Source organism: Bacillus gaemokensis (assembly GCF_001590835.1).
GTDB classification, from domain to species: Bacteria; Bacillota; Bacilli; order Bacillales; family Bacillaceae_G; genus Bacillus_A; species Bacillus_A gaemokensis.
Map to the genome: position 1 here is coordinate 1 of NZ_LTAQ01000001.1, position 115,343 is coordinate 115,343.

Here is a 115,343-nt window from a genome sequence, read left to right on the forward strand (position 1 = left end):
ATTGTGTGTCATTAACTGGCTCGAACGCAACTGGTACAAGTTTACATTGTGTTAAAAATACATCCTTTAACACACGTTTAATTTCTACTGCTGCAGGGTCAAGGTCTATATTTGCTTCTACAACAATTTGAATTGTTCTCTCTGCTAAAACAACTGGAATTTTCACCCGTGCACTTTGTCTAACAACAATTGCTCTGCTTCTTGATCATTAAGTGGAATTTGAGTTTGTGCTGGAACTTGACATGGCACGTTAATTGGACATTGTTCACTCATATTAATATCTCTCCTCTTTCTAATAAATTTAGAGTTTTAAAAACTCATATGCTATAACTTATGTATTTTTTCTGAAGGTGCATAGGTTTGTATAATAGTCATTTTTATTATTTATAAAAATAAATTCCCTTTCTACTAGTTACTCTTACATATATGATAGAAGCCTTCGTGAATACTTACCTACTATTTTAGAAACGAGTTTGATGCTCACATATACACCTAAAAAGAATGCTAAATATCCTTCCTTATATACCTTCTAACTATAAGCCTATTAATTTTGTCGAAAAAACAGCTATCCCATTTATATAAGTGGGATAGCTGTTTTTAACAGTGCTTAAAAATAGTTTGATATAACAAAAGTGAATTTCCACGCTCTTTTCATAATAAAAACATATTACAAAGATAACATCAGTAATTTTATTACTTTAGCGTTGGTGTATTTTGGTTTCTATAAACAGATCAATTGCTTGAATCACTTTCTCTACTCCACCAGATTGTTGGAAACTTTCGTTGATCTTCCGAATTCCTTCTCTATACATATCTTTTGAAAGCACTACTGAAACAGCTTCTTTTAGTTTATGAGCATCTACATGTTTAAGTGTCAATGAATACCCCGCTCCCAATTCTTCTAATCGTTGCGCTATAGTTGGCTGGTCTTTATCATGCGGTAATACGACTAATGGAACATTGTAAAAGATGGCTTCGCTAACACTATTCATCCCGCCATGAGTAATAAAAACATCCGCTTGCTGTAAAATCTCTAATTGTGGCACGTATGAACGTATAATAAACTGATCCGGAGCTGGACTCAACTTATTAAAATCAATTTCCTTTCCAACCGCGATTACAACTTTACCATCAAAATCAGCAAAAGCTTCGATACAAATATTAAAAAACTCCTCCATATTTTGTAGAACTGTCCCCAACGATATATAAAGGACCTTTTCATTTTTCAGTTGCAATAACGGAAAATCTTGGTTTTGTTGACGTTCAACAAGAACTGGTCCTACAAAAACATATTCCTTTTCATCATAAATGTCACTGTTCGGCTGAAAATAGCGGCTTGTGTATACGATGTTCAGCTCCCCATCATTCCTCATAAACTGTAATTCATTTTCTGGCGATACACCAAATATTTCTTGCATTTGATATAATAATCCTTTCATCTCTTCATCAGGAGAGACATTCCATTCAGATTGTCCATGTAAGGATGATTTCTCAAAAAAATCATTTGGAAATACAAAAGTAGAAGAGGACGAGATACCAGGTATACCTAAATAATCACGAACAAGTTTTCCCGCTCCAAACGTATCGTAATACACCACATCAAATGTGACATCTTGAGAAAGTTCTCTTACAATTTCAAGTATATACAATGATATTCTCATATGAATCTTCAAAAACTCATGAAAATTTGTTATGTAATTCTTTTTAGCTTCTAAGACATTAGGATGCACACGTACATGTACTCCTACATTTTCTAATCTTTCCCGAAAGTTTTCAGTTGTAATATAATACACACTGTCCCCTCTATCTACGAAAGCTTTTGCAACACCTACAGTAGGATTGACATGTCCTTCTGCTGGAAAGTTTATCATTAAAATATTCGCCATATAAATCCGCCTCCTGATTTATAGTTTACATACTCTTTTTTGAGTTATATCCTCGTCTTCTATTATAAATCTTATAAAGATCACTGAACTGGAGAAATAAAAATGCCCTCTTAAGAAAGACGTATCACCGTTACTCATTTCCTTAAGAAAGCATTTTTTACTTTTCTTTATATAATATTATTTAAGATGAACCGATGGCTCGTCTCTATTTTGATGACTGGCAACTGTAATCGTTCTGTTTCTATTGAAAATAAAATAGGAAGCTATAATAAGAACTGTAACAAGCGTAGTCAAAACAGCCTGTGAACGTAATGAATCAATGACAAACATTGCAATTAATACCGCTGTTATTCCAGCAATTGTGATATATGTTAAATACGGAAACAACCACATTTTCACCTTCAATACTTTTTGATCCTCTTTTCCCATTTTCTTACGCATCCGCAAATGGGAAAGAGCAATTACAAGATAGACTAACAACGCAATTCCTCCTGATGCATTCACTAAAAATAGAAAAACTTTATCTGGGGAAATATAGCTGAACACAACACCAATATAAGCAAAAAATGTCCCAAACAATACCGCACGCACTGGTACACCGCTACTATTTAATTTTAAAAATACCTTTGGAGCATCTCCTCTCTCCGCCATTGAAAAGAGCATTCTTGAATTTGTATATAGACCTGAGTTCAAACAAGAGAGTACCGCTGTTAATACGATAAAATTCATAATCTGAGCTGCGGCCGGTATACCGATATGTTCAAGTACCGCTACAAATGGACTTTTTAGTATATTAGCTGAATTCCATGGAAGAAGAGTAACTACCACTACAATAGAACCTATGAAAAATACTAGTATACGCCAAATCACACTATTAGTTGCTGTTTTTACAGCTTTTACAGGCTCTGCGGATTCTCCCGCCGCTACCGCAACAATTTCAGATCCCATAAATGAAAATATGACAACTGTAATACCGAGCAGAACAGAGCTTATACCATGTGGAATAAATCCTCCTTGTCCAATTAAATTAGAAAAACCTGGCGCTGATGTTCCTGGAACCAATCCTAAAATAACAGCTAAGCCAAGGCAAAGGAATAGTACAATGCTTACCACTTTAATAAAGGAAAACCAATATTCAAATTCTCCAAATGATTTTACTGAAAATACATTTGTTAGAGTCAATAGAACGGTTAACATTAGACTTAATAACCAAAGCGGAATTTGAGGAATCCAATATTGAATAATCCCCGCACCTGCAGTCGCTTCTATCGCAATAACAATTACCCAAAAGAACCAATATAACCAACCAATTGTATATCCAGCCCAAGGGCCAATTGCCTCACGTGCATATGTAGCAAAAGAACCACTTGTTGGATTCGTTGCTGCCATTTCCCCTAGCATTCTCATTACAAAGACAACAAGTATTCCAGCCAGTGCATATGAAATGATAGATCCTGGCCCCGCAGAATGAACAACTGCACCACTACCAACAAACAAACCAGCTCCAATAACCCCACCTATTGAAATCATTGTAATATGGCGTATCTGTAAATCCTGCTTGAGCTTTTTATTCATTCCATCCCCTCCTATATTTCATTTTTAAATTTACTTAAGAGTTATCGTGTATGTAATTTTGGTTTAATAAATTAAATTAACTTAAATACATTAAAATATTCTGAAAATTACAATTAAAAATATTATGTTCTACATAAGTAGAAACCATCTTTTCACAACTTACAACATGCTTTCTTTAACTACTAACATATTCATCTAATCATTTTTCTTCACTCTGCCCGTTAATGCGGGATTAAAAATAACTTTTAACTAGATAAGGACCTTTAGATACAAAAAAAAAGCTGACAATATGCCAGCTCCTCTCTCCCTTTTTAACAACAAACTATTAACAACATTTCTCTTTCATTGCTTTCATCACAGACATTGTAGATGACATCATGCCATCACACTCTTCCATTTTATTTACCATCTCTTTATTCATGTTCATTTCCGCTTCCATCATGTTATCCATCATCATTTTCATACATTTCATTTCACACATCATTTTTTCCATACTCATCATCATGTTCATTGTACCAGTCATCATCATTTTTTCCATTTTACATCCTCCTAAAATATATATTTTTTGTATTGCATATAACAAATTCTTGTATTTTGTTACCATATCCTCCGACTTTTACATATAATTTATTTCTATATAATTTACGGAATATTCAATTAATTTATGATAAAAAAACTTCCCATCATACTAGTAAATTTAGCAGATTCATCACATTATTTTGTTTAGAATTTTTTTAACCTTACGCCAATAAAAATTGACAATTTTATACAAATTTTATAACATATTTTTATAATATGTTTATTCAATAAAATATTCATCTAATTAAATTAATATTTCTAAACTATCGGAGGGGTTTGTTTATGTCTATTTATACACCACAAGAAATTACTAATTTAGCCGCCAGTTCCGGCCAAAAGAAAGCATTTTTACCATTACTCCCTATGTTAATCCTTGGTTTTTTTGGCGGCGCTTTCATCGCGTTAGGGTATTTACTTGATATTCATGTCATTGGTACAATGCCAAAATCTTGGGGATCATTTATTAGTTTTCTAGGGGCTGCAGTTTTCCCAATTGGCCTTATACTAGTTATCCTTGCTGGTGGTGAACTAGTGACCGGTAATATGATGACCGTATCAATGGCCTGGTTTCAAAAGAAGATTACTTTTTCTAAAGTAGTTAAAAACTTATCCATTATTACGATTAGTAATTTTATTGGAGCTGTATTCGTTGCTTATTTCTTCGGCCATGTCGTGGGATTAACAGAAGGACAATTCTTAGCAAAAACTGTATCCATTGCACAAGCAAAACTACATGATACACCTGTGCAAGCATTTGTATCTGCTATTGGATGTAACTGGCTCGTTTGCTTAGCCGTTTGGCTTAGTATGGGTAGCAAAGAATTTAGTGGGAAGATACTCGGTATCTGGTTTCCTGTCATGACCTTTGTTGCCATTGGATTTCAGCACGTCGTAGCCAACATGTTTGTGATTCCAGCTGCAATCTTTGCAGGCCATTTAACTTGGATAGAATACTTCCCAAATTTCATCGTTGTTTTCTTTGGAAACTTGGTCGGTGGTATGATATTCGTAGCTTTACCTTATTTCTTGGCTTATAACAAACAAGTACCTGCAAAAAGTGAAACAGCTGAATTAAAGAAAAAATCTGTAACTGCTTAACAAAGAATTTAACAGAAAAGTTATAGTACACTTGTTCTCTGCACTTTTATACGTTATAATAACAACTTAAATAGCATTACATATGAGGTGAAGATATGAATAAAACAGAATTAATTAAAAATGTAGCACAAACAGCTGAAATTTCTCAAAAAGAAGCTACTGTAGTTGTACAATCTGTAGTAGAGTCTATTACAAACACTTTAGCTGCTGGTGAAAAAGTACAACTTATCGGATTCGGTACATTTGAAGTTCGTGAAAGAGCTGCTCGTACAGGCCGTAACCCACAAACAGGCGAAGAAATGCAAATCGCAGCTTCAAAAGTACCTGCATTTAAAGCTGGTAAAGAATTAAAAGAAGCAGTAAAATAATAAAAAACAGCCTTCTCGCTTATGAGAAGGCTGTTTTTTATGTTTAAATAATTATAATCTTCGTTCATACTCTCTAATTGATAAAATTAACCCGATTATAAAAAGACACGTCAAACTTACGATACCAATTGGATAATTGATAAAAGTCCTTTCCACCCCTTCATGCGGACTGAATAACATTGGAACAACCCACGGATAAACAACATTGCCAGGTACATTCACTAAAATTAAGTTTAAAAACAGCACTATGCATAAAAGGATAACAACGGACAAAAAACTGTTCCATCTAAACTCCTCCAGTTGTATTTATTATTTTAGTCCACAAATAAAAAACAAGCTAGATAAAATACTAGCTTGTTCCATTACGCTTTTGAGAATCTCTCAAACACTTTCATTAACTCATCAATTGCTTCATCACCATTACCATCTTTAATAGCACTAGAAACACAATGATTTGTATGATTTTTAAGTATACCCATTCCAACTTTTTTCATCGCTGCATTAATAGCAGAAATTTGCACTAAAATATCAACACAATAGCGATCATTTTCAACCATATTTTGAATACCACGAACTTGTCCTTCAATTCTCTTTAACCTATTCATAATTTGTTCTTTTTCTTTATCAGATCTATGTGTAGTAACCGTTTCATTTTCATTATGATTCATTTTATCACCTTCTTAAAGTTTCTGTCACATGAACAAATAGATATCCATACTAACGCTATTCAAATTTTATCCATATATAATAATACCTAATCGGAGTATAACATGAAATAAACACACAGATATACTCTATATTAAAATCCACTACAAAGTACCCTTCTCATCTAACCCGCATTAACGAGTAATAATCCCTACCACTAACGGGTGATTCACTTTATCTCAAATCATTCTAGCCTATACTAAACCTAGAGAATACTTCCCACACAAGTTCACTTCTACTACTTACTCTCACCTTTGTAAAAATAGATTTCAAGTGATCTTGAACAGTATATATAGAAATATGTAGTTGACTAGCCAGTTCTTTCGTTGAAAGCCCTCTCAACACCCCATCTATCACTTGCTTTTCTCTTAACGAAAGGTCATAGGATTCTGCAACGAGAGTGAAAACCTCTTGGGGTCTTGCCATTTCTAGTAAAACTGTATAACAATTAGATAAATCATTGTAACTTTTCATTTCACTTGCACGAATAACTAGAAATTGTCCACTTGGCATACACATACATACTTTTTCCTCTTTATCACCTTGATTTGCTTTTACTCGTGAACAAACCGCTCGTATTGGCCTTGGTAAATCTATTTGATTTAATTTCTCCCATTTTCTTAAAAGTAGCAACCAGTCCTTTCCACTTTGATTTGCATACATCAATTCAAAACTTGTATTTAATAGTAATGTACCTGTTTCCATTGGTTCGATTCTTTCAGCTGAGGGGATTATAAAAGCTGATCTACGTAAAGCATCACCTACTAAAGGAATAATAGTGGAAAGGTATGCACATTCTTCATTAGTAAATAAAGGATTTGCATTATCGCGAAATAAACTAAGATGCCCAAAGCATTTTCCCTTACTAACAAATACAGCTCTTATTTCATCTCCAAAACCAGCAGGGATTAAAATATTACAATATCGAGAGCTTTTCATCCGGTCATTATTTGTTACACCATTTAAAGAAGCTATATAGGGAGGAATTTGTGCCAAATTTTTAAACTTGTTATAATCTTTTTCCAAAAATTCATTCATAAACAACTCAGGGTGAATTTTTTCAATCCTTTCATCCGTATATGCTCCCGTTGATAAGAAAGTATTGGAATCAATTGTAGTAAAACATGCTGCATCAAAAAAGATAACCTTACGTATTTTTGTTAGAAGCGTTTCTCGAAACTGACTTATATCATCTATTTTCCTTGTTAACAATACAATTTCTTTCGTTACTTTTTCTTGTATTTTTTTCATAGATATTCCCAGATTTATGGGGTTGTTTCACCATCCTTCTTACTAAATAATGAAAATATAAAGCAAACAGTTTGTGATAGTAAATATTCAGTCGAAAACATAGGAGGCATAAAAGAATGAAACAATCGAATCAAAAGATGAATTGGAATGATTTCAAAGTAGACACATATGAACAAGAAATTCCATTAAAAATCCCAGGATACTTCACCCTTTATGAAATGTTAAATCAGTTTCTCACTACGATGCTTCTCCCAAAAGAAGCATCTCCACATTTATTAATTATTGGTGCTGGTGGTGGTCAAGAAATTATTACGCTTGGAAAACAAAACGACATGTTACGTTTTACCGGTATTGATCCATCTGATTCGATGTTACAACTTGCACAGAAAAGAATCGAAAGGGAAAAACTACAAAACAAGATTTCCCTTATAAAAGGAACGGTACATTCAATATTAGAAACAGAAGTTTTTGATGCTGCCACATGTATGCTCGTTCTTCACTTCATTCCAGAGCTTACGCAGAAAAAAGAAGTTCTTAGGGAGATTAATAAACATCTAAAGCCAGGTGCCCCATTCTTTCTATCCTTGATAAACGCCGTACCAAATACAAACACATTCATAACTCAAATGAATGCTTGGCGACATCATATGTTACAAAATAACATTCCAATAGAAGATTGGAATCGATTTGAAACTTCTTTCGGAACACAAATACACCCTATTTCTGAAAAGGATTTAATTTCTACAATGGAGGAATGTGGATTTATTCATATAACTCGCTTTTTCACCGGTTTCTTAACCGATGGATATGTAGCAGTGAAACAATGATAAAAGAATACCACTGCATATATAAAAAAGGTAAGCAGATGCTTACCTTTTTATATGTACGAACTGGAATATTACATGTAACTTCCCGATCCAAATATAATAATTAGGATAACTTGCTTACAAATCTCAGTGCCTTACTTAAAGCTGTTGGTACTACAGATGCATGATTCTCTCCCTCAGCCTCATAAAATTCAAATCGGAATTTATTATGTTGCAAATTAAGTAAACGCTCTGATAATGCGTTTGTATCTAGAACCATATGTTCTCGTTCTAGTGATCCCACTGTAAGAAAAACTCCGATCTCAGTATTAGCTTTACCGAACTCATTTATAAAACCTACTTCTTTTTCAAGAACAGACTGGTTATTCCACCAAATAGATGGACTGCTTATAAAATAATTTTGAAAGGCATTTATATTTGTAAACAATACATGTAAGGCAAACAGTCCACCAAGTGAATGTCCAAATATTGTTTGTCTTTCTTTGTCAACCTTAAAATTCTTTTCAATTTGTGGCTTCAATTCGTCTTGAATAAATGTTAAAAATTCATTCGCTCCTCCTGACTTAGGCCACGGTTTCCCATTAGGTGTTGGTGGTGCATCCACTGAAGGTGAAGTAGGAGTAAAATCGTAACATCTTTCAGAAGCTGCAAAGGCCCCTTCTATTGGATAACCAATTCCAACAATAATAGATGGTGCAACTCCTGTTTTTTCTGCTCTTACTGATTGAATCTTAATAGCCTCTTGAAACGTTTGAAAAAATGCATTTCCATCTAATACATATATAACGGGATATCCAGAGCTTGGAGCGGGTTGCTTTGGCTTCGAAATATAAATTTGATATTCACGATTCCCTGTTTTTGAATACATCTTCCATTGCTCTGCACCAGATATGGTGATATCTTGTTTTTCAATACTACTATTCATCTAATCCCCTCTTATCTTTTTAACTAGTTACATATATTTCAGTTTTTTCTTCTTGGAATACACTATCATAACCAAAACATACAGGGGCTCCATTATATGGATCTATCATAACTCGTGCATCAATATGAAATACACTTTTTAATACTTCATTTGTAATAATCTCTACCGGTCTTCCAGTTGTAACGATTTCCCCTTCTTTCATTGCGATAATCTCATCTGAGAATCGTGCCGCATGATTAATATCATGTAAAACCATAACAACCGTACAGTTATGATCTCTGTTTAATCGTTCAACAATTTGCAGTACTTCTAATTGATGGGACATATCAAGATATGTAGTTGGCTCATCTAATAATAAAACTTCCGTTTCTTGTGCTAAAGCCATAGCTAACCATACTTTCTGTCTTTGTCCACCTGATAAATTTGCAATTTGTCGTTTGCGAAAAGCAGAGGTTTTTGTAATATCCATCGCCCATTCAATGATTTCTTTATCTTTAGATGATATTTTATTTACATTATTACGGTGTGGATATCGCCCGTAAGAAATTAATTCTTCTACCTTCAGTTCCCCTGGAGCAATTGGATTTTGCGGAAGTAGAGCTAGCTGCTTTGCGATTTGTTTTGTAGAAATCGTATTTAAATCTTGTCCTTGCAAATACACTTTTCCACTTTTTTGCTTTAAAATCCGTCCCATTGTTTTTAATAATGTAGATTTCCCGCATCCATTCGGTCCAATAATCGTCGTTACTTTACCTTCTTGTATCTCTACATTCAAATCACGAAATACCGTGAATTTTTCGTAGCTTGTTTCTAAATCCTTTGCACTTAGAACACTCACTTCCTATCACTCCTTTTACGCCTTTGCTTTGTATAGCAAATATAAGAAATATGGTACACCAATAATTGAAATTACAATTCCAACTGGCAACTCCGCAGGTGTAAAAATTGTTTTCGCTATAAAATCCGAAGCAATCACAAGTAGCATTCCAATTGCTCCGCATACAGGAATTACATGCTTATGCTGAATACCGACTAGACGTTTCGCAATATGCGGCGCCATTAGACCAATAAATCCAATGCTTCCTGAAACTGAAACACAAGCACTCACTAATCCAATACTACTTAATAATAAAATAGACTTTTCTCTTTCTACCGAAACTCCTAAACTTGTGATACTCGTCTCTTCCAATTGAAATAAGTCAAGCAAATACGCTTTTCTTTTGATAATTGGAATTAAGATAATGAGCCACGGCAACATAGCAATAATATATTTCCAGTTTGCATTATATATACTTCCCGAAACCCAAACAGCGGCCATTTCAAAGTCAGTTGCTTTTATTTTCAATGATACATACATAGAAAGCGCTCCAAAGCCTGAACCTATCGCAATCCCTGTTAGCAAAAGACGTTGCGAATCTAATTTTCCATTTCGCCAAGAAAACATATAAATTAATATAGCAGCACCTAGACCGCCGACTAATCCAAACAATGGCATCATCATGATTGAAATCCAATCTGTGCTTTTTATTTGTTCTTGGAAGAAAAACATAAAGATAACAATTGCAGTTCCTGCTCCTGCATTAACTCCTAAAATACCTGGGTCTGCTAAACCATTTCGTGTAACTCCTTGAAGAACAGCACCTGCAATTCCAAGACCTAATCCTACTAATCCTGCAATTACTATTCTAGGAAGCCTAAAATCAAATATAACTAAATCATGCTCAGGTACAGGATCAATTCGAAATATCGTTCTGAATACATCTGTAATCGTAATATCAAACGTACCATTCGTTAAACTAATATAAATTGTACTCAAAATTAAAAATATGATAATGCTCATTGTCATTACATAACGCTGCAGTGAGCCTCTAAGCATGCTTCTCTCCTCCTCTTGTTCTAATTAAGTAAAGGAAGAAAGGAATTCCAATTAATGACGTAACGACCCCTATTGGTGTTTCAAATGGATAATTTACAAATCTACTTAGTACATCACACAAAGCTAGAAAAACTCCGCCAATTACACCAGCACACGGTACAATCCATTTATAATCTACCCCAATTAAAAAACGAGTAATATGAGGAATAATTAGTCCGACAAAACCAATTTTTCCAACTAATGCAACCGCGGTACCTGTTAAAAATACAACAGCTATAATTGCAGTAGCTTTTACAAGCTTTGTGCGTTGTCCTAAATTAATAGAAACCTCTTCTCCTAACGAAAGAATCGTAATAGATTTTGAGATAAGCAGCGCCAGAATAACACCCACTAAACCAAAAGGAATGGCTAACTTCAGTATATTCGGATCCACTTGATGTAATTTCGCGTTATACCAAAAACTAATATTTTGAGAAACTTGAAAATAGGAAGCCATTGCAGCAGAAATACTGCTTAAAAATGTACCTATAACAGTTCCTATAATCGCCAGCCGAACTGGTGACAATCCATTTCGCAGCAATGAACCAAAACCAAACACAATTCCGGCCCCTAATGCTGAGCCAAGCATAGAACATAAAATCATACCTACTGAAGACATTCCTGGCAGAAATATCATACAAATTGTAATTACAAATGCTGAGCCATCTGTCACACCCATAATAGAAGGGGATGCAAGATAGTTTCTTGTCATCCCCTGCATAAGTGCTCCTGATATGGCTAGAAATGCTCCTACTAATAGAGCCCCAACTACCCTTGGTAAACGAGAAGTAATAATAATATTATGATTTACATTCCCTGAATCGAAATGGAACAGTGCATTCCAAGCTGTTTCAAAATCAATGTTTTTTGCCCCATATAAAATAGATAGCATAATCGTAAGTAAAATAAATATGGGTGCTAAACATAAAATTATCATTGGTACTGAATTTATTTTCCGCATATCATTCAACGCACCTTACATATTTAATTATTTAGATAAGTTTTTCACTGCTTCTTTTAAGAAAGCTGTTTTACTCCAAGCAGTACCACCTTGTGCCATTGGATCAACCGAATTTACAAATACTTTTTTGTCTTTTACAGCTGTAATACTTTGCCAAATCGGATTACTCTCTAATTCTTCTAATGCTTTTGGCTTATCTTTATTTTCGCTTTCTTCAAATTGCAGGAAGATATAGTCTGGATTGATTTCAGCGAATTTTTCTAAAGAGATCGCTTCTTGTGCTTTTACAGATTTAATTTGTTCTGGAACAGTTAATCCTAAATCTTTATAAATAACAGGGTTGAAATATACACCTTCTGGATAAAGGTTTAAGCTACCAGCTCTTAGTCTTACTACAAGAACCTTTTTATCTTTTAATTTATCTGCAATTTTTTCTTTTGCTTTTGCAGCATCCGCCTTATAATCCTTAATAATTTTTTCTGCTTTATCTTTTTTACCAGATAATTCTCCCATTAGCTTTAAATTATCTTCCCAATTTGTTGAAATATGTGACACTGGGAAAGTTGGAGCTACCTTCGTAAATTTTTCGCCGGTTTCTGGTGGGAATTTCGAACTAGATGTAATTACATCTGGTTTTAATTGAAGTAATGTTTCAAAATTCGGTTGCATTTTCTCACCAATAGATTTCGCACCTTCTAAATCTTTCGCAATGTACGCTGGTAATTTTCCACCTACAGTAATTGCTCCCACTGGTTTAATACCAAGTACCGCTGCATCTTCCATTGACTCTAAACTAGCAGTTACAATTTTTGATACTTTTGCAGGAACTGTATATTCTTTACCTAAGTATGTAATCTTTTGTTTCTCATCTTTTTTCGTTTCAGTTGCTTTCGATTCTTGTTTTTGTTCTCCTGAACTTTTATCTGCACTGTTACATGCTGCAAGACCTACGCTTAATACTGTAACCATCCCTAGTGTAAATAACTTCTTATTCATATCTATAAATTCTCCTCTCCAATTTACAATCTTTAAATATAGTAGTTTATTGAACTAAACTTTTTATGTATCCCCTTACAATACATTTATTTGAAATTAAAGCCCATTCACTTCACTTCCCCTAATACCCAATTATCTGCTACTCTCATTTGGTGATAATGATTATCGTTACTAATTATATCTTTACAATTGAATTATTTCAAGAATGATTTGAAAAATTTTAACAAAACAAATACAAAAATTTTATATGCTATTCAACCGGACAATGATCTAATCCCATTACTTCACTATTAATTTTCGCATCAACAATTTGATTTTTTCATCTTTGTAATCTTGCTCTTACATTCATAAATGCGTACATACGTACTTCGTTCAGGGTATACTAATTTCGGAGGTGATACTTATGCAAAATGAGAGTTTCCAATTAGAAACAAGTGTAAATCATTTCACTGACGAACGTTGGCAAGCAATTGTACACAACGATTCTTCTTATGATGACAAGTTTTTTTACGCTGTAAAAACAACCGGTATTTTTTGCCGGCCATCATGTAAATCTAGAACACCTAACAAAAATAATGTACGCATTTTTCTCAATGCGCAGCAAGCATTATCAGAAAAATTCCGTCCATGTAAACGTTGTAAACCAAATGGGCTAAAGTTACCTGATGTAGATTGGGTAACACAAATTACAGAGTATATTGATAACAATTATAGTGAACCATTAACTCTCGAAACACTTGCAAATATGTGTCACGGCAGTCCTTATCATTTACAGCGTACTTTCAAGCGGATTAAGGAACTCACCCCAATGGAATATATTCAACAAGTAAGAGTTTCTAAAGCTACGGAATATCTTACAAATACAAAACAAACAATTATGGAAATCGGAATTATTGTAGGTATACCAAATACTGCACATTTTGCAACTGTATTTAAAAAGAAAACAGGATATACACCTACAGAATATCGAAAAATAAATCATACAAATGAGGTACGATAAAATGGAATCTACAACAAACCAAATTATATATTGGACGTTACTTGTTTATAAAAAATGGCACATGCATCTCGCTGCAACGCCACAAGGACTATGCTTCATAGGATCTCAACAGCAAGATTTTGACGAGTTAACAACTTGGGCTAAAAAACGTTTTCCAAAACACACTTTAGTCCAAGATAACTTACAGCTACAACCATATATTCAAGAACTAATAGAATATCTAGAAAAACAACGTGAGGTATTTACATGTCCTATTGATATTCAAGGAACTCCTTTTCAATTAACTGTTTGGAATGCATTACGTGAAATTCCTTATGGAAAAACCTATTCCTACTCAGATATTGCACAGCACATTCAAAAACCCAAATCAGTACGTGCTGTCGGTACTGCAATTGGTGCTAACCCTCTTTTGATTACGATTCCTTGCCATCGTGTAATTGGAAAGAACGGAAGATTAACTGGATTTAGAGGCGGTTTAGAGATGAAAGAAAAGTTGTTAGCACTAGAAAAGAGTACTAGAGATACTGTAGGAGGCTGCGGATGAAAAACACTTCGATTCCTTATGAATGGGATGCTCCATATTTTATAGGGAAAAAGACAATGAAGATCTACTGTTTCCCTTGGTGTGAACAAAAACCTCTTATAGGAGACTGTCTAACATTTACATCTAGAAAAGAAGTTGAACAAACTGATTACCAGCCTTGTAGAAAATGTTGTCCTAGTCTTCCATATGGAACATGGAAAGATTACGGTGAAAACATAACACTAATTGTTCCGAAAGAATTTAGCTTTAAACAGAATTTACACTATCTTTTACGTTCCAAAAATGAATGTATGTTCCATATTGAAAATAACAAAATTTATAGGATCATTCCGATTGAGGGAGAAAATCCTTTAATTGAGGTAAGCATGGATGACGAAGAAAATATCCATATACGCTTTTTAGGGAATAGAGTCCCAACACAAAAATGGGTTCGTGCTACAGTCGCAAAATATGTAAGAGAATGGTTTGATTTAGATACAGATTTAGTTCCGTTTTACAATTTAGCAAAAGACGATGTACTTCTGTCTAAACCAATCAACGAATATTACGGACTCCGTAATATGGGAATTCCCGACTTATTCGAGGCGCTATGTTGGGGGGTTCTTGGTCAACAAATTAATCTCACATTTGCATATACGTTAAAAAGGCGTTTTGTTGAATCCTTCGGTAACTATATAGAATGGAATGGGCGAAAATATTGGTTATTCCCATCGCCAGAGGTCATTGCAGATTTAACGATCGAGGATCTAACAGAATTAAAAATGACTACAAGGAAATGCGAATACCTACTTGGTATTGCAAAGCTCATTACACAAGGTAAACTAACTAAAGAGTCTTTAACAAAGGCCGAAGACCTGAAAACGGCAGAGAAAATATTAATAGATATACGCGGCATTGGACCATGGACAGCAAATTATGTTTTAATGCGGTGTCTAAGATTCCCTTCTGCCTTTCCAATTGATGATGTGGGCCTACATAATGTGATTAAACTGCTAACAGGGGCCGAAAACAAACCAACAAAAAAAGAAATTAGAGAGTATGCTTCATCATGGGCAAATTGGGAATCCTATGCGACATTTTATTTATGGCGAGTTCTGTATTAACTTCTTTCAACACAATAATAGAGAGATTTCATTTTAATAAGTGAAACCTCTCTATTATTCATTACCTATGCTATAAAGTGAAACTTAATCAATCATGTAAAAACTTCACACAGACTGGGCCTGGCACAATCACATCCGACTGTAAAAGTATTAATTGTCCTGTAAACTCATTTCTTGAAAATAAAACAAGGTTACTAGATTTTTCATTGGAAACAACAATAAATTTCTCGGTAGGATCTAATGCAAAATCTCGTGGCCAATCCCCTTCTGTCGGTACAGCTTCAATAAGAATAAGCTCTCCTGAATCTTGATTCACACGAAAAACAGCAATACTATTATGTCCCCTGTTTGCCGCATACAGAAAACGACCATCAGAAGAAATATGAATGGCACTTCCATAATTATTCCCCTCATACTCTTTTGGTAAAGTCGAAACATACTGTAATTCTTTAAAACTACCATCTTCTACGTCATATGTTAACACAATGACTTCAGAACTAAGCTCCGTCATTACATAAGTAAATTTTCCATTTGGATGAAATACAAGGTTTCTTGGTCCACTTTCAGGATTGACAGATAAGCTATGGACCTCTGTTAGTTTCCCACTATTTTCTCTATATGTAATCAATTTATCAATTCCTAAATCAATTGCTATCACATATTTTTGATCAGGTGTAAACCCTGCGTAATGGGTATGCGGCTTTTCTTGTCTTTCTTTATTTGGACCTGAACCACTATGCTGAACAATCGATACCGCTGAATTTATACTTCCCACTTCATGATTTACCACATAAGATTCAACAGTTCCTTTATGATAATTAGCAGCAACTACTGTACCATTCTCTTGATTGATATTCAGGTGACAAGGCGACGCACCTTCTAAAAGTTGCATATTTATCACGTCAAGATTTTTTGTTTCACTGTGAATTGAAAACGCAGCAATCCCCCCTGATTGATCTGTTTTTGCAACAGAATATAGGTACTGATTATCATAACTAATAGCTAGATAAGTAGGGCTTCCAACATTAGCTACTCCCTTTATATCTTTTATGATTGCTGATTTTGCATCCAGTACAAATCTATAGATACCCTCACTTGTCCCCTTTGTATAAGTGCCTATATATCCAAGAAACTCATTCTTATTCATAAAATGACCCCTTCCCTCAAATACTTTATGTATTTCGCTTATAAACAAGCATATCACCGATACACTAAATATTTACAATTCAAAACCAACAAACATAAAAACTCCGGGTAGGAATATATCACTACCCGGAGTTCATTTTTAAGCTTGTTCTTCAAATAATCTTGCTATTTCTATAATCACTTGAACAGCCTTCTCCATGTTATCTACCGATACGTATTCAAATTTACCATGGTAGTTTTCCCCACCGGTAAAAATGTTTGGCGTTGGTAATCCCATATATGACAATTGAGATCCATCCGTTCCTCCGCGAATCGGGTGAATATTTGGCTCAATATCTAGATTTTTCATCGCCTCATAAGCAATATCAACAATTTCCCTGACAGGTTCAATTTTCTCAAGCATATTGTAATATTGATCTTTCATCTCAAGAATAATATTTTCCTCACCATATTCCTCTTGCAACTGCTTCGTAATGTTCATAATTTTATCCTTACGAGTCTGGAAGTTATCACGATCAAAATCTCGAATAATATAATAAGACTGACTCCGTTCAACATCACCATTTACGGAAATAAGATGATAGAAACCTTCATACCCCTCTGTATATTCTGGTGCTTCTTCTGCCGGTAATTGTCCATGAAATTCCATTGCTATTTTACTCGCATTCAACATTTTATTTTTGGCTGTTCCAGGATGCGTATTATTCCCTTTAAAAGTAAGCTTTGCACTTGCAGCATTAAAGCTTTCATACTCTAATCCTCCAAGTGGTCCACCATCCATTGTATACGCAAAGGATGCTCCAAAAGCTTTCACATCGAAATGCGCTGGTCCACGGCCTATCTCCTCATCAGGCGTAAACGCTACTCTAATTTTCCCGTGTTTAATTTGTGGGTTATGTAATAAATAATTCATAGCAGTCATAATTTCTGTAAGTCCAGCTTTATCATCTGCACCAAGAAGTGTTGTTCCATCTGTTGTAATTATAGTATGTCCCTTATAAGATGGTAGTTCTGGAAATAATTCTGGTGTTAAAACAACATTCAATTCTTTATTCAACGTAATTGCCTTACCATCAAAATTCTCATGAATTTGTGGTTTTACATTCTTTCCCGTAAAGTCAGTTGCCGTATCTAAATGAGCTAAAAAACCAATTACAGGAACATCTTTATCTGTATTAGCAGGTAGTGTTGCCATGACATAACCATTTTCATCCATCGTTACTTCTGATAAACCAATTTGCTTTAATTCTTCAACTAGTAACTTACCAAATTCAATTTGGCCTCGTGTTGAGGGCACTGTTTGACTTTCTTCATTCGATTGCGTATCTACTTTAACATATCTCGTAAATCTTTCTATAAGCTCTTGTTTCAAATTATTTCACTCCCTTTTTATAACTCTCTCTTTATTACAATCATTATAACGCAATATTTTAACTTTTTTGACTGTAATCGTTTCGTTTTTTCCACTATTCACTGGAATTAAGTCTCACAATGAGAACTATTTCGATTTGTTAAGTAAAAATCAAATATAAAAGCTAAAACTATTTATTTTCATACAAGAATACAAATTATTTGTACAACTGATTTTTCACATGTAATATATGTAATATACGTAATGATATATATGATTAGGGGGGATTAAAAATGGGGCTCGCACTTTTTCGGTATTTTCTTTTTTTCTTAGGACTAACTTTCTTTGGACTTGGCAACGCCATTGCAGTAAAAGTTAAATTCCTTGGCCTGCATCCATGGGAGGTTCTAAATATGGCACTCTATCAACGATTTGGATGGACAATTGGCACATGGAGTGTGATATGTGGCTTATTTCTTGTTCTTGTTTCCTTTGTAGTAGATCGGAGATATATAAACATAGGAACATTCCTAAACGCACTGCTAATTGGGCCTATTATGGATTTTTTCTTACGACTGAATATTCTTCCTCATGCCACTCATTATTTGTGGATAAATCTTCTTATTTTACTTACTGGAATTATCATAACAGGTATTGGAGGCGGTATGTATGTCGCTGCCGGGATTGGTGCAGGACCACGAGATGGATTCATGCTTGCCATTTCTGATAAATCAGGAATATCTATAAGCCGTGCTAGAATTATTGTGGAAAGTATTGTATTAGTAATTGGATATATTCTAGGCGGTCCCGTTTTTATCGTGACGTTCCTATACACCTTTATCCAAAGTCCCATATTCCAGCAATCATTCAAGATTTTTCAAATATTTTTAAATACCTTGGAGAGCAAAAAGAAAGACAGCGTTCGTGCAAATTTATAAGCACATGAAACTTTATTTAACAAAAATATAAGAGTCTATCTTGAGGAAAACATCATCAAAACAGACTCTTTTTTATGACTATACTACTTTTATTTCTCTATATACATGAGTACAATTCTCCATCCATCAGGATCTTCTATAGTAATACCTTTTTCTTTCCAATACGGATTTTCTGACTCAACTTCATCATAGCCCATTGCATGTAACCTATATTAAATCCCTCATTCGTATGAATGATAGAGTAATACAAAAGATGGTTACGTCTTTTACATTAATTTTTACATAAAACACTTTCTATACCTTCTAAAAACAGTTCACATTTATTCATAATGTGCGTAATAGAATAATGATAACTGTTCTATTAAACTACTTTTTAAATTCATATTAACGGGAGGAATTGGAATGTACCAAAATGAGCGAAAAAGAAATTGGGACGGACCTTCCAAAGCAATCCCGCTTTCTCTTTTAGATGTAAAAAACGAACTAAAGAAAAAGAATAAAATCAAACACCCTTCCATTAAAACATGTAAATTAACCACGGAAGAGAAAATGCTAATTTATAACATTAAAGAACAAACAAAACAACTTAACAAAAATAATGTGACGAGAACACGTGCTTATTATCAGTTTTACCTCCGGCACCCTGAGATACACTGGGCATTACTTGGACATATGGTATCGCGTAATGGTGGTTGGAATATGACAGATTTAAAGGGCGATTTATATACAAGGCTGTTGTCAGAAAGCGATCAGCTTACCTTCTTTTCTTTTTTAGAACGAGGAAATTGGTTAATCTTCCAGGATGTTTATCCACAATTCTTGTTATACGAGCAAAGTATTCAAAAATCTAAAGGCCTCTTCCATCTTCTACCACACCTCAATGTATCCACGTTTATGGAAACAATGTGGAACCATTTTTGGAGAACCGGCAATCGCTATACATTAGCCATCGCAACGATTATTAATGAACAAAGCTATTTAGAAAAAAGAGTAATTCAAAATACACACTTTAAAAAGACCGTACTAAATAGTGTTGGATTCAAACTCTTTGACTTCTTTCGTTTTAATCATATCCTTTTTCCATTCTATGAAGATGAGACTAAACAAAAAATATTACTACTTGGTGACACAATGAAACATTTCACTTCTTTGCATGAGCGAATTCTGCTCGGTAAACGGTTATACTCCTTGTTATTTCGTAATGAACTTATCTTATCAAAAGTAATAGATTGGGCTCATGACCATCCACATACTGGTTCACGAAAAGACTACTGGCCTCATTTATTTTCTAGTGTAAATGAATCATTTTCTCGGGAATTTTATAAACGTAGAATAAAAAAATGTCAATTAAGAAAAGGTGCGAATCGTTTATACAGTCCTGCTCTACTATATGCGTGGAAAGATTTTAAACATGAAGAAGTAGAAAACGAAGATTGGTTTAGCGAATGGCCGATTATCAATTATTTAATCGAGAAGGGAGAACACATAAATGGAAAGATTAATGATGAATATTGCAAAACGCTTGAAAGAATTGAACTTGCAATTCTCGCAAAAAAAAATGTTCTTCTCAGAGAAGAAGGGTCCAAAGAATAATCGTCTAGCATTTGTAGTCACTATCATTTTCTCTTGTTTCATTGGAACATATCTAGACTTCCTATTTGTCAGTAAAGAAATGTATGCCTTCCCAGTAAGACCATTTCCTACAATCTTCACAATCAATATTGCTTTTACATTATTGATACTGCCAGGCTTTACTGCTCTCTTTTTACAGATTGCAAAGAGGTTGTCTACATTTTTAAGAATTCTATTTATCATTGTGATTGGAATTTGCGCAAGTATATCAGAACAGTTTGCTGAAAACTTAGGATTGTTCGCTCATAACGAAGACTGGCATCATTCTTATTCTTTCTTTGGATATATGATTTTCATGCTTCTCATATGGAAAATTTATCGATGGCTTCAATAATACGTGAAAATGTTAGACAAACCTAAAACTACTTTACTAAAAAGTTTCAGGAACTATATATTTAAACCAACTTTTTCTTTTTCAATCGTACAGTTAACTAATCTTGTATACAATGGTTTTACATATTAGACATTACAATTTTCGCACAACAAAAAAACACCTTGTTTATAACAAAGTGTTTATAAGAAATAACAATGTATTTTTTTATTACTCACATACATATATTACATAATCCATAATGCAAGTAATTACGCACTAAGGCTATTCCGTTATTGTACAGATTGTTCCATCTGCTTTGTCTTTAATCGTTGCTCCAAAACATGAATCATAAAGAGAAAATGCTCCGCCTCCCTTGTAACATGATCAGCTAGTAATGGATTAATTACACTTTTGATTTGACATGTTTGAATAAGCTCCAATCCAGCTTTTTTAAAGTTTCTCAATTCAACAGTAGCATTTTCACTATCCTTATTCATTTTCCCGATAATTGGATATGTCGGTTTTTTCTGATATAACATCGATTCAACATCCCTAGCCTGATTAAGAAGAATTTCAAAATCGTCACCAAATTTTAAAGCAGTATGAACTAAATTCCGTTCTGATTGATCAAGTAATGACGCGATAAAACGAGAGTGCTCCATCATAATTCGCAGCCAAAATACATTTTCACTAATGATTGCATCTTGAATTGGATCCATTTTTCCTTCGTTAAATTTTTGAAGCGTCCTCATAAAATATTCTGCTTCACGTGCGATATGATCTACTAATAATGGAAAGTTAAAACCACTTACCTTACAATTAATAATTAAAATTAACAGGTTTCTTTTATAATTACGGAACGCATAAACTAGCTGAATACTTTCCTCATTTAATTGTCTGACCGCTTGAACAGTTTGTGGAATAGTAAATGCCTTTTGCAAATGTCGATCAAAAAGATGAAAAAACTGTTCTACTTGTTGAATTAGATTTTTATCTTTCCGATTAAACCCTTCACTCAGAAAAAGCGCATGTTCCTTCATAATACGTAACCAAAATTTATTTTCCGTTAAGGATCTTTCAATAAAGAGTTGTTCTGTTAATGATTCTGTAGGTGCAGCTTTCAACTCTGGAGGCAAAAGCATCGCACGCTGAGGATCCATTTCAAAATGTCCCGGAATGATTTGATCTTTAGACATTATACCCTCCCCTTATCACGTAGGTGTCACTACCATGCTATATATATGAGTAAGGTATATACAATATGTTTGAAAGAAATGACTCCTTTAAAGTAAGAATATCCTATTTGTAACCAACGATAAAATGTAGAACGTGGTAATTCAAGTACATTACAAAATTCTTTTCCTGTCATTTCATTTTTTACTTTATGCCATAAACCCACCACAATATGTGGTTTCAACTCCTTTCGATTTCTAGATACTTTCCCCATACAAATAGTTTCGCCTTAAAATGTTTATTTTTTAAGTGTAGTCATTCAACTTCACTTAGTTCCTGTGATTCTTTCCCATAAGAATATTGTTTTCTAACAGGTTGTTGAAAACGATAAGTTTGATTTGTACGATACCATTTCAGCCATGTTTTAATTTCCCTTACATTTTCAACCCCTAATTTCTCCATTATAGTTCGATTAAAATAGCCTTCTTCTTTCATTTACGAGAGTGAATTTATAATATATTGGATCAATAAAGTTCCAAACCAATAATACATAACTTTTCATTTCCCTTTTGAATTTTTGATAAAACTATTTTGCATATTTGAATAAAAAACATTTAGGAAATTTTAGGATTTTTAGTGAAAAAAACCAAGAAATATTAGTATAAGTTGACATCATAAATTCCCATAAAATATCGCAACATAAATCAAGTGAAATTGAACTTAGCGTTTCTTTTTCCTAATTATTTTTACAGGGGGCAAAAAATGAATATTCTTAACTTCTTGATGTCATTATTCAATTCTGGAAGAAGAACTCAGCAAATCTTTAAACTATTTAGAAATAGACGGAATAATAATAGAGGATGGATTTTGGTTTCTTTACTAGGATTAGGAACAGTTTTTGGTGTAGTAGCAACGCGTAATTCAAATATGATGAGACCTATCCAACGTTTGTTCCAAGGTGTTCAAAATACGACAAAAACATTTATTCCATCCAAAGTAAACCTCGCAAATATGGAGTTTGCTGATGAAATTACGCCTAACAGTCAAAAGAAACAAGGTAACCAAAACCAATAAAGTAAAACTTTAATCAGTGGGGGTTTTCTTCATCCCCCATTGATTATTAGCCTTCACCAATCGGGCTTTTACGGCCAGTTTATCTCCCGCCTAACTTCTTTATTTTCACCGAATTTTGAGGTGGGAGTATTACTGCCCGTTACTGCAGGATGAACCAGGAAATAACAAATTTTCTGTATTTTATATAATAGTAAGCAAACTCCGATTTCTTTTTGTTAACTATTATTAACATTAAAAATACCAACTTTTTTCACATTTAAATGAGGCAGATATCTCATGTATTTGTCTGCCAAACTAAAAAGGATTTTTTGTATATTCCGTAAATATCTACACATATTATCCTTAGTCCGCTTGGGCTGCGGTTGTAGTATACCGTTCTGAAATAGTTAAATCGCTTGTTTAACACCTTCCTTTAAAATAAAACGCTTGTACTTCTACTTGGTACGATGACACGTACTTCATTACATCGCTTTAATTTTGCCAGTACAATCATGCATACACCTCCGATAACTCAATAATTTTGTCAATAATGCTCTGTTCGTTATTATGTAAGCACATCGATGCGACAGAGCGTAACGATTCGTGTTCGCCAATACAAATCCCCTCTTTAGCGTGCAAAAACATCGGCACATCATTCGCATCGTTGCCAAATGCGATGAATGCACCTTCTCCTATCCCCAATTTTTGTAACCCTTTCCATTTATCAATGCCCAATGGGCTTATATCAATAATTTCCTCTTGATGATGTTCATACATTCGTACAGGGAGACCATTAAGGATTCGCACTAGTCTTTCTGCATTACCATCAGGGAATAATACAACTTTCACCATTTCACCGATGCAATTAATTGATACATTAGCAGCTAATCGATTTGGATCTATGTTTTGAGAGATTGGATGATTTTCGCTACCTGTATAAGCATAATCCCAATGACTATCAATTAAATAAGCAAGATCATACTCCTCTATTAAAGAACGAATGGCATTCATTGTTAGGGCATCAAATGGTTTGACCTCAATAACTTTTCCTTCTTTCGCAACAAATGCTCCATTCCCACCAATCATTGAATAATGATGCATATGACTTGGTAGCACTGGTAGTAAATCTCTAATTGGTCTAGCAGATGCAAATATAACTTCATGTCCTCTAGCATGACAAACATCTAATGCTTGAATTATGCCTTCCGTTAATGGCTTTCCTTTGAAACAAATTGTACCATCAATATCAAAAATAAATTTCATATACATCACTCCTTTCTTTTTAATGTAAAAGAATTCTTTTATAATGAACAGGACAGATGTCCGAAAAAGGAGAACAATCATGAAAAAAATCGAAGACGAACTGCTGCTATCAACTTACTTAACGAATGAACGTATACAAAAGCTTTTTACACATCACCATCATCCCTTTCAAATCCGGCGATACGATGCGAACGAAACTGTGTTACATGAAGGGGAAGCTATTGACGGCTTATACATTCAAATGTCTGGACGTACAAAAATAACGACAAGTGTTATTACAGGAAAAGCATTATTACTTCGATTTTGTTCTGCTGTTTCCATTATGGGTGATATCGAGCTCATTCAAAATGTAGATATACAATCACATGTAAGTACCGAGGAACAAACAGATTTTATTTTTATCGATAAGCACTATGCTAAAAACAAACTGTTACATGAAGTTGCTTTTTTACAAGAGCTCGTACGCCACGTGACTTATAAACTACAAACATGCACGACCGCATCACGTATCAATTTACTTGCTTCAGTGGAAACTCGTTTTACGAGCTATTTATGCACAATAAGAAATGCCTCTAAACTATTCGGGAGAGAAATCTGCACAACAGATCATCACGAAATTGCTTCACTAATTGGTACTACAATTCGGCACTTAAATCGTGTCATTGAAAAATTAAGTGCAGCGAACACGATTTACAAAGACAATAAACAAATTATCGTCAACGACTGGAAAACTATTGAACGGCTTTCTAAAGGACTAAGATATGAATAAGGAACTAATGAAATCATCAGTTCCTTATTCATATAACTGCATTTAACCACGCTAGCAATAACTTGAACATAAAAAGATTTTACCACTGTAAATCATTAGTATTACAAAACGATACTTATCGCAAATCCATCATACCCTTTACTTCCTACCGTTTGTATTGCCGTTGATGATAGTTGCGGCTCAGATGCCAGAGCGTCGAAAAAGCTACGTACCCCTTGAACAGAGGAATCTGTACTAGAGGCGTTAACCACCTCTCCTTTGCGAACTACGTTGTCCCCTATAATTACTGTACCTTTTCGAGATAACTTGAGTGCCCAATTTAAATATTCCGAGTTGTTTTGTTTATCCGCATCAATAAAAATTAAATCAAATGGACAAACTCCCTCATCATTTAACTTCGGCAATGTTTCAAGAGCAGGTCCAATTCTTACTTCTACTAAATCGGATAGACCCGCTCTTGCTATATTCGATTTTGCAACTTCTGCGTGATGTACTTCTGATTCAAGAGTAATTAGACGACCATCAGCCGGTAAAGCTCGTGCCATCCAAATGGTGCTGTATCCTCCTAAGGTTCCAATCTCTAGTATTCTTTTAGCTCCTTGTATTAGAGCAATTAAATGAAGGAATTTCGCATGATTCGGAGCAACATCTATCGCAGGTAATCCCGCCTTAGCATTCGCTTCCAATACCCCCTCAAGAATTGAATCTACAGGTAACAATTTTCTTGTAATATATGCATCAACTTCGGTCCATTTCTTTACATTCTCCATAATAAACAGCTCCTTTCATTTTTTTGAAAATGCATTTCCTACTTTATAACTCCAAAAAATAGTTTTTCTTAATTAAAATTCTATTACCTAACTTTGAATCTAGAAGATGATATCGCTTGCTCTTTATTGAACCGATACTTGTATCAGTAACAATATCCCGGCATAGGTCGGATTTAATTCCTTTGCAAAATAAATTGCCATAAAAGAAAAGATCATCGAACCAATAACTCGACTCATAAAAAATATATAGATTCTTACTCGGATATTCGGATGCATATCCTTGAACAATTAAATTCACCTCCATATTCAGTATGCTTTGTTCAAAAGTGGAAAAAAAGGTTATAATTCAATCATAAGCGTCCCCTTTTAATATACGTCTTGAATATATGAGATAAACTGCTTCAAACAATATCCAAGGAGTAATTACATGAAAAATCAAACCTATTTTCAAATGAGGGCTTATTTTTATTCAAGAGAAGAACATCAATCAGTTATGTTTAAGCTTAAAGAACTAGAGAGTTTGTGGTATTGCACACAAAAAAATGTTAAGAGAAAGCTCAAGCAATTTGCAAGTGAAGAAAAATTAATTTATATTCCTGGTAAAGGACGAGGCAACCCATCAAAAGTGGTATTTCATTGTTCATTCCAGCAGGAAGTAGAGACGGAGGTCCTTCAGTTAATACAATGCGATAAACTAGAAGACGTCATTTTATTATTACAACTTCCCATTCCAAAAACTTGGATAACGAATGTATCTAAAGAAGTTCAAACTCTCTTTGGTATACATGTATCCGAACACACAAAAGATTTACTAAGGACCATATATACTAGAAAGCTAACTACGCTCGATCCATTATATACATCCATTACCTTCGAGACGTTTTTAATTCATCAATTAGGTGATAGTTTAGTAACCTATGACAAGGAACGCGATTTACTTCAGCCACACTTAGCTCACAACTGGGAAGGAGATAATGAGGACAAAATTTGGACTTTTCACTTAAGAAAGGGCGTACGGTTTCATAATGGACATGTATTGACGAGTGAAGATGTTAAGTATACTTTTGAACGTTTCCGCACAACCCCCTCTTCACCCCACTATTGGTTTGTTGAGGGTATAGAAAAAATTGATTGTCTTTCCCCTTTCACTATTCGTTTCAAGCTTAACCGCTCAAATCCATTTTTCCCTAGATATGTAAGTTCACATAATCTTGCTATCTTACCAATGAATGAGCCATTTGATGAAAATAAGTGGATTGGAACGGGTCCCTTCCAAATTAAGAAACGGACTGGTACAATACTGGTCTTACAAGCATTTGATGATTATTTTTTAGCTAGACCTTTATTGGATGAAATAGAAATTTATCGTGTATCCCTTGATACAACTAACTCAATGTCCTATGAGATAGACAAAAAAGAAACCAGTATGCCCCACTTACATAAACAAGATATTGAAGTCGGCTTCCATTTTATAGCGTTCAATTTCAACCGAGATACTATAGTTCAAAATGCTTCATTTCGTGAAGCAATATACCACCTCATGGATGTGAAAAGATTATGGGCTGATTTAGGACGTTCTAATCTTAAAGAATCATCCAGCTACTTTTTCTGGAAATCTAAACAACAGCAGAAAAATCCAGAACATATAAAGTTATTACTTAAAAAATCAGGATATAATGGGGAATTAATTACTGTATACACATTAGAAAAACAAAACTACATGGAGGACGCTAATTGGTTCAAAAAAGAAGCTATAAAATTAGGTCTGCGACTAGACATTAAAACCTTCACATTGGAGGAATACTATGATCCATTTCTTGAAGACGCTGATCTATTGTTCATGGGGGAAGCCTCTTCAACGGATTATCATTTATCTTTTATTGGTACATTTTTGAATAAAGCTTCAATCTTTAATCGCTTCTTATCACCAGTCCAATTAACTAATTTAAATGTTTACTTTGAAAAGATAAAACATGCAGGTAACAGAGAACATAGAGAATATTGGATAGAAGAAGCTGAGAGCTATATTCGAAAAGAAAACTTGTTCTTATTCTTATATCATCCTATTAAAAATCGCACCTTCCATCCAATGATTAAAGATATTCACTTCGAATCATTCGGCTATGTAGATTTCAGGAAGCTGTGGATTAAATAGTAGCGGTACGTCAACTTATAAGCTTTAACAATATTACAAAATAAAAAGCATGACATAAAGATTGTCATGCTTTTCTAACCCCTATTTTGACAACCACCTGTCAAAAAGAAACAAAGTTCGCTACTAGCAAATTGTATAAGAACGGAATTCTTTGAATTAGTTGCACACTTTTTTATTTCAAGCAGAGATAAGGTAGCAAACTTATTTGGGAATTATTTTTAAATTAACTTATCAGTATTTATAATGAGTTAAAAAAAGATCGTCTCTTTGACGATCCTTTTAAACTACATCTCCCGTTACTAATATAGAACGGTTTTGAAGGCTTTTGGAACGCAGACTATACGCGACCACTTTCTTCTTGTACTGTTTGACTACATCAACGTGATCGTTGTAACTGTAAACCGAAAACCTCATATCGTTTTTCCCCCTCTTCGTCTCAATGATTACTGGAGTCCCACTGCTCTGCGGGGGAAAATAATACTTCTCTAAAAATATCGCTTCGTTAAAATGATCAATGATTTGAATTTTATCTTCACCTTCTAAGCGCTTTCCATCAATGGTTACGGTGACAGCCGTGTCGTTAAGTTGTGGGTGCAATTCAAATTTACTGATAAAAGACTCCACAACAGAGGTTGGAAGACTTGACACTACTATTTTAAGACCACCGAAAAGAACTAACATAACTATAAACCAGGTCGTCATATTTTATCATCTCCGTTACATTCTAAATTCATATTATCATCGGACAGTCAGTTGATTTTTTGTACATTTTTCCATACCAATCACATACTTTAATGAGAGTAATAGTATCTATATGTCCAAAAATCAGAATTCAATTGTCAGACTATCCAAAACAAAAGTCTCATTCCTTACGGTACGAATATACTTATGAATAATCCTGTTATTTTACTTTGTTATATACATTACGATCAAATGCTGTTTAAAGTCTCCACAAATCTTGTAATTCCTACATGAATGAGGTTCGTGTCAGCTCTTCCAAAAGTAAAGCGTACGTACTCTTTTTTCGAACCCAAAACACTTCCTGGAACAAAAGCTACACCATTTTGTATAGATCTTCCTAATAAATGATGTTCATTAATTGAGTCCTGCACCTTACACCATAAATGGATTCCACCTTCTGGAACAAGAAATTCAACCCGATCACCTAAAAGTTCACCAAGACTTGTGATTAATTGATTCCTTCTCTGTTTAAGTTGTTTACGAAGCATAGAGATATGTGCATGAAAATTTTCTGATTCTAAAAATTGATTTGCTATCCATTGAGGAAAGACACTATGTCCAAAATCTACTTGCTGCTTTGCATCTGCTAAACGTTCAATGACTCGCGGAGGACCAATAACCCACCCAATTCGCAATCCAGATGCTACGATTTTCGATAATGAACTAATATATAGAACATTTCCATTAGGATCCATGGATTTTAAGGTTGGATTTACTTCTCCATTAAAAGAAGTTAAGCTATAAGGGTCATCTTCCACAATTGGTATACCAAATTCAGATGACAATTCCAAAATCTTTTTACGACGTGACAATGAAAGGACCGTTCCGGTTGGATTTTGATAATCCGGATTTAGAAATACCATTCGAATTCGGTGCTTTCTGTGTAAATCTATCAGATCATCCGGATTCATGCCATGTTGATCCACAGGTAAATGGAATATTTTTAACCCCGCAGATTTGAACATCGGAAGTGAAAAACAATAAGATGGATCCTCAATAGCAATCGCATCTCCCGGCTTAAGCAAGCATTGAACAATAAGATTAAGGGCTTGTTGCGCTCCAGATGTAATTAAAATAGAACGCGGATCAGTATCTATGTTTTTATATGTCTCAACATGTGAAGAAATTGTTTTCCTTAACATTTCATTTCCTTGTGGATGATCATAACCCAGATGTCCTGTAAATATTTGTTCTGAGAGGATGGTACGAAACTGGTCGGTTGGAAACAAATCTGGTGATAGTTCACCACTAGCCAAATTAATCAAATCATCCTTCTGAGTTTCAGTTCGAATTTGTTGAACCAGTGGCAAGTTCGGGAGAAATGAACCATCTTCTACATACCTACCCCAGTTTGGGATACGCTTACGCGATACCCCCCATATATCTGTGTTTACACGCGTTCCACTTCCTTTTGTTCGCTCTACTACCCCAAGTGATTTCAGTTCCTCGTATGCCGCTACTATCGTACTACGATTAACTTGCAACTCTTTTGCCAAAGTACGTTCCGAAGGTAACATACTATCTGAAGAAAATTCTCCCGAAGAAATCCCCCGTTCTATATAGTCAGCAATTTGTTTGTAGACCGGCGTCTTATCTGCACGATTGGGTTTCCATTCCATCTATTCCCCCCTCCCTCTTATCATCAGTTTTTTTCACTTGAAATAAAATTCAGATGTTAACTTCTGTTTGCAATATACTAAGTACTTCCATAAGAAAAACGATAAAGTTGATAAGAAAGTTAGTTTGAGAGTATTACCTTTTTAAATTTAACATAGTTTGCCCCGTTCATCCTCAGCTATGAAGATATCTATTAATTCTACAACGTGAATAGTAGTAACTAAGCATACATACAAAGCAAATTCCCGCTCCTGCCACACATTCACATACTTGAGGAATAAGACTTCTTTACGTTTTCATGAAAAGATAATACATCTTTCCATTCTTATCATAAAGAATCATTCTATGAAATAAACAGCCAATTGTATATTATTTTGACCAACCACTTCTCCAAAAATGGAAAAATTACAATACAGCAATCGCATACCACGTAACTCCTATAAGAAGGCTTAATAGAAGTAAGACATAAATAGCAGACAAGTTAGTCACATTCTGCTTCGTAGACTTACTATAATTTTCCTCAACGTTTCTTGCCACTAATACCGTTCCCAAGAGTGATACAATTACAATAATAATGACTAATGGAATTGCAAATTTCATTAGCTTTCTCCTCTCTAAAACCAGTCTATTTGAACAGAAAATCTAATCGTTAAACTTAAAATCCCCGAATGAGAACATTTGTCTAGACTAGGAATTCCATAATAACTACGTGAAGCATGTATATACAAAACACCATCTATACTTAAAAACTCAACTAAGATACTTAAAGAATACTCCCTTTATCTTTTATAATAAGGGATATTTATTAAAAAAGGACCATCCACTTTCACGACTTTTTCCTCATCCACTTTACGAGTAACAATGGTGATTTTAAGTAATTGCTATCACTAAAAAATAAAAAGAACAATACAAAAAGCAAACAACCTACTGAGTCTTTCTCATCGGTTGTTTGCTTTATATTAGCACTATGAAACATTCGGTTGTCTTGAAACCTCATCAAAAATTCTTAATATTATTGTCCAAGTAGAAAAACGATAACAAAACAAAATGAATTATCGGTTAGTCACTTCATTCTCTGTTTGAACATCTACTGGAACACGTTTACCTATTCCAAAAGCATAAAAACTAATGACAACGATAGCCAGGAAAACAACTCCTACAATAAGTGAGATCCGTGTATCTTCATTAAACCACATACCGATTAATACCATAATTAAAAAGGCAATCGTTACATAGTTTGTAACAGGCGCAAAGGGCATTTTGAAAGGATGATTGTCCATTTCAGCTCCTTTTTCTTTTCTGAATCGAATTTGACTAATCAGAATGACAAACCACGGAACCATACCAGGAAGTACACTTGCACTGTATACATACACGAATAAGTTTTTTGGTGCAATATAACTTAAAATCACGCCAATCGCTAAACCAATTAACACACCAATCGTACCGAATAAAGGCACACCGTTACGGGAAATTTTTGCAAAGTATTTTGGTGCTTGTCCATTTATTCCTAATGTATAAAGCATACGGCCAGCACTGTAAATACCACTGTTACAGCCAGACATTGCAGCTGTGATTACGACAAAGTTAATCAGTCCAGCTGCTGCTGTAATCCCAATTTTCGCAAAAGTTGCAACAAACGGGCTACCAATTGAATTTAGTTGATCCCAAGGGTAAACAGTTACAATAACAAAAATTGCACCAATATAGAAGATTAAAATACGCCAAATCGTACTTTGAATTGCTTTCGTTAACGTTTTTTTCGGGTCTTTTGCTTCCCCAGCTGTAATCCCAATTAATTCGACACCTTGATAAGCCCCAACAACTAGTGATAAAGCAAAGAAGAACCCTGACCAGCCACCCGTAAAGAAGCCACCATTTTCCCAAAGGTTAGATAATCCGATTGCCTCTCCACCGTTACCAAGTCCGAAGAAAATAAGGCCAAACCCCGCAATAATCATTAAAACAATCGTAACGATTTTAATCATCGCAAACCAAAATTCAAATTCACCAAAAGATTTAACAGAAATTAAGTTCGCTGCACCAAGAATCACCATTGTAACGATACCTGGCACCCAAGCAGGCAGATCTGGGAACCAGTACTGCATATATGCCCCAACTGCTATAATTTCTGACATTCCAACGATTACCCACTGGAACCAGTTACTCCATGCCGTCATATACCCTGCTAATGGATGTATATACTTATGACCAAATGTCGCAAATGAACCTGTACCTGGCTCTACATACAACATTTCTCCCATTGCACGCATAATGAAAAATATAAAAATCCCTGCAATTGCATAAGCAAGCATTACGGACGGTCCTGTCCATTGAATCGTGCTGGCTGAACCCATAAATAAACCAACACCAATTGTACCGCCCAAAGCAATCATCTGAATATGACGCGCTTCCAAGCCCCTCTTTAGTTCTTTGTTTTCCACTTCATTTCCCCCTCTTATGCTATTAAATCTCAAGCTGAACACTATAATACAATTTCTATTAGGTATCAAAATGATGAAGAAAGCGTCACTTTTTTCTTTCTCTTAAAAGTTGCCTCTAAAATCATTCCTAACAATTAGAAAAAATCCCCTATCTTCCTTTCATTATAAAATTACAAAATTACTTATTTTATAATAATTGATTTGTCTGAAAAATACAATTACTTTTCCTGGAAATTAATATATATATAAATTAAATACAAATAATAACTATATTAGAAACAAAAAACATCACTTCAATATAATTGAAATGATGTTAAAATGATCTAAAAATACTTCATAACTGCAGAAAACCTAGATGAATGATCATTTTTGATTGAATCTAAGGTTAAACATCGGCAGTGCAACAGGTTCAATTGTTTCAACCAATATTTACGCAAACTATGGATGGAATGGAGTATGTCTATTAGGTGCATCTGTCAGCGCTTTTGCCCTTTTATTTTGGGCAATAACCTTCCATGTGACAGATTTAAATTAGAGGAAAATAAGACCGATTTTTATGTTAGTTTAAAATTTAGTCAAATTGATACCGCGCTCTGCAAAAATAAAGTTATTTACTTTTAATAGCAATAATCTGAATTCTCCCATTGACAAATGCGGTTGATTCTAAAGATTGTTCTTTATTTACTATTACGAACTCACTTATATTTGAACCCAGAATATGTGATAAAAAAGAACTTCACTAAATTTTCCATTCAACAATTACACCCGATTGTAATGTAAAGTTGGATTAAATCAACTCTATTGACTTTAATATAAGAGCAAATAGAAAGAGCATGTTTTGAAAAAAGATTGTTCAAAACATGCTCTTATTTAATATACTGATTAACTTCTTTATGAAAAAGTTTAATTATTTTTCCTTTCCTCTTGTTTCACTAACGCACCCGTTAGTTGAACAAAAGTGTACCTTTCAGCAAAAAGCCAAAGGGTACACTTTTGTGTACAGTATTTTTCTTTTCTTAGCCGGTAATGCGTAAGCCTGTTACACGTTAGTTTGCTTATACTCTACAAATCACTTTTTTGTTTTTTTCCATTTTAAATTATTTGATTGTTACCTGCGATCTAAAAAGGAGTTCGAATGAACGCAAAGCGAGGTAATATCTTAAAGTTTGATTAATTTATTTTCTTATCGAACGACTTGTGCGAGCCGTCACAGTTGGGCTGCTTTTGAGATAGTCCACAAGTGCAATCATTTAATCCCTTTCCATTGAGAATTTGCTGCATACATTTTTCAACCCTTGACTCTCGAGTTTTGGATTGTTTGGCTTTAGAAAAATAAAGAATGTATTCTCTTTGTCGTCCCGGCGTCAATGCTTCAAAAGCAGTTTTCAAGGCAGGGATTTCATCGAATTTATTTTGAAATTCTTCAGGAATCATGAATTCTGTATTCTTTTTAAAATTCACTTCCAAACCAGCTCTTTCAACTTCAATAGCTTCATAAATATAGGCTTTTAAGATGGTTTCCATTTCAACTATTTCTTGAACATTGGTGAACCGAATCTGGCACGCCGCCTGTACATTCTCCGTTTGTTGGATTAGAGTCCCATGGGCATCCTGTAACAAGGAAACTTTGTGAAACAGAAGCGCACAATATTCTTTAAATCCATGTATTAAAACTATATTTTTTTCTCAAACGTGTAACAAGGATGCATCCACTTAAATTCTTCAGTCAGCTCACAGTCAAGAACGATATTTCTCAACTTCTCAAATTCTTCTTTCCACTTTTTGGTTTTACTTAAAAATTCATCAACCTTAGGATTCATTCTACTATTTGTCATCAAGGAACACCCCTTTTCAAATTTCCGATCAGTTGACATTCAAGAATGATCATTCTCAATTTCTCTAATTCTTGCTGTCACTTTTTAGCTTTACTTGAATATTCATCAACCTTGAATCATTTTCCATACCCAACTTGACAAGCTTGCTTGATCTTCGGGCAAGAAGGCATCTAAACAGTTAATATAGTTAAATTAACATAAATATGCAGTAAAAAAATCATCTTACCTCTAAGAAACTATTGAGGAGAGATGATTTTAATCAAACTTTATTATAAATTATCAATCTTTTTTATAAAACCACATTTCATACATTATTATTTTTTCAGTATATTAACGTAAAAACTCATTAATTCAGTGGTATTTTTCATTCTTTATACTAACTTTAAACAATACAAACAATTTTCATTACCCAGTAGCGGACTTTTTTCTCTTTGGACACTCTCCTACATCACCCGCTTAAACATCTTCTCCAGTTCATACGTCGAATGATGTACGAGGATCGGTCTACCATGCGGACATGTGTAAGGATTTGTTGTTGTACGCAGTTCTTCTAACAAGGCAAAAATTTGATCGTTCGTTAAATATTGGTTCGCTTTAATCGATGCTTTACAGCTCATCATGATTGCTGCTTCTTCACGCAGTTTTTTAATATCAACTTTTTTAAGCTTCACTACTTGCTCCATCATTTCATCGATGATTTCTGTTTCCTGTCCTTTTGGAAACCATGTCGGATGTGAGCGAACGATAAATGATTGATGACCGAATTGTTCTAGGAATAATCCTACCTTCTTTAATTCCTCTAATTGTTCTTCGACACGCAAAAATTCAGTAAGAGATAAATCGATACGATATGGTACGAGTAATTCTTGTACTTCTTGCGCTACTTGACCTACTTTATCACGGAAATATTCATAATTAATCCGCTCCTGCGCCGCGTGCTGATCAATCATATATAACCCTTTGTCATTTTGAGCAAAAATATAAGTTCCATGCATTTGTCCAATTGGATAAAGCGGTGGTAGATCGTTTCCGTTCATTTCGATATCTTGAATTTCTTCTAATTCCTCTAATTCAAAATCTTCATCGCTACTATCCCATTCTTTTTCTTCTTGAATAGACTCTTCGATTATCGGTTTAGACGGTTGCCAACTGCTTTCTTCTCTTACTAGAGACTCTGGAGGCTGCCATTCTTGCTTTGGTGGTTGCCAAAGTAAGTTCCTGGTTTTTTCTTGGACTTCTTCTTGCTTCTCATCCATTCCAGTCGGTAAAACGATATTTGGCATTGTTGGTTCTTTCGGTTTTGCATGCTCGAACTGGAACTGCTCTTGTACACTTTCATCTTTTTCTTTTTTCTTCGTTGTGACTCCAGCGTCCGGAATTAACTGGATCTTTTTAAAAGCATCCTGCAACGTCTTTTCAATCAATTGCAGCAGTTCCTGTTCTTTACTGAACCGTACCTCTAGCTTCGCTGGATGAACGTTTACATCAACTAACATTGGGTCCATTTCAATCGATAAGAAACCAATTGGATAACGTCCAACTGGAAGTAATGTATGATACCCTTGCTGCACAGCTTTCATTAATACATAGTTCCGAACGTAACGACCATTTACAATCGTTGACATATAGTTACGAGATGCTCTTGTTACTTCAGGTAACGTTACATACCCACGAATGGTAAAGTCTAACGATTCCACTTCAATTGGGATCAGTTTTTTCGCCACTTGAATGCTATAAATGGCTGCGAGTACTTGTCTAACATCACCATTTCCTGATGTATGAAGTAATTTTTTCTCATTATGGAACAATTTTAAAGATACTTCTGGATGTGACATCGCAATGCGATAAACAATATCCGTAACATTCCCAAGCTCTGTATGAATTGTTTTCATATATTTAAGGCGTGCTGGTGTATTAAAAAACAAGTTTTGAACTGTAATATCTGTTCCTTTACGGCTCGCAGTCTTTTCTTGCTTAATAATGTCTCCGCCTTTAATAATAAGATGCGTACCAGGTACATCACCAGTGCTTGTAATTAGCTCTAATTCACTAACAGATGCAATACTCGGTAATGCTTCCCCGCGGAAACCGAGCGTTCGTATGCGAAACAAATCATTTTCATCTTTAATTTTGCTTGTTGCATGTCGTTCAAAAGCAACGATGCAATCTTCTTCAGCAATGCCATCTCCATTATCGATGATACGAATTTTCGATAATCCAGCTTCTTCTAAGTGGATTTCAATAGATGTACTATTCGCATCGATGGAATTTTCCACAAGTTCTTTTACAACGGAAGCAGGTCGTTCTACTACTTCCCCTGCTGCGATTAAGTTAGAGAGTTGATCATCGAGTTTGCGAATTTTCCCCATCTACTTCCTCATCCCTTCTTTAACTTTTTTTGTAACCGATACAATTCATTTAACGCTTCTAGAGGCGTCATATCAAGTAAATCAATTTTTTTAATCTGCGTTAATACAGCTGTTTCTTTTTGATCAAGCGCTAGCTTGTCTTGTTTTTGCGCTGACTGTTCTGTGGCAAAGAAAGATAGCTGCGATTCTGCAGGTTCTTCTTTTTTCTCTAGCAGCAGTGCCTCAGGTTCTTCTTTTACAACTACTGGTTCTTGAGCATTTTCTTCTTGTACTTTAACTTCTACTCGTTTTGGAATGATGATTTCTTCTTGCCCCTCTAGCTGCGCTAATACTTCTTTCGCACGAGTAATCAAGCTATCTGGAAGCTCTGCAAGTTGTGCAACATGAATACCATAACTTTTATCCGCTGCTCCATCTTGAATTTTATGCAAGAAAACAACTTTTCCGTTTTCTTCAATAGCTGAAACATGTACATTTTTAAGCTGAGTTAAACTTTCTTCTAAGATTGTTAATTCATGATAATGTGTTGAGAATAATGTTTTCGCCCCAATTTGATCATGAATATGTTCAATAATTGCTTGCGCAAGTGCCATCCCATCATACGTTGATGTACCGCGTCCAATTTCATCAAATAAAATTAAACTTCTTTCTGATGCATTCGCAATTGCATTTTTCGCTTCTAACATTTCGACCATAAACGTACTCTGACCTGAAATTAAATCATCTGCCGCGCCAATCCTTGTAAAGATTTGATCAAAGACTGGTAGTACTGCTTCTGACGCTGGTACAAAACAACCAACTTGCGACATAACTGTAACAAGCGCTAATTGACGCATATACGTACTTTTACCAGACATGTTTGGACCTGTAATTAAAAAGACATCCATATTTTCTGGCATTACACAATCATTCGGAACATATAATTTTCCGTTTAACACTTTTTCCACAACGGGATGGCGGCCATCCTTAATAAAGATTTCACGCTTATCTGTTAAAATCGGTTTTACAAATTGCTCTTCTTCACTAACTGTGGCAAAGCTTTGAAGTACATCTAATTCACTAATGACTTTTGCTAAATGCTGTAATTTGGGAATAAACACTTTTACTTCTTCACGAAGTGCTGTGAATAAATCATACTCTAGCTGTACAATTTTTTCTTCCGCTTCTAAAATCAATGTTTCTTTTTCTTTTAATTCATCTGTGATAAAACGCTCTGCATTTGCAAGCGTCTGTTTACGCTCATAGCGCCCTTCTGGAAGTAAAGAAAGGTTCGCTTTTGTCACTTCGATATAGTAGCCAAAAATACGGTTGTAACCAATCTTTAACGATTTAATCCCTGTAATATCACGCTCACGTTTTTCAAGTTCTGCGATCCATGTTTTCCCATTTTTACTCACATAACGATATTGATCTAGTTTGTCATTATAACCATCTTTTATAATATCCCCATCCTTAATAGAAAGTGGTGGATTTTCTTGAATACTTCTGCCTAGTAACTCTGTTAAACTTTCACATGGATCCGCACCTTGAATTAACCTTGCAGCATATGAATTATCTAATAAACTAACTGCCTCTAAAATAGCTGGTACTTGCAAGAGTGAACGTCTTAATTGTAATAAATCACGTGCATTAACGTTGCCGTATGCAACTTTTCCTGCTAAACGCTCTAAATCATAAACTTCTTTTAGTTTTTCTTTCAGATCCTCACGTAAGAAGTAATCATTTACAAACGTTTCAACCATTTCTAAACGTTCTTCAATTTTTCCTTTTTGTATAAGTGGACGCTCCATCCACTGTTTTAACATACGTCCACCCATTGCTGTTTTCGTTTTATCTAACAACCATAAAAGAGAACCGGTTTTCTCTTTAGTTCGAATTGTTTCCGTTAACTCTAAATTACGTTTTGAATGAACATCAATTTTCATAAATTGATTTGTATAATAAATATCTACTGGTTGCAAGTGATCCAATGAACGTTTTTGAGTTCGTAATACATAGTTAAATAAGCGCCCAACTGCTTTAACTAATTTCGTTTGCGTTACATTTTTAACAAGATGTTCTAACCCTTCAGGGATTTTCGTCTCATCTTCATACGAAATTGTCATTTTCAATGTTTCCGTCAACTTATTTAACTCGTCTTTTGAAAACGTAGAGGCCACAACAATTTCTTTTGAGCCTGTCGCATAAACCTCCAATAAAACATCTTCTACAGTACCTGTTAATAATGTCACAGTATTTTGCCCTGTTGTTAAATCATTACAAGCTAGCGCATAAGATCCATCTTCAAAATGAGTTAACGCAGCTAAAAAATTATTTTCTTTCTCATCAATCGTGCGTCCTTCCATCATCGTTCCGGGCGTAATTAATTGTACAACTTCACGCTTTACAACACCTTTTGCTGTTTTTGGGTCTTCTACTTGTTCACAAACCGCAACCTTATATCCTTTTTCAACGAGCTGTTCAATATAGTTTTTTGCCGCATGATGCGGGACACCACACATTGGTATACGTTCACTACTTCCACCATCTCGGCTTGTCAGTGTAATTTCAAGTTCATGAGCTGCCTTTACAGCATCCTCAAAGAACATTTCATAAAAATCTCCTAGTCGAAAAAATAAAAAGGCATCTTGATAATCTGCCTTGACCTTTAAATATTGTTGTATCATAGGGGTATACTGAGCCATTTGTTTCCTCCATACTTCATAAAAATGTGCTATATATTATACGCCGTACTTCACGGACATTCTTATCTCCACTTATAGGAGTCTCCCTTCATTATAACATACTTTTCAAGTGAAATAATTCCTTTTGGCACCACTTATATTATATAAAAAAGCTAGGAAGAGTCTCTCCCTAGCTCACTATTATTCCTCTTCTGCGTCTACAATAAAGTTTGGATCTAACTCTTCAAATTCATCATCATCAACTGCAAATTCACCATCGTCTTCTGGACACCCTTCTGGATTTACACTAACACAAATTTTTGTTTCACCAACAACTTCTGTTACAAATTCACGCTCTACTGTTACTACAATTTTGTTACCGTTTGGTGAAATAATTGCTTCTAAACAGTTTGGATGCTGAATCACACGAGCAATAATCTCTAGATCTTCACCTGAAAAGTTTTTATCACGATATCCAATATTCACCTCGTCTGTATAACTAACACGCTCTGTTACAACTTCCGTTTTTGTGTTTTCATCAAATGAGTACCATGTATTCACATCATAGAACCCTTCGATTTCTACTAATTTCCCATTCTTTCTCGCTTCATATGTGTGATTAATTACCCAACATCCGAGAATGCTTGTTGGTTCATGATTTGATTCACATGTATTCGTTGATTTTGTATACTTACGTCCTTTTCCAACTACTGCCTTTGTAATAATCTCTCTGAATTCGGACATTTAAAACCCTCCTCAATCGATATTCACTTAATCATATGCGTGACAATAGCGGAATGTGTCATTCTTTTTTTACAAAACAATATGTATCTTGAGTAAAAATAAAAAAAGAGATGTCAATAAGACACCTCTCTTAGCAACCGCAGTTCCCTTTTTTACTCTCTACTTCAGCACCTGTTTCTCCTTTTAAAACATTCCCACCAGTTGAAATTAAAATTTCATCTGTTACGTTGTTGGAAATGGTACTCGCTACAAGTTGGAGTAAGTCATTTACATATGTTTGTGAAGACTTGAATTCCTGTACAACCGGAATGCTATCAAGCTTATCTTGAAGAGCATCAATCTCCGCCTCTACTTTTTTCAAGGCCTCCCATTTTCCATAATGTTGTAAGTTTACCGCTTGTTTTTGCAATACTTTAATTTCATCAATTGCATGTTTTACATTTTCATTTTTATGAATTTGCGCCTCTGCACGTTTAAAAAAATCCACTTCTTCTGTTGCAGAAATCATTTTTGCTAATTCTTTTGCTTGTTCCACGATTTCATCTTTTGTATATACTTTCATCTATTATTTCACCCCAATCGGCTCCTCAACCAGTTCCCCGTTTAGAGACCAAGTTTTTGCTTCTTTTACCTTTACTTTTACAAGCTGACCAATTGTAGATTTTGGAGCGATGAAGTTTACAAGTTTATTAGTACGCGTATAACCCGCAAGTACTTCGGGATTATTCTTACTCTCTCCATCCACCAACACTTCAACAATTTGCCCTTCATATTTCTTATTCTTTTTTATAGAATATTCATTTACTAATGTATTTAAACGTTGCAGGCGCTCTTTTTTCACTTCCATCGGTACGTTATCTTTCATTTTTGCAGCAGGCGTACCTTCTCGTGGTGAATAAATAAATGTAAATGCACTATCAAATCCCACTTCTCGATATAAAGACATTGTTTCCTCAAACTGTTCATCGGTTTCATTTGGGAAACCAACAATAATATCAGTAGTCAACACTGCATTTGGAATCGCCTTTTTAATTTTACGTACAAGTTCTAAATAATGTTCTCTTGAGTATTTACGCGCCATAATTTTGAGCATATCTGTACTCCCAGATTGCACTGGTAAGTGGATATGTTCAACTAAGTTACCACCTTTTCCAAGAACCTCAACTAAGCGATCATCAAAATCACGCGGATGACTTGTTGTAAAACGGATACGCGCTATGTCGATTTTACGAAGTTCCTCCATTAAATCGCCAAGACCATATTCTAAATCTTCAAAGTCTTTACCATATGCGTTTACGTTCTGACCAAGCAATGTGATTTCTTTATAACCATTTGCCGCTAAATGGCGAATTTCACTAATAATATCTTCTGGGCGACGACTTCTCTCTTTCCCACGTGTATACGGTACAATACAATATGTACAGAATTTATCACATCCATACATAATATTCACCCATGCTTTAATATCGCCACGGCGTACTTTCGGAAGGTTTTCAATTACGTCACCTTCTTTTGACCAAACTTCAACAACTGTTGCTTTTGAGAACATCGCATCTTTTAAAATGTAAGGTAATCGATGAATATTATGTGTACCGAATACCATATCTACATGTTGATTTTTTTGCATAATTTTGTTTACAACAGATTCCTCTTGAGACATACAACCACATACACCGATTAGAAGATCCGGATTTCGTTGTTTTAACGGTTTTAAATGACCCAGTTCCCCAAACACTTTATTTTCAGCGTTTTCACGAATGGCACAAGTATTTAATAGAATCACATCTGCATCTTCTGTTGAAAATGTCGGTTCATATCCAAGCGTTGTAAAAATACCAGCCATTACTTCTGTATCATGCTCATTCATTTGACATCCATATGTACGGATATAAAACTTTCTTCCTGCACCAAAGTTGCGAAATTCATCTGGTAAACCAAAGTCACGCTCGATTTTCACTTCTTCTTTCCCGCGCTTTTTCGCATCTTTCAAGGAAGGTGGCTGATATACACTTTCAAAGTACTTGCTATAATCTTTTTCTTCTTTTTTCATAGAAGAATTTGCTTGTTGACTTGCTAATCGTTGCTCTTCGTTCATGGGTAATCTCCTTTCAACCTTAAACTATACACACTCTACAGTCCATTCTAATGGCGATAAGACCCATCTTAAAGATTAGGATAGTTCGAAAAACCTCTTCCCCTTTGAACTTTGATACATCGAGTTCACCATCTGTAAGAATATAGTCTTCTCCCACCGATGGACATTCCCTTTTTGTTGTTTTAACCTTGTCCTTGTAAAAAAGTATATTGCTTTATTCCTATACACACTATCATAGTATAAAGTGTTTAGCCAAATTTAACAACAAAGAGACAGTATTACACCCACGTCCTACAGCAAACAAACCTATTTTTCTGATAAAATGAAACTTTAATCAGTGGGGGGATTCTTCATCCCCCACTGATTATTAGCCTTCACCAATCGGGCTTTTAAGGGCAGTTGATCCCCCACCTAACTTCTTTGCTTTCGTTGAATTTTGAGGTGAGGATCTTACTGCCCGCGAATAGCGGAATAAACGATACACTTCATTATTTTATCATTTAGAATTTTCTGAGTAAATAACGTATATAAAGGTTACTACAATTTGTTTACCCACCATTTACAGAAAAAAAGCTGCCAATTAGCAGCTTTTTTCTTTATTACATAAACTCAGCAACGAGTTCATCAAACATTTTCTGATCCATTTGTAAATCAGCTTGCACTAAAGGTTTTTCACTATAACCCTTCACCAGCTCTTGGTAAGAAGGTTGCTCTTTATTTTGATAAATCAGACCTGTTACTAAACCTTTATTTTCCATTAACGTTTGCATAGCAATCATACGATTAGATGGATCATACCCTTCTACTGTACTTAGCTTCGTTAAATTCTCTTTAAACCAATCATACGTATTTACTTTATTATAAGTAACACATGGGCTAAATACGTTAATGAGAGAAAATCCTTTATGCTGAATACCCGCTTCAATAAGCTGCGTTAATTCTTTTAAATCACTAGAAAAGCTCTGGGCTACAAAAGTTGCACCAGCTGTTAGTGCCATTTCCATTACAGATAATGCTGGCTCAATTGAACCTTGCGGTGTACTTTTTGTTTTAAATCCAGCTTCACTACGTGGTGAAGTTTGACCTTTTGTTAAACCGTAAATCTGATTATCCATTACGATATACGTAATATCAATATTACGACGGATGGAATGAATTGTATGCCCCATACCAATCGCAAAACCATCACCGTCACCACCAGACGCGATAACTGTTAAGTCACGGTTTGCCATTTTCACACCTTGTGCAATTGGAAGCGCACGCCCATGAATACTATGAACACCGTATGAATTAATATAACCTGAAATACGGCCTGAGCAACCGATACCAGAAATAACAGCTAATTCATCTGGATTTAAGCCAACGTTAGCTGCTGCACGTTGAATCGCAGCTTGCACCGAGAAGTCTCCGCAACCTGGACACCAGTTTGGTTTTACACTGTTACGAAAGTCCTTAAATGTTGCCATTTAATACAACCCCTTTTTTGCATTCGTTGTAAATTTCTTTTGGTAAGAATGGGTTCCCGTCATACTTTAATAGACTAGAAATCTTCTCACCATTGCCAAGATTCATTTTCATAATGTTAGCAAGTTGACCAGTTGCGTTGTTTTCTACTACAACAACACGTTTCGCATTCTTCACAAGCGGAAGGATTTCATCTGTTGGGAACGGATGAATTAACCGAATATGAGCATGATTTACTTTTAATCCTTCTTGCCCTAAACGTTCCATCGCTTCTTCAATCGCACCACGAGTAGAGTTAAAACCAACTAGTAATACATCAGCGTCATCATGCTTGGCATTTTGGTAAACAGGGGTATTAAACTTCATATTCTCCATTTTACGGAAACGTTTGTCCATTTGTTCTTTACGATTCAATGCTGACTCAGAAGGCTTACCAGTCTCATCATGTTCTACACCTGTTACATGATGAATACCATTTTTCATACCAGGTATAACGCGTGGTGAAACGCCATCTTCTGTTACTTCATAACGTTTAAAGTACGCTTTGTTTTCGCGCTCTGGTAACTCTACTTGTAAATCAAGCTTACCGCGGCGAATTTCTACTTTGTCTAACTTTAGTGGTTCTACTGTTTGCTTTCCTAAAGAAAGCTGTAAATCTGTTAAGAAGATAACAGGAACTTGATATTCTTCTGCTAAGTTAAATGCTTCTACAATGTCATAGAACGCTTCTTCAACAGTACTTGGCGCCATTACGATTTTTGGAATTTCACCATGTGTACCGTAAATCATTGCCATTAAATCAGATTGCTCTTGCTTTGTTGGTAAACCAGTACTTGGACCACCGCGTTGTGTATCAACAATAACAAGAGGTGTTTCTGTAATACCAGCTAAACCGATTGCTTCCATCATTAAAGATAGACCCGGACCTGCCGATGCTGTTAATGTACGTACACCAGCATAGTTTGCACCAATCGCCATTGTACAAGCAGCAATTTCATCCTCAGTTTGGATTACTGTTCCGCCTACTTTTGGAAGCTTTTTAATTAAGTATTCCATAATTTCAGATGCAGGTGTAATTGGGTATGCAGACATAAAGCGAGCACCACCAGCTACCGCTCCAAATGCAATTGCATCGTTCCCAATCATAAACATACGTTTTTGGCCATCAGCTTTTTCAAGCTGCATCATATTTACTTTTTCACCAAGCAATTCTTTCATATATTGGGAGCCGCGTTTGATTGCTTCCATATTCTTTTGAACGACTTGCTCTCCTTTGCGGCCGAAAATTTCTTCAACAACCTCTAAGTATACAGTTTCATCTAATCCTAATACTGCACTAGATGCTCCAACAGCAACCATGTTTTTCATTAATGACGTACCAAGCTCAGAAGCAATCTCTGTAAATGGTATTGCATATAAATTCACATTTGCGCTTTCTGGTATAGTTGGATTAAACTTCGCATCTGCAACAACAATTCCACCTGGACGTAGTTCGTGGAAGTTAAAATCAATTGTTTCTTGATCAAATGCAATTAAAATATCTAAATCATCTGATATCGCGCGTACCTCAGTCGTACTTACACGAATTTTATTATTGGTATGACCACCCTTAATTCGTGATGAAAAGTGGCGGTAACCGTATAGGTAATACCCTAAGCGGTTTAATGCAATACAGAAGATTTCTCCTGTACTTTCAATTCCTTCACCTTGTTGTCCTCCAACTTTCCATGAAAGTTGACTAATCATCTCCTACACCCCTTTTAACTGCGTTCATTGTAGTGTATTTTTCACAGTAATAGTGTAGCATTTTTTATGCAAATAAACTACAACGGACACAAAATATACCTCTTCTGACTTTCTTGAATCTTTCGCATATTCTTAATTCGTCTACAATTCTAGCTTCCCCCTACAAAAAAAGCAATAAGTTGTTTTTATTCCATTTTAATTTTAAAATTTTTCTAACTATTTAGATTTATAATATACACTAAGTTACTAAAAAGAAAGATGGTTAATAAAATTATCATATAAAAAATTCCGAACATCCTTTTCACTGTATCTCTTACTCAATTCATCAATTAAATACTCATAAGATCTATATGCCTCCACACCTACAACCATCTCTGTAATCCCATCAAAATCCGAGCCAAACCCTATGTTTTTCTCCCCTCCAAGCGCACAAATACGTTCCACATGCCGTAATATGTCATCCATATAAGCTGGTCGATGATTCGTTAAAAACTCCGGTACGAACGTCACGCCGATAACTCCGTTTTTTCGAATAAGTGCTTGTACTTGTTCATCCTTCAAATTACGTGGATGTTGGCAAAGATGATAACAATTCGAATGTGAGGCAATTGGATATTGGGCTATCTCCATTACATCCCAAAATCCTTTTTCATTTAAATGTGACACATCTATCCATAAACGAGATGAATTAAGTTCTTCCACAACTTTTTTGCCAAAAGTGGTCAGTCCCGCGCCTCTAGTCTCCATCACACCATCAGCTAATAAATTTGCATGGTTCCACGTTAATCCGAAAGAGCGCACTCCCAAGCGATAGAGTGTATGCAGTTTCATCATCTCTTTACCGATTGCTTCGCATCCTTCTAACGTTAAAATGACACCAATTTCATTTTGTCCCAACTGCTTTATATCTTCTTTTTTCTGAATCAATTTCACGCTTGGTAACGATAAAATTTCCTTATAAAATATATCTATCATATTAAGTGCAACTTCAAAACGTTGTTCATACGGTACTGTTTCTGGTACATATATGGCAAAGCACTGAACACTTCCCGCTCTTTGCTGTAATTGTTCAAACGTAATATGTAATGTTGGATCATTTTGAAAATCCTTCTTCCCTTTCGCGCTCCATAACTGCCATAACACATCACAATGTGCATCAAAAACTTTCAATTCACATTCTCCCTTCATCATAAAAACAACCTGTTTGCATACAAGCAAACAGGTTGTTCAAACTTAACGAGGTTCTACAATTAATTTTATCGCTGTACGTTCTTCACCATCAATCATAATGTCTGTAAAAGCCGGGATACAAATTAAGTCCAAACCACTAGGCGCTACAAATCCTCTTGCAATTGCTACTGCCTTCACGGCTTGATTCAATGCACCTGCGCCAATAGCTTGAATTTCTGCTGTTCCGCGTTCGCGAATAACTCCAGCAAGTGCACCAGCTACAGAGTTAGGGACCGAAGTTGCTTTAACTTTTAATATTTCCATTCCGCGTTTCCTCCTCGTTTCTTTAAAAAGTATTAGCGATTGATTTCACTTTAACTTATATTCACGAGGGCTGGCGCGTATTCCTGCTAAATTTCTGTAATTTTTCTAAAAAATTAAAATATAATGTTTTTTCTAAATTTTAAAGTGTATTATTCAAAAAATGGTTGATCATCATTGATTAAAATACGCTCAATTTTTTTCGCTTTTCCTGTATTTGGATCTACATCAATTAATACTGCACTTAACTGTGTTCTACCATTTGTTACCTCAAAACGTACAGGTAAATTTGTTAAAAACTTCTTCAGTACAGCTTCACGATCCATACCTAAAATCCCATCATACGGGCCTGTCATTCCAACATCTGTAATATAAGCTGTCCCGCTTGGTAAAATACGATTATCGGCAGTTGGAACATGTGTGTGTGTTCCTACTACTGCCGTAGCACGACCATCTACATACCAGCCCAGTGCCTGTTTTTCACTTGTCGTCTCTGCATGGAAATCAATAAAGATAATATTCGTTCTTTTTTTCGCAATGTTAATCAATTCATCAACTTTTCGGAATGGACAATCGATTGGTGGAAGGAATGTACGCCCTTGTAGGTTAATCACTGCTACTTCTGTTCCGTTACAATTGATAAAAACAAGTCCTTTTCCTGGCGTTCCTTCTGGAAAATTCGCTGGTCTTGCAAGATATTTCGCATCATCAATAAACTCAAATACTTCACGATTATCCCACGCGTGATTTCCAAGCGTAACCGCTTGTGCACCACACTCTAAAAAGTTTCGGTATATTTTCTCTGTAATACCACGACCACCTGCCGCATTTTCTCCATTAATGATTGTTACAGTAGGCGTATATTTTTTCTTTAACGCCGGTACGTATTGTTGAATCATAGCTCTTCCGGGAGATCCTACTACATCCCCAACAAATAAAATTCTCATATGTCTTACCCTTTCTATGTACCACTTTTTTTATAACCATACCAATTTACTAGCTATTAGCTTGCAAGAAAAACATACTACTCATTTAAAGTTCTATTGCAAGAAAAGTTATTCTTCTGATGAGATAGAACTGATTTACAAAAGCTATATGTTATGTTATCTTACCCAATCCCAACACAAAAAAATAAAGTGGTGTTTCACCACTTTATTTTGCGTATTCCACTGCACGTGTTTCACGAATCACTGTTACTTTAATATGCCCTGGATAATCCAGTTCATTTTCGATACGTTTTCGGATATCACGTGCTAAACGATGAGCTTCTAAATCATCGATTGTATCTGGTTTTACCAAAATGCGAACTTCACGTCCTGCTTGAATTGCAAAAGATTTTTCTACGCCTTCATAGGACTCTGAAATCTCTTCTAACTTTTCAAGGCGACGAATATAGTTTTCAAGCGTCTCACTACGAGCTCCTGGTCTTGCAGCCGATAATGCATCTGCTGCAGCAACTAGAACTGCAATGATAGAGGTTGGTTCCGTATCACCATGGTGAGATGCGATACTGTTTATAACAACAGGGTGCTCTTTATATTTCGTTGCGAGTTCAACGCCAATTTCCACATGACTGCCTTCTACTTCATGATCAATTGCTTTTCCGATATCATGTAATAACCCAGCACGTCTTGCTAATTTTTCGTCCTCGCCAAGCTCTGCTGCCATAAGTCCTGTTAAGTACGCTACTTCCATAGAGTGTTTTAGCACGTTTTGTCCATAACTTGTACGATATTTCAAACGTCCTAAAATCTTAATTAAATCTGGATGTAACCCATGGACACCCACTTCAAACGTTGTTTGTTCTCCTACTTCGCGAATATACTCATCCACTTCACGTCTTGATTTTTCGACCATTTCTTCAATACGCGCTGGGTGAATACGTCCATCCTGTACAAGCTTATCAAGAGCGATACGAGCTGTTTCACGACGAATTGGATCGAATCCTGATAGGATTACCGCTTCCGGCGTATCATCAATAATTAGGTCAATACCTGTTAACGTTTCTAACGTACGAATATTACGACCCTCACGCCCGATAATACGTCCCTTCATTTCGTCATTTGGAAGATTTACAACCGAAACGGTTGTTTCAGCAACATGATCAGCTGCACATCTTTGCATTGCAAGAGATAAAATCTCTTTTGCTTTCTTATCCGCTTCTTCTTTCGCACGAACTTCACTTTCTTTTACCATAACGGCAATTTCATGAGAAATTTCACTTTCCACTTTCCCTAAAATAATTGCTTTCGCTTGTTCGCGTGTCAGATTGGAAATGCGCTCTAATTCCGTTTGCTGCTTTTGAACTAACTCTCCCACTTTGCTTTCCAACTCTTCAATCTGTTGTTGTCTCGCTACAAGAGATTCCTCTTTCTTTTCTAACATTTGCTCACGTTTATCGAGAGTTTCGTCTTTACGATCAAGGTTCTCTTCTTTTTGCATTAAACGATTTTCTTGTTTTTGTAATTCGCTTCTACGGTCACGAATTTCTAATTCAGCTTCTGTACGAAGTGTATGAATTTCATCCTTTGCTTCTAAAAGCGCCTCTTTCTTAAGTGCTTCTGCTTCACGATTCGCTTCATCTAAAATACGTCTCGCTTCATTAGCTGCACCATTAATCTTCGCTTCTGCAATAGACTTTCGAACAAAAAAGCCAACAACTGCACCGACTGTTGCAAGCAAAATGGAGATGAGCATCCAAATTGTATTACTCATGATTTCACCTCCCCTTGCTATGAATGAAAAAAGACTGTCGGCATGTACATTGATTTACAACGTACAGCAAAGACTGTCGCCCCGCTTTTTTAAGGGACTTTCTTCATTTCACAATTAAAATGTCATATTATTATTTCGGAAGATATAGATTCTTAATCCGAATTTTACTTCTCTTCTAGAGAAGAGTGTATCGTATATAAGAAAAAATATACATTCTCATTGTATCCATCGCATTTTTCATTGTCAAGCGTTGTCTACTTTTACTTTCTTTACCTATGCCATACAAATCTTCGCCTATCGAGAAAAGTCTATACCCCTTAGTCCTTACAAACCTTACCAAATCACCTCTAACAAGCTAAAAAGACTCAATAAAAACCCTTATTACACATTATAGTAAGATAAAAAATAAAAGACACGAAATCGTGTCTTTTATTAATCAAGATTCTTTTCATCTTCTCCATTTTCAGAAGCAGAATCCTCACCAATCCCATGATGTTCACGAATAAAGAATGCAATTTCATCCGTAAGTTCTGGATTCTCTTTTAAGAATTGCTTTGAGTTTTCACGACCTTGTCCCAAGCGCTCCTCATTATAAGAATACCAAGCACCACTTTTTTGGACAATATCCAGTTCAGAAGCCATATCTAAAATTTCACCCTGTCTTGAAATACCTTCCCCGTACATAATATCTACTTCGGCCACACGGAAAGGCGGTGCCACTTTATTTTTCACTACTTTTATTTTTGTTTTATTACCAACAATATCATTGCCTTGCTTTAATTGCTCAGCACGACGCACTTCAAGACGAACTGTTGAATAGAATTTCAACGCACGACCACCTGGAGTTGTTTCTGGGTTCCCGAACATAACCCCAACTTTTTCACGAATTTGGTTAATGAAGATCGCAATTGTTTTTGACTTATTAATAGCACCAGAAAGCTTACGAAGTGCCTGAGACATTAAACGAGCTTGTAAACCAACGTGAGAGTCGCCCATTTCCCCTTCAATTTCCGCTTTTGGTACAAGAGCTGCTACAGAGTCAATTACAATAATATCAATTGCACCGCTTCGTACTAATGCTTCTGCGATTTCTAAACCTTGTTCTCCTGTATCAGGCTGTGATAATAGTAGCTCATCAATATTAACACCTAGCTTTTGTGCATATACAGGATCCATCGCATGCTCTGCATCGATAAATGCTGCTTGTCCACCTTGACGTTGCACTTCTGCAATCGCGTGTAATGAAACTGTTGTTTTACCTGAACTTTCAGGTCCGTAAATTTCAATAACACGCCCTCTTGGATAACCACCAACTCCAAGGGCTACATCAAGTGCTAATGAACCACTTGGAATCGTAGAAACTTTACGTTCCGCTTGTTCTCCTAATTTCATAATAGAACCTTTACCAAATTGCTTCTCTATTTGTTTTAACGCCATATCTAATGCCGCTTGACGATCGCTCATTCAAAATTCCTCCTTAGCTGAATTACTAATCTTATTATACCTATTTTCGTTTCAATTTGCCAATAAAAATCGAACATTTATTCGATTTTTTTATTTTCTATAGACAAGTTCTTCATTTTTCGGCATAAAAAAACTAGAAGAAATTTATATTTCTTCTAGTTTTTTATACAAGTGATAAAACCCATATTTTACAGAACGCTCTCGGACTTGCTGACGACTTCCACTCAAGTTAAGAGAAACTACCTCTGTCGGTTCATCCTTTATTGCTAAACCAATAAACACAGTTCCTGGTTCTTTATTTTCCGCATTACCCGGCCCAGCCACTCCAGTGAAACTAATTCCAATATCCGCCTTCAAAAGTGCTTTTACATTTTCAGCAAGATAGCGTACGCACTGCTCACTAACCGGGCCAACTGTTTGCAATATTTCTTTAGGAACCTGTAATACATGCTGTTTCACTTCATTCTGATAACAAATTATGCCGCCTTTAAAAACAGAAGACACACCAGCATTTTCTGTCACTTGATTTCCAAAAAGACCACCCGTTAAACTTTCAGCACATGCTAAGGTGAGACCCTTTTTCTTCAATAAATCAATCGCTTTATAATGAAGAAAATCTTGATTATACCCGTAGAAAAACTCTCCTACCCTATCTAAAATCAAGTCTTCCACACGCTGAATCAATAATTCTGCATGTTTGACATCTTGATGTTTAGCAGTCAATCTAAGTGTGACTTCTCCATCAGAAGCAAGCGGTGCAATTGTTGGATTAGTTTGTTCATCAATTAAATCTTGAACTTTCACTTCTAGTTGGGATTCGCCAATGCCGAAAAAGCGAAGAACACGAGAATAAATACGCTCTCCAGTTGTAAAGTTACGTAAAAACGGATCTACATAATTTGTATACATCGGTGTCATTTCTTTCGGCGGACCGGGCAATAGGATGTAGACCTTCTCATTTTTAACCAATCCCATACCTGGTGCCATACCATGGTTATTTTCAAATACAGTTGAATCTTTTAAAACAAGTGCTTGTTTCTTATTATTCTCTGTAAACTCACGTCCAGTTCGCTTATAATACTCGCCAATTGACGTTAAGGCTACTTCATCATAAACAAGTTCTTCACGCAAGGTAGATGCAATTGTTTCTTTCGTTAAATCATCTTTTGTCGGCCCCAATCCACCGGTGAAAATGAGTATATCTGCCCGCTTTTCAGCAACTTGAATTGCTTCTTGTAAACGATGATTATTATCACCTACAACAGTATGGTAATACACATTAATACCGATAGAAGCTAACTTTTCAGATAAAAACTTCGCATTTGTATTTGTAATTTGCCCAAGTAACAACTCTGTTCCAACCGCAATAATTTCGGCATTCATTCCGATTCCCCCATAAACTGCTATTTTGAGTTTATAAAAGCAGCTCTATTTTTCCAGAAATAGTCCCAGCCAGAAATAACTGTAAAGATCAGCGCAATCCATATAAAAATATCCGCAACCGGAATATAGATTAAATTTAAAGGTACATCATGTAATAAGTACGCTGAAATCGCAATAATCTGTGTCCATGTCTTAATTTTCCCTAGCGTATTTGCTGCAACAACTTCACCAGATCCAGCTAATACAAGACGTAAACCTGTTACAGCAAATTCACGACTAATGATTACAATAACAATCCAGGCTGGCACATACTGCATTTCTACTAGTGTAATAAGTGCAGCTGAAACAAGTAACTTATCAGCTAATGGATCAAGAAACTTTCCTAAGCTCGTTACAAGATTATACTTTCTTGCATAATGTCCATCAATCCAGTCTGTAGCTGATGCAAAAATAAAGATAAGCGCTCCTACTAAATGTTGAATTGGTAAATCTACATTTCCAATTGTATATGTTCCCCAGTTAAAAGGAGCTAACATAACCACTAGAAAAATTGGAATTAAGCAGATTCGAGATATTGTAATTTTATTTGGTAAATTCACAGCTATTCCTCCATCATGTCAAAAACATTTGTTCATTGAAAAAAAGTCATCAAAGCGATGACTGTTATTGTACAGGTTGTCCTGCCCCTAAGTTTTTAATCACTAATCTTTGATGCATTGCCTCTTCAGCACTTATGCCATAATCCACAACTTTACCATTTACTTTAATTTCAATATTAGGTGTATTTCCGATATTAAGTCGTATTTCTTTTTCAGCTGTTAAATTTTGCTGCGCTGTTTGTCCTGCTTCTAACGTGGCATTATAAATTTCATTACCACCTTCATTTTTAACATCTACATAACTTGTTCCTCTTGCTGTAATTTCCAGCTGTAACTCTTTATTGTTATGAATTTCATATGTAGATACTTTCCCACTTGTCCCAACTAACTTTACTTCTTCTTGTCCAGTTGGTGGTTCTTCTTTTTTAGGCTCTTCTTTCTTTGGCTCTTCTTTCTTAGGTTCTTCTTTTTTAGACTCTTCCGCTTTTGCGCCTTCTTTCTTTTCATCTAACGGAGAATCCTTTGCTTTCTGCACTTCAATTCGTTCACTTTTATTTTGTTGCACTTGCCCATCATCTTTTCCAGTTAGCCATTGGAATACAAACCAAACAGCTACACCTAATGCAATTACCAACAACGCAACTAAGATTTTCGGCATATGATCCGCAATTGGAAGTGATGCAGCTTTTTGCATTGTTTCCTGCGTTTTCTGTCCCTTGGATACTTGTGGTACATCACGAGATTCGGATTGCGGTATTACACTTTGATACTCTGTAAGCAATTCCTCTCCGTTCAAACCAACAGCATCCGCATATTGTTTAATAAATGCACGTGTATAAAACGCGCCAGGCAATATGCTATAATCGCCCTCTTCAATTGTCACTAAATAACGTTTTTGAATTCTCGTAACCTCATGTAACTGATCGATAGACAAGCCTTTCGCTTCTCTTGCTTCTTTCAGCTTTTGTCCTAATTCCGTCACTACTAACACCTCAATATTTCTTTAAAAGTCAAACATAGAGAAATTATTTTGCGTTCCTTGCTCAATTTCATCTACTAAATTATATTGAATTTCTTCATCATAATCGTTACGCAATTCAATAATATAATCAAAATCATCAAGTGTATACTCTGATTGGCTCACAAATACATCTGGATGTTCAACAACCTTGGTTGCGGGCAATCTCATAATTTCACGAACAAGCTGCCAATGTCTTTCATTCGCACGCTTTGTTGAAACAATTCCATCTAATATAAAAATATTATCGTCGCTATACTCGTCTTCAATCAGTTGACTCCGTACAGTTTGCTTAATGAGAGTTGATGATACAAACAACCAGCGCTTATTTGCACAAACGCTTGCAGCAACTATAGATTCCGTTTTTCCAACACGAGGCATCCCTCGTATACCGATGAGTTTATGACCCTCTTTTTTCATAAGCTCTGCCATAAAATCAACGAGTAATCCCAGTTCATCACGCACAAACCGAAATGTTTTCTTATCGTCTGCATCTCGTTGTATGTACCTACCATGCCTAACTGCTAACCTGTCTCTAAGCTTTGGCGGACGATATTTCGTTACTGTTATATTATCCATCGTATTTAAAATTGATTCAAGTCTAGAGATTTGCTCTTGATTATCACACATAAGCAAAAGTCCGCGCCGAGCATTATCTACACCATTAATTGTGACAATATTAATGCCAAGCATACCGATTAACGAAGAAACGTCACCAAGCAAGCCAGGTCGGTTTTTATGTATTTCATATTCAAAATACCATTCAATCATTCAAGATCACTCCCCTTGCTCACTTTACACCTACGTACTATATTATATGATTTCACGTTAATAGGGAAGATAAATGTATAATCAAATAAAGGTATTTTCAACATAAAAAAAAAGAGAGGATTTTCTCCTCCCTTTTTTTACTTATGTTGTACAAACTTCACCATTAAATTCGCAATTGTATGTTGCTCTTTTTCATCAGCAACTTTCCAAAGCTCTGCTAATAACTTTTCTTGATCATTACGAGCTTCTACTTCATTAGCTAAGTAATCCCCAACACGAAATGCCATATCTGAAACAGCACCGCCGTCAAGCCCTTTCCCCTCTGCTTGTTCTAAACGTTCTCCTAAAAAACTCTTCCATTGATCAAAGTTGTCTAATACTGACATCAATTAAGCACCTCACTAGTAAGTAATCAAATCATACTTAATTTGTCCGATCCTTCATTTTTTATGTACGTATTTTTTAACAATGCCACCCACCGTTCACTCCAATGATTTGTCCTGTTATATAGGAAGCTCCTGGCGATAATAGAAACGACACCGTTTTTGCTACTTCCTCTGGGAGTCCAATTCTTCCAACTGGTATCTCTTCTGCAATCCCACCCTTATCTTCCTCTGAAAATACACTTAACATTTCCGTATCAATCGCTCCTGGTGCCACTGCGTTTACACGTACCTCACTTAAAGCTACTTCTTTTGCTAATGCCTTTACGTATGAATTTTGCGCGCCTTTCACCATAGAATATAACACTTCACAAGAAGCACCAATTTGTCCCCATATAGATGAAATTATAACAACATTTCCACTTCTACGTTGAATCATCGATGGAAGTATAAGCGACAGTAGCTTATACATATTTTTCACTTGCAATTCCAGCATTTCATCTAATTGTTCATTTGTAATATCTGTTACTAAACCAAATATACTTTTTCCAGCCGCATATACAATACTATCAATCGGATGATGAATTTGTGCCCACAGCTTTTCTGCTCCATCTACTGCTGCTAAATTCGCTTGAACAGGGATGATTTTACTAAATTGCTTTTCTAATTCCCTTACTTTCTCTTCACCTCGATTGTAATGAACATACACTGTATAACCATCTTCAATTAACTGTTTTACAATCGCGGAGCCAATTCCTCCGCTTCCTCCCGTTACTAATGCAAACTTCTTCATGTCTTTGTTCTCTTATCCTTTCATCTACAGAAAAACTCTTCCAAGCACCGATTTTGTTCATACATTCACAACAAATAATACCCTCACCTTACAATTCGGCAATAGCCAAAAAGTTAGATGAGGGAGCAAATGTCTGTAAAATTCTGAGCGTAGAAGAGATCGTCCGCTTATTAAAGTTTCACTTTATTTTTTCGGTAAGACTTGGCAAATACTCATTCTTTCTTCAGATAGGAGTGTTTTTGCTACTTCTTGCAAATCTTGAACTGTTAAGCTCTCCAGTACTGACAGCGCCTCAAATAAACTAGATTCATTAAATGCATATCGTGTGAATTGATTTGCAATATATTCAGGTGAATTAAGTGAGCGTAAAAAACCACCGATTTTCTTTTTCTTTACGCGCTCTAGCGCCTCAGCATCCAGTTCATTATAATTTGTCTGTAGTAAAATGCCCTTCAAGCGATTCGCTAGCTCGTCAGGCTGCTTCGTATCACCACCAACCATCGCAAAACCAAAGTTACTTTCTTCCGTATAATCATAAGAGAACGAGTCATCAATGAGACCTTCATTGTATAAGGACTCATAATGGGATGATCCCTTCCCAAATAAATAATCTAAAAGTAATGTAAGCGCAATTTCTTGCTTTAAAAGTTCTTGACCTTTTTGTTTAAGCTGATTCGCTTTTATACCAACTAAACATTTTGGTGTTTGAACGGGCATAGAAATAATTTTTTTCTTTTCATTTACCTCTTCTGGTTCACTTTCAAAAGACCTTACAATTTCCGGTTGGTTTTTGTAATCTTTTTTCGCTTGATTTTCACGTACTAAATCCATTGTTTTTTCAGGATCGATTGCACCAACAATAAATAATAACATATTGCTCGGATGATAAAATGTTTCGTAGCACTCATATAATAAGTCTTTTGTAATTTTACTAATCGACTCAATCGTTCCTGCAATATCAATTTTAATTGGATGCTTAACAAATAAACTATCTATTAAACCAAAATATAAACGCCAATCTGGATTATCTTGATACATTTGAATTTCTTGACCAATAATCCCCTTCTCTTTTTCAACTGTTTGTTCAGAGAAATACGGTTCCTGAACAAAATTTAATAACGTATTTAAGTTTTGCTCTACATTTGATGTACATGAAAAAAGATAAGCCGTTCTTGTAAATGAGGTAAAAGCATTTGCAGAGGCCCCTTGTTTACTAAACAGTTGAAATGCATCATGATCTTCTTTTTCAAATAATTTATGCTCAAGGAAATGAGCAATTCCATCTGGTACCCGAATCATTTCGTCTTTTCCAAGTGGAACAAATGTATTATCAATGGAGCCATATTTTGTTGTAAACGTCGCGAAAGTTTTGTTAAATCCTTGTTTTGGCAATATATATACATCTAAGCCATTGGGAAGCTTTTCATAATAAAGCGTTTCTTTTAATTGTTCATAAGAAATTTTCTCCATCTATTCTCCCTCCGTCCCGTGTAAAAAGTAAATCGTATCTAGTTCAATGTTATTGGCAACCTTTACAATTTCTTCTTTCGTAACACGTTCGATACCCGTTAACCATTCCTCTACCGGGCGCTTACGCTCTGCAATGACACCATGATAAAGCATCTCCACAAAACCACGCGGTGTATCAATCGCCTCTAAAATTTGATTTTGAATTACACTTTTTGTTTGATGAATCTCTTCCTCTGAAAAATCACCATTTTGCATCGCTTTCATCTGCTCTTTAATAATCTCAACCGCTTTTTCATAGTTTTTCGCTTCAATACCTGACATAACAAAGAGCAGACCTTTATGACTTTCAAAACGCGATGCTGCATAATACGCTAAACTATTTTTTTCACGTACATTCACGAATAATTTAGAATGTGAAAATCCGCCAAATAAACCGTTAAACAACTGTAGTGCAAAATAATCTTCATCACGATACGTAATATATGTGCGATATCCAATATTCAACTTACTTTGCTTTAATTCTTGTTTTTCAACAATTTCTTTCTCTTCGTTATTTCGTTTATGAAGAAGGACATTTTTTTCCTTCGACGTACGCATCGGGATTGAAAAATATTGACCAACAAGATTAACTGCATCTTCTGAAATGTCACCAATAATATAAAGATCCATTTCATCTTCCGCTAACACTTGTTGATAATACTGATACAAACTTTTATTTGTAATAGAAGTGATGCGTTCCTTTTGTCCATTTGCACTTAATCGATATGGTTCTACTTTACACATTTCTTCTATTAATCGTTCGTTGGCATATCGCATTTTATCATCATAAGTCGCTTCAATTCGCTGCAATAGTGCTCGTTTTTCACTTTCCACGATAGAATGTAAAAAACTATTTTCTTCTGTTGCCGGATGTAATACAATATCAGACAGCATAGAAAGCGCTTTTTCAAAAAGCGGTGGTGCATCCTGTAAATATGTTTCATTGGCAATGTCCACATAAATGGAGATGATATGATCTTCCCCCTTTTTGCTCACATCCACCGCTAGAGAAGAACCGTATAATTCCTCTAAATATTGTCGAAGACGAATTACAGATGGTAATTTCTCTGTAGCACTTTGTAATACGTACGGTAATAAAGCACGTTCTGTCACTGTTTCTTCATTTAAAGGCGCTTTGAATCGAAATACAAATGTATTTGTTTTATATTTGTCTGTAGGAATCATATGTACTCGCAAACCACCTAGTTCATGCATTTGCTGTTCCATCAGTTTCATTTTATAGCCCTCCTTTACATATGTAGGAATATTCCTCTTCAATATACAGTTTTTAGAAAAGAAAAAGCAACTTTTCTTCCTTATCTCCTTTACGTAATTTCCCTTCTAGTAGTTGACTAAGTGTAAAAGCAGGAAGTAATTTTCTGTATTAAACATATTCTATGTAAAAAAGCCCGCACTAATGTGCGAGCTTTTTATACTTTATCGATACTTATCTTTTTCCTTTTTCATACGGTGTACCTAACGCTTTCGGAGCTTCCGAACGCCCTACAAAACCGACAAGTGCTAAAATCGTGAACACATACGGTAATATTGTTAAGAAAACACTTGGGATTTGATCTAATACAGGAATTGTACCTCCTGTTACACTAAGTGATTGTGCAAAACCGAAAAATAACGCGGCACCAAGTGCACCAAGTGGATTCCATTTCCCAAAAATCATCGCAGCTAGTGCTAAGAAACCTTGTCCGGTAATCGTGGCACCCGAGAAGTTATTAGAAATTGACATCGCAAAAATCGCACCACCAACGCCGGCAAACGTTCCTGAAATACAAACAGCAATATAACGCATTTTATACACATTAATCCCCATTGTATCTGCTGCCATTGGGTGCTCACCAACCGCACGCAATCGAAGGCCAAACGGCGTTTTATAAATAATGTACCAAACAACAAATGCTAAAATAATGGCAATATACGATGTTACTGGTACATTTGAGAAAAAGATTTTTCCGATAACTGGAATATCAGAAAGTCCTGGGACATCAATTTTTTCAATACGATATTCAATAAAATCAGTTTGCCCTTTATCAAAAATCTTCTTAATTGCAAACACTGTTAAACCAAGAGCTAAAAAGTTAATCGCAACCCCACTTACAACTTGATCTGCACGGAATGTAATTGACGCCACCGCATGAAGAAGTGCAAATAATCCACCGCCAATTGCCGCAAAGATAAGTGCAATCCAAGGAGTCATAGTCCCCCAAGTATCCCCCATCAATAGTGTTGTAACAACACCAATAAATGCACCGAATAGCATTAATCCTTCCAATGCGATATTTACAACACCAGAACGCTCACTAAATACGCCACCTAGCGCCGTAAAAATAATCGGTGCTGCCGTATATAACGTACCCGTCACAAGAATGGCTAAAACATCTAGAAAACTCATTTATTTCCCCTCCTTGCTCATACGTGTAAGCGCCCATCTTAAAACATAACTACATGCAACAAAGAAGATAATACACGCGATGATTACATTGATAAGCTCTGATGGAACATCTGCTTCAAAATTCATTTGTGGCGATGCACTTTTTAAACCACCAAATAGTAAAGCTGCAAGTAATATACCAAATGGATTATTTCCACCAAGAAGCGCTACTGCAATCCCGTCAAACCCAATGCCCGTAAATGACGACATCGCTGTCATGCTTTGAAATGTCCCAAGACCTTCCATTGCGCCACCAATCCCTGCAAACGCCCCAGCGATTGTCATAGATAATACAACATTACGAGAGACTTTCATTCCCGCATATTGAGAAGCATGTGAGTTAAATCCAACTGATTTCAATTCATATCCTAAAGTTGTTCTATCTAATAAGAACCACATGAAAATTGCAACAACAATTGCTACAACAATTCCCCAGTGCAGACGAGAACCATCTGTCAAAGAAGATAACCATTCTGAAGCTAATGAAGCACTTGACTGAACATCATAGGTTTTATCATTACCTTCATGTAAAAAACGCTTAATGATGTCATATGTAACATACAGTGCAATATAATTCATCATAATCGTTACAATAACTTCATTTACTTTAAATTTCCCTTTCAAATAACCAGGAATAAATCCCCATAAGCCACCAACTACAGCCGCGACTAAAATAGATAATGGAATATGAAGAAATCCAGGTAATGATACAGCATACCCAAACCAAACCGCTGCAAGCCAGCCTACTAACAACTGACCTTCTACTCCAATATTAAATAGTCCTGTTCGAAATGCAAAAGCTACCGATAGCCCCGCAAGGATAAGTGGAATCATTGTACGAAGGGTCTCCCCAATTGCACTTGAGCTGCCAAACATGCCAGTCCAAAGTGCACCATAGCCAACTATTGGATCATATCCACTGACTAACATAACAATTGCTCCAACAAGTAAACCAAAAATAACGGATAGCACAGGCACTAAAATATTAATCGTTCGCTCCGTTAAAAACTTTTTAGCCATTTATACCCACCTGCTCTTTCTCTGTTCCCCCAGCCATTAAAAGACCAAGCTGTTGTTCATTTGTTTCTTTTGCATCAACAATTGCTACGATTTTCCCTTCATAAATAACAGCAACACGGTCACTCACATTTAAAATTTCATCAAGTTCTAAAGATAAAAGAAGTACTGCTTTTTCTTTATCTCTCTGCTCAATTAATTTTTTATGAATAAATTCAATCGCCCCTACATCTAAACCACGTGTTGGCTGCGCTGCAATTAACAACTCAGGATCACGATCTACTTCACGCGCAATAATTGCTTTTTGTTGGTTTCCACCAGATAAAGCACGAGCCAATGTTTGATCACTTGGTGTACGCACATCAAACTGCTCAATAAGCTCTTTTGCTTTTTGTGTAATTTTACTAAAATTTAAAATCCCCTTATTTGAAAATGGATTTTTATAATATGTTTGTAGAACAATATTATCTCTAACAGAAAAATCAAGAACGAGCCCATGCTTATGACGATCTTCTGGAATATGACCGATTCCTTCTTCTGTAATACGTCTAACTGGCCAGTTTGTTATTTCTTTCCCCTTAATTGTAATAGAACCTGACTCAACTTTTCGTAAACCAGTAATTGCTTCTATTAATTCGCTTTGTCCATTCCCATCAATCCCTGCAATACCAACAATTTCTCCTGCACGAACAGTTAAGTCAAGGCCTTTTACAGCAGGTAATTGACGTGCATCATGAACAACAAGATTTGCAATAGAAAGTACATCTTCCTTTGGCTTCGCGTCTAATTTTTCTGTTTTAAAATTCACTTGACGTCCGACCATTAGTTCTGCAAGTTTATGTTCATCTGTATTTGCAACGTCAACTGTTCCGATTCCCTTCCCTTTACGAATAATCGTACAACGATCACAAACTTCCATAATCTCTTTTAACTTATGTGTAATAAGAATAATAGACTTACCTTCTTGCACAAGCTTTTTCATAATTTGAATTAATTCATGGATTTCTTGAGGTGTTAATACTGCTGTCGGCTCATCGAATATTAAAATTTCTGCTCCGCGATAAAGCGTTTTTAAAATTTCAACACGTTGCTGCATACCAACCGAAATATCTTCAATTTTCGCATATGGGTCTACCGCTAAACCATATTGCTCCGATAATTGTTTAATTTCTTTTGCAGCTTCTTCAACAGCAATCTTTCCTTTTTTTTTCGGTTCATTCCCAAGAATAATATTCTCGGTAACTGTAAAATTATGAACTAACATAAAGTGCTGATGAACCATCCCAATACCAAGATCATTTGCAACGTTAGGATTCGTAATTTTTACAGCATTCTCTTTAATCTTAATTTCTCCCTGCTCCGGTTGGTACAAACCAAAAAGAACGTTCATTAACGTTGACTTCCCCGCACCATTTTCTCCGAGTAAAGCATGTATTTCTCCCTGTTTTACTTGCAGCGTAATATTATCGTTCGCTACAATGCCTGGGAATACTTTTGTAATATTATTCATCTCAATTACGTATTCCATTTTGTTCCTCCTTTTAGCAGGGAACCGTCCCCTATTGCACTCTATTAAAAGTAACTTTATATATACAAAGGTTAGTTCTAAGAACTAACCTTTGCTATTTCTCTATTATTTCTTAAGAGAAGCTTCGTATTCTTTGTACTCTTTATCAGTAGCAGGTACTTTAATTTCGCCAGCCGTAATTTTCTTTTCAAGCTCTTCTACTTTAGTTAAGATTTCTGGGTTTACTTTTTTCACATTATCAGTTGTTTTTGCAATACCAATACCGTCATCTTTCAAACCAAACTCTTCGATTTTTCCGCCTTTTAATTTACCTTCTTTTGCTTCTTGTGCTACTTTTTGAACCGCAATGTCAACGCGTTTTACCATAGAAGTTAATGTTACGTTTTCAGGCATACCTTCCTGGTTTTGATCACGGTCAACACCAATTACCCAAACATTTTCACCTTTTTTCTTACGGTTTTTAGCTTCAGTAAACACGCCGTTCCCAGTACCACCAGCAGCATGATAAATCACGTCTACTCCTTGTCCGTACATTGCTGATGCAAGGACAGTACCTTTTTCAGGTTTATCAAATGCTTCTGCATACTCAGATACAATCTCAACGTTTGGATTAACAGCTTTAGCACCAGCTTTAAATCCATTCTCAAACTTACTAATTAAATCACTCTTCATTCCACCAACAAACCCAACTTTATTTGTTTTCGTCGACATCGCTGCTACTGCACCTACAAGGAATGACCCTTCATGATCCTTAAATGTAATACTTGTTACATTCGGTTCTTTTACTACAGTATCTACAATCGCAAACTGTTGTTTTGGAAACTCTTTTGCAACGTCTCCAATTGCTTTTTCTAATTTATAGCCAATACCAAAAGATAAATCATACTTATCTTTTGCGAATTTCTTTAAGTTTGGAATATAATCGGCTTCTTTTTCAGACTGAAGGTAACGATAGTTCGTTTTTTCTTTTAACCCATTATCTTTACCGAATTTTTGTAACCCTTCCCAAGAGGATTGGTTAAATGATTTATCATCAACGCCCCCAACGTCTGTAACCATACCTACTTTAATATTTTTTTCCTCTTTTTTATCCCCACTTGCCTTATCCGAATTACCACATGCACCTAACACTGTACTCGCCGCTAACGTTAATGATAATAAAAGACCTGTTTTTTTCTTCATACTAGAAACCCCTCCTAAATGATATATCTATCTATTAATATGCTAGTGTCCGTTCCTTCTTGCTGTCACCTCCCTAACAAGAAACTTTATTACATACGTTTTCGTAATACGTGGAAGCTAAATTTATCTGCTCTAAAATAATTAATAGAATATAAGATTGGTTCATCATTTTGATCATAGTGCATTTGCTTTAAAATCAGCAGTGCCGTTTCTGGCTCACATTGTAAGATTGGTGAGATTTTTGGATGATAACCAATTGGTTCAATATGAGCAACCGCATATGTAATGCGTTTGTGCGTATTATTATGTATCACTGTAAGAAGCGATTCTTCATTGTATTCCGATAAATCCGGCAATACTTCCTTCGCTAACTTATCAATGCAGTAAACAACAGGTTCCCCATCTGCTGTACGAACACGCTCAATCATTACTGCCTCAAAGCCTTCTTCACTATTAAACTTTTCTTTTTCTTCTTCTGTTAAACTCGTAGTAGATGATGATAAAAAGATTGTTCCCGGTGCTTTCCCCACACTAGAAATCATATCTGTAATACTAGAAAGCTGTTCAATTCCAGAAGAAAATAAAGGTTTTGCATTCACAAAAGTACCAACACCATGTCTACGAATTACAACATTTTCTTCTTCTAAAATACGCAATGCTTCACGCAAAGTCGCTCTACTTACGCCGAGTTCTTTCGCTAAATCAAACTCTGAAGGCAATTTTTGCTTTTCTTTATATGCCCCGCTTTTGATTTTTTCTTTAATGTGATCGATTACCCGTAAATATAAGTGTCGACTATCGGATTTAACTGACATAAGACTCCCCCGCATTCCAATTATTCGACCTCTGATGTAAGACTTCTTTTCTCTTTTTTCAGCCAACAACATAGTATAAATTACGTAATACTAAAATAAACCGTAATTTGTCGAACAAATGTTAATAATTTTTCAAAACGAAATTTTCTATCTTTATTTCATAAAAAAAACTTCGCGCCAAAACATTCCTCATATAGAGAAAAAGTTCGGCACAAAGATCCCTTACATCCTTTGTTACACACTTTTCCCCTCATAGTCCAGCAATTCATGGTTGCCAGGTAGAAACTTATGGACCTTATCTCCAAGATTATATGAGGCAGTGATTCTTTTCGAAGTAATCGTACCACCTGCTCCCATATGTGTCAACACAATTCAACAATTTCCCACAATAAATATCGAACGTTTTTTAAAACAACATTAAAAGCATTCGTATTCTAAAGAATTTACATAAAATGAAAACCCTTTCTTTATTGATATATATAGTATAAAAAAAATACCATATAAAAAAGACCAACTGTAAACAATTGGTCTTTTTTATTAAGAACTTTTTTCTTGTATATCTGTAATCAATACTTCTCTCGGTTTACTACCTTCATAAGGCCCAACTACACCGTTCATCTCCATCGCATCAATCAAACGTGCCGCGCGTGTATATCCTACTCTGAATCTACGTTGTAACATAGAAACAGAAGCCGTTTTCATTTCTACAACGAGCTGAACTGCTTCATCATATAATTCATCTTCTACTTCCTGTTTTGTTTCTGGTACATCTTGCGGAATCATGTCTTCTTGATATTGCGCCTTTTGTTGTGCAACAACATATTCCACAACTCGTTCCACTTCATCATCTGATAAAAATGCACCTTGTACACGAACTGGTTTCGATGCACCAATCGGGATGAATAGCATATCTCCTCGCCCTAATAATTTCTCAGCGCCACCGCCATCAAGAATTGTTCGAGAATCAGTTTGCGAAGAAACGGCAAACGCAATACGAGATGGAATATTTGCTTTAATAACACCTGTAATAACATCAACAGATGGGCGCTGCGTCGCGATAATCAAATGGATACCGGCAGCACGTGCCATCTGTGCTAAACGCATAATCGCATCTTCTACATCCGAAGAAGCAACCATCATTAAATCAGCTAACTCGTCCACAATAACAACAATATACGGAAGTTCTGGTTGCTTTGCTTCTGATTGATCATTATGATTTCTAATATATTCGTTATACCCTTCAATATTACGCGTTCCACTATGAGCAAACAATTCATAACGACGCTCCATTTCACTTACAACCTTTTTCAAAGCTTGTGATGCTTTTTTCGGATCCGTTACGACAGGCGTTAATAGATGTGGCACACCATTGTATACATTTAACTCTACCATTTTCGGATCAATCATCATTAATTTTACTTCATGTGGTTTCGCACGCATTAAAATACTAACGATAATACCATTAATACACACACTCTTTCCACTACCAGTCGCTCCAGCTACTAATAAATGAGGCATCTTATTCAAACGTGCTAATACTGCTTCCCCAGTAATATCACGTCCAAGACCAATTAATAATTTTTCTTCCGGATGATTGTTTGCTTTCGAATCAAGCACTTCTCTAAGTGTTACCATAGAAACCTCTGAATTCGGAACTTCAATCCCCACCGCTGATTTCCCAGGAATAGGTGCTTCAATCCGAATATCTTTCGCAGCTAAAGCAAGCGCTAAATCATCACTCAAACTAACAATTTTACTTACTTTCACCCCCATGTCGGGATACACTTCATACTTCGTAACCGCAGGTCCCATATGCACTTTCGTTACTTTGGCTTTTACCCCAAAGCTTTGGAAAGTACGTTCCAACTTACGAGCATTTTCATAAATTTTCTCATTTTCATTTGTAACTTGCTTATTTTTTGGAAACTTCAATATATCGATAAAAGGAAGCTTATAATCCTTATTTTCCACATTTGAAAATTGCATCGGAGGTACTTTCGTTTGTCCTTCTAGAGATTCAACTATCTTTTCGCCTCGTTTTTTTATCGGCTCTTCTTTTTCTGCAGATGGAATCTCCTCCATAACAGGCGATGCAATCAAATCATCAACAATTTCATTTTCCTGTTCTTTATCCTTTTCTTCACTTACCGGATAATTCTCTGTAAAATTTGAAATGATTGGCGGTCCAATTTCTATTTCTTCTACCGGTTCAACGATTTCTTCTTGCACATCATGGCGTTCACTACGACTGCGTCTTGGTGTCTTTTTCTTTTCTGTTTGCTCAACTGCACGCTTAGATCTCCAGTCTTTGTAATCACCTTGCAGCACCTGAAATTGACTTCTAAGTATTCTTCCCACCGGAGCTAGTACTTCTCCAATATGCTTATTTGTAATACAAAGTACACCAAGAATAACTAAAATAATTCCGATGATATAAGCCCCTACTTCATCAAATAAAAAATAGAAGGTTGCAAACATAAGGGCCCCAAACATACCACCGCCTAAATGGACAGTATCAGCACCCTTCTTCATTTCAAGAAAGAACATATCTTTTGTACTAACAATCACAGATGTATTTTCTACTGCACCATCTTTTGTAAGAAGGTTAAATAATGTAATATGACTAAACATTAATATCGCTAACACAATTAAATATACACCGATTAATCGTTTATTTAAAAGATTCGGCCATGCACGCTTTATAACAAATGCAATTGATAAAGCAATTACACCTAATACACCAATTATGTACCATTCACCAAAGAAAAAGCGGAAAAATAACACAAACGATTTTCCTACAACACCTAGCTGTAAAATTGTAATGATTGAAAGTGCAAAAAGAGTCAATCCGACGATTTCGTAATACAAAGTTGGCTTTATTGTACGTCTTGCTTTTGCCTTCGTCCCTCTTTGCTTTTGTTTTGCCATTTCTTCACCTCGCGTTCCATAAATTAGGTGAAACTTATCATTTCTTAAATATTTCACCTACATATGATTTGTTTCATTTTTTAATCTCTTCACCTTCTATTTTTACACTTCCTGTAAAATGTCAAATAAACAGAAGAAAGCAGCCTAATCATGGCTGCTCAACCGTCTTGTTTTTTATATTATACCATAGCTTCTAAACAAAATCCTGCTTTTTACTCAAAGGTGATTTTCTGTCCTGGCTCATATTGCAAGTAGTGGGCTGGATTTGTACTTAATATACGCACAACGGAATAACATTGATTACTTTGTTCAGAAACAACCATCTCTACGCCATTGACATTCACGATTTGTTCCCTTTCACATTGCGAATAATCAGCTGGATAAATAAGTTGCTCCGGCATAATCGTATATAAAATCATTGCAACAACTTCCCATCTTGATTTCCATCCGTTCTCATATCGATTAATTCATTTAACTTCCGAATCGCATCTCCAATACCACCGACATCATCTATCAGACCATACTTCACCGCATCTAACCCAATAACATTTGTCCCAATATCTCTCGTTAAGTTGCCTTTCGCAAACATAAGCTCTTTGAAACGATCCTCTGTTACTTTTGAATGTTTTGTTACAAATCGAATAACACGCTCTTGCATTTTATCTAAATACTCAAATGTTTGCGGCACACCAATAACAAGACCTGTCAGACGAATCGGATGTATCGTCATCGTTGCAGTTTCTGCAATGAATGAATAATCTGTTGACACTGCAATTGGTACACCTATGGAGTGTCCTCCTCCTAAAACTAGGGATACAGTTGGTTTTGAAAGTGAAGCGACCATTTCAGAAATCGCCAATCCAGCTTCCACATCACCGCCTACTGTATTTAGTAATAACAGTAAACCTTCAATTTTTGGATTCTGCTCAATTGCCACAATTTGTGGAATCACATGTTCGTATTTCGTCGTTTTATTTTGCGGCGGCAACTGTACATGTCCTTCCACTTGCCCAACAATTGTTAGGCAATGAATGCGCGACTCATTCATTTGCGGAACATTCGTTTGACCAAGTTGCTGAATTTTCTCTATCACCGACGCCTCTTTTGAATCCTCTTTCGGATTATCTTCTTTTTCTTCATTTGTATAACGATCACGTTCTGTCATATCGCATCCCCTTTCACTCTTATACCACTATTATTTCTTAAGTTATAAATTTCATTCGATAGAGGCACAAAAGAAAAAAACCACCCGTAAAGGTGGTTTTTATACTTCCATAATAATTGGTAAAATCATTGGCTTTCTCTTCGTTTCTTCATACAGGAATTGTCCTAATAATTCACGAATATTTTGTTTTAACATCGACCATTCAATAGAATATTCTTTAATTGATTGTTCAACAATTGTACGTACAATATCTGTAGATCTTTCAATTAGTGCTTCCGATTCACGAACATATACAAAACCACGTGAAATAATTTCTGGACCAGAGATTATTTTCTTCTCATCTTTTCCAAGCGTTACAACAACAACTAAAATTCCATCTTGTGATAACATCTTTCGATCACGCAGGACAATATTTCCAACATCCCCTACGCCTAAGCCATCAATTAAAACATTTCCTGCTTGTACTTTACCAGCTGGCTTTGCTTCTTCACCTTCAAAGGCAATCACATCGCCTTTCTCTACGATAAAGATATTTCCCTTTGCAACGCCAACGTCTTCCGCTAAATACGCGTGTGCTTTTTGCATACGGAATTCACCATGTACGGGTATAAAATATTTCGGCTTCATTAAATTCAACATTAATTTCAATTCTTCTTGACTACCATGGCCAGAAACATGAACTTTTCTTTCTCCATAATAGACAACCTCTGCTCCAGCTCTAAATAGCAAATCAATAATTTTTGACACTGATATTTCATTCCCTGGAATTGGGGAAGCTGCGATAACGACTGTATCTCCCTTACAAATTGAAATTTGTTTATGAGCTTGTTTTGCCATTCGTGAAAGGGCAGCCATCGGTTCACCTTGACTACCAGTTGTTAGAATTGCTACCTTCTTCTCCGGGAAGTTATCAACCTCTTGTAACGAAATAACCATGCCTTCTGGAACGTCTAAATACCCAAGACGTCTTGCAATATCTACTACCTTCACCATACTTCGACCTACCACAGCTACTTTACGTCCTGTTTCAGCAGCCGCATCAAACACTTGTTGAATACGGTGTACATTTGATGCGAAAGAAGCAACAATAATACGTCCTTCTGCACTATAAAATACTTTTGAAATCTCTATACCAACTTCTTTTTCAGACCCTGTGTAGCCAGGACGTTCGGCGTTTGTGCTATCAGATAATAAACAAAGAACGCCTTCATTCCCAATTTGCGCCATTTTCCCGATATCTGCTCCGCTATTACCAATTGGGGTTTGGTCAAATTTAAAATCACCTGTATATACGATAGCACCTTGTGATGTGTGGAAACACACACCAACTGAATCCGGAATACTATGTGTTGTTCCAAAGAAAGAAACCGTTGTTGTATTAAATTCTACTGTCGAATTAGAGTCAATTGTTTTTAAATCTACACGGCCCAGCATTCCCGCTTCGCCAAGTTTTTCTTGAATAAGACCTACCGTTAACTTTGTTGCATATACCGGAATAGAAAGTTTACGCATTACATAAACAATTCCACCAATGTGATCTTCATGACCATGTGTAATAAATAAACCTTTTACTCGCTCTTGATTCTCTACCAAATATGTAATGTCAGGGATAACAATATCAATTCCAAACATTTCGTCTCCTGGGAACATCAATCCTGCATCCACAATAAAAATTTCAGAATCAATTTCAACACAATACATATTTTTCCCGATTTCGCCTACTCCACCAAGGGCAAAGACTTTTACAGAATCATTCTCTTTTCTCTTCATGTTGTTGCCTGGTTTAAAAATCTTGCAAACACTGATTTCACTAAAATTGTAGAGACACCAGGGGAAACTCTACAACCACCATATTTTCACCGTCCAAGACGAATGTCCTTACCGTTATGCGATATCATGTTCTTGTTCGTTTTTTAAACCAGGTTTCACCTCTCTTTCATTATATAAATCAAATATCTTATGCGATATGATATGAAAATTTCGTTAAACTGTAATTTTTTCCATTTTTGCTAAGCATACCCGTACTAAGCTACTTAGCCATATTATAACTGATACAAGAAATAGAACACAAGTTAATTTGTGAGAAAGAGAAAAGAAGCATAGAAATCCCCTGTAAAGTAAAGCATTCATTCATAAGTATTTCACCTGTTTTTCAGTTTCGTCCTGCAAAGAAAATACTCATATTATATGTATTTATTCTAGCTTGCAACAATACTTTTAACGGTACAACACTTCGTCTTGTTGTATTCATACTTCATCTCGTTTTTTGTATACTGAAGCCATTAATGAGGGAATTTGTCAGTTTATGAAAGAAATAAAAAATGGCTTAGTCAATACTAAGCCATTTTTCTTTAGCGAGGAATCGATTGCATTACAGTCTGTAATGTTAATCGTTCTTCTTCTGTTAACGGAAGGAGTGGTAAACGTACAGATCCTACGTCTAATCCAACCATTTGCAACGCTGTTTTTACTGGTGTTGGGCTCGGTGCCATAAATAGCGTATTCGTTACTTTTACAAGTAATTGATGCAATTTCTGCGCTTTTTTGAAATCTCCTGCTTGGAATGCCGCAATCATCTCTTGCATTTCATTACCAATTACATGAGAGGCAACAGAAATAATACCTTTTGCTCCAACCGCCATAGCTGGTAACGTCAAACCATCATCACCGCTGTATACAGCAAAGTCGTCCGCTGTTTTTTCAATGATTTCTGTCATTGTTAATACATCGCCGCCAGCATCTTTAATGGCAACAATGTTTGGTATTTCTGATAAACGAACAACCGTATCAACGGAGATTTGTACAATAGATCGCCCTGGAACGTTGTATAGCATAACCGGCAATACTGTATTTTCAGCAATTGTTTTGAAATGCTGATACATTCCTTCTTGACTCGGTTTATTATAATACGGTGCCACTAACATAATTGCATCGACACCAACTTCAGTTGCCTTTTTTGTTAATTCAATAGAAGCATGTGTATTATTGCTACCTGTTCCAGCGATTACGGGCACCCTTTTATCGACAACTGATACGACATGGCGATATAACGCTACTTTTTCTTCTGATGATAATGTAGGAGACTCTCCAGTTGTTCCTCCTACTACGATTGCTGTTGTACCGTTATCAATTAAATAATTTACCAATTTAGTTGTCTTTGCAAAATCGATATTTCCGTTTTTATCAAACGGTGTTACCATCGCTGTTGCAATTGTCCCAAAATCTATCATGGTCTCACTCCTTATTGTTCCAGTTGCTTTTCTTTCGAAAGCTCAAATGCACTATGTAACGCATTCACAGCTTCCACTAAATCTACTTCTTTTACAAGTACCCAAATTGTTGTATGGCTATCTGCGGATTGTAAAATCGTTACACCTTTTTCTGCCAACGCTGTGACAATTTTGGCTGTAACCCCTGGTATACCAGCCATTCCTGCTCCTACAATCGATACTTTCGCACAATGCTCCGTTACAATTGGCTCATATCCAATATTACGTAGCACGTCTACTGCACGACTTGATACATTGTCATTTACTGTGTATGCCACACCAGTAGGGGAAATGTTAATTAAATCCACACTAATGTCTTCATTTGCCATCTCTTTAAAAACTTGCTTTTGCAGATCATACGATCCTTCTTTTGCAGACACTTTAATTTGCGTCACATTTGATACATGAGCAATCCCTGTAACAGGTCGTTCTTCTACATCACGGCCCTTTGTAGCACCATCATACGCTGCAATGAGTGTTCCTTCATTATCAGAGTACGTAGAACGCACACGAAGTGGCACTTTTGCATGCATTGCAATTTCAACTGCACGTGGATGGACAACTTTTGCACCTTGATAAGCCATATTACAAATTTCATTATATGTTACCGTTTGAAGATGGCGCGCATCTTTCACAATACGTGGATCAGCAGTCATAACACCTTCTACATCAGTAAAAATATCGATATATTCAGCATGAAGCGCAACACCTAGTGCTGAAGCTGAAGTATCGCTACCTCCGCGCCCAAGTGTTGTTGTATCACCTTCTTTTGTTTGACCCTGGAATCCAGTAACAACAATAACATCCACATCTTGTAATTCTGCTTGTATACGATCACAATTCATTTCAATGATTTTTGCATTTGTAAAATCATTATTCGTTACAAAACCAGCTTGTGCACCATTTAATGCTGCTGCTTTTATTCCATTTTCATTTAGCATATTCGAAAATACAATAGCAGAGATTAATTCTCCACATGACAATAATAAATCTTGTTCACGTTTTGAAATACTAGATTCCTGTTGATTTACAAGACTTAATAATGTATCTGTTGCATATGGTTCACCTTTACGTCCCATAGCCGATACAACTGTAACTACTTTATAACCAGCAGCTAATGATTTTTTAATGTGATGAAGTGCATGCTTACGTCCGTTTTCATCACGTACCGATGTACCACCAAATTTTTGAACAATAATTTTCATTTTTTTGCACCTTCTCTTAGCCGTTTACACTAATTGTAATTTTACTAATCGTTCTGCAATTTGAACAGAGTTCCACGCAGCACCTTTTAATAAGTTATCAGATACGACCCAAAGATGGAATCCTTTTTCATTATTTAAATCTTTACGAATGCGTCCAACGAACACTTCGTTTTTGCCTACTGCAGTAGATGGCATTGGATATAATTGCTCTGCCGGATTATCTTGCAATACAACTCCTTCTGCATTTGCAAGTAGATTTTTCATTTCTTCTACTGTTACACCGTCTTTTTCCACTTCAATGTAAACAGACTCCGAATGACCTGATACAACAGGTAATCGCACGCATGTCGCTGCTACTTCTAACTCGGGCATATGCATAATTTTTTTCGTTTCATTAATCATTTTCATTTCTTCAAATGTAAATCCATTATCTTGAAATTTATCAATTTGTGGAATGGCATTAAAAGCAATTTGGAAGTGTTTTTTATCACCTGATACAGGTAAAACGTTCGCTTTTACTTCTTCCCCATTTAAAATTGCTTGTGATTGTTCATGAAGTTCTTCAATTGCCGCAGCACCTGCACCTGATACAGCTTGGTATGTGGAAACGATTACTCGTTTCAAACCAAATTGCTGACGAATTGGTTCAAGAGCAACTACCATTTGAATTGTAGAACAGTTTGGATTTGCAATGATACCACTATGCTCTTTCAAGTCATTTTCATTCACTTCAGGTACAACAAGTGGCACATTTTCCGTCATACGGAATGCGCTTGTATTATCAACAACAATTGCACCACGTTTCGCTGCTTCTGGTGCTAACTGTTTAGATACAGATCCACCTGCACTAAAGAGTGCAATATCAACTCCTTCAAAGCTTTCAGGAGTTGCTTCTTGTACTGTGAATTCTTCTCCTTTAAATACAAGCTTCTTTCCTGCAGAACGTTTAGATGAAAGTAACGTTAACTTCCCAATTGGAAATTCTCGTTTCTCTAAAGTGTTTAACATTTGTTCACCAACTGCGCCGGTTGCTCCAACTACAGCGACATGAAAAGTTTTTTGCTTTTCCATCACTATGCCCCTTTCTAGATACCAATCCTTCTATACTTAGAATTAGAAGGAGTATAGAGTACCCCTTCTAATCTTAATAACGTTAATTTTATCATATTCTGCGGTAAGAATGATGGTTTCATAAAAAAATGTCTGTTTTTTTTCGTTTTTTAATTCATATATCTGAATTTTTCTACAACAACTGGTTGCAATTGCTTCCCTTCCAATGCCTCTACTATCGTATCTTCAAGTAGCTCCATACGAGCTACCATTGAGTTAGGTTTTTTCTCTGGAGAGTCCTGCCCAAATGGTACAAAATATATATGTTTTGTTGCCATTAGACGCATAAGGTTTACACCAACATGGTGACAACAAAATTTACGATCATTTTTATATTTCTTCTATTATATAATTTGTTTTCAATTTATATAAACCTTTAACATTTAATTGGAATATTGAGTTTTTAGATAATCCCTATTGTTAAATAAAAAAAGAACGCCTACTGTGAGGGATGGCGTTCTTTTTTATGAATAAATTGTATTTTATTAAACACTCATAACGTTAGTTTCTTGTTGGGATCCACCTGTATCACCATCGGCATCAGCATTAGCAGGCGCTCCACCATCACCTACATTGTAGACTAAATCTGGTCTTGCAGGTGCTCCGCCATCGCCTTTGTTTAGTGAAGTCGCACTAAAAGTATTTGTTCCTAAGATAGATAATGTAAATACAAATCCTAACGCACTTAATACAATCTTTTTCATTATTTTAACGCTCCTTTAATCATTTGTTTTTGTCTTGCTTCCTTACTCATATGATAATATTCACTTGCTTTTTCATGATTGCTTTCATGATAAAATTTTTCTGCTAAACGGTCTGTATATTCTTCAATACAATCAAATAATTTTTCTTTTTCAAAGTATGAAATTCCTGCCAAAACAGCCTTTTCTAATGCACCTGTATTTGTATTCATTTCTTTTAAAATCATGAAACGATACTGATATTCCTGATTTTTTAACTGATTGCAGATATGTAACCCTTTTTCTATTAATGCTTCAGCTCTTTCATGTTCACCTAACTTCAAATATTCATCTGCTTCTAGATAAATTGCACGGAAATGTTTTGGAGATTGCTTTGTTACTTCTGACAAGTGACGAATCGCTGATTCGGATAAATTTTGATTTGCATACAATAATCCTAAATTATTTCGAACCATTAACGTGAATCGCTCCATATTTATTTTTTTGAACACGTCTAGTGCTTTTGTAAGGCTCTCTTCTGCTTGTTCAAATTGTTTTAGATCAATACAAGACATCGCAAAAATGTTCTCACATAATGCAATGCAGGTTTCATAACCAGAATGTTTTTCATATTCTGCTTTTGCTAAACGAACTTGGTCAATTGCTAATAGCGTTTGATAAGACTGATAAGAGAGATATGCGAATCGATAATAAAATTCAGCTTTTTCTAATACATGAGGTACATATTGTAGTAGTTTTTCAGCTTTTTCAAAGTGATTTTTCGATTCATTGTAATTAGAAATGTACATTAAATGAATTCCTTTGAATAAGTGATAATAATGTGTTAGAAGTGCATCTTCAGGAATAGAAAAAGAGTCAATTTTATTAAAACAATCAACTGTGATACTTAAACTATCAGTCAATACTTTGTAACGAAAATCTAATAGCGAATGATAAAATAATATGTTTGATTCTTCTTTCATATTAATAATATTTGATTCAATCTCTTCTTTTAATAATTTTGATTGAACAAAATCTTGCTTTAATATTGATTGATACCAAGTATCTAATGAATGCTTAATTTGTTCTTTAGTTACTACAGGTGTGCTCATAGCGCCCTCATCCTCCTCATTTTATCTATAATTATCTAAATATTACCACAATTAAGAGGGTTAGGGATTACAATTCTTCTGTTAGAAACTTGATAAATAAATAACAGAATATAAATCGGACGATAACAGCAACAAAAAAAGCCAACCGCCTGTTTCTCCGTCAGCATATTGCCATAAATCACTTGCAAAGTCTGGCTTGTTACCGCCATAACGAGGAATCCATAAGAAATCCGCTTTTACTTTATTTAATCCATATTGATTATACATATGATGGGATACATAAAATCCTACTTTCCACCCTGCAGCTTTACATGTATCAATAAAAGCTTGGGAAGCAGCTGCTAAATTATCGGGACCACAACTTTTTAATGTATCATCTTCACAATCTAATACTAAGAATTTAGCGTTAGGATTTGTTCTTGCCATAAAATCTTTCGCTTCTACAATTGCATCCGCAACACTTACATAACAGCCATACGCATAGGCTGCATGTGGAATGCCACATTTCTCTAATTGAGCTACATGTTGTTTATATAATCCATCTACTGTATCTGATCCATACTGAACACGGCAAATTGCCAAACTAAGTTGAGGGGCTAGTACATCCCAATTAATGCTGTCATTCCATTTTGAAATATCGATAATATGTTTTTTCATTGTTTTTACCTCTTCCGTATTGTTATTTTAAATAAAAAAGAGCAATGTCTTTTGACAATGCTCACAGTAAACCTTTATTTTGAAGTGTCTCTTTTTGCTTTTGACGGTGTTTCGATAGATAAGTATTAGTCACCATTGTTCCGATTACAATCCCCCAACAAATGATGTTAACAACAGCACTAATAATATTGTCAGTAATGATGTGATACCCTAACGAATCGAGAAGTAACTTAATAGAACCTAAAAAACCAAATAATAAAATAGAAATCTCTGGATTAACATATTTCTTTAGAACTTCATTCATCTTATACACCTCCCTTCAATAAAAAAGCTAGAACGGCTGCGATAACACCACCAACAATACTTTTTACAAGCCAATTCGTATTACTTAGGATTTTTTCAATGTTTTCTTCAATTTTTGCTACTTTACTTTCCACAACTGCAAGACGTATTTCTACACTTTGCATCTTCGTTTTGTTCTCTTCACACTCTTTACATCTCTCCATTGTTATCACCTCATTTCAAAATAAAAAGAGAAGCGACATCGCTCCTCCTCTTGATTTATGAATTGAATTCACTCAAAGCCGTATTTTGTTAGAAAATTACTTATCGATAAACATAATTTTTAATTTCATTTTCCCATACTTTATATCCTTCGCCATTTATATGCACTCCATCAACTGTCCACTCTTTCTTTAATCGGCCATCATTATCCACAAATAAAGGATGTAAGTTAATAAATGTATATTCATTCTCTTTAGCTATTTTTTCAAGCTCTCTGTTTATCCAATTGACATCCTCATTGTTTAAATTAGAAGGCTTAGATACATGAACAGGAAGTATACTCTCAATAAATATTTTTGTACCTGGTAATTTTGTCTTTAATTGTTTAACTATATTATTGTAGTTTTTTACGACTTCTTCTTTTGGTGTTTTAGCTCGCAAATCATTTATGCCAACCATAAGAAATACTTTAGATGGTTTTAAATCAATCACTTGATTTAAACGAGCTATCACATCGATAGTTGTATCTCCACTAATCCCCCGATTATAAGTCTTAACATGCGGGAAAGCTTCTCCCCACTCATTATAATCTGTTAGACTATCTCCCAAAAATACTACTCCCGTTTCTACAGAGACAGCACTATTAAATACAGATTCTCGTACTTTATGCAATGGAGTAAACGCTCTTTTTTTATCATTATTACTACCTGTAGATGATGATACTTCAGTACCCTTTATTTTGGGTTCTGATGGTGTCTCTAATTCTCTATCATCACTTGTGAAAAATGATATTTTATCTTTGATAAAAGAACTCCCTCCATTTGTGTAGATGAAATAACCTCCTAAAAGAAACAATGTTGCATTTAATGTGATAGATATGGTTGCTACCTTTTTCAAATTCATCTTGATAAATCCCCCAGAAGTAATTGTGATAAGTTTAATTTACCATATAAAAGGATTTATTTGTTAAATCCTTTTATTATTCAGATTGATTAATAATCCAACTTACACTCCATAACCCATGAATCATTTGTGCATTTCCAGCATCATGAACGTTTGGAGATATTGCGAGTCTGTATGATTTATTTAATGTATCTACTGGTGGTTTTGGGGTAGATTCAAAAGTTTTAGACGCGAATTTACCTGTCGCTAAGTAATTCCCTAATGCATACACATTATTTATTTTCTTATCAAAATGGTACTGTTGCATTTCTGCGAATCTCACTTGTTTAAAATTAAAATCATCATTTCTCCCTGCTGATCTAACTTCCATCGTATAAATTCCATGAGTTGTTTTTGCTCTTTGCAAGCGTTGATTTCTCCACTTTCAACCATTTGCATGTAGTCATCAATATAGGGATGATAATTATACGTCTTCATCATCATCCTCCTTTTCTACCTCTGTTGCTTTCAATCCTAGTTCAGCTAAAAGTTTCAACATTTGAGCATTCGTTTTATTCAGTTCACTAATGCTTTCATTTTTCTTTTTCCCTGTTTGTTTACCGTTAGACCATTCAACAACTACACCTCTTTCTTCAATATCAACAATGAGGTTGTTCTTTATATCCCAAAGTGCCATATAGTCAGCTACTAAATCAGTACAATGAGCACCGAATGTCCCATTCACTTCTAACTGAGTCATGAGATCTTTTTTAATTAAATCCCTCAACTCATTTTGTTTTGGATCTGTTCGCACCCCATTCTTTCGAGATGCAACTTTTGTTGTTTTGGGTGCATCTTCTCTTTGCCAATTATGTCTCTTTTTCCAAGACTTAACTGTATTAATAGAAACGCTGTATTTATCAGCAATATCTTTATACTTCATACCGCTTAAATAGTCGTCATAAGCGAGTTCATGAAGTGTTGAATTATTATTCATCCATATTCACCACCCCACTTTTCTGATAAATTCACAACGGTTATTGAGTGCAATTTATACTGGGTGCAACCTTATTTTTGTGTGCACCCCTCCCCCTCATGTGAGAATGTCAAAAAATATTTTTTCCGACGTCCCCCTCCCGTTGAACGTTCCCCCCAAAAAAATTCAATTTTATTTTAAGGGGGGTACTTATTTAATTTGAATATTTTGTTCAATAAAAGAAATAATATAATTTATTTCTTCTTCAGTTATTGGTAAAAACATTTGAACTCTATTAATATCTAAAAGTCTTTTCACTTTATCTATCGTTAGATTATTACATCGATTACGATTAACAATGTCTCTGATCTGTGTGTATCGATAGTAAATGAACCTAGCACCAGCATTGAATATGTCACGCTCTACGCTTGTTCTTTCCCCTGGCACTTTCAGCCATACTCTTTCAAGGTAGTCAGTGTCGTACTCACGACCGTTATCATTGATAATCATGTATTACCATCTCTCTTCATTAACGAACGCTGGTGGCTTATCTTGTGCCTTTAAACGATCATGTACTTCGTTATGACATTGATTGCAAAGAGACTTGAGATTCTCAAAGGTTAGTGCAAGCTCTGGATACTCTTTCACTTCTTTGATGTGATGAACACAATCAGCTTTGCGATACTTCCCTTTGTCCCTGCACATACAACATTCATAGTTGTCACGTTGCAAAACCTTGACTCTCAACTGCCGCCACTCTTTAGATTTATAGAACTTCATAAGTTTATCTGTCTTTATTAAATTAATAAACTCTCGCTTTTCCATTGTTATTCCACCTCACTTAAACAAATTAAAAACCGCTACCCCATAGGATAACGGCTTTCACAATAGACAAGTCATGTTTGTGCGCTTCACATCTAGTTAAGTTTGGTTAAGGTGTTTTCACGCCTCTTTCAATCGCCAAACAGTATATGTCTTTCCCTAGTACATATGCCTCGGTTTTAGCGACTGAAAGAAGAGCAAAAGCTCTTCTGTATCAACGGGTTTCATTCAATCTTCACCATTGAATCTGGTTACGGATTTTTTTAAAATGTACCGTCAATATGGAACCGTTTAGAATTTTAGAGTTATCTATGTGAGTTGTGTTTTCCGCCACTTCTCACAATACAAATATATCATGTCTAAAATCTAATTTCGTCCGCAAATCGTTCGCAAATCCTCCGCGAATAGTTCGCAGATAGTTCACGTTTATACTGTTAAAGATATCACTTTACATTTTGGTGATACCCAATTATCTTTCTGACTAACTGTGTGATTTACTTCTTTAGCAAAGTTAATCAAAGACTCTATATTCTCATCTAAACTGTATATATTACTTCTTATGAGCTCTCCAGGATTAACTTCTGATATGGTATGAAGCCAGTAAGTTTCACCTTGATATTTAGTAATTTCAAAGCCATTATGATGTGAAACTTCAATAATAGTTGTTTTTTCATCATTCCCTTTTCCAACTAAAAAGATAGTTTGTTGAGTTTTGGGTGTAGCAATTTTCTTTAATAACTTACTTATCTCTATTGCAATATCATCGACTGTAGAGTCTTCTTTTACAAAATGGTAAATCTTCGGTCCTAATATTTGAGAGAAGAAAACATCTCCACTGAACCCTAATAAAATATTCTTGTTAGCTTGAACTACTTTTTCGACATTATCGTAATACTCAGTCTCATCTTTAATAGATGTTTGTCTATAATCGCCAGATAAGACACATTGATTCCCTCGAACCATAGCAGTAAGTAAAGTCATTCTTTCATCCTCCTTTTAATTGATTATAACGAATTTGTAATACTTTCTTCTACTGCACCATCTTCTTTTGCTTCATTTTTCATCCTTTTTTATATAGTTTTTGACATTTAAGATTAATAATCTCTAAAACTGAATTCACTACAAACCATATTGTGTTGAATTAACCCATCTTGCTTTCTCTTAGAACCACCAAGCTTTTCAACATGTCAGCAAAACCAATTTGACACTTTTCTTTTGTAGCAAATTCAAAAAATGCATAAAAAAATAAAATCCTTAGATTTTGAATTTCTTTTGATAATCATTTAATGTATCTTGTTCAATTCCGATATATCTTAATGTTTCCTTTTGATCCGTATGGTTTAACATTCGCTGCAAAACCACTACATCTTTAAACTGCTTATAGTGATGATATCCATATGTTTTTCTAAGTGAATGAGTACCGATTCGTTCCAAGCCAAACTCCCTTGCTGCTTGATTCAATATGACATACGCCATTGATCTAGTAATAGGTTTATTCTTTCCATTTCTACTTTTAATGAGAAATTCATTCTTGGGTTTTCCTTTTGCATATTCCCTTATTGCTTTCTTTAGTTCTGATGGCATCTTCACTTCTTTTACTTTCTTTGTTTTCTTTTCCCGGATAAAGATACTCCAACCTTCTACATCACGGATCCGAAGTCGTAATATATCAGAAATTCGTAACCCAGTATTAATACCAAGAAGGAACAAAATGTAATTGCGCTCATTCTGTTCCTTAAAAAACTCTTTAATTTCTTGAATAGCGTCTTTATCGCGAATTGGCTGGACAAGGTTCATGCACTTTTCACCTCTGCTGATCTATAATTCTTTTTATATACTTCTATTTTCAAGTTGAAAGCTAATCGTAATAATGCTTGTCCTTTTAATTTATAATACTTGGTTTTCCCTACTCCAAGCTCTAACCAAATATCAGGATCGTACCCTGGCACCTCACCCATAAATCTTTCTACTATTATTTGACGTTCATCATCTTTCAAACGATTAACTCCTTCATAAACCCAATTCATAAATTCATTTCGTTCTTGCTCGTATTCTATTCTTTCAATAGCAATTTCTTCCGTGGAACTATGAAAAGCATTTGTACATGATGGAGGAATAATACAATAAGATGGTGTAATCTTAGGTGAAATATCACTTGGCATTGTTGCTAAATACTGACGATACACTTCAAATACTTCTTCAACTGCTTTCTTTGTTCTATTTCCATCCACAACTGGCATTTTGAATGATAATTGTTTTTTCATATTAATTCCTCCAAGTTTTTTATTTTTGTCTAAATGCTCCACCATGACCACGTTCATATCTCGGTCTACGGATACCCATTAATTCCTCTATATCTCTAACATTTAATTTTTCTTTCTTCTGATGCCTATTCTGTTTCTTTTGCTGTTGATTACGAATCTTTTTCATCCCCATCACCTCTAAGCAAAATAAAAAAAGCGGACACCAAACTACAGAGCAATGTTATTAATGCTCCTATAGTTCGATGTCCGCTGGTTCTTCCAGTAGGACTAAATGTTTAATTGCTATTATTATATCATTTCCTTATGTTTTTTCGCCTTTTTAAAGGATTTTATTAAATAAATTATAAATCCTTTATTTAATTAAAATCCAATGTATGTAAATGAATCTACTTTTATATATATTATTTCGTCGACCTTAATAGCTTCTTTACCTATTATAAGAAATTCCTCTGCATTAATTGGATTTTCAATAAATTTAACTAGTTCATGCTGAATCACTTCTTCTTGTTTATATTCAAGAGAATTAAGTTGCTGATTAAGTTGGATATCTCTCTTAGTATGAATACAAATACTATATTGAAATTTCGGCCCCTCTGCATCCTCAATATGTTTTAATGAAATGATGTCAGTTAATTTTTTCATTATTCCATCCCCTTTGTAGAAATATAGTTTTTGTACAACTATGACCTAATAACAATATTATCATTTCTTCTTTAAATCTTCATTGTTTCTATCGCGTTTTAAAATGCAACTTCTTGATCAAAGGATTATTTTATTAAATTTTTCATACTTCAGAGGTTTCATAGATTTTGTCCATTACACAGATCTTGTAATAAAAATCATCACATTTTATCGTCAATTTATTGTAAACATATAAGTTTTTCAATAAATAATAAAATCAACTATTATACAAGCACAGGCATAAGTAGCAGCAGAGAATATGTTAATAACGTAAAGAGCTAGTGAAATTCTAAATTCACTATAAAAAGGAGACATGTTAATATGAGTGACCAATGTCCAATTAACGTACCATGTCAAGTTCCAGCGCAAACTCAAATTCCACTTAATGATCAAGCAGCAGAGCAAGCTGTTGTTAGACAAAATGCACGGGTGAAAATCCCAGTTGTTTTAGCAGAGAGAACAATTCAAATTGTTGTAGAAGCAAATATAGACCTTAACCCTGCAGCAGTAGAAATTAAACGTGTGTTAAAGGATGTATTTTTAACACAATGTAAACTTGTACCAGTTGCGTTCGAGCCAGTTAATGACACACAATAACCCTGCAGCAGTAGAAATTAAACGTGTGTTAAAGGATGTATTTTTAACACAATGTAAACTTGTACCAGTTGCGTTCGAGCCAGTTAATGACACACAATTCCGTGAAATAACGCGAGCAAAATTATTTGTAGAAGGTTATATTCGTAAAAACATTGAATATGCTACGGATGATTGTAATGGAAACCTTCAATATCGTACTGCAAATGTCCAATTTGCTGGTTTTGCTGATTTAACTGAAGAGGATTTCTTAACTCCACCACTTATCGCTGCTGGTTCATCAAACAGATCCCAATTCATTAATCCGAAAAACGGCGATCTACCTCGTTTAGATAAGTATTTCTTTGAAAATACTGTTTTCTATAATGAGCAACCGTANATCAAACAGATCCCAATTCATTAATCCGAAAAACGGCGATCTACCTCGTTTAGATAAGTATTTCTTTGAAAATACTGTTTTCTATAATGAGCAACCGTACTGTGAATTAATACGTGCAGATTTCTTTGAACTAGATTTTTCGCCATGCCTAACACCAATAAATGAGGAATTTGATACACTGCGTGAAAAAATTGTATTAGATCTTACTTTGAAAGTTTTACAAACTCAACAAGTAAACGTTTAACATACCTGAAGTCATCATCTCTTTGGTGGCTCTGTCCTTGAAAGAGTCCAATATACTTAGGGCTCTTTTTAAATTTTAAGTACCCCTTAACTCGAAGAAGAACCTCGCATCCAGCTTGGTTTTGTTCTTCTTAATGTTTCATCTGGACACGAAATGCTTTGTAGTTTTTCAGCACTTTCACCACAAGTCTACGCATCCCTTTTTCATTAATGTCTTCAAAGAATGACAATTGGCTCATACGATACGCTTCCCCTCCTGCATAATTTTCTGAATCTCGTCCATACTGTAAATAAACCGTCATTTATCAGATTGCCACTTACTAAGCACGGTTTTCTTTTTTTAACATGGCAGTTAGCCTTGCTAGCTGCTCTTTTGTTTTTTGTTATCACTTTCTTAGTTCGGTGCTCATATATTATTTTGAGGCAAAAAACTAATGCTTCTGGGATGAAAAAGGTATTCTTTTACATCCACTGAATTAACTTCATTATTTCATTTCCTCTTTAAAGAGCACTGTTCAAAGGTGCTCTTTTCTGTATGGAGATTTTTAATCAAATGAAATTTTTGTTATTTTGTAACGAAAATAAACTTTAAGATATAACGTTATGAGTATAAAGCATTTTAATTTTTCTAAAGAGCACTTATTTAGTGCTCTTTTTTATGTGAAATTTAGATACCAAATAAAGTTTTTATACAATAAGACTTTATACCATTCTGTCCAATCATCCTTTGTACTTTTTAGATAATATATACAGACAAATAAAGACAAGGGGATGAAATACTACGATGGCTGATTATTTTTATAAAGATGGTAAAAAAATTTATAAAAAACGATATCAATCGCATTCTCACCATCAAAAAGATAACTGTTTTGTTGAAACTCATACAATTGCCGGTACGGGAACAAATTTAACTGGAAATATACCTCTAAATGTTTTCCTACCAACTAATACTTCAAGAACACTTTTTGAAGATTTTACTAATAACCATAATAAAACATTACTTCAATTTTTTGTTACCGGTACTTCTGCACCCATTGGAGTAACTATTCAAACAAGAGGTTCTCGCTTACCAATTACCGCTATATTAAGCCCCACTGAAACAAGAATATTTCAAGTAGAAGATTTTCAAAGTCTCATTCTTTCAAATGCTACTACTGATGATGCGGGTAGTCTTGGTGTATTTATCCAAAAAACGTTCTGCATCTGTTGTAATGATAGAAATCATAGAAATGATTATTGCGATGAATATTACAGTGAATACGACTATGATTGTTAGATAAAATCAAACAAAGGAACTCTTAATATATAGGGTTCCTTTTCTGTTCCCCACTATCATCCAATCATTCTCAATTTTCATATTTATTCATCTTCTATTCATAATTCCCCTACAAAATAGCGTTTTTGTTTAAATTCCCTTATTCACCCAGTAAATAATACTTATAATAACGATGTAATACATCCAAAATTCTTTTGTTTTAGCTGGTTCGATATAGTAATGTTTTATAAAAGCAATAAACCTTTTCATTACTTATATCCCAAAATTACCCTTACATGTTGTATTAACTGCTCACGACCCATCTTTGTATAACCTTTTATTTTATTATGTCTACAAACTGATTTGAGTTGTTTTAATGGCCACTCTTCCACTGGTGGAATGTTAATAGTGATGGTTTCTTCACTCATCTTTGTTCCCTCCAAAATAAGGATTTTGTTTAGTTTAGCTTTCAGAATGGATCTGAATGCCACCTTCTTTTTCGATTTGTTCCCAAAGTTCATCCAAAGTCATTTCCTCAACTGGTTTCTTTTTCATTTCTCTCATTCTCCCTTTCTATTCAAATAATTCTTTTTCACATTCTTTTCACGTTTTCTTCACACATATAGAGAAGTAGTCATGTTACACTTACACTTGAAATACGATATTCTTTTCAGTAGGCCCCTACTTCGAGTAAGGGCCTTACTCATTTAAAATAACTATTTTGTTTAAATCAGCTGACTGCTGCAGTTTCTTCTTTCTGCTGAGATTCTTTATTTAACTCTTGTCCCATCTTCATTAACAGATCTCGGAAATGAGTAAAATCTCCTCTATTGTCATAACCAGCGGAATACGTATAAATTCTCGATTTCCCTAGATTATGAGATTGATATTTTTGATAGTGTTTAGCTTCTTCTAGGATGAAAAAGAACGCTACGTTTTCCCATTCTTTTTCTACCCAAGCCATATAAAACGTCTCAATACCATAATGTGCAAAATAATCATCAAAACTCGCAATGAATCTTTCTTCTCCATCTACTCCAACTACACGATTGTATTCCAAATCGTCAAATGGTTTTATTTCAACTGGGCATTCTTTCTCTATCCACTCATAATGTTCCCTAACAGCTTCAGTTTCATCGTCATTCCAAGACTCACGATCTTCATCTACACAAAACTTTAAATGATCTGGATCAAAATAATCTGAAATATCTTCGCTGTATGGAATAAAGCGGTCTCTTTTCTTCTGAACAACATGAAAGGCATCACATGTATGTCTGTTATCATCCGCACCTGGATATTGTTTTTCACTAAATAACTTTAAAAACTCAGCCTGTTTTTCTGTTAATTCAACTGTTACCTTTGTCATCTCTCATTCCCCATTTCTTAATAAAATTCAAATTGTATTAAATTAATTGTGTTTTCCGTTCATCTACACGAGTTACTTTTCCATTCTTATATACAAATGACTGTTCACCATGACCGCTTGTTGGTGGTTCTATCTGATGAACTTGTCCATCTTTCACGACATAAATCATATTTTCAGCTAAAGAAATTTCAGCTTTCATTTCTGCAATACTTTCTCTAATGATTGTCACCGGAACCACTCCCATATGTGTTATAATTACTTTGTCGAATAATTATGTCGGGAGCAATCTCGGCTTTTTTATTTGGCTATAAATATTGCACAACATTTTCTGGAAAAAATGACTGTTCCATTGATAAATGAAGTCGTATCGGAATTGGATCTTTATTATCTCTTGCTTTTTTACAAAGTTTCTCAGCGTCTTCCCAATCAAAATGCTTGTCCTCCACTCGTTTATAACGCCAAATTCCAATCGTGTAATCTTCAAATAGTTCATAACGATCATCAGGTGCTGTCGTTGGCTTCAATTCATCGATTGCTTTTGCCTGACGTGGCACTTGGACAACTACGTCAGCAAAACGTAATTGTGAATTTAAACGATGAACATGGGCTTTCTTAGGGTCAAATGATACAACTGGTTCAACATCAAATATTGTCAACTGCTTTGGCATTGTTCTTTCCCTCCAATACCTGCAAACCTGCTTTTAAAATCCCTTCAAGCCGCGTTAAAGTTAATTGATCCAATGTTCGCCCATTTATTTCAGCTAATCCTAAACCTAGTAATTTACGAATGATAAATAGTCTTCTGCGTTCAACTTCTTGTCGTAGCAACATCATTGCACCTCCTGTCTAGGTTGATCATTAAACCTACGCTCTAAATTAACAAACTTACTAAACTCTTTAACCAAAGCTAGTTCTACACTTCCTACAGGTCCGTTTCTTTGCTTGGCAATTATAATTTCAATCATATTTTTGTTTGGCGTTTCCCTATCGTAATAATCCTCACGATATAAGAGTGTGATAATGTCTGCATCCTGTTCAATTTGTCCTGTTTCACGTAAGTCTGATGGCATTGGTCGTTTATCTTGTCTGCTCTCTACCGCACGACTAAGTTGCGATAAAGCAACTACACACACGCCTAATTTTCTAGCCATTAATTTCAATTTACGACTAATCTCGCTTAATTCTTGCATCCTATTTCCTTTGTGCTTTGGATCACCTGTAATAAGCTGCAAATAATCAATCATGACTAATACCTTTTTGCCTGGGTGCTTACGTTTGAGCTTTCTTGTTTTGCTATAGATTTCTTGCATTGTCATACCAGCATCATCGTAAATCTCAAGAGGTAATTTATTAATGATTCCCATAGCTTTTGAAGCCTTATTCCAATCATCTAAGTTAAATGATTTCTTTGGGTTTTTCATTTTCATCGCGTCCACGTTTCCAACGCTAGAAACCATTCGTTTGAGTAATTGTTTGTTGCTCATTTCAAGCGAAAATATGGCTACTGCTGTATCTGTTTCAGCTGCATGATATGAAATATTAAGCGCAAATGCTGTTTTTCCCACCGACGGACGAGCACCAACAATAATTAAATCTCCCTCTTGAAAACCAGAAGTCATATTGTTCAATTCTGTATATCCAGTGTTAATTCCAGTTAAATCACCAACATCTAATTGCATTTCCTTGTATAGATCAACTAATGTTCCATTCAAATCAAATTCTTCCGAGTATCCTGTTTCCTCAATCGCATTCAACTGATCAACCGTGTTACTAATTGCGCTAATATCTTTATCATTTTGGATACGATTGTATAAGTTCCCAGCAACTTCTTGAGCATGACGCATTTTCCAAGATTCGATAACTAAACCTTCGTGATATGAAAAGTTCTTTGTTGTAGGAACTGAATCAGCTAGATTAATAAAAAAGTCAATCCCACCGATTTGCTGTATAAAAGCCTTATCAAACTTTGCAACAAGTGACACAAGATCTATCGGGTTTTCATCACCATCTAATTCACGCATAGCTTTAAAAATGACTTGATGTGTTGGAAGTGCGAATTGATTTTCTTTTAACTGACAATCTTTAATCAAATCTCCTTCCAAGATAATAGCTCCCAAAACACTTTGTTCTGCTTCTACATTGCGAATGATTTCTTTACTCATTGCGCCCACCCATTATTCTGTAAAAACACTTGAAGTTCTTCTTCAGTAGGAATACTTTCTTTCCAAGATTCTTGTTGGTTTAATACTTGCTTAGTCGATTTAGATAAACCTTTTTGTTGGTAAGCTGGCTGTTGTTGTACCTTCACCGTTCGCTTAGCACGAAACTCTTTATCAGCTGCATCAACATCAGCTACTGTTTTCAGACCTTTAAGATGCCAATCTCGTAAAATGGTATTTACGTAAGACATGTTTCTAGTATTTTTTTCTAAAGCAATCTCCATCGCCTTAACAACAAGTTCTGCATTTAAGTCATCTTCCCAAGCTTGAATACCTTCTGCGATAAAAGGAGTAATAAGTCCGAAATTTTGTTCGTAAAAAGAAATTGGATTAACTTCAACAACATCCGCACATTCTTCTTGTTGTTCTTTTTCTTTTTCTTTTTCTTTTTCTTTTTCTTTTTCTTTTTCTTCTTCTTTTTCTTCTTCCTTACAAGGGTCTTCGAAGCCCCTTCAAACGGACTGATAAATACTCCCTAATACGAGAAATTTTAAAGTCTTGTTGTTCTTCTAATTGCAAACAAGTTTCATAAAAATCAACTAAAAAATCTTGATCTTTCACAGATTGGATTTCTTTTAAAACACACTTTTCAATGTTTACATTTTTAATCGGATTGAACTTTAACCAGTTAATTAAAAATAATTCTTTTGTTTTTTGGTTATAGTTAATTTTTCCGTACTCAGCAAAACGCTCTAATAGCTTCATAACAGTTTCGCGGTTATATCCTGTATCTGTTTCAATAATGCGAAGTGGAAGCTCATAAATGCCTGATTGAGACGTTTTACTGTTTGTCATTAATTACAAGTAAAAATACTTTTCCTCCGGTGTAAGATCTAAAACAAATGAATCCTGCCAAAATGAAACATGTACTGGTCTATAAACTGCCATATTATTCATCCTCCCGTTTACATATCGCAAATCCGTTTTCTATACGTAACAAGCGATAATTCTTGTATCCTGTTGTTAAATATTGTTTTACTAAGTAATTTAGGTGCTGCTCTGATGTCGCTTGCTGAAATATCTTAGGATTCAGCAACACTCTATGTAATGATTTGTCTAAAAGCATACAACACACTCCATTGTTATATCGCTTTCGACTTGGTATAATTAACCTAACTTAATTTTTGAAAGCTATTGATCTATCACTCTGCCAAGTGATAGATTTTTTATTTTCTACGTATTACTAAGGAGGCATTAACTCCTTTTACTTTTACTCTTAAATCTTTAATCACTACACGATAACTCATCGATGCCTCATGTTCTTCTTTTGTATCACGAAGCATTTTAAATTCTTTCATACATCGCTCCAGTTCTTCTTCCCAGCGATTTGATTCTTCGGCAGATTTTGCATTAAACATGTTATGAATGCATGCAATCATACAGTTATGAAGTTTATTCGCAAATGAATAGTCCCCTGGAAGAACTAGATCATGAAGACGATCGTATTTATGTGTCATGAATTACGCCTCCTTCCTATTTGAGTTGATGCTGTACGCATCGTTACAACCAGAAAGTCGTTTTGTAGGGGTACGAGGAACAATTCCTTTCTGGTCATAACGACAAGCACAGTGGCTTGTCCAAATGATTAATAAAATGTTATAATTGCTTTATCAAATTGTTTCAGAGCTACTGTTGTCTAGGCGGTAGCTTTTTCTTTTGCCCATTTATGTTTTAATGTAAATGATGCTTCAATAATTTTGATTCGGATTCCCACTAACTTCTTCTCTTGCTTTAACTCCACGGATTTTTCATCATCATTAAATGTTTTAGCTATTTTTATTTCACCAGTTAACTTGGCATCATAACGAATTAGTTCCTTATACTCTCCTAAGCTTGGATTCTTGTAATCTACTGTCATTTACACTTCCTCCTTTACAAAACTTTTGTTAAAGCCATTAAGCTATCTACCGATTGAATAATAACGTTTTCCGACATAGCCTTTTGTAACCAGCTTCTTTGTATTTGCTCCATAATGCCAAAATGCACTTTTTCTAAAGCTTGTACTACACATTGCGTGGCTTGGATTGTATCGAAAATTTCCTTTGCATGAACTGCGTATTCATGTTTCCTCTTTTCATCCAGTTGCCATGATCTTGTTGTAACTTGCAAGTTCATAATTTCCTTTGCTGCCACAATCCCCTCTTCAGCTTGTTTAATGTAGTTCATCAATTGTAAATTCACATCTTGAGTTAAACGTGGATCTGTAGGCGGTAAACCAACACCATAAATATGCTTAATCGCTTGTTGATTTAACTTCGCTCCCGTGGCATGACACCAATCCATTGCAAGCTCAAACTCTGGTTTAGAAAGTCCTGATTCAATACGAGTTAATCGTTCATGTGTAATACCAAGGTACTTAGATAGTCCTTTCTTAGTTTTCAAATGAACATCGTCACAACATTCTCTAGCATTCTGTAACAATTCCCCTATTGCTGAATTGCAGTATATGCTTGTTCCCATATTTGTTCGCCTCCATATTAAGTTTTTAAATGGTTACAATGAATTTAGTACATACATAACTTGTCTATTTTTTATGTAAAAAGAGAGGAGCTATTCCTCAACGTTTTCTTTCACTTGCATTTCTTTGATGATGGCCCAACCAGCCTCGTAATATGCTTGAAGGATTTTATCAATCTCCTTTTGCGGTTTAGGTTCAGGAGCCACAACGTAGACTTTCGTTTTTCCAAATTCATAAGTCGCTGCATATTCTTCTTGTTGGCTCATGGTGTCACCTCTTGAAGTGCTTTTTATATGTTTATGCTGTTGATCTATTGGTACTGCCATTTGAAGTACTGACATTTTCTCACCTCCATAGAAACATTTCGTTTCCTTTTTAATCAAAAAAAAGATCATCAATTGTAGTTTTATAAAAATTAGCTATTCTTTTGGCTAATTCTAATGAAGGTGTCCTATCGCCTCGTTCAATTGCTCCTAACATTTGAGGAGTAATTTTCAACTTCTTTGCTAAGACTATTCTCGATTGACCACTTCTAAACTCGATCATTTTATTTCTTTTTTTATCCACTAGTTCACCCCCTAAAGAAACATTTCGTTTCCTTATACCTCTAATATAGAGAAACTAAACGTTTCTATAATTAAGAAAAAAAGCACCTATTCTTATTTAGAAAGAGGGAAGAATTTATGCTTGGAAAAAAGATTTCAGAACTTAGGAAAAAACAAAAACTAAGTCAATATGAGCTTGCTGAACGATTGGGCTTTTCAAGAGGAAAATTAGCTAATTATGAGCAAGGTCAGCGTGAACCAGATTATGATACCTTAAAGAAAATCGCAGATTTTTTTGAAGTATCAACAGATTATTTATTAGATAGGACACAAAAAAAAGAAATGGTATCTAATGAACCATCTAATTTATCTATTAAAGAAGAACGTGATATTGCCAAGGACTTGGAAAAAACTTTAGAAGATCTAGAGAATAGTGAGGATGCCCTTATGTTCGATGGTGAACCTATGGATGAGCATACAAAGGAAATGATTCGTATCTCTCTGGAAAATTCTATGCGCATGGCAAAACAACTTGCCAAGCAAAAATTCACTCCAAACAAGTATAAGAAATAATGAATGGAGCGAAAAATGGACATTAAACAATACGCACTCAAAATCGCAGAAAAACACGGAACTACAAACCCATTTGAAATTGCTAGACGAAAAAATATTATTGTGTTGTTTGAAGACCTTGGGAATACTCTTGGTTTTTACAACACCTATAAACGCTTTAAATTCATTCATATCAATAATCAAATTGATGAAATAATACAACGATTTGTTTGTGCACACGAATTAGGACATGCTTTACTTCACCCTAAATCAAATACCCCCTTCTTGCGTAATCAAACATTCTTTTCAGTAGATCGATTAGAAATTGAAGCGAATACTTTTGCTGTGGAATTATTGCTTACTGATGAAATAGTTTCTGAATATAAAAATACCAATCTATCTATTCAAGAGGTTGCGGAAATCCATGGGATTCCAAGAGGATTTGCTCGTTTAAAAACGTATTAATATAAATTTATAGGTTAGGAGTTACATAGATGAAAATCTTTTTCTCATTTTTATTCGTAATAGCGATTATTGCTACATTCGTTTTATTAATCACATCATTAGTATTTCGTTTTAAAAAGAAAACGAACACTTCGAAATATTTCAAGTTTACTGGTATAGCCTTTGCTTTATCTATCATTTCGCTAATTATAGTTAACATGAATATGACACCACAAGAAAAACAAGAGATTCTTGCTAAACAGCAAGCTGAAGAAAAGCAAAAAACCGAAGAGAAACAAAAAGCTAAAGAACAAAAGGAAGCTGAAGAAAAGCAAAAAGAGTTTGTATCCTATGCTCAAAACATCAGAGGCGGAAACTTTATTAAAGATATGAAGCTTAACAATAATGAAGCTGAAATTACATTCCATGATTCATTTGTATCTTATAAATCAGCTAATCCTACTAGTACAAATACAGAAGAACAATATAAACAATATTTTTCAACTGGAGATGCTATTGAGAAAATGTCTGTAAGTGAACCTGCTAGATTACTAAGACAATTCCCTAATTTAAATACCGTAAAAATGACTCTTCCATTCGATGGGAAAACATATAGTACTAGTTTGGATAGAAAATCTTTGAATTCATATCTTGGATTTAAAATTGAAGATTTAAAAGTTGAAGATCAGTCTTGGAGTAAAAAGTTTAATAATCCATACGTATATGATAAGAAAAAACGTATGGATTTCTTTGAGAAATTCGTTACGACCTACTAAAATAAAAAAGGAAGGAAACGAGAACATGGATATAAGTTTATTAAATAATACTGATTTTTTCAAAGCTCTTCCAGCTGTTAATTTATTAATAAATTTATCACTGACTATATTATTTGGTTCAGCTGTTTTTACGTTTAGACAATTCTTCTTAGTGACAACAACCACTCATGTAGATCGTCTCTTTCTTGACAGCACGCAACAAAAAAAAATAGACCTTTCTAACTTTTTTGTTGGAGCATTATTGATGTGTTATACGTATGGTATTATAAGTACAACTTTCCATTTTAATTCTTATAATACCTTAATGCATAACAAAGATATATTGCGTTTCTTTCTCTTAACTTCCTTAGTTATTTTAATTATTATTTATCCTATTTTTAGTACGGTAATTTATAAAAAGTTAAGAAAATGTAATCCTAATAAAATTATAAGAATTAGAAAATTAATCAATTACTTAACATTCTTATTCGTTTTACAAGTTTTAAGCGGGGGAATCTTTTGGTCATTTTGTTTTAGTGGTATTGTACTAGATTCAAAAGACTCACAATTATATTCTATAATTGTGATATTATTCATTATGTTAATTTTCCTACATACTAACTCATTAATGAAAATTCACAGATTATCTCGCCCTAAATACCAAACAAAAGAAATAACTAAAGAACAATTAAACGCTATTCAAGCCAGTGTACCATTAATCCATATACATATAATTGATGATAAAAGAACTCTATGCATTCAAGCTGATAAAAAGCTTAAAGATCATTTTTATGTATGTGATTTTTCTTCAGAAATATACCTAGAGTATAAAATACACGAACATTTTACTTTAAATTAATCATTAACATAGCAATAAAGCTCCTATCCAGGAGCTTTTCTTATACCGTTAATTCCATTTACTTCTTCTATCTCTCTATTTCTCGTATAATAACTAATAACAAGGAGGTCTAACTATGAAAACCGCAATCTACCTACGTAAATCCCGTGCGGATCTCGAAGCTGAGGCACGCGGTGAAGGTGAAACATTAGCAAAACATCGCACTACCCTACTGAAAATCGCTAAGGAAAAAAATTTAAATGTTCTAGCTATCCGTGAGGAAATCGTTTCTGGTGAGAGTTTAGTTAAACGTCCTGAAATGTTGGCCTTACTTGAAGAAATTGAAGACAACAAGTATGATATTGTTCTTTGTATGGATATGGACCGTTTAGGTCGTGGTGGTATGAAAGAACAAGGAATCATTTTAGAGACGTTTAAACGCTCGAATACGAAGATTATGACACCAAGAAAGACTTATGATCTTAATGATGAGTGGGACGAAGAATACAGCGAATTTGAAGCGTTTATGGCACGTAAAGAATTAAAGATTATTACTCGTCGTATGCAACGTGGTCGTATAGCAAGCGTAGAAGCTGGGAATTACCTTGGTACAAATGCACCGTACGGATATGATATCCATCGTTTAAATAAACGAGAACGTACATTAGCTATTAATCCAGAGGAAGCTTCTGTCGTACGCATGATATTTGAATGGTACGCAAATGAAGATATGGGTGCCTCTGTCATTACGAACAAATTAAATCAACTTGGCTACAAGAGCAAGCTAGGAAACGATTGGAATCCATACAGTGTATTGGATATGTTAAAAAATAATATTTATATCGGAAAAGTAACGTGGCAAAAAAGAAAAGAAGTGAAACGTCCAGATAGCGTAAAACGTAGCTGCGCGAGACAAGATAAATCGGATTGGATTATTGCAGATGGAAAACATGAGCCTATTATTTCAGAAAGCTTATACGAAAAAGCACAGGAGAAATTAAATACGAGATATCATGTTCCTTATAATACGAATGGATTAAAGAATCCACTAGCTGGGGTCATAAGATGCGGGAAATGCGGATATAGCATGGTGCAACGTTATCCTAACAAACGAAAGTATACAATGGACTGTAAACATCGTGGTTGTGACAACAAATCAAGCTATACAGAGTTAATTGAAAAACGTTTACTCGAGGCGTTAAAGGAATGGTATATAAACTACAAAGCTGATTTCGATAAAAATAATCAAGACAGTCTTTCAAAAGAAAAACAAGTAATACAAATAAATCAAGCTGCTTTACGCAAGCTTGAAAAAGAATTAGTGGATGTGCAAAAGCAAAAAAATAATTTGCACGATTTATTAGAACAAGGCGTTTATACTGTTGATATGTTTTTAGAACGCTCTAATGTTGTATCAGATCGTATGAATGAAATTACTGCAATGATGGAGAACCTTCAAAAAGAAATTAATAATGAAGTCAAAAAAGAAAAAGTAAAGAAAGATACAATTCCTCAAGTAGAGCATGTATTAGATCTGTATTTCAAAACAGATGATCCAAAGAAAAAGAATAGCCTGTTAAAGTCCGTTTTGGAAAAGGCTGTTTACACGAAAGAAAAATGGCAAAGGCTCGATGATTTCAAGCTTGTGCTTTACCCTAAGCTCCCTAAAGATGGCGACAAATAAGCGTTTGCTTTTTGTCGTCATCATGTTGGTGTAATTAGGTTTACACCATTAAGACCAAGAGCATCATTTGTTGAAACAGCTAACACAACAGGTTTCCCATTTCGAAGGGTTGCCTTCGCTGCCATTAATACCGGAGAATCTGTCATTGCGTTCGCAAATTTGCTCATTGAATTTCCTGTTAAAGGGGCAATCACCATGCAATCTAACGGGATTTTCGGACCAAGTGGTTCGGCTCCTACAATAGAATTGATAACCTTATTTCCTGTTATCCCTTCAATTTTTTCAATCCACTCCGCCCCTTCACCAAACCTAGTATTTGTTGTTTGGACAGTATATGAGACAACTGGCAGTACTTCTGCCCCTTCTTCAATCAATTTCTCTAAATGTGGCATAACTTCCTCATACGTACAATGTGAACCTGTAAATCCAAAGCCAATTCGCTTTCCTTTCAAGCTCATTTTCCATTCTCCTCTCTTGCAATTATATCTGCCGTTAATAGCTGAGAAAGAACATTTGCTAAAATTTGTCCTGCTGTTTTTGGGGCAACAATTCCCGGAAGACCAGGTGCTAGCAACGCTTTAACTCCTCTCTTCTCCGCATAACGAAAATCTGTACCACCCGGCTTAGAAGCTAGATCAATAATTAACGTGTGCGCTGGCATCTGCGAAATAATACTTGCTGTTACAACGAGGTGTGGAATTGTATTAATGACAATGTCAATATCACTTACTTCTTTCTCGATATCTTGCATATAAAAAGGAGAGAACATCATTTCCGAAATACGAGCAATATGTTCCGAACGCCTCGCTCCTACCTTGACATGCGCCCCTAATGATTGAAAAGCTCTAGCCACACTCATCCCGGTTCTACCAAATCCTAAAACCATTACATTCGATCCATGAATTGTATAATCCGTATGTTGAATGACCATCATTATTGTTCCCTCTACTGTTGGAATAGAATTGTAGATTGCCACATCATCACGGTCAAATAATCTCACAAGTTTTCGATTTGTAGTGGACACAATATGTTCTAAATAAGGGGTACCAATACCTGAATATATAGTGAAATTTTCTGGAGTTTTTTCAATCTGTTCTTTCGTAACTGTAACCTTTTCATTCGAAAAAATAGTATCTACTTCACCTTTCGCATTTGTTCCTGCTACCGGTAAAATAATCGCATCCAAAGAAGTGAAATCTAGATCTTGCATACTTTCTTTTGCTGCCCCTGTAAAACCGTGATCTAATTGATCAAATCCTATTAATGAAAGTTTCGCATCAAGTTCAACTAACTTGCGAATCACTTCTAGCTGCCTTGCATCTCCTCCTATGACAGCAATGTGCATCTCAGTCAACATTCCCTACTTCACCTTCTTTTTCTTTCATTTATAAGAAAAGTGCCTACTTTTTCTTTTTCCTCCACAGCATATGTAATGTATAAGCTTTGGGTGATTGAATTCAAACGGGAAACTTCAATATATATATCAATTTAAATATTAAAGTTTTTAAATTGATCAATGATACTTGTCCCCAAAATGAAAAAGTTAATATAAAAGCACATAACCATCTACTAATCCTCTACATATATTATCAGTGTATTGACAAGCAAGTACGAGCTGATTGTACTGAAGAAATTAGTTCTCATGTTAGCTTGCTTTCATTACTAGCTGTATTATTAGAACTTTTGGTAGTATTATGAATTTTATTTTTGTGTTGAATGGAGGGAGTCTTTTGGCTGAACAAAAAGGATACGGATACGGATACGGCTGCGGTGGTTATGGCCGCGGGTTTGCTTTAATAGTCGTATTATTTATTTTGCTTATTATCGTTGGTGCTGCTTGTATTCGTTAGTTTTATGAAGTCCATTTTTATATAAAGGGGAGGGAAATCTCTTGGCTGAACAAAAAGGATATGGATACGGATACGGCTGCGGTGGTTATGGCCGCGGGTTTGCTTTAATAGTCGTATTATTTATTTTGCTTATTATTGTTGGTGCTGCTTGTTTTTGTTAGTTTATGAAGTTCATTTTTGTATAGAAGGGGGGAAAATCTCTTGGCTGAACAAAAAGGATATGGATATGGATACGGCTGCGGTGGTTATGGAGGATTTGCTTTACTAATCGTGTTGTTTATTTTGCTTATCATCATTGGAGCAAGCTGTTGGGGGGGCCGATACGGTGGTTATTAAGTGACACCTCTCTTACACCTTTGTATAGAAAGGGGGAAAATCTCTTGGCTGAACAAAAAGGATATGGATATGGATATGGATATGGATACGGCTGCGGTGGTTATGGAGGATTTGCTTTACTAATCGTGCTATTTATTTTGCTTATCATTATTGGAGCAAGCTGTTGGGGGGGCCGATTTGGTGGTGGTGGTTAAGTAACACCTTTCGTATCTCTTTAAAGTCAAATAATGGATTGCTTCACATAATGTGAAGCAATCCTTAATATAACATATGTTTAAGACAACCCATAGGTTCGTTGCAAAAGGAGGAAAAAAATGAACTCAGCACCGTTTTTTACCAAAAAATCTTCATGTCAGTGTTCATCTATTACAAAGAATGAGGAACGAAAAATAAAAAATTCATCTCAAAAAAAAATTTTTAAACAGCGAGCAAAAACAAATAAATACATTAACCTCCCACCAAATCAATCTTCTAAACAAACAACGAGCAGAGTAAATAAAACGCAAGACCAAGTTCCTAAATCTAGTGCCTCTTTCCCATTCCAAATTAATATTCCTTATTTCAATATACACATAGATTCGACAGAATTGCTCACGATTGCTAAATCTGTATTGGCAGAAACTTTATTAAGGAAATTGCAAGATCCAAAATTTTTAATGGATATTTTAAATAGTGAAGGTGGAAATAAATTATTTAATTTAGCGGGTAATTTGTTCAATACTAGTGATAAAAAAACAGAACCCAATAATAATGGAAAGTAATTTCAATCTATCTTATAAGTAATACTTAAAGGATTCTATTTACAAAAATATCTTAAACTCCCTAATCTATCCGCCTTCACCTTGTCCTCTAGGCAAGTTATAAAATATACGCATTAGATATATCACTATATCTTTAGTTAAGATCTCTCTTATAAAAATCGATAAACCTATAGACATATAGGTTTTCTTATTAATACGAAAGGGGGTGTTACAATGAGCAATAATTATTTCACTTTAATTATAGTCTTATTTATTCTACTTATTATTGTGGGCGCTTCTTGTAATTATAATTACGTTGATCCAGTAGACCCAGGTTAATTCAAATAACTTCTGCAATACTATTAAAAATCATTATATATATTATCATTCCTCGGTACTAAACACTGTGTAATATTTTTCAAATTAGTCCTCCCTTATAAATATAAAGATAGTCTGTAAAATACAATATTGTTCCTAGCTGAACCAAAACTATCTATATTATCTTTAAATTATAATTTTGTAACATATTTGTTTCTATCGCAAATCAAAAATAATCATATCATGACCAACCTTTTTAATCCGGCTCCATTCTACCCTTACCTCCTGCTGCTCCCTTTTAAATCCACCCCATTTTCCTACCGGTATAATGAGAGCTTGAATCTTTCCATCTTTCTCATCTATTTCTAAATCAGCATGGCCTAATACTCCCATTTTTTCCGCTCGTTCCAAGTCCACAATTTCTTTTCCACTTAATTCGCTTAATCGCATATAAATCTCCTCCTTATCAGACACATATGAAGTACAAATCTCTAATTTCACTCTATAATAAGTACCTATTCTACATGTCTATAAAAAATGTCCAGAATATTTCAATTCAATAAAGCGAAACCTCCATTAGTGGCAAGCCTTCATCCACCACCTAGCTTCTTTTCTTTTTCTGAATCTTAAGGTGAGGATATCACTTGCCCACAAATAGGTGAATAAAGCTGAACTTCTATAAACCAAAGCTTCTTTTCTCATTTTAAACTTAGCTATACTGAGATGAATTAACAAAAAATAACCGTATCTCATGCAAAGAGATACGGTTATTTTTCTTTATTTCATTCCTTTTGGCAGCTCGCCATTTGGGCTAATAAGTGCCGCAGAAAATTCATTTGTAAACATATTGCGAATTAATGCATCTACATCTGTTTTCGTTACATTATTTACACTCTCAATGATTTCATCAAGAGAACGATGTTTTCTTAGAAGCAGTTCGTTTTTCCCATTACGACTCATACGGCTATTCGTACTCTCTAAACTTAACATAAGATTTCCTTTTAGCTGTTCTTTACTATTAACAAGTTCTTTCTCTGTAATGCCTGTATTTTTCAACGTCTCTAAGGTTTCTTGCATCGTCTCATACAGAGTATCTAATTGTTGACTCCCTGTACCTCCATAAAGTGTTAACATTCCAGTATCTTCATAGGAAGAATGATAAGAGAAGACTGAGTATGCTAAGCCACGTTGTTCACGTACTTCTTGGAACAAACGACTACTCATACTACCACCTAATACATTATTCAATACAATTAAGTTATAAATATCTTCATGGCCCATTTGTAATCCTTGATACCCTAAACATAAATGGGCTTGTTCTGTTTCCTTTTTACGAGCGACTTTATTAAAATGAAAAATCGGGCTATGTACTTGTTCACGATTTGTTGTTCCTTCATAATCACCAAAATATTGTTCCACTGTTTGAAGGAATGCTTCATCAATATTTCCAGCAATCGAAACTACAACATTTTCAGGTGTGTAGTGATCTTTTATATATTGACGGAGTGTATCACCTGTGAATGTTTCAAGCGTTTCCTCTGTTCCTAAAATCGGATATCCAAGTGGATGCGTTTCATAAGTTGCTTTCGTTAACATATCGTGTACGATATCATCTGGCGTATCTTCATACATTTTAATTTCTTCGAATACAACATTCTTTTCTTTCTTCAATTCTCCCTCATCGAATGTTGAATTAAAGAACATATCGGCTAGAACATCTAGCGCATATTTCGCATGCTCATCCAATACTTTTGCATAGTAACATGTGTATTCTTTTGAAGTAAACGCATTTACTTGACCACCAATGCTATCAAACGACTCAGCAATTTCTCTCGCACTACGTGTCTCTGTCCCTTTAAAAAACATGTGTTCTAGAAAGTGAGATACTCCATTGTTTTTTTCATTTTCATTTCTTGAACCTGCATGAATCCATATACCAATCGCAACTGAACGTACAGTTGGTATATTCTCCATAACGATTCTTACACCATTTTTACAAGTATATTTTTTAATCAAAAACTTTCCTCCTAATGCCAGTTTCTCTAAATAATTGCTATTATTTAATGATAACAAGTTTGAACACGAATGTCATGCAAATGTATTTAATCAATACGTTTTTCATCTAGTAACTCCGTAATATTTCCAACTTTATATCCTTCTTGTTTTAATTGTGCAATCATCGTATCTAAGGCCTTTGCTGTGGAAGATGTCGGATGCATCAATACAATGGCCCCTGGATGTATTTTTCGCATTACACGTTGCAGCAACACTTCTGGTTCCGGACGTTTCCAATCAATCGTATCAACCGTCCACATAATTGTCCCCATTCCGAACCCATCTGCCACTTCTACCACTTCGTCACGAAAACTTCCACTTGGAGGTGCAAACCATCGTACTTTTTGATTTGTAGTTGCCTCAATAATTTGATTTGTCTTTTGTAACTGTTCTTGTATCTCGCTTCGAGACAGCGTTTTCATGTCAGGATGTGTATAAGAATGATTCCCTACTTCTTGCTTTGCATCCACAATCATTTTCGCAAACCTTACGTTCTCTTTCACCCAACGCCCTTCTAAAAAGAACGTTGCTTTTACATCATATTTTTTCAATGTTTCTAATATACGTGGAAGATACTCATTTCCCCAAGCTACATTTATCGTTAACCCCACCATTTTTTTATGTGGATGCCCACGATAAATGGGTGATGGAGACAGATCTTCCAAATGTACACTTGGAGATATTTCTCGATATGTCAATTGCTTCTCATCAAATCCTCTTAACTTCTTCATATTATTATATGACGCCTCAATATCAATTTCTTTCCCATTATATCCGGGTGTTGCTTTCCAAATTTTATCAATCACTGCATTTTGGGGAGCAATGAAATATTGCTTTGCTTGTTTTTGAATTTCTTCATAAAGATCATCTTTTGCAAACACTGAATACGAATATAGGCCCATACCAAAAAAGAATATAACTATAAATAAAAATATACGTTTTCTCATATATACCCTCCCATTAACTATCAAAAAAGAAACACCACTTTCTTCTTATCTTTGTTAATTTGAGCGTTATAATGAAAATTATACCTTTTTATCTTTAAAAATCTATGTTGTAAATCTTTTTTTATATAACAAAAAAAGCCAGAAATTCTGGCTTTTTACTTCATTTTATTCTTGTGTACTTTCTTGTTTAGAAGCTTCTTCTTTTGCCGCTTCTTTTTCTTGCTCTTCTTTTAGCAATACTTTTCTAGATAAGTTTACACGACCTTGTTTGTCAATTTCGATAACTTTTACTGAAATCTCGTCACCGATTTTTACAACATCTTCTACTTTACCTACACGCTCAAGTGCAAGTTCAGAAATATGAACAAGACCGTCTTTACCACTGAATAAACCAACGAAAGCACCGAATTTTTCAACGCGTTTTACTTTTCCTAAGTAAATTTCGCCTACTTGTACTTCACGAACAATATCTTCGATGATTTTCTTCGCCTTCTCATTCATCTCTTGATCGATAGATGAAATAAAGACTGTACCATCTTGTTCAATATCAATTTTAACGCCAGTTTCTTCAATAATTTTGTTAATTTGCTTACCGCTCGGTCCAATAACATCACGGATTTTGTCCGGATTAATTGCCATCGTAATAATTTTTGGAGCATACGCAGACAGCTCTTTACGAGGCTCAGCAATAGCAGACAACATATGATCTAAAATGTGCATACGGCCAACTTTTGCTTGTTGTAATGCTTCTTCTAAAATTTCACGAGATAAACCATCAATTTTAATATCCATTTGTAACGCTGTTACACCTTGTGCTGTACCTGCTACTTTAAAGTCCATATCGCCTAAGTGATCTTCCATACCTTGGATATCAGTTAAAATTGTGTAGTGCTCACCAGACTTTACAAGTCCCATTGCAATACCTGCAACTGGCGCTTTAAGTGGAACACCTGCGTCCATCATCGCTAATGTACTACCACAAATACTTGCTTGTGAAGTAGAACCATTTGATTCTAATACTTCTGATACAAGTCGAACTGTATACGGGAAGTCTTGCTCAGATGGAATAACCGGTTCAAGAGCACGTTCACCTAATGCTCCATGACCGATTTCACGACGACCTGGTCCACGCATCGGTCTTGTTTCCCCTACACTAAAGGAAGGGAAATTATAATGGTGCATAAAGCGTTTTGATTCTTCTACACCAAGACCGTCTAAAATTTGCACATCTCCTAATGCTCCTAATGTACAAATGCTTAGAGCTTGCGTTTGTCCACGTGTGAATAAACCAGAACCATGCGTACGAGATAAAATACCTACCTCAGATGCTAAAGGACGTATTTCATCACCTTTACGTCCATCTGGACGGATCTTTTCAACTGTAATAAGACGACGTACTTCTTCTTTTACAATTTTAGATAAAACTTCATTTACTTGTCCTAATGTTTCAGCATCAGCTTCATTAGCCTCATAATGCTCAATCACACGCTTTTTCACTTCGTTAATTGCATCTTCACGCGCGTGTTTTTCATGTACTTGAATCGCAGCATGCATATCTTTCTCTGCCATTTCGCGTACGACTTGATTGATTGTAGCATCTACTTCATATAATTTCACTTCTGTTTTTTCTTTACCAACAGCTTGTACAATCTCTTCTTGGAAAGCAACTAGACGTTTAATCTCATCATGACCAAACATAATCGCTTCTAACATTGTTTCTTCAGGTACTTGATCTGCCCCTGCCTCTACCATGTTAATTGCATCTTTCGTTCCAGCTACAACAAGGTGAATATCACTTTTTTCTTGCTGCTCTACTGTTGGGTTAATAATGAATTCTCCGTCAATACGACCAACTGTTGCACCAGCGATTGGGCCTTCAAATGGAATATCTGAAATCGATAACGCTAAAGAAGAACCAAGCATAGCTGCCATTTCGGAAGAACAATCCTGGTCAACACTCATAACAATGCTGACAACTTGCACTTCGTTACGGAAACCATCTGCGAACAGTGGACGAATTGGTCGGTCAATTAAGCGACTCGCTAAAATCGCTTTTTCACTTGGACGGCCTTCACGTTTAATAAAGCCACCTGGAATTTTTCCTACTGCATATAAACGCTCTTCGTAATTTACTGTAAGTGGGAAGAAATCTACATTTTTTGGCTCTTTTGATGCAGTTGCTGTAGATAGAACTGCTGTGTCGCCATATCTTACTAATACTGCTCCGTTCGCTTGCTTTGCAAGCTGACTTGTTTCAATTGTTAGCTGACGACCAGCTAAATCTATCGAGAAGACTTGCTTTTCTTGACTCATTTAAGTACCCCTCTCAATTTAAAATATTCAATTCTTCTATGTAAATGGATAATATATCACAATATTCTTCCTCTAGTATTACCGAAATTTAAGTAAGATATAAAGAGTAGAAGATATATTTTTACCTAACAAAAAAGCGGGAATATTCCCGCTTCTTTGACTATCGACGTAAGCCAAGTTTTGTGATTAATTCACGGTAACGTGTGATATCGCTATTACGAAGGTAAGTAAGTAAGTTACGACGTTTACCAACCATCTTTAATAGACCACGACGTGAATGATGATCTTTCTTGTGAGTACGTAAGTGCTCGTTTAGAGTGTTAATTTGCTCCGTTAGGACAGCAATTTGAACCTCTGGAGAACCAGTATCTGTCTCATGAGTTCTAAATTGTGCAATGATTTCATTTTTACGCTCTTGTGTTAAAGCCATCCTATTTCACCTCCTAATAATTAAACCCCCAATTACCTAGCAATCGTCGGTGAGGTCGCAATGCCAAGCAATGGTTGTCATAAAGTACATAACATAGAATACTACTTTTCGTTCGAAAAAGCAAGTATATTCTTCGTAGTACTAAAATATTCTTGGGCTGTTTTCTTATCTTTTGCAATTTGTGTAACTAACTCATCGATACCATTAAATTTTTTCTCTTCACGGATACGCATATGCCACTCAACAACAACAACTTGATCATATATCTCTTCATTGAAATGGAATAGATGCACTTCAATAGACAACCTGCGCTCATTTTCTTTGAAAGTTGGCTTATATCCGATGTTACATACCCCATCATGCCACTCATCATGAACTTTCATTCTTACAGCATATACACCAATTGGTGGAAGCAGATACTCATCACTTAAAGCTACATTAGCTGTTGGAAAACCAATTTGACGTCCACGTTTATCCCCATGAACAACTGTACCCTCCACTGTGTAGGCTCTACCTAAAATAGATGGAATTTGTTCCATTTCTCCATTTCCAATCAATTTTCGCAATGCCGTGGAACTTACTTTTTCTTCTTGAAATTCAACTTTTTCAATCACGGTCTGTGTAAACTCCCCTCTTGCATGAAATGGTAAAGTCTCCATTGTCCCTTTTCCTAAGCGTCCGTACGAATAATCAAAACCTGCTACTACATGTTTTACATTTAGTCCAATTATATATTCATCTACAAATTGTTGTGGCAACAACCCAGCAAATGATTCATCGAATTTCACCACATACAACATATCAATCCCTAAGCTTGCAATTACTTTTTCTTTCATACGCATTGGCGTAATATACTCCACATGCGCTTCTTTTTTCCCTAATACAACAGATGGGTGTGGATGAAACGTCATGACAGCACTTTTACATCCTCTTTCATCCGCTATTTTTTTTGCTGCTCGAATTACACGCTGATGTCCTAAATGAATGCCATCAAAATATCCTAATGCCATTACAGTAGGTGGTAACTCTACTTTATTTTGTTCATGTGGATGAGTTAAATGAATGAGTCTCACGCTTGAATTCACCTTTTTCTGTAATAATCCTTCCAATAATTCATTATAGCTTTAGTTCTTGATTATTCACAAGTACTTTCATCGGCTTTAGCATGCCAGGGTGTTTGGGGTAATGTTCATAAATTGCTAAGCAACGTTCATTCGTATCAAATACTGTAATAAATGGTGCTGTTACTTGTAATTCATTCTTTAAAAACATACCATTCTTTATTTTTTCTGCTTGTTTTTCATCTACGACCATTTTCGGAAATTTACTTAACGCTTCATCAATTGAGATAAAAATAGACCCTACTGTTCCATTTTGCATGTTTTCTTCAATTTCTTCAAATGATATGCAATCTTCCAATAAAAACTCTCCTGAAGCTGTTCTCACTAGGTGTGACATATGCGCTGGAAAACCAAGCTTTTCACCAATCATAACTGCTAACGTTCTTACATACGTTCCTTTACTACACGTAACACGGAAGCGGAATGAAATATTCTTCCCTTCAAACACTTCACGATCATCAAGTAACGTAAATTCATGAATTGTTATCGTGCGAACTGGACGTTCAACTTCTTTTCCTGCTCTTGCATATTCATATAACTTCTTCCCATTTACTTTCACAGCTGAATACATTGGCGGTACTTGTTCAATTGTACCTGTTAATTCTGCTAGTGCCGCTTCCACTTCTGCGCGTGTAATCATCCGATTTACATCTTGTTTTTCCACCACTTCACCAGACGCATCTTCAGTCGTTGTTGAAAATCCTAGTGTAACTTCACCTTCATATGTTTTTGTTTCACTCGTTAAAAACTGTGCGATTTTCGTAGCACGTCCTACACAAATCGGCAATACCCCTGTCACATCTGGGTCTAATGTCCCCGTATGCCCTATACGTTTCTCTCTTAATATTTTCCTTAACTTAAATACGCAATCATGTGACGTCATGCCTTTCGGTTTATGTAACAATAATACACCTTCCATATATTCACCTCATCGTTATACTTTTGTAGAGGATGTTCAAAAAGTCCGGTAAAGATAGCTATCGCATTTCTTCGTTACGTTTCCAGTCCGGTACTCATGTAGGTCCATCTACACTCCGTATCCTCCTGGCTTCCGTGCCTCGAACTGCTCGGCTCTCTCTTTATCCTCCTTTTTGAACACTCACTTGTATGCAAAAATTACTTTCTATTGAAAAAATGGATAGACAATTGTCTATCCATTATTCTTCGCGTTTACCGTCTTTATTAATTTCATGTAAAAGCGTGTCAATTCGATGTCCATAAGCAATTGACTCATCGAATTCAAAGGTAATTTCAGGTGTTTTACGAAGACGAATACGTTGCCCAATTTCAGCACGAATAAACCCTTTTGCCTTCGCTAACCCTTTTAAAGTATTTTCTTTCTGTTGTTCGTCTCCTAAAACAGAAATATATACTTTGGCAATTTGTAAATCCCCACTTACTTGCACATCTGTTACTGTAACAAATCCAATACGCGGGTCTTTAATTTTACGGCTAATAATTTCGCCTAATTCTTTTTTCATTTGCTCGCCCACACGGTTCGCACGTAGTTTCATAACAATTCACCTCATTCAATACCATTCCAATTGCGTTATCGTACGTTCAATTTCAGGAAATGAATCGATATACGCAAGTACACGATTCATTTCTTTTTCGCAGACAACACGATTTGAGGATACAGAAACAATAGCAATTTCTGTACGTTGCCATACATCTTGGTGTCCTACTTCAGAAACAGATACATTGTAGCGCTGCTTAACCCGAGTTAACACACGTTGTAAAATTGCTCGTTTCTCTTTTAAAGAATGCACATCATAGATCATACACTCGAATGAGAGTGAAGCGATGATCATCGCTTCACTTCTTCCATAATGTAAGCTTCAATAACGTCCCCTTCTTTAAGATCATTATATTTTTCAATTGTGATACCACACTCATAGTTTTGTGCAACTTCTTTTACGTCGTCTTTGAAACGTTTTAACGTATCAAGTTGTCCTTCATAAATTACTACACCATCACGGATAATACGTACGCCGCTATCACGTGTAATTTTACCGTCTGTTACGTAACATCCTGCGATTGTTCCAACTTTCGTTACTTTGAACGTTTGACGAACTTCCGCTTGACCGATTACTTTTTCTTCGAATTCTGGATCAAGCATACCTTGCATTGCTGCTTCAATCTCTTCGATTACTTTGTAAATAATGCGGTGTAAGCGAATATCAACATTTTCTAACTCAGCTGTACGCTTCGCGTTTACATCAGGACGTACATTAAATCCGATTACAATTGCATTTGATGCAGAAGCTAAAATAACATCAGATTCAGTAATTGCACCTACGCCTGTGTGGATGATTTTTATTTTTACACCTTCAACATCAATCTTACGAAGTGATGCTGCCATTGCTTCAACAGAACCTTGTACGTCTGCTTTCACAATTAGATTAATTTCTTTCATTTCGCCTTCTTGAATTTGTTGGAATAAATCTTCAAGGCTTAATTTAGATTTTTCACCACGCTGTGCAAGCAATGCTTGTTGTGCACGTGATTCACCGATTTGGCGTGCTTTCTTCTCATCAGCAAATGCCATAAAGCGATCGCCCGCTTGTGGTACTTCGTTTAACCCTGTAATTTCAACAGGAGTAGATGGACCAGCAACTTTCACACGACGTCCAATATCGTTTACCATCGCACGAACACGTCCGAACGATGTTCCAACAACAATTGGATCTCCCACTCGAAGCGTACCGTTTTGTACAAGTAATGTTGCAATTGTTCCTTTACCTTTATCAAGCTGTGCTTCAATTACAGTACCTGTTGCATAACGGTTTGGATTTGCTTTATATTCTTCTACTTCACTTACAAGAAGAATCATTTCTAATAAATTGTCAATTCCTTCACCTTGAATTGCAGAGATTGGTACGAAAATTGTGTCACCGCCCCAAGCTTCTGGAACTAATTCGTATTCGGTTAACTCTTGCATTACACGGTCTGGATTTGCAGCTGGTTTATCCATTTTATTCACTGCAACAATAATTGGTACTCCAGCTGCTTTCGCATGGCTAATTGCCTCAACTGTTTGTGGCATAACACCGTCATCAGCTGCAACAACAAGAATTGTAATATCTGTAACTTGTGCACCACGTGCGCGCATTGTTGTAAATGCTGCGTGACCTGGTGTATCTAAGAACGTAATTTTCTTGTCGTTTACTTCAACTTGGTATGCACCAATATGTTGTGTAATTCCACCAGCTTCGCCAGCAGTTACTTTTGAATTGCGAATAGAATCAAGTAATGTTGTTTTACCATGGTCAACGTGTCCCATAATTGTAACAACCGCTGGACGCTCTTTTAAGTTTTCTTCATCATCTTGTTCATCAATGAATGTTTCAAACTCAGTTTCACTTACAATTACTTCTTCTTCTACTTCAATCCCGTAATCACTAGCGATTAACTCAATTGTATCTTTATCTAAATCTTGGTTAATTGTCGCCATAATCCCTAGCATAAAGAGCTTTTTAATAAGTTCAGATGGCTCTTTCCCTAGTTTTTTTGCAAGTTCACTTACTGTAAGAGATCCAGAGAAAGTGATTTTATCTGGTGTTTCTACAACTTGTGTTTGTTGTCTTCCAGCAAAGTTTTCTTGACGCTTGTCTTCATTTCCCTTGCCTTTTTTCTTTTTCTTATTATTGCTGTTCTTTTTACTGCGAACAACTTTTTCTTCTACTTCAAACTCATCTGCAACAGAAGGTTTTTCTGTTCCATTATTATATTGTTTATCTAAGTTATTTACTACTTCATCGTCTAACATTGTCATATGATTCGAAACCTCGATATTCATTTCTTTTAGTTTTGTAATAATATCTTTACTTGAGACATTGTGTTTTTTTGCATATTCATATACTCGAATTTTACTCATACCTTCACCCCCGGTAAGTTGTATCGAGCATGCTACGCAGCTTTTTCGCAAAGCCCTCATCTAACACGGCTACAACGACTCGCTCTTCTCTCCCAATCGCATGCCCTAATTGTTGTCGATTTTCGACTTTTCTCATTGGTACGTTGTAGTACGTTGTTTTATCCGTGATACGTTTTGTAGTATTCGCTGACGCATCTTCGGAAAGAAGTACAAGCTTCGCTTTCCCACCTCGTACTTCTTTTAATACAAGTTCTTCACCCGAAATAATTTTTCGAGCTCGGTTTGCTAGCCCTAAAAACGATTTCCAATCAGACACTTATTTCGACTCCTTCTCAACAAGCTCAAGAAGCTCTTCATAAAGGGAACTGTCGACTTTCGCTTTTAGATGATGTTCCAAAACGTTTTTCTTTTGCGCTTGTAGTATGCATTCTTTGTCTTTTGACAAGTATGCACCGCGTCCTGATTTCTTTCCAGTTAAATCAATGGACACTTCGCCCTCTTTGGAACGAACAATGCGAACGAGCTCACGCTTGGATTTCATTTCTTGCGTTGCAATACATTTACGTAACGGAACTTTTCGATTGCTCACAATCATCACCTCTATTCGATTTCGTCTTCAACTGAATCGAATACGATCATGTTGTCTTCTTCTGTTACTATGCCAAGTTGCTTCGCATCAGACTCGCTTTTAATATCAATTTTCCAGCCAGTTAATTTCGCTGCAAGACGTGCATTTTGCCCACGTTTACCAATTGCTAATGAAAGTTGGTGATCTGGAACAACAACAGTTGTTGCTTTTTCTTCTTCATTCACAAGTACTTTTACAACTTGTGATGGACTTAAAGCATTCGCTACGTATTCAATTGGATCATTGGACCAGCGAACAATATCAATTTTTTCACCTTTTAGTTCATCTACGATGCGTTGTACACGTTGTCCTTTTGGACCTACGCAAGAACCTACTGGATCAACATCAATATTCTCTGCATATACAGAAATTTTAGAACGATCGCCCGCTTCACGTGCTACAGAACGAATTTCTACAGTTCCATCATAAATTTCTGGTACCTCAATTTCAAATAAACGTTTTAAAAGACCTGGATGTGTACGTGATACGTAGATTTGTGGTCCTTTTGTCGTTTTTTCTACTTTTGTGATGAACACGCGAATACGATCATGCGGTTTATACTGCTCGTTCGGCATTTGCTCACTTACTGGTAGTAATGCTTCTACTTTTCCTAAGCTTACATAAATAAAACGAGCATCTTGACGTTGTACAATACCAACCATGATATCTTCTTCGCGGTCACTAAATTCTGAATAAATGACACCTCGTTCGGCTTCACGTACACGTTGTGTCACAACTTGTTTCGCAGTTTGTGCTGCGATACGTCCAAAATCTTTTGGCGTTACTTCAATTTCTACTACGTCGCCATCTTGATAGTTTGGATTGATATACCTTGCTTCTTCTACAGAAATTTCAAGACGTGGATCAAACACATTATCAACAACATCTTTACGTGCTAAAACTTGAATTGTTCCCACTTCTGGGTTAAAGCTAACACGCACGTTTTGTGCTTGATTAAAATTGCGCTTATAAGCAGAGATTAACGCTGCTTCAATCGCATCAATAATAATATCTTTGCTAATACCTTTTTCTGATTCTAATACGAGCAAAGCATCTAACAACTCAGTGCTCATGACGATCCCCCTTCTTACTAAAACGTAACAGCAAGTCGCGCATTCGCAACTTTGTCCATTGGAATTTGGATTTCTTTTTTACGTGTTTTAATTGTTAATAGTAGTGTAATTGTTGTACCATCATAGGAAAGTAGTTTTCCTTCAAACATCTTTTCACCATCAATCGGCTCATATGTTTTAATTGCCACTTGCTTTCCTACCGCTTGCTGGAAGTCTTTTTCTTTCTTTAATGGGCGTTCCGCTCCAGGAGATGATACATCCAAAAAGTAAAGATGAGGAATTGGATCCTCTTTATCTAAAGCTTCGCTTAAACGTTCACTTACCGCGCCGCATTCTTCAATGTCTACTCCTGTCTCTGAATCGATGGATACGCGTAGGAACCAGTCTTGTCCTTCTTTCACATATTCTACATCTACAAGTTCAAGATTTAACTCTTCAACAATCGGCTGCGCAAGTGTTTCAACAACTTCTGTGACTTTCTTATCCATAAACAGCCTCCTTTCTGCCGCCATGTACAATTTGAAAGAAAAAACTCCGCCTCATTTAAAACGGTCTATCTTATTCTTTCTCGTTAGCTAACAAAAGCCCCTGCCATTGAGCAGGGAATATCTGTCTTAGTATTACCAAATTTAAGAAGTAAAACTTGTAACAAAATATGTATATACGACAGAAATGCTCACCTACATCCGTAGGTAAAACATAGATATTAACACGAAAGAGTGGGTTTCCCCACTCTTTTTTTTGCACAATATACATGACATGGTTATCTCGGTTAATAGTATAACATAGCAAATAGCGATTTGCAAAGAATTTTCCTGCCTGTTAGAACAGTGATAATTGGTTTTTATCCGGCAAATCTCCTAAACAACCTTGGCTATCTAAATACTCAATGATTGTTTTAGAAAGCTTACTACGCTGCTGTAAATCTTCTTTTGATAGAAACTCGCCGTTTTCACGTGCTTCTACAATACTTAAGGCCGCATTCGTACCAAGACCAGGTATCGCATTAAATGGAGGAATTAACGTATCTCCATCAATAATAAAGTCAGTTGCATGCGAGCGGTATAAATCAACCTTTTGGAATGAATAGCCACGTTCGCACATTTCAAGGTTCATTTCTAATACCGTTAGTAAACTTTTCTCTTTCGGCGCTGCATCTAACCCTTTTTGGGCAATCTCATCAATTCGTGCTCGAATGGATGCTGAACCTTTTACCATTGCATCTACATCAAAATCATCTGCACGTACTGTAAAGTATGCGGCATAGAACAAGAGTGCAAAATGTACTTTGAAATAAGCTATACGTACAGCCATAAGTACATATGCAGCCGCATGGGCCTTAGGGAACATGTACTTAATCTTTTTACAAGAATCAATATACCAACCAGGTACATTGTTATTCCGCATTTCCTCTTCCCACTCTTCTGGTACACCTTTACCTTTACGCACCGATTCCATAATTTTAAACGCTAATGACGGGTCTAATCCTTGATAAATTAAATACACCATAATATCATCACGACAACCGATAACTTCGCTCAGTGTACATGTACCGTTATAAATCAATTCATTGGCATTACCAAGCCATACATCCGTACCATGAGATAATCCAGAAATTTGGACAAGCTCAGAGAATGTCGTCGGCTTTGTTTCTTCTAACATCTGTCTTACGAATTTCGTACCAAACTCTGGTATACCCAGTGTACCTGTTTTACAGTTAATTTGTTCTTCTGTTACTCCTAAAGACTCTGGTCCAGAGAAAATTTTCATCACTTCTGGATCATCTGTTGGTATTGTCTTCGGATCCACTCCACTTAAATCTTGAAGCATACGAATAACGGTCGGATCATCGTGCCCTAATATATCTAGTTTTAATAAATTATCATGGATAGAATGGAAGTCAAAGTGTGTTGTTCTCCACTCCGCTCCTACTGAATCAGCAGGAAACTGAATTGGTGAAAAATCAAAAATATCCATGTAATCTGGTACAACGATAATACCACCTGGATGCTGACCTGTTGTACGTTTTACACCAGTACACCCTGAAACTAGTCGATCCACTTCAGCATTTCGAATCGTTAAGTTATGATCAGATGCATAACCTTTTACATAACCATAAGCTGTTTTCTCCGCGACTGTACCAATTGTTCCAGCGCGATATACATAGTCTTCACCGAACAGTACTTTCGTATAATTATGAGCGCGTGGTTGGTATTCTCCAGAGAAATTCAAATCGATATCGGGAACCTTATCTCCTTTAAAACCAAGGAACGTCTCGAACGGAATATCATGTCCATCTTTTACATATGCAACATTACATGTTGGACACTCTTTATCCGGTAAGTCAAAACCAGAACCTACAGAACCATCATTAAAGAACTCTGACTGCTTACAATTCGGACACACATAATGCGGTGGTAATGGATTTACTTCCGTAATCTCCATCATTGTCGCAACAAACGATGACCCTACCGATCCTCGCGAACCTACAAGATAACCGTCTACAAGTGATTTTTTCACAAGCTTATGTGAAATTAAATAAATAACGGCAAATCCATGTCCAATAATACTTTTTAATTCTTTTTCTAGACGAGCTTCTACGATTTCTGGTAGTTCTTCGCCATAGATGCTACGTGCCATTTTATAACTCATATCACGCGTTTCATCATCTGCGCCTTCAATTTTCGGTGTATATAAATCATCTTTTACTGGATGGACATCTCCAATTAACGATGCAATCTTTTGTGTATTTGTCACAACAATTTCTTTTGCTTTCTCTTCTCCTAAGAATGAGAAGCACTCTAACATTTCGTCTGTTGTGCGGAAGTATACAGGTGGCAATGAATGACGATTTAATGGGTTTGCCCCGCCTTGTGAGCTAACTAAAATTTTACGATACATTGCATCTTCTGGATCTAGATAATGTACATTCCCCGTAGC

120 protein-coding genes, 11 pseudogenes and 1 riboswitch (1 of these 132 running past the window's edge) are annotated in these 115,343 nt (G+C 35.4%); of the genes and pseudogenes, 27 read left to right on the forward strand and 104 right to left on the reverse strand.

Features of this window, described 5'->3' with window-relative positions:
- From AZF08_RS00005 to AZF08_RS00020, 4 genes and pseudogenes are all read right to left on the reverse strand, one after another.
- A pseudogene (locus AZF08_RS00005) lies at nt 1-273 on the reverse strand (DUF7852 domain-containing protein); the annotation flags it as partial.
- A gap of 425 nt (nt 274-698) precedes the next feature.
- Nucleotides 699-1,886 (reverse strand): macrolide family glycosyltransferase, encoded by a 1,188-nt coding sequence (locus tag AZF08_RS00010; RefSeq protein WP_033678577.1) that lies wholly within the window; start codon nt 1,884-1,886, stop codon nt 699-701.
- Between the two features lie 177 nt (nt 1,887-2,063).
- Entirely contained in the window at nt 2,064-3,461 is a 1,398-nt protein-coding gene (locus AZF08_RS00015) for an amino acid permease (protein ID WP_033678574.1), read from the reverse strand.
- A 325-nt stretch (nt 3,462-3,786) separates the two neighbouring features.
- A complete protein-coding gene (locus AZF08_RS00020) occupies nt 3,787-3,999 on the reverse strand; it encodes a hypothetical protein (protein ID WP_033678571.1) in 213 nt (70 codons plus the stop codon).
- A 323-nt stretch (nt 4,000-4,322) separates the two neighbouring features.
- Here AZF08_RS00020 and AZF08_RS00025 point away from each other — a divergent pair, with 323 nt between their 5' ends.
- Together AZF08_RS00025 and AZF08_RS00030 are read left to right on the forward strand one after the other, a co-directional pair.
- A complete protein-coding gene (locus AZF08_RS00025) occupies nt 4,323-5,138 on the forward strand; it encodes a formate/nitrite transporter family protein (RefSeq protein WP_033678568.1) in 816 nt (271 codons plus the stop codon).
- A 95-nt stretch (nt 5,139-5,233) separates the two neighbouring features.
- The gene (locus AZF08_RS00030; protein WP_003199316.1) at nt 5,234-5,506 is read left to right on the forward strand and encodes an HU family DNA-binding protein; all 273 of its coding nucleotides are present in this window, start codon (nt 5,234-5,236) and stop codon (nt 5,504-5,506) included.
- Between the two features lie 362 nt (nt 5,507-5,868).
- Here the strand turns inward: AZF08_RS00030 and AZF08_RS00035 are convergent, their stop codons facing one another.
- Both AZF08_RS00035 and AZF08_RS00040 read right to left on the reverse strand, forming a co-directional pair.
- A complete protein-coding gene (locus AZF08_RS00035; RefSeq protein ID WP_033678566.1) occupies nt 5,869-6,174 on the reverse strand; it encodes a metal-sensing transcriptional repressor in 306 nt (101 codons plus the stop codon).
- Nucleotides 6,175-6,400: 226 nt separating this feature from the next.
- A complete protein-coding gene (locus tag AZF08_RS00040) occupies nt 6,401-7,462 on the reverse strand; it encodes a helix-turn-helix transcriptional regulator (RefSeq protein ID WP_407639445.1) in 1,062 nt (353 codons plus the stop codon).
- A gap of 137 nt (nt 7,463-7,599) precedes the next feature.
- Here AZF08_RS00040 and AZF08_RS00045 point away from each other — a divergent pair, with 137 nt between their 5' ends.
- Nucleotides 7,600-8,289, forward strand: a complete 690-nt coding sequence (locus AZF08_RS00045; protein ID WP_033678584.1) for a class I SAM-dependent methyltransferase — start codon at nt 7,600-7,602, stop codon at nt 8,287-8,289.
- Nucleotides 8,290-8,392: 103 nt separating this feature from the next.
- On the opposite strand, the gene AZF08_RS00050 is transcribed toward AZF08_RS00045, so the two are convergent.
- Genes AZF08_RS00050 through AZF08_RS00070 form a run of 5 tightly spaced genes read right to left on the reverse strand, consistent with a single transcriptional unit; the run spans nt 8,393 to nt 13,086 of the window.
- Nucleotides 8,393-9,214, reverse strand: coding sequence for an alpha/beta hydrolase (locus tag AZF08_RS00050; protein WP_033678563.1), 822 nt, complete (start codon nt 9,212-9,214; stop codon nt 8,393-8,395).
- Nucleotides 9,215-9,233: 19 nt separating this feature from the next.
- On the reverse strand, nt 9,234-10,052 hold the full coding sequence (locus tag AZF08_RS00055) for an ABC transporter ATP-binding protein (protein WP_033678561.1): 819 nt from the start codon (nt 10,050-10,052) through the stop codon (nt 9,234-9,236).
- A 15-nt stretch (nt 10,053-10,067) separates the two neighbouring features.
- The gene (locus tag AZF08_RS00060) at nt 10,068-11,090 is read right to left on the reverse strand and encodes a FecCD family ABC transporter permease (protein WP_033678560.1); all 1,023 of its coding nucleotides are present in this window, start codon (nt 11,088-11,090) and stop codon (nt 10,068-10,070) included.
- Nucleotides 11,083-12,090, reverse strand: a complete 1,008-nt coding sequence (locus AZF08_RS00065; protein ID WP_033678557.1) for a FecCD family ABC transporter permease — start codon at nt 12,088-12,090, stop codon at nt 11,083-11,085. Before AZF08_RS00065 ends, AZF08_RS00060 begins: the two co-directional genes overlap by 8 nt.
- A 27-nt stretch (nt 12,091-12,117) precedes the next feature.
- Nucleotides 12,118-13,086 (reverse strand): iron-hydroxamate ABC transporter substrate-binding protein, encoded by a 969-nt coding sequence (locus AZF08_RS00070; RefSeq protein ID WP_033678554.1) that lies wholly within the window; start codon nt 13,084-13,086, stop codon nt 12,118-12,120.
- Between the two features lie 403 nt (nt 13,087-13,489).
- On the opposite strand from AZF08_RS00070, the gene AZF08_RS00075 reads away from it, so the two are divergent.
- From AZF08_RS00075 to AZF08_RS00085, 3 genes are read left to right on the forward strand one after another with little or no spacing between them, the layout of a single operon-like run.
- Nucleotides 13,490-14,086 (forward strand): bifunctional transcriptional activator/DNA repair enzyme AdaA, encoded by a 597-nt coding sequence (locus AZF08_RS00075; RefSeq protein ID WP_033678551.1) that lies wholly within the window; start codon nt 13,490-13,492, stop codon nt 14,084-14,086.
- Nucleotide 14,087: 1 nt separating this feature from the next.
- Complete coding sequence (locus AZF08_RS00080) at nt 14,088-14,630, forward strand: methylated-DNA--[protein]-cysteine S-methyltransferase (protein ID WP_033678548.1); 543 nt, start codon at nt 14,088-14,090, stop codon at nt 14,628-14,630.
- Nucleotides 14,627-15,733 carry a DNA-3-methyladenine glycosylase family protein gene (locus AZF08_RS00085; RefSeq protein WP_082246205.1) on the forward strand — a complete coding sequence of 369 codons (1,107 nt, stop codon included), beginning with the start codon at nt 14,627-14,629 and terminating at the stop codon, nt 15,731-15,733. The genes AZF08_RS00080 and AZF08_RS00085 overlap by 4 nt, the downstream gene beginning before the upstream one ends.
- A gap of 88 nt (nt 15,734-15,821) precedes the next feature.
- On the opposite strand, the gene AZF08_RS00090 is transcribed toward AZF08_RS00085, so the two are convergent.
- Both AZF08_RS00090 and pepT read right to left on the reverse strand, forming a co-directional pair.
- Nucleotides 15,822-16,880, reverse strand: a complete 1,059-nt coding sequence (locus tag AZF08_RS00090; protein WP_033678545.1) for a lactonase family protein — start codon at nt 16,878-16,880, stop codon at nt 15,822-15,824.
- A 138-nt stretch (nt 16,881-17,018) separates the two neighbouring features.
- Nucleotides 17,019-18,251 (reverse strand): peptidase T, encoded by a 1,233-nt coding sequence (pepT, locus tag AZF08_RS00095; protein ID WP_033678541.1) that lies wholly within the window; start codon nt 18,249-18,251, stop codon nt 17,019-17,021.
- Between the two features lie 272 nt (nt 18,252-18,523).
- Here pepT and AZF08_RS00100 point away from each other — a divergent pair, with 272 nt between their 5' ends.
- Nucleotides 18,524-19,168: a YczE/YyaS/YitT family protein gene (locus AZF08_RS00100; protein WP_033678538.1), complete on the forward strand. Its 645-nt coding sequence runs from the start codon at nt 18,524-18,526 to the stop codon at nt 19,166-19,168.
- Between the two features lie 89 nt (nt 19,169-19,257).
- Here the strand turns inward: AZF08_RS00100 and AZF08_RS29555 are convergent.
- A pseudogene (locus tag AZF08_RS29555) lies at nt 19,258-19,377 on the reverse strand (VOC family protein); the annotation flags it as partial.
- Nucleotides 19,378-19,570: 193 nt separating this feature from the next.
- Between AZF08_RS29555 and AZF08_RS00105 the strand changes: the two are divergent.
- On the forward strand, nt 19,571-20,761 hold the full coding sequence (locus AZF08_RS00105) for a DUF2515 domain-containing protein (protein ID WP_033678534.1): 1,191 nt from the start codon (nt 19,571-19,573) through the stop codon (nt 20,759-20,761).
- A complete protein-coding gene (locus tag AZF08_RS00110; RefSeq protein ID WP_033678578.1) occupies nt 20,727-21,134 on the forward strand; it encodes a CBO0543 family protein in 408 nt (135 codons plus the stop codon). The genes AZF08_RS00105 and AZF08_RS00110 overlap by 35 nt, the downstream gene beginning before the upstream one ends.
- A gap of 269 nt (nt 21,135-21,403) precedes the next feature.
- Here AZF08_RS00110 and AZF08_RS00115 read toward each other — a convergent pair whose 3' ends face one another.
- A complete protein-coding gene (locus tag AZF08_RS00115) occupies nt 21,404-22,309 on the reverse strand; it encodes a DUF2935 domain-containing protein (protein ID WP_033678532.1) in 906 nt (301 codons plus the stop codon).
- A gap of 107 nt (nt 22,310-22,416) precedes the next feature.
- A pseudogene (locus AZF08_RS29560) lies at nt 22,417-22,781 on the reverse strand (IS3-like element ISBt2 family transposase); the annotation flags it as partial.
- Between the two features lie 267 nt (nt 22,782-23,048).
- Between AZF08_RS29560 and AZF08_RS00130 the strand changes: the two are divergent.
- Nucleotides 23,049-23,360, forward strand: coding sequence for a hypothetical protein (locus AZF08_RS00130; protein ID WP_033678528.1), 312 nt, complete (start codon nt 23,049-23,051; stop codon nt 23,358-23,360).
- A 489-nt stretch (nt 23,361-23,849) separates the two neighbouring features.
- Here AZF08_RS00130 and AZF08_RS00135 read toward each other — a convergent pair whose 3' ends face one another.
- A complete protein-coding gene (locus AZF08_RS00135) occupies nt 23,850-24,602 on the reverse strand; it encodes an HAD-IIB family hydrolase (RefSeq protein WP_033678956.1) in 753 nt (250 codons plus the stop codon).
- A 79-nt stretch (nt 24,603-24,681) separates the two neighbouring features.
- On the opposite strand from AZF08_RS00135, the gene AZF08_RS00140 reads away from it, so the two are divergent.
- Nucleotides 24,682-25,371, forward strand: coding sequence for a Crp/Fnr family transcriptional regulator (locus AZF08_RS00140; RefSeq protein WP_033678955.1), 690 nt, complete (start codon nt 24,682-24,684; stop codon nt 25,369-25,371).
- Nucleotides 25,372-25,472: 101 nt separating this feature from the next.
- Here AZF08_RS00140 and AZF08_RS00145 read toward each other — a convergent pair whose 3' ends face one another.
- A complete protein-coding gene (locus AZF08_RS00145) occupies nt 25,473-26,141 on the reverse strand; it encodes an O-methyltransferase (protein ID WP_033678954.1) in 669 nt (222 codons plus the stop codon).
- A gap of 126 nt (nt 26,142-26,267) precedes the next feature.
- Nucleotides 26,268-26,429: pseudogene (locus AZF08_RS31015) on the reverse strand (MDR family MFS transporter); the annotation flags it as partial.
- Between the two features lie 139 nt (nt 26,430-26,568).
- Between AZF08_RS31015 and AZF08_RS00150 the strand changes: the two are divergent.
- A complete protein-coding gene (locus AZF08_RS00150; RefSeq protein WP_033678953.1) occupies nt 26,569-28,296 on the forward strand; it encodes an ABC transporter substrate-binding protein in 1,728 nt (575 codons plus the stop codon).
- 279 nt (nt 28,297-28,575) lie between these two features.
- On the opposite strand, the gene AZF08_RS00155 is transcribed toward AZF08_RS00150, so the two are convergent.
- The 4 genes from AZF08_RS00155 to AZF08_RS00170 form a co-directional block, all read right to left on the reverse strand.
- Nucleotides 28,576-28,998 carry a YfmQ family protein gene (locus AZF08_RS00155; protein ID WP_033678952.1) on the reverse strand — a complete coding sequence of 141 codons (423 nt, stop codon included), beginning with the start codon at nt 28,996-28,998 and terminating at the stop codon, nt 28,576-28,578.
- 227 nt (nt 28,999-29,225) lie between these two features.
- Nucleotides 29,226-30,656: a MocR-like pyridoxine biosynthesis transcription factor PdxR gene (gene pdxR / locus AZF08_RS00160; RefSeq protein ID WP_033678951.1), complete on the reverse strand. Its 1,431-nt coding sequence runs from the start codon at nt 30,654-30,656 to the stop codon at nt 29,226-29,228.
- Between the two features lie 403 nt (nt 30,657-31,059).
- Entirely contained in the window at nt 31,060-31,254 is a 195-nt protein-coding gene (locus AZF08_RS00165) for a hypothetical protein (RefSeq protein WP_033678950.1), read from the reverse strand.
- Between the two features lie 452 nt (nt 31,255-31,706).
- The gene (locus AZF08_RS00170; protein WP_033678949.1) at nt 31,707-33,098 is read right to left on the reverse strand and encodes an amino acid permease; all 1,392 of its coding nucleotides are present in this window, start codon (nt 33,096-33,098) and stop codon (nt 31,707-31,709) included.
- A gap of 388 nt (nt 33,099-33,486) precedes the next feature.
- On the opposite strand from AZF08_RS00170, the pseudogene AZF08_RS29565 reads away from it, so the two are divergent.
- A pseudogene (locus tag AZF08_RS29565) lies at nt 33,487-33,633 on the forward strand (MFS transporter); the annotation flags it as partial.
- A 635-nt stretch (nt 33,634-34,268) separates the two neighbouring features.
- Here AZF08_RS29565 and AZF08_RS00175 read toward each other — a convergent pair.
- From AZF08_RS00175 to AZF08_RS00410, 50 genes and pseudogenes are all read right to left on the reverse strand, one after another.
- Nucleotides 34,269-34,933: pseudogene (locus tag AZF08_RS00175) on the reverse strand (YdeI/OmpD-associated family protein).
- A gap of 443 nt (nt 34,934-35,376) precedes the next feature.
- A complete protein-coding gene (mutL, locus tag AZF08_RS00180) occupies nt 35,377-37,302 on the reverse strand; it encodes a DNA mismatch repair endonuclease MutL (RefSeq protein WP_033672010.1) in 1,926 nt (641 codons plus the stop codon).
- 8 nt (nt 37,303-37,310) lie between these two features.
- Nucleotides 37,311-39,986: a DNA mismatch repair protein MutS gene (mutS, locus tag AZF08_RS00185; protein WP_033672011.1), complete on the reverse strand. Its 2,676-nt coding sequence runs from the start codon at nt 39,984-39,986 to the stop codon at nt 37,311-37,313.
- Nucleotides 39,987-40,166: 180 nt separating this feature from the next.
- Nucleotides 40,167-40,709, reverse strand: coding sequence for an outer spore coat protein CotE (gene cotE, locus AZF08_RS00190; protein WP_033672012.1), 543 nt, complete (start codon nt 40,707-40,709; stop codon nt 40,167-40,169).
- A gap of 130 nt (nt 40,710-40,839) precedes the next feature.
- Nucleotides 40,840-41,271 (reverse strand): RicAFT regulatory complex protein RicA family protein, encoded by a 432-nt coding sequence (locus tag AZF08_RS00195; RefSeq protein WP_033672013.1) that lies wholly within the window; start codon nt 41,269-41,271, stop codon nt 40,840-40,842.
- A gap of 3 nt (nt 41,272-41,274) precedes the next feature.
- Nucleotides 41,275-42,804 carry a tRNA (N6-isopentenyl adenosine(37)-C2)-methylthiotransferase MiaB gene (miaB, locus tag AZF08_RS00200; RefSeq protein ID WP_033672014.1) on the reverse strand — a complete coding sequence of 510 codons (1,530 nt, stop codon included), beginning with the start codon at nt 42,802-42,804 and terminating at the stop codon, nt 41,275-41,277.
- A 599-nt stretch (nt 42,805-43,403) separates the two neighbouring features.
- Entirely contained in the window at nt 43,404-44,270 is an 867-nt protein-coding gene (locus AZF08_RS00205) for a 2-oxoacid:ferredoxin oxidoreductase subunit beta (RefSeq protein ID WP_033672015.1), read from the reverse strand.
- Complete coding sequence (locus AZF08_RS00210; RefSeq protein WP_033672016.1) at nt 44,257-46,014, reverse strand: 2-oxoacid:acceptor oxidoreductase subunit alpha; 1,758 nt, start codon at nt 46,012-46,014, stop codon at nt 44,257-44,259. The genes AZF08_RS00205 and AZF08_RS00210 overlap by 14 nt, the downstream gene beginning before the upstream one ends.
- A gap of 246 nt (nt 46,015-46,260) precedes the next feature.
- Complete coding sequence (locus AZF08_RS00215) at nt 46,261-47,184, reverse strand: dipeptidase (protein ID WP_033672871.1); 924 nt, start codon at nt 47,182-47,184, stop codon at nt 46,261-46,263.
- Between the two features lie 63 nt (nt 47,185-47,247).
- Nucleotides 47,248-47,508, reverse strand: a complete 261-nt coding sequence (spoVS, locus tag AZF08_RS00220) for a stage V sporulation protein SpoVS (protein ID WP_000404341.1) — start codon at nt 47,506-47,508, stop codon at nt 47,248-47,250.
- A gap of 149 nt (nt 47,509-47,657) precedes the next feature.
- Nucleotides 47,658-48,452, reverse strand: coding sequence for a TIGR00282 family metallophosphoesterase (locus tag AZF08_RS00225; protein ID WP_033672017.1), 795 nt, complete (start codon nt 48,450-48,452; stop codon nt 47,658-47,660).
- A gap of 205 nt (nt 48,453-48,657) precedes the next feature.
- Nucleotides 48,658-50,220: a ribonuclease Y gene (gene rny, locus AZF08_RS00230; protein ID WP_033672018.1), complete on the reverse strand. Its 1,563-nt coding sequence runs from the start codon at nt 50,218-50,220 to the stop codon at nt 48,658-48,660.
- Between the two features lie 432 nt (nt 50,221-50,652).
- Entirely contained in the window at nt 50,653-51,684 is a 1,032-nt protein-coding gene (gene recA, locus AZF08_RS00235; protein WP_033672019.1) for a recombinase RecA, read from the reverse strand.
- Between the two features lie 144 nt (nt 51,685-51,828).
- Nucleotides 51,829-53,067 (reverse strand): competence/damage-inducible protein A, encoded by a 1,239-nt coding sequence (locus AZF08_RS00240; protein ID WP_033672020.1) that lies wholly within the window; start codon nt 53,065-53,067, stop codon nt 51,829-51,831.
- Nucleotides 53,068-53,087: 20 nt separating this feature from the next.
- The gene (gene pgsA / locus AZF08_RS00245) at nt 53,088-53,666 is read right to left on the reverse strand and encodes a CDP-diacylglycerol--glycerol-3-phosphate 3-phosphatidyltransferase (RefSeq protein ID WP_033672021.1); all 579 of its coding nucleotides are present in this window, start codon (nt 53,664-53,666) and stop codon (nt 53,088-53,090) included.
- A gap of 64 nt (nt 53,667-53,730) precedes the next feature.
- Nucleotides 53,731-54,648, reverse strand: coding sequence for a helix-turn-helix domain-containing protein (locus AZF08_RS00250; protein WP_033672022.1), 918 nt, complete (start codon nt 54,646-54,648; stop codon nt 53,731-53,733).
- A gap of 21 nt (nt 54,649-54,669) precedes the next feature.
- Nucleotides 54,670-55,455: a DUF3388 domain-containing protein gene (locus tag AZF08_RS00255; RefSeq protein ID WP_012094875.1), complete on the reverse strand. Its 786-nt coding sequence runs from the start codon at nt 55,453-55,455 to the stop codon at nt 54,670-54,672.
- Nucleotides 55,456-55,592: 137 nt separating this feature from the next.
- Nucleotides 55,593-55,841, reverse strand: coding sequence for a DUF3243 domain-containing protein (locus tag AZF08_RS00260; protein ID WP_033672023.1), 249 nt, complete (start codon nt 55,839-55,841; stop codon nt 55,593-55,595).
- 76 nt (nt 55,842-55,917) lie between these two features.
- Nucleotides 55,918-56,631, reverse strand: coding sequence for an elongation factor P 5-aminopentanone reductase (gene ymfI, locus AZF08_RS00265; protein ID WP_033672024.1), 714 nt, complete (start codon nt 56,629-56,631; stop codon nt 55,918-55,920).
- A 183-nt stretch (nt 56,632-56,814) separates the two neighbouring features.
- Nucleotides 56,815-58,101 (reverse strand): EF-P 5-aminopentanol modification-associated protein YfmH, encoded by a 1,287-nt coding sequence (yfmH, locus tag AZF08_RS00270; protein WP_033672025.1) that lies wholly within the window; start codon nt 58,099-58,101, stop codon nt 56,815-56,817.
- On the reverse strand, nt 58,102-59,376 hold the full coding sequence (yfmF, locus tag AZF08_RS00275; protein ID WP_033672026.1) for an EF-P 5-aminopentanol modification-associated protein YfmF: 1,275 nt from the start codon (nt 59,374-59,376) through the stop codon (nt 58,102-58,104).
- A gap of 211 nt (nt 59,377-59,587) precedes the next feature.
- A complete protein-coding gene (locus AZF08_RS00280) occupies nt 59,588-60,547 on the reverse strand; it encodes an ABC transporter permease (RefSeq protein ID WP_033672027.1) in 960 nt (319 codons plus the stop codon).
- Nucleotides 60,548-61,606, reverse strand: a complete 1,059-nt coding sequence (locus AZF08_RS00285; protein WP_033672028.1) for an ABC transporter permease — start codon at nt 61,604-61,606, stop codon at nt 60,548-60,550. It abuts the gene before it with no gap.
- A complete protein-coding gene (locus tag AZF08_RS00290; RefSeq protein ID WP_033672029.1) occupies nt 61,599-63,131 on the reverse strand; it encodes an ABC transporter ATP-binding protein in 1,533 nt (510 codons plus the stop codon). Before AZF08_RS00290 ends, AZF08_RS00285 begins: the two co-directional genes overlap by 8 nt.
- A 105-nt stretch (nt 63,132-63,236) precedes the next feature.
- The gene (locus tag AZF08_RS00295; RefSeq protein WP_033672030.1) at nt 63,237-64,313 is read right to left on the reverse strand and encodes a BMP family lipoprotein; all 1,077 of its coding nucleotides are present in this window, start codon (nt 64,311-64,313) and stop codon (nt 63,237-63,239) included.
- A gap of 89 nt (nt 64,314-64,402) precedes the next feature.
- On the reverse strand, nt 64,403-65,128 hold the full coding sequence (locus AZF08_RS00300; RefSeq protein WP_033672031.1) for a GntR family transcriptional regulator: 726 nt from the start codon (nt 65,126-65,128) through the stop codon (nt 64,403-64,405).
- Between the two features lie 233 nt (nt 65,129-65,361).
- Nucleotides 65,362-65,463: riboswitch (purine riboswitch) on the reverse strand.
- 202 nt (nt 65,464-65,665) lie between these two features.
- Nucleotides 65,666-68,056 (reverse strand): DNA translocase FtsK, encoded by a 2,391-nt coding sequence (locus AZF08_RS00305; protein ID WP_033672872.1) that lies wholly within the window; start codon nt 68,054-68,056, stop codon nt 65,666-65,668.
- Between the two features lie 212 nt (nt 68,057-68,268).
- Complete coding sequence (locus AZF08_RS00310) at nt 68,269-68,475, reverse strand: YlzJ-like family protein (RefSeq protein ID WP_033672032.1); 207 nt, start codon at nt 68,473-68,475, stop codon at nt 68,269-68,271.
- Nucleotides 68,472-69,221 (reverse strand): ClpP family protease, encoded by a 750-nt coding sequence (locus AZF08_RS00315; RefSeq protein WP_033672033.1) that lies wholly within the window; start codon nt 69,219-69,221, stop codon nt 68,472-68,474. The genes AZF08_RS00310 and AZF08_RS00315 overlap by 4 nt, the downstream gene beginning before the upstream one ends.
- 99 nt (nt 69,222-69,320) lie before the next feature.
- Nucleotides 69,321-70,991: a ribonuclease J gene (locus AZF08_RS00320; RefSeq protein WP_033672034.1), complete on the reverse strand. Its 1,671-nt coding sequence runs from the start codon at nt 70,989-70,991 to the stop codon at nt 69,321-69,323.
- A 581-nt stretch (nt 70,992-71,572) separates the two neighbouring features.
- On the reverse strand, nt 71,573-72,451 hold the full coding sequence (gene dapA / locus AZF08_RS00325; protein WP_033672035.1) for a 4-hydroxy-tetrahydrodipicolinate synthase: 879 nt from the start codon (nt 72,449-72,451) through the stop codon (nt 71,573-71,575).
- Nucleotides 72,452-72,462: 11 nt separating this feature from the next.
- Nucleotides 72,463-73,695 carry an aspartate kinase gene (gene dapG, locus AZF08_RS00330; protein ID WP_033672036.1) on the reverse strand — a complete coding sequence of 411 codons (1,233 nt, stop codon included), beginning with the start codon at nt 73,693-73,695 and terminating at the stop codon, nt 72,463-72,465.
- A gap of 24 nt (nt 73,696-73,719) precedes the next feature.
- Nucleotides 73,720-74,766 (reverse strand): aspartate-semialdehyde dehydrogenase, encoded by a 1,047-nt coding sequence (asd, locus tag AZF08_RS00335; RefSeq protein WP_033672037.1) that lies wholly within the window; start codon nt 74,764-74,766, stop codon nt 73,720-73,722.
- A 149-nt stretch (nt 74,767-74,915) separates the two neighbouring features.
- A pseudogene (spoVFB, locus tag AZF08_RS00340) lies at nt 74,916-75,104 on the reverse strand (dipicolinate synthase subunit B); the annotation flags it as partial.
- Between the two features lie 186 nt (nt 75,105-75,290).
- The gene (locus AZF08_RS00345) at nt 75,291-75,509 is read right to left on the reverse strand and encodes a hypothetical protein (protein ID WP_033672039.1); all 219 of its coding nucleotides are present in this window, start codon (nt 75,507-75,509) and stop codon (nt 75,291-75,293) included.
- On the reverse strand, nt 75,509-76,597 hold the full coding sequence (locus AZF08_RS00350) for a response regulator aspartate phosphatase (RefSeq protein WP_033672040.1): 1,089 nt from the start codon (nt 76,595-76,597) through the stop codon (nt 75,509-75,511). The genes AZF08_RS00345 and AZF08_RS00350 overlap by 1 nt, the downstream gene beginning before the upstream one ends.
- 138 nt (nt 76,598-76,735) lie before the next feature.
- A pseudogene (locus AZF08_RS00355) lies at nt 76,736-77,254 on the reverse strand (GH25 family lysozyme); the annotation flags it as partial.
- Between the two features lie 61 nt (nt 77,255-77,315).
- Nucleotides 77,316-77,558 (reverse strand): hypothetical protein, encoded by a 243-nt coding sequence (locus AZF08_RS00360; protein ID WP_033672041.1) that lies wholly within the window; start codon nt 77,556-77,558, stop codon nt 77,316-77,318.
- Nucleotide 77,559: 1 nt separating this feature from the next.
- The gene (locus tag AZF08_RS00365) at nt 77,560-77,760 is read right to left on the reverse strand and encodes a hemolysin XhlA family protein (RefSeq protein ID WP_082245956.1); all 201 of its coding nucleotides are present in this window, start codon (nt 77,758-77,760) and stop codon (nt 77,560-77,562) included.
- A gap of 100 nt (nt 77,761-77,860) precedes the next feature.
- The gene (locus AZF08_RS00370) at nt 77,861-78,661 is read right to left on the reverse strand and encodes an SGNH/GDSL hydrolase family protein (protein ID WP_033672043.1); all 801 of its coding nucleotides are present in this window, start codon (nt 78,659-78,661) and stop codon (nt 77,861-77,863) included.
- Between the two features lie 76 nt (nt 78,662-78,737).
- On the reverse strand, nt 78,738-78,968 hold the full coding sequence (locus AZF08_RS00375; RefSeq protein ID WP_153019471.1) for a hypothetical protein: 231 nt from the start codon (nt 78,966-78,968) through the stop codon (nt 78,738-78,740).
- Nucleotides 78,969-78,979: 11 nt separating this feature from the next.
- The gene (locus AZF08_RS30355) at nt 78,980-79,138 is read right to left on the reverse strand and encodes a hypothetical protein (RefSeq protein ID WP_162177844.1); all 159 of its coding nucleotides are present in this window, start codon (nt 79,136-79,138) and stop codon (nt 78,980-78,982) included.
- The gene (locus AZF08_RS00380) at nt 79,125-79,637 is read right to left on the reverse strand and encodes a P27 family phage terminase small subunit (protein WP_033672045.1); all 513 of its coding nucleotides are present in this window, start codon (nt 79,635-79,637) and stop codon (nt 79,125-79,127) included. Before AZF08_RS00380 ends, AZF08_RS30355 begins: the two co-directional genes overlap by 14 nt.
- Before the next feature lie 189 nt (nt 79,638-79,826).
- Complete coding sequence (locus AZF08_RS00385; RefSeq protein ID WP_033672046.1) at nt 79,827-80,126, reverse strand: hypothetical protein; 300 nt, start codon at nt 80,124-80,126, stop codon at nt 79,827-79,829.
- Nucleotides 80,127-80,129: 3 nt separating this feature from the next.
- Nucleotides 80,130-80,441, reverse strand: coding sequence for an HNH endonuclease (locus AZF08_RS00390; RefSeq protein ID WP_033672047.1), 312 nt, complete (start codon nt 80,439-80,441; stop codon nt 80,130-80,132).
- Between the two features lie 423 nt (nt 80,442-80,864).
- A complete protein-coding gene (locus tag AZF08_RS00395) occupies nt 80,865-81,419 on the reverse strand; it encodes a hypothetical protein (protein ID WP_033672048.1) in 555 nt (184 codons plus the stop codon).
- 273 nt (nt 81,420-81,692) lie between these two features.
- Nucleotides 81,693-82,235, reverse strand: a complete 543-nt coding sequence (locus AZF08_RS00400; RefSeq protein WP_033672049.1) for a tyrosine-type recombinase/integrase — start codon at nt 82,233-82,235, stop codon at nt 81,693-81,695.
- Nucleotides 82,232-82,702, reverse strand: a complete 471-nt coding sequence (locus tag AZF08_RS00405) for an ArpU family phage packaging/lysis transcriptional regulator (protein WP_033672050.1) — start codon at nt 82,700-82,702, stop codon at nt 82,232-82,234. Before AZF08_RS00405 ends, AZF08_RS00400 begins: the two co-directional genes overlap by 4 nt.
- A gap of 19 nt (nt 82,703-82,721) precedes the next feature.
- Nucleotides 82,722-82,868, reverse strand: coding sequence for a hypothetical protein (locus tag AZF08_RS30625; protein ID WP_167332907.1), 147 nt, complete (start codon nt 82,866-82,868; stop codon nt 82,722-82,724).
- Nucleotides 82,869-83,062: 194 nt separating this feature from the next.
- Nucleotides 83,063-83,344, reverse strand: coding sequence for a hypothetical protein (locus tag AZF08_RS00410; protein WP_033672051.1), 282 nt, complete (start codon nt 83,342-83,344; stop codon nt 83,063-83,065).
- A gap of 360 nt (nt 83,345-83,704) precedes the next feature.
- Here AZF08_RS00410 and AZF08_RS32325 point away from each other — a divergent pair, with 360 nt between their 5' ends.
- On the forward strand, nt 83,705-83,980 hold the full coding sequence (locus AZF08_RS32325; protein ID WP_456061892.1) for a DUF7852 domain-containing protein: 276 nt from the start codon (nt 83,705-83,707) through the stop codon (nt 83,978-83,980).
- A 1-nt stretch (nt 83,981) separates the two neighbouring features.
- A pseudogene (locus AZF08_RS00415) lies at nt 83,982-84,600 on the forward strand (DUF7852 domain-containing protein); the annotation flags it as partial.
- A gap of 130 nt (nt 84,601-84,730) precedes the next feature.
- On the opposite strand, the gene AZF08_RS30360 reads toward AZF08_RS00415, so the two are convergent.
- Nucleotides 84,731-84,901: a hypothetical protein gene (locus AZF08_RS30360; RefSeq protein WP_156029042.1), complete on the reverse strand. Its 171-nt coding sequence runs from the start codon at nt 84,899-84,901 to the stop codon at nt 84,731-84,733.
- Between the two features lie 482 nt (nt 84,902-85,383).
- Here AZF08_RS30360 and AZF08_RS00420 point away from each other — a divergent pair, with 482 nt between their 5' ends.
- Nucleotides 85,384-85,875: an exosporium protein D gene (locus AZF08_RS00420; protein WP_033672053.1), complete on the forward strand. Its 492-nt coding sequence runs from the start codon at nt 85,384-85,386 to the stop codon at nt 85,873-85,875.
- 248 nt (nt 85,876-86,123) lie between these two features.
- Here AZF08_RS00420 and AZF08_RS30635 read toward each other — a convergent pair whose 3' ends face one another.
- The 13 genes and pseudogenes from AZF08_RS30635 to AZF08_RS00475 all read right to left on the reverse strand — a co-directional run bounded on the left by AZF08_RS30635 (nt 86,124) and on the right by AZF08_RS00475 (nt 92,464).
- A complete protein-coding gene (locus tag AZF08_RS30635) occupies nt 86,124-86,282 on the reverse strand; it encodes a hypothetical protein (protein ID WP_167332908.1) in 159 nt (52 codons plus the stop codon).
- A gap of 302 nt (nt 86,283-86,584) precedes the next feature.
- Nucleotides 86,585-87,220, reverse strand: a complete 636-nt coding sequence (locus tag AZF08_RS00425) for a hypothetical protein (protein WP_033672055.1) — start codon at nt 87,218-87,220, stop codon at nt 86,585-86,587.
- Between the two features lie 37 nt (nt 87,221-87,257).
- Nucleotides 87,258-87,449: a DUF3954 domain-containing protein gene (locus AZF08_RS00430; protein ID WP_033672056.1), complete on the reverse strand. Its 192-nt coding sequence runs from the start codon at nt 87,447-87,449 to the stop codon at nt 87,258-87,260.
- A 76-nt stretch (nt 87,450-87,525) separates the two neighbouring features.
- Nucleotides 87,526-87,888 (reverse strand): hypothetical protein, encoded by a 363-nt coding sequence (locus tag AZF08_RS00435; protein WP_033672057.1) that lies wholly within the window; start codon nt 87,886-87,888, stop codon nt 87,526-87,528.
- Nucleotides 87,863-88,051 carry a hypothetical protein gene (locus AZF08_RS00440; protein WP_033672058.1) on the reverse strand — a complete coding sequence of 63 codons (189 nt, stop codon included), beginning with the start codon at nt 88,049-88,051 and terminating at the stop codon, nt 87,863-87,865. Before AZF08_RS00440 ends, AZF08_RS00435 begins: the two co-directional genes overlap by 26 nt.
- Entirely contained in the window at nt 88,051-89,382 is a 1,332-nt protein-coding gene (dnaB, locus tag AZF08_RS00445; RefSeq protein WP_033672059.1) for a replicative DNA helicase, read from the reverse strand. The genes AZF08_RS00440 and dnaB overlap by 1 nt, the downstream gene beginning before the upstream one ends.
- Nucleotides 89,379-90,234 (reverse strand): annotated as a pseudogene (locus AZF08_RS00450) (DnaD domain-containing protein). The gene dnaB and the pseudogene AZF08_RS00450 overlap by 4 nt, the downstream one beginning before the upstream one ends.
- A 94-nt stretch (nt 90,235-90,328) precedes the next feature.
- Complete coding sequence (locus AZF08_RS30640; RefSeq protein ID WP_167332909.1) at nt 90,329-90,505, reverse strand: hypothetical protein; 177 nt, start codon at nt 90,503-90,505, stop codon at nt 90,329-90,331.
- 100 nt (nt 90,506-90,605) lie between these two features.
- The gene (locus AZF08_RS00455) at nt 90,606-90,896 is read right to left on the reverse strand and encodes a hypothetical protein (protein ID WP_033672060.1); all 291 of its coding nucleotides are present in this window, start codon (nt 90,894-90,896) and stop codon (nt 90,606-90,608) included.
- Between the two features lie 179 nt (nt 90,897-91,075).
- The gene (locus tag AZF08_RS00460; RefSeq protein WP_033672061.1) at nt 91,076-91,297 is read right to left on the reverse strand and encodes a hypothetical protein; all 222 of its coding nucleotides are present in this window, start codon (nt 91,295-91,297) and stop codon (nt 91,076-91,078) included.
- A 14-nt stretch (nt 91,298-91,311) separates the two neighbouring features.
- Nucleotides 91,312-91,899, reverse strand: coding sequence for a hypothetical protein (locus AZF08_RS00465; RefSeq protein ID WP_033672062.1), 588 nt, complete (start codon nt 91,897-91,899; stop codon nt 91,312-91,314).
- Between the two features lie 90 nt (nt 91,900-91,989).
- A complete protein-coding gene (locus tag AZF08_RS00470; protein WP_033672063.1) occupies nt 91,990-92,238 on the reverse strand; it encodes a hypothetical protein in 249 nt (82 codons plus the stop codon).
- Between the two features lie 34 nt (nt 92,239-92,272).
- Nucleotides 92,273-92,464 carry a helix-turn-helix transcriptional regulator gene (locus AZF08_RS00475; RefSeq protein WP_033672064.1) on the reverse strand — a complete coding sequence of 64 codons (192 nt, stop codon included), beginning with the start codon at nt 92,462-92,464 and terminating at the stop codon, nt 92,273-92,275.
- Nucleotides 92,465-92,580: 116 nt separating this feature from the next.
- Between AZF08_RS00475 and AZF08_RS00480 the strand changes: the two genes are divergently transcribed.
- The 5 genes from AZF08_RS00480 (at nt 92,581) to AZF08_RS00500 (ending at nt 96,715) form a co-directional block, all read left to right on the forward strand.
- Nucleotides 92,581-93,015 (forward strand): helix-turn-helix domain-containing protein, encoded by a 435-nt coding sequence (locus AZF08_RS00480; RefSeq protein ID WP_033672065.1) that lies wholly within the window; start codon nt 92,581-92,583, stop codon nt 93,013-93,015.
- Nucleotides 93,016-93,030: 15 nt separating this feature from the next.
- Nucleotides 93,031-93,459: an ImmA/IrrE family metallo-endopeptidase gene (locus tag AZF08_RS00485; RefSeq protein WP_033672066.1), complete on the forward strand. Its 429-nt coding sequence runs from the start codon at nt 93,031-93,033 to the stop codon at nt 93,457-93,459.
- Nucleotides 93,460-93,488: 29 nt separating this feature from the next.
- Entirely contained in the window at nt 93,489-94,214 is a 726-nt protein-coding gene (locus AZF08_RS00490; RefSeq protein ID WP_033672067.1) for a cell envelope integrity protein TolA, read from the forward strand.
- A gap of 25 nt (nt 94,215-94,239) precedes the next feature.
- On the forward strand, nt 94,240-95,052 hold the full coding sequence (locus AZF08_RS00495) for a hypothetical protein (RefSeq protein ID WP_033672068.1): 813 nt from the start codon (nt 94,240-94,242) through the stop codon (nt 95,050-95,052).
- A gap of 115 nt (nt 95,053-95,167) precedes the next feature.
- Nucleotides 95,168-96,715: a recombinase family protein gene (locus tag AZF08_RS00500; RefSeq protein WP_033672069.1), complete on the forward strand. Its 1,548-nt coding sequence runs from the start codon at nt 95,168-95,170 to the stop codon at nt 96,713-96,715.
- Nucleotides 96,716-96,747: 32 nt separating this feature from the next.
- Here AZF08_RS00500 and dpaB read toward each other — a convergent pair.
- Both dpaB and dpaA read right to left on the reverse strand, forming a co-directional pair.
- Nucleotides 96,748-97,173 (reverse strand): annotated as a pseudogene (dpaB, locus tag AZF08_RS00505) (dipicolinate synthase subunit B); the annotation flags it as partial.
- Complete coding sequence (gene dpaA, locus AZF08_RS00510) at nt 97,170-98,072, reverse strand: dipicolinic acid synthetase subunit A (protein WP_033672070.1); 903 nt, start codon at nt 98,070-98,072, stop codon at nt 97,170-97,172. The pseudogene dpaB and the gene dpaA, both read right to left, overlap by 4 nt.
- A gap of 373 nt (nt 98,073-98,445) precedes the next feature.
- Here dpaA and AZF08_RS28265 point away from each other — a divergent pair, with 373 nt between their 5' ends.
- From AZF08_RS28265 to AZF08_RS28280, 6 genes are all read left to right on the forward strand, one after another.
- Nucleotides 98,446-98,565, forward strand: a complete 120-nt coding sequence (locus AZF08_RS28265; RefSeq protein WP_235190004.1) for a YjcZ family sporulation protein — start codon at nt 98,446-98,448, stop codon at nt 98,563-98,565.
- Nucleotides 98,566-98,606: 41 nt separating this feature from the next.
- Nucleotides 98,607-98,726 (forward strand): YjcZ family sporulation protein, encoded by a 120-nt coding sequence (locus AZF08_RS28270; RefSeq protein ID WP_082245959.1) that lies wholly within the window; start codon nt 98,607-98,609, stop codon nt 98,724-98,726.
- A 40-nt stretch (nt 98,727-98,766) separates the two neighbouring features.
- Nucleotides 98,767-98,901, forward strand: a complete 135-nt coding sequence (locus AZF08_RS28275; protein WP_082245960.1) for a YjcZ family sporulation protein — start codon at nt 98,767-98,769, stop codon at nt 98,899-98,901.
- Between the two features lie 44 nt (nt 98,902-98,945).
- The gene (locus tag AZF08_RS00515; protein WP_033672071.1) at nt 98,946-99,095 is read left to right on the forward strand and encodes a YjcZ family sporulation protein; all 150 of its coding nucleotides are present in this window, start codon (nt 98,946-98,948) and stop codon (nt 99,093-99,095) included.
- Nucleotides 99,096-99,215: 120 nt separating this feature from the next.
- Nucleotides 99,216-99,662 (forward strand): hypothetical protein, encoded by a 447-nt coding sequence (locus tag AZF08_RS00520; RefSeq protein ID WP_033672072.1) that lies wholly within the window; start codon nt 99,216-99,218, stop codon nt 99,660-99,662.
- A gap of 213 nt (nt 99,663-99,875) precedes the next feature.
- Nucleotides 99,876-99,980: a YjcZ family sporulation protein gene (locus AZF08_RS28280; RefSeq protein ID WP_082245961.1), complete on the forward strand. Its 105-nt coding sequence runs from the start codon at nt 99,876-99,878 to the stop codon at nt 99,978-99,980.
- Between the two features lie 195 nt (nt 99,981-100,175).
- Here the strand turns inward: AZF08_RS28280 and AZF08_RS00525 are convergent, their stop codons facing one another.
- From AZF08_RS00525 to AZF08_RS00595, 15 genes are all read right to left on the reverse strand, one after another.
- Nucleotides 100,176-100,409 carry a YlmC/YmxH family sporulation protein gene (locus tag AZF08_RS00525; protein ID WP_033672073.1) on the reverse strand — a complete coding sequence of 78 codons (234 nt, stop codon included), beginning with the start codon at nt 100,407-100,409 and terminating at the stop codon, nt 100,176-100,178.
- Between the two features lie 327 nt (nt 100,410-100,736).
- Entirely contained in the window at nt 100,737-101,975 is a 1,239-nt protein-coding gene (locus AZF08_RS00530) for a M16 family metallopeptidase (RefSeq protein ID WP_033672074.1), read from the reverse strand.
- A gap of 86 nt (nt 101,976-102,061) precedes the next feature.
- Nucleotides 102,062-102,961 carry a polysaccharide deacetylase family protein gene (locus AZF08_RS00535; protein WP_033672075.1) on the reverse strand — a complete coding sequence of 300 codons (900 nt, stop codon included), beginning with the start codon at nt 102,959-102,961 and terminating at the stop codon, nt 102,062-102,064.
- 165 nt (nt 102,962-103,126) lie between these two features.
- Nucleotides 103,127-105,274, reverse strand: a complete 2,148-nt coding sequence (pnp, locus tag AZF08_RS00540; RefSeq protein ID WP_033672076.1) for a polyribonucleotide nucleotidyltransferase — start codon at nt 105,272-105,274, stop codon at nt 103,127-103,129.
- Between the two features lie 160 nt (nt 105,275-105,434).
- A complete protein-coding gene (gene rpsO, locus AZF08_RS00545) occupies nt 105,435-105,704 on the reverse strand; it encodes a 30S ribosomal protein S15 (protein WP_001229392.1) in 270 nt (89 codons plus the stop codon).
- A 101-nt stretch (nt 105,705-105,805) separates the two neighbouring features.
- Nucleotides 105,806-106,777, reverse strand: coding sequence for a bifunctional riboflavin kinase/FAD synthetase (gene ribF, locus AZF08_RS00550; protein ID WP_033672077.1), 972 nt, complete (start codon nt 106,775-106,777; stop codon nt 105,806-105,808).
- 43 nt (nt 106,778-106,820) lie between these two features.
- A complete protein-coding gene (gene truB, locus AZF08_RS00555; protein WP_033672078.1) occupies nt 106,821-107,744 on the reverse strand; it encodes a tRNA pseudouridine(55) synthase TruB in 924 nt (307 codons plus the stop codon).
- Nucleotides 107,745-107,982: 238 nt separating this feature from the next.
- Nucleotides 107,983-108,339: a 30S ribosome-binding factor RbfA gene (gene rbfA, locus AZF08_RS00560; protein WP_018764703.1), complete on the reverse strand. Its 357-nt coding sequence runs from the start codon at nt 108,337-108,339 to the stop codon at nt 107,983-107,985.
- A 15-nt stretch (nt 108,340-108,354) separates the two neighbouring features.
- Nucleotides 108,355-108,636 (reverse strand): DUF503 domain-containing protein, encoded by a 282-nt coding sequence (locus AZF08_RS00565; protein WP_020059147.1) that lies wholly within the window; start codon nt 108,634-108,636, stop codon nt 108,355-108,357.
- Nucleotides 108,633-110,702 (reverse strand): translation initiation factor IF-2, encoded by a 2,070-nt coding sequence (gene infB, locus AZF08_RS00570; RefSeq protein ID WP_033672079.1) that lies wholly within the window; start codon nt 110,700-110,702, stop codon nt 108,633-108,635. Before infB ends, AZF08_RS00565 begins: the two co-directional genes overlap by 4 nt.
- 4 nt (nt 110,703-110,706) lie before the next feature.
- Nucleotides 110,707-111,018, reverse strand: a complete 312-nt coding sequence (locus AZF08_RS00575; RefSeq protein WP_033672080.1) for a YlxQ family RNA-binding protein — start codon at nt 111,016-111,018, stop codon at nt 110,707-110,709.
- On the reverse strand, nt 111,019-111,291 hold the full coding sequence (rnpM, locus tag AZF08_RS00580) for an RNase P modulator RnpM (protein ID WP_033672081.1): 273 nt from the start codon (nt 111,289-111,291) through the stop codon (nt 111,019-111,021).
- 11 nt (nt 111,292-111,302) lie between these two features.
- Nucleotides 111,303-112,403, reverse strand: a complete 1,101-nt coding sequence (gene nusA, locus AZF08_RS00585; protein ID WP_033672082.1) for a transcription termination factor NusA — start codon at nt 112,401-112,403, stop codon at nt 111,303-111,305.
- A gap of 17 nt (nt 112,404-112,420) precedes the next feature.
- On the reverse strand, nt 112,421-112,891 hold the full coding sequence (rimP, locus tag AZF08_RS00590) for a ribosome maturation factor RimP (protein WP_033672083.1): 471 nt from the start codon (nt 112,889-112,891) through the stop codon (nt 112,421-112,423).
- A 334-nt stretch (nt 112,892-113,225) separates the two neighbouring features.
- Nucleotides 113,226-115,343 carry the final stretch of a PolC-type DNA polymerase III gene (locus AZF08_RS00595; protein ID WP_033672084.1) on the reverse strand. The gene runs 2,184 nt beyond the window's last position, so only the last 2,118 of its 4,302 coding nucleotides appear in the window; the start codon falls outside the window, past its right edge — the gene reads right to left on this strand; the stop codon is at nt 113,226-113,228.

Excerpts from the sequence above, each read along its gene's own strand:
- AZF08_RS00010 (WP_033678577.1), bottom strand. The coding sequence starts at position 1,886 with ATGGCGAATATTTTAATGATAAACTTTCCAGCAGAAGGACATGTCAAT.
- AZF08_RS00015 (WP_033678574.1), bottom strand. The coding sequence starts at position 3,461 with ATGAATAAAAAGCTCAAGCAGGATTTACAGATACGCCATATTACAATG.
- AZF08_RS00020 (WP_033678571.1), bottom strand. The coding sequence starts at position 3,999 with ATGGAAAAAATGATGATGACTGGTACAATGAACATGATGATGAGTATG.
- AZF08_RS00025 (WP_033678568.1), top strand. The coding sequence starts at position 4,323 with ATGTCTATTTATACACCACAAGAAATTACTAATTTAGCCGCCAGTTCC.
- AZF08_RS00030 (WP_003199316.1), top strand. The coding sequence starts at position 5,234 with ATGAATAAAACAGAATTAATTAAAAATGTAGCACAAACAGCTGAAATT.
- AZF08_RS00035 (WP_033678566.1), bottom strand. The coding sequence starts at position 6,174 with ATGAATCATAATGAAAATGAAACGGTTACTACACATAGATCTGATAAA.
- AZF08_RS00040 (WP_407639445.1), bottom strand. The coding sequence starts at position 7,462 with ATGAAAAAAATACAAGAAAAAGTAACGAAAGAAATTGTATTGTTAACA.
- AZF08_RS00045 (WP_033678584.1), top strand. The coding sequence starts at position 7,600 with ATGAATTGGAATGATTTCAAAGTAGACACATATGAACAAGAAATTCCA.
- AZF08_RS00050 (WP_033678563.1), bottom strand. The coding sequence starts at position 9,214 with ATGAATAGTAGTATTGAAAAACAAGATATCACCATATCTGGTGCAGAG.
- AZF08_RS00060 (WP_033678560.1), bottom strand. The coding sequence starts at position 11,090 with ATGCTTAGAGGCTCACTGCAGCGTTATGTAATGACAATGAGCATTATC.
- AZF08_RS00065 (WP_033678557.1), bottom strand. The coding sequence starts at position 12,090 with ATGCGGAAAATAAATTCAGTACCAATGATAATTTTATGTTTAGCACCC.
- AZF08_RS00070 (WP_033678554.1), bottom strand. The coding sequence starts at position 13,086 with ATGAATAAGAAGTTATTTACACTAGGGATGGTTACAGTATTAAGCGTA.
- AZF08_RS00075 (WP_033678551.1), top strand. The coding sequence starts at position 13,490 with ATGCAAAATGAGAGTTTCCAATTAGAAACAAGTGTAAATCATTTCACT.
- AZF08_RS00080 (WP_033678548.1), top strand. The coding sequence starts at position 14,088 with ATGGAATCTACAACAAACCAAATTATATATTGGACGTTACTTGTTTAT.
- AZF08_RS00085 (WP_082246205.1), top strand. The coding sequence starts at position 14,627 with ATGAAAAACACTTCGATTCCTTATGAATGGGATGCTCCATATTTTATA.
- AZF08_RS00090 (WP_033678545.1), bottom strand. The coding sequence starts at position 16,880 with ATGAATAAGAATGAGTTTCTTGGATATATAGGCACTTATACAAAGGGG.
- AZF08_RS00100 (WP_033678538.1), top strand. The coding sequence starts at position 18,524 with ATGGGGCTCGCACTTTTTCGGTATTTTCTTTTTTTCTTAGGACTAACT.
- AZF08_RS00105 (WP_033678534.1), top strand. The coding sequence starts at position 19,571 with ATGTACCAAAATGAGCGAAAAAGAAATTGGGACGGACCTTCCAAAGCA.
- AZF08_RS00110 (WP_033678578.1), top strand. The coding sequence starts at position 20,727 with ATGTTCTTCTCAGAGAAGAAGGGTCCAAAGAATAATCGTCTAGCATTT.
- AZF08_RS00115 (WP_033678532.1), bottom strand. The coding sequence starts at position 22,309 with ATGTCTAAAGATCAAATCATTCCGGGACATTTTGAAATGGATCCTCAG.
- AZF08_RS00130 (WP_033678528.1), top strand. The coding sequence starts at position 23,049 with ATGAATATTCTTAACTTCTTGATGTCATTATTCAATTCTGGAAGAAGA.
- AZF08_RS00135 (WP_033678956.1), bottom strand. The coding sequence starts at position 24,602 with ATGAAATTTATTTTTGATATTGATGGTACAATTTGTTTCAAAGGAAAG.
- AZF08_RS00140 (WP_033678955.1), top strand. The coding sequence starts at position 24,682 with ATGAAAAAAATCGAAGACGAACTGCTGCTATCAACTTACTTAACGAAT.
- AZF08_RS00145 (WP_033678954.1), bottom strand. The coding sequence starts at position 26,141 with ATGGAGAATGTAAAGAAATGGACCGAAGTTGATGCATATATTACAAGA.
- AZF08_RS00150 (WP_033678953.1), top strand. The coding sequence starts at position 26,569 with ATGAAAAATCAAACCTATTTTCAAATGAGGGCTTATTTTTATTCAAGA.
- AZF08_RS00155 (WP_033678952.1), bottom strand. The coding sequence starts at position 28,998 with ATGACGACCTGGTTTATAGTTATGTTAGTTCTTTTCGGTGGTCTTAAA.
- pdxR (WP_033678951.1), bottom strand. The coding sequence starts at position 30,656 with ATGGAATGGAAACCCAATCGTGCAGATAAGACGCCGGTCTACAAACAA.
- AZF08_RS00165 (WP_033678950.1), bottom strand. The coding sequence starts at position 31,254 with ATGAAATTTGCAATTCCATTAGTCATTATTATTGTAATTGTATCACTC.
- mutL (WP_033672010.1), bottom strand. The coding sequence starts at position 37,302 with ATGGGGAAAATTCGCAAACTCGATGATCAACTCTCTAACTTAATCGCA.
- mutS (WP_033672011.1), bottom strand. The coding sequence starts at position 39,986 with ATGGCTCAGTATACCCCTATGATACAACAATATTTAAAGGTCAAGGCA.
- cotE (WP_033672012.1), bottom strand. The coding sequence starts at position 40,709 with ATGTCCGAATTCAGAGAGATTATTACAAAGGCAGTAGTTGGAAAAGGA.
- AZF08_RS00195 (WP_033672013.1), bottom strand. The coding sequence starts at position 41,271 with ATGAAAGTATATACAAAAGATGAAATCGTGGAACAAGCAAAAGAATTA.
- miaB (WP_033672014.1), bottom strand. The coding sequence starts at position 42,804 with ATGAACGAAGAGCAACGATTAGCAAGTCAACAAGCAAATTCTTCTATG.
- AZF08_RS00205 (WP_033672015.1), bottom strand. The coding sequence starts at position 44,270 with ATGGCAACATTTAAGGACTTTCGTAACAGTGTAAAACCAAACTGGTGT.
- AZF08_RS00210 (WP_033672016.1), bottom strand. The coding sequence starts at position 46,014 with ATGATTAGTCAACTTTCATGGAAAGTTGGAGGACAACAAGGTGAAGGA.
- spoVS (WP_000404341.1), bottom strand. The coding sequence starts at position 47,508 with ATGGAAATATTAAAAGTTAAAGCAACTTCGGTCCCTAACTCTGTAGCT.
- AZF08_RS00225 (WP_033672017.1), bottom strand. The coding sequence starts at position 48,452 with ATGAGAATTTTATTTGTTGGGGATGTAGTAGGATCTCCCGGAAGAGCT.
- rny (WP_033672018.1), bottom strand. The coding sequence starts at position 50,220 with ATGAGTAATACAATTTGGATGCTCATCTCCATTTTGCTTGCAACAGTC.
- recA (WP_033672019.1), bottom strand. The coding sequence starts at position 51,684 with ATGAGCGATCGTCAAGCGGCATTAGATATGGCGTTAAAACAAATAGAG.
- AZF08_RS00240 (WP_033672020.1), bottom strand. The coding sequence starts at position 53,067 with ATGAATGCCGAAATTATTGCGGTTGGAACAGAGTTGTTACTTGGGCAA.
- AZF08_RS00255 (WP_012094875.1), bottom strand. The coding sequence starts at position 55,455 with ATGATTGAATGGTATTTTGAATATGAAATACATAAAAACCGACCTGGC.
- AZF08_RS00260 (WP_033672023.1), bottom strand. The coding sequence starts at position 55,841 with ATGTCAGTATTAGACAACTTTGATCAATGGAAGAGTTTTTTAGGAGAA.
- ymfI (WP_033672024.1), bottom strand. The coding sequence starts at position 56,631 with ATGAAGAAGTTTGCATTAGTAACGGGAGGAAGCGGAGGAATTGGCTCC.
- yfmH (WP_033672025.1), bottom strand. The coding sequence starts at position 58,101 with ATGGAGAAAATTTCTTATGAACAATTAAAAGAAACGCTTTATTATGAA.
- yfmF (WP_033672026.1), bottom strand. The coding sequence starts at position 59,376 with ATGAAACTGATGGAACAGCAAATGCATGAACTAGGTGGTTTGCGAGTA.
- AZF08_RS00280 (WP_033672027.1), bottom strand. The coding sequence starts at position 60,547 with ATGAGTTTTCTAGATGTTTTAGCCATTCTTGTGACGGGTACGTTATAT.
- AZF08_RS00285 (WP_033672028.1), bottom strand. The coding sequence starts at position 61,606 with ATGGCTAAAAAGTTTTTAACGGAGCGAACGATTAATATTTTAGTGCCT.
- AZF08_RS00290 (WP_033672029.1), bottom strand. The coding sequence starts at position 63,131 with ATGGAATACGTAATTGAGATGAATAATATTACAAAAGTATTCCCAGGC.
- AZF08_RS00295 (WP_033672030.1), bottom strand. The coding sequence starts at position 64,313 with ATGAAGAAAAAAACAGGTCTTTTATTATCATTAACGTTAGCGGCGAGT.
- AZF08_RS00300 (WP_033672031.1), bottom strand. The coding sequence starts at position 65,128 with ATGTCAGTTAAATCCGATAGTCGACACTTATATTTACGGGTAATCGAT.
- AZF08_RS00305 (WP_033672872.1), bottom strand. The coding sequence starts at position 68,056 with ATGGCAAAACAAAAGCAAAGAGGGACGAAGGCAAAAGCAAGACGTACA.
- AZF08_RS00310 (WP_033672032.1), bottom strand. The coding sequence starts at position 68,475 with ATGATTTTATATACGATTATGCCGGAGCAACTTATTTATCCAGCTGAT.
- AZF08_RS00315 (WP_033672033.1), bottom strand. The coding sequence starts at position 69,221 with ATGACAGAACGTGATCGTTATACAAATGAAGAAAAAGAAGATAATCCG.
- AZF08_RS00320 (WP_033672034.1), bottom strand. The coding sequence starts at position 70,991 with ATGAAGAGAAAAGAGAATGATTCTGTAAAAGTCTTTGCCCTTGGTGGA.
- dapA (WP_033672035.1), bottom strand. The coding sequence starts at position 72,451 with ATGATAGATTTTGGGACAATTGCAACAGCGATGGTAACACCGTTTGAT.
- dapG (WP_033672036.1), bottom strand. The coding sequence starts at position 73,695 with ATGAAAATTATTGTTCAAAAATTTGGTGGTACATCGGTACGTGATGAA.
- asd (WP_033672037.1), bottom strand. The coding sequence starts at position 74,766 with ATGGAAAAGCAAAAAACTTTTCATGTCGCTGTAGTTGGAGCAACCGGC.
- AZF08_RS00345 (WP_033672039.1), bottom strand. The coding sequence starts at position 75,509 with ATGAAAAAGATTGTATTAAGTGCGTTAGGATTTGTATTTACATTATCT.
- AZF08_RS00350 (WP_033672040.1), bottom strand. The coding sequence starts at position 76,597 with ATGAGCACACCTGTAGTAACTAAAGAACAAATTAAGCATTCATTAGAT.
- AZF08_RS00360 (WP_033672041.1), bottom strand. The coding sequence starts at position 77,558 with ATGAATGAAGTTCTAAAGAAATATGTTAATCCAGAGATTTCTATTTTA.
- AZF08_RS00365 (WP_082245956.1), bottom strand. The coding sequence starts at position 77,760 with ATGGAGAGATGTAAAGAGTGTGAAGAGAACAAAACGAAGATGCAAAGT.
- AZF08_RS00370 (WP_033672043.1), bottom strand. The coding sequence starts at position 78,661 with ATGAATTTGAAAAAGGTAGCAACCATATCTATCACATTAAATGCAACA.
- AZF08_RS00375 (WP_153019471.1), bottom strand. The coding sequence starts at position 78,968 with ATGCAACAGTACCATTTTGATAAGAAAATAAATAATGTGTATGCATTA.
- AZF08_RS30355 (WP_162177844.1), bottom strand. The coding sequence starts at position 79,138 with ATGAAGACGTATAATTATCATCCCTATATTGATGACTACATGCAAATG.
- AZF08_RS00380 (WP_033672045.1), bottom strand. The coding sequence starts at position 79,637 with ATGAATAATAATTCAACACTTCATGAACTCGCTTATGACGACTATTTA.
- AZF08_RS00385 (WP_033672046.1), bottom strand. The coding sequence starts at position 80,126 with ATGATTATCAATGATAACGGTCGTGAGTACGACACTGACTACCTTGAA.
- AZF08_RS00390 (WP_033672047.1), bottom strand. The coding sequence starts at position 80,441 with ATGGAAAAGCGAGAGTTTATTAATTTAATAAAGACAGATAAACTTATG.
- AZF08_RS00395 (WP_033672048.1), bottom strand. The coding sequence starts at position 81,419 with ATGACTTTACTTACTGCTATGGTTCGAGGGAATCAATGTGTCTTATCT.
- AZF08_RS00400 (WP_033672049.1), bottom strand. The coding sequence starts at position 82,235 with ATGAACCTTGTCCAGCCAATTCGCGATAAAGACGCTATTCAAGAAATT.
- AZF08_RS00405 (WP_033672050.1), bottom strand. The coding sequence starts at position 82,702 with ATGAAAAAACAATTATCATTCAAAATGCCAGTTGTGGATGGAAATAGA.
- AZF08_RS30625 (WP_167332907.1), bottom strand. The coding sequence starts at position 82,868 with ATGAAAAAGATTCGTAATCAACAGCAAAAGAAACAGAATAGGCATCAG.
- AZF08_RS00410 (WP_033672051.1), bottom strand. The coding sequence starts at position 83,344 with ATGAAAAAATTAACTGACATCATTTCATTAAAACATATTGAGGATGCA.
- AZF08_RS32325 (WP_456061892.1), top strand. The coding sequence starts at position 83,705 with ATGAGTGACCAATGTCCAATTAACGTACCATGTCAAGTTCCAGCGCAA.
- AZF08_RS30360 (WP_156029042.1), bottom strand. The coding sequence starts at position 84,901 with ATGACGGTTTATTTACAGTATGGACGAGATTCAGAAAATTATGCAGGA.
- AZF08_RS00420 (WP_033672053.1), top strand. The coding sequence starts at position 85,384 with ATGGCTGATTATTTTTATAAAGATGGTAAAAAAATTTATAAAAAACGA.
- AZF08_RS30635 (WP_167332908.1), bottom strand. The coding sequence starts at position 86,282 with ATGAGTGAAGAAACCATCACTATTAACATTCCACCAGTGGAAGAGTGG.
- AZF08_RS00425 (WP_033672055.1), bottom strand. The coding sequence starts at position 87,220 with ATGACAAAGGTAACAGTTGAATTAACAGAAAAACAGGCTGAGTTTTTA.
- AZF08_RS00435 (WP_033672057.1), bottom strand. The coding sequence starts at position 87,888 with ATGCCAAAGCAGTTGACAATATTTGATGTTGAACCAGTTGTATCATTT.
- AZF08_RS00440 (WP_033672058.1), bottom strand. The coding sequence starts at position 88,051 with ATGTTGCTACGACAAGAAGTTGAACGCAGAAGACTATTTATCATTCGT.
- dnaB (WP_033672059.1), bottom strand. The coding sequence starts at position 89,382 with ATGAGTAAAGAAATCATTCGCAATGTAGAAGCAGAACAAAGTGTTTTG.
- AZF08_RS30640 (WP_167332909.1), bottom strand. The coding sequence starts at position 90,505 with ATGCTTTTAGACAAATCATTACATAGAGTGTTGCTGAATCCTAAGATA.
- AZF08_RS00455 (WP_033672060.1), bottom strand. The coding sequence starts at position 90,896 with ATGACACATAAATACGATCGTCTTCATGATCTAGTTCTTCCAGGGGAC.
- AZF08_RS00460 (WP_033672061.1), bottom strand. The coding sequence starts at position 91,297 with ATGACAGTAGATTACAAGAATCCAAGCTTAGGAGAGTATAAGGAACTA.
- AZF08_RS00465 (WP_033672062.1), bottom strand. The coding sequence starts at position 91,899 with ATGGGAACAAGCATATACTGCAATTCAGCAATAGGGGAATTGTTACAG.
- AZF08_RS00470 (WP_033672063.1), bottom strand. The coding sequence starts at position 92,238 with ATGTCAGTACTTCAAATGGCAGTACCAATAGATCAACAGCATAAACAT.
- AZF08_RS00480 (WP_033672065.1), top strand. The coding sequence starts at position 92,581 with ATGCTTGGAAAAAAGATTTCAGAACTTAGGAAAAAACAAAAACTAAGT.
- AZF08_RS00485 (WP_033672066.1), top strand. The coding sequence starts at position 93,031 with ATGGACATTAAACAATACGCACTCAAAATCGCAGAAAAACACGGAACT.
- AZF08_RS00490 (WP_033672067.1), top strand. The coding sequence starts at position 93,489 with ATGAAAATCTTTTTCTCATTTTTATTCGTAATAGCGATTATTGCTACA.
- AZF08_RS00495 (WP_033672068.1), top strand. The coding sequence starts at position 94,240 with ATGGATATAAGTTTATTAAATAATACTGATTTTTTCAAAGCTCTTCCA.
- AZF08_RS00500 (WP_033672069.1), top strand. The coding sequence starts at position 95,168 with ATGAAAACCGCAATCTACCTACGTAAATCCCGTGCGGATCTCGAAGCT.
- dpaA (WP_033672070.1), bottom strand. The coding sequence starts at position 98,072 with ATGTTGACTGAGATGCACATTGCTGTCATAGGAGGAGATGCAAGGCAG.
- AZF08_RS00520 (WP_033672072.1), top strand. The coding sequence starts at position 99,216 with ATGAACTCAGCACCGTTTTTTACCAAAAAATCTTCATGTCAGTGTTCA.
- AZF08_RS28280 (WP_082245961.1), top strand. The coding sequence starts at position 99,876 with ATGAGCAATAATTATTTCACTTTAATTATAGTCTTATTTATTCTACTT.
- AZF08_RS00525 (WP_033672073.1), bottom strand. The coding sequence starts at position 100,409 with ATGCGATTAAGCGAATTAAGTGGAAAAGAAATTGTGGACTTGGAACGA.
- AZF08_RS00535 (WP_033672075.1), bottom strand. The coding sequence starts at position 102,961 with ATGAGAAAACGTATATTTTTATTTATAGTTATATTCTTTTTTGGTATG.
- pnp (WP_033672076.1), bottom strand. The coding sequence starts at position 105,274 with ATGAGTCAAGAAAAGCAAGTCTTCTCGATAGATTTAGCTGGTCGTCAG.
- rpsO (WP_001229392.1), bottom strand. The coding sequence starts at position 105,704 with ATGGCTTTAACACAAGAGCGTAAAAATGAAATCATTGCACAATTTAGA.
- truB (WP_033672078.1), bottom strand. The coding sequence starts at position 107,744 with ATGGAAGGTGTATTATTGTTACATAAACCGAAAGGCATGACGTCACAT.
- rbfA (WP_018764703.1), bottom strand. The coding sequence starts at position 108,339 with ATGAAACTACGTGCGAACCGTGTGGGCGAGCAAATGAAAAAAGAATTA.
- AZF08_RS00565 (WP_020059147.1), bottom strand. The coding sequence starts at position 108,636 with ATGATCATCGCTTCACTCTCATTCGAGTGTATGATCTATGATGTGCAT.
- infB (WP_033672079.1), bottom strand. The coding sequence starts at position 110,702 with ATGAGTAAAATTCGAGTATATGAATATGCAAAAAAACACAATGTCTCA.
- nusA (WP_033672082.1), bottom strand. The coding sequence starts at position 112,403 with ATGAGCACTGAGTTGTTAGATGCTTTGCTCGTATTAGAATCAGAAAAA.
- rimP (WP_033672083.1), bottom strand. The coding sequence starts at position 112,891 with ATGGATAAGAAAGTCACAGAAGTTGTTGAAACACTTGCGCAGCCGATT.